Genomic DNA, 115,343 nt, shown 5'->3' on the forward strand with positions numbered 1-115,343 from the left:
CGAGGCGTTTGGTGGTGCGGTCGTGGTCGGGGCGACCGCTGGTGACCTCGGTGACCATGGTGATGCCGGTCGGGTCCATCCAGGGCGGGGCTCCCCGGAAGACCCGCAGCTCACGCGGGGCGAAGGTGATGTCCGGGATGACGCGGTTCGGAGAGGTCGAGCCGAGGACCAGGCCGGTGTTCCCCGACTGCTGCATCGGGGTCGCCGAGCGGGCGTAGACCTGGCTCACCACGAGCTCGATCGCGTCCTGGTGGTCGCCGTCCGGGGGTGGGGTCACGACGATCTGTCCCTCGATGAGCTCGGCCTTGAAGCCCTCGGGCACGGTGAGCGCCAGGAAGCCCTCTTCGAGGACCTCGTCCCGGGTCTGCGCGCGGTGGTCGGCGGCCATGACAGTCATGGTGCCCCCTCTCCGATACGACGACCAGTGTGGCGGCACCGGGGGTGTTGATGGGACGCGAGTGCCGATATCCACCCGAACGAGTGCGCGAGGCGCGGAAGGTTGACCCCGGCACCCCGGCACCCCGGCCGCCGGCACGAAACCCCCCACTCTCCACCCCGAGCCCTCACCCCGGCCCGAGCGGACGGCGCCCGCCCCGGCCGGGCCCCGTCCCACCCACCCCCGGGTGGGTCATCCCAGGTCGGTGGTGTCCAGGTCGAAGCCGAAGGGGGCCGGTAGGGGCAGCGGACGCCCGGTCGGGACGGTGTGCAGCCGGGTATAGGCCCGACCGGGTGCCCCGGGGTCGTCGACGGGCACGGTCGGGTGGCTGAACAACGACACCATGGCCCGCTCGCGCTCGATGAGCAGGTGGAACGGGATACCGGCCTCGGCGTAGGCCCGCCGCCGCAGCGACTGTTCCTCCTCGCCGCCCGGGAGCGCCGCGTCCACCACCATCAGAACCTCGCGACCCTCCAGCCACGGGGGTGCCCCGCGGAACAACCGTGAGTCCCGCACGGCGAAGACGGCGTCCGGCACCGCCCGCACGCAGGGGGCGTCGGGGCCGCGCCGCAACAGCAGTTCCCGGTGGACGGCGACATCGGTGTCCATGCCGCCCAGCCGCATCACCTGGCCGATGACGGTGCTGATCAGGTCGGCGCACTCGGGGTCGTGCCGGGGTGGGCCGGCGGTCGTCATGGCGACCATCGCCTCCTCCCATGCCCGGTCCCGGACCAGGAACCCGTGCCGACGGGCGAGTGCGTGGAGGGCGTTCGTCATCCGGGGGGTGGGGTGCATCGGTGGAACTCGCTTCGCGGGGATCGGGTGTGTGGGGTGTTCCGGGGGTGCGGGAGCCGGGCTCCCGGGGGCCGGCGGGTCGGGCCGCCCGTGCGGGGACATCGTGGGTCCGGTACCGGGTGGGGACGGAAATGGTACGGCGCCCCGGACCGGCCGGCGGACCGGCCGGTTCCCGCTGGGAATTACGGGACCGACGGTGAGGCGTCGTGTCCCGGCTCCTGCGGCCAGTGTGGGGCTCGTGCCCGGGGCGCCTCCCCGAACTCCTCGGTCATCGCCCGAAAGAGTGAAAAGCCGGGGCGAAAAGGGAGTGGAGGGGTGCGAAGGCGTGAAGAGAAGCCAGGAAGGCGCGGGAGGAGGCGCGGGCGACGGGGAGTGCGCGGCCTCGCCGGCCGGGGAAGGGCCGGTGTGGCGGCCCGAACGGCCCTGGTGCCCCGGCGGCACCACCCGCCCGCCCGGCGCGGCCCTGGTGGTGCCACCGGTCCCGGCTCCCCTCCGGAAGGTGTCCGACGGGCCGCGCGGAGGGGCGCCGACAGGGGCGGCCGGGCGCCGGCCGGCACCGCCCCGGGGAGTGACGGGTTCCGACGCGCATGCGGAATCGCGCTTGAGCGTAGTAGACTCAACATTGTGCATGGTCGGGGCATCAGTCGATCGGCCCGTCGGGGGCGCTTCGGAAGCGGGCGTCCCGGAAGCGGGCGGTCCGGTGCGCGGACCGTCCCACGAGCCACCCACCACCCGACCGGACGCCGGAGGAGGAGAGCCCCCAGGTGAACGCCGAGCTGACCAACAGGAGCCGGGAAGCGATCGGCGCGGCCAACAACCGCGCCCTGACCGACGGCCACCCCGACATCACCCCCGCCCACCTCCTGCTCGCTCTCCTGGAGGGGCAGGACAACGAGAACATCCGCGACCTGTTGGCCGCCGTCGAGGCGGACCAGGCGGCGCTGCGTTCCGACGCCGAGCAGTTGCTCGGCGCGCTGCCGAGCGTGCAGGGAGCCTCCGTCGCCAAGCCGCAGCCCAACCGCGAGCTGTTGGCGGTCATCGCCGACGCCTCCAAGCGCGCCGGTGAGCTGGGCGACGACTACGTCTCCACCGAGCACCTGTTGATCGCACTGGCCGCCCGGGGCGGGGACACCGCCGAGCGGATGCGCCGCCAGGGCGCCACGGACGAGGCGCTGGACGAGGCGTTCCGTGCCGCCCGGGGCGGCCGTCGGGTGGACTCCCCGGATCCCGAGGGCAGCTACAAGGCGCTGGAGAAGTTCGGCACCGACCTGACCGCCGCCGCCCGCGAGGGCCGGCTGGACCCGGTGATCGGCCGCGACCACGAGATCCGGCGCGTCGTGCAGGTGCTCTCCCGCCGGACCAAGAACAACCCGGTGCTGATCGGCGAGCCGGGGGTCGGCAAGACCGCCGTGGTGGAGGGGCTGGCCCAGCGCATGGTCAAGGGCGACGTGCCCGAGTCGCTGCGCGACAAGCGCCTGGTCTCCCTCGATCTCGGTGCCATGGTCGCCGGCGCCAAGTACCGGGGCGAGTTCGAGGAGCGGCTGAAGACCGTCCTGGCCGAGATCAAGGCGAGCGAGGGGCGGATCGTCACCTTCATCGACGAGCTGCACACCGTGGTCGGCGCCGGCGCGGGTGGCGACTCCGCGATGGACGCGGGCAACATGCTCAAGCCGATGCTGGCCCGCGGCGAACTGCGGATGGTGGGCGCCACCACCCTGGACGAGTACCGCGAGCGGATCGAGAAGGACCCGGCGCTGGAGCGCCGCTTCCAGCAGGTGCTGGTCGCCGAGCCGACCGTCGAGGACTCCATCGCCATCCTGCGCGGCCTCAAGGGCCGCTACGAGGCCCACCACAAGGTGCAGATCGCGGACAGCGCCCTGGTGGCCGCCGCGACCCTCTCCGACCGGTACATCACCTCCCGTTTCCTCCCCGACAAGGCCATCGACCTGGTGGACGAGGCCGCCTCCCGGCTGCGCATGGAGATCGACTCCTCCCCGGTGGAGATCGACGAGCTGCAGCGCGGCGTGGACCGGCTGCGGATGGAGGAGCTGGCGCTGGCCAACGAGTCCGACGAGGGCTCCCGGCAGCGGCTGGAGCGCATCCGCCGCGAGCTGGCCGACCGCGAGGAGGAGCTGCGCGGCCTGACCGCCCGCTGGGAGAAGGAGAAGAGCGGCCTGAACCGGGTCGGTGAGCTCAAGGGGCGCCTGGACGAGGTGCGGGGTCTGGCCGAGCGCGCCCAACGCGACGGTGACTTCGAGACCGCCTCCAAACTGCTCTACGCCGAGATCCCGGCGTTGGAGCGGGAGCTGGCCGAGGCCTCGGAGGCGGAGGAGGCCGAGCAGTCGGTCGACGGCGCCGGCCCGGACAAGCTGGTGAAGGAGGAGGTCGGCCCGGACGACATCGCGGACGTGGTGGCCTCCTGGACCGGTATCCCCGCCGGCCGGCTGCTGGAGGGCGAGACGGAGAAGCTGCTGCGGATGGAGCAGGAGCTGGGGCGCCGCCTGATCGGGCAGAGCGAGGCGGTGCGGGCGGTCTCCGACGCGGTGCGGCGCAGCCGGGCCGGGGTCTCCGACCCGGATCGGCCCACCGGTTCGTTCCTCTTCCTGGGTCCCACCGGTGTCGGCAAGACCGAGCTGGCGAAGGCGCTGGCCGACTTCCTCTTCGACGACGAGCGGGCGATGGTCCGCATCGACATGAGCGAGTACGGCGAGAAGCACTCGGTGTCCCGACTGGTGGGCGCCCCGCCCGGTTACGTGGGGTACGAGGAGGGCGGCCAGCTCACCGAGGCGGTGCGGCGGCGCCCGTACACGGTGGTGTTGCTGGACGAGGTGGAGAAGGCGCACCCCGAGGTCTTCGACGTGCTGTTGCAGGTGCTCGACGACGGTCGGCTGACCGACGGCCAGGGCCGGACGGTGGACTTCCGCAACACCATCCTCGTGCTCACCTCCAACCTCGGCAGTCAGCATCTGCTGGACCCGACCGAGAGCGCGGAGCAGCAGCACGCGGCGGTGATGGCGGTGGTCCGGGCGACCTTCCGCCCGGAGTTCCTCAACCGGCTGGACGACGTGGTGGTCTTCGAGTCGCTGACCGGCGACGAGCTGGGGCACATCGCCCGGCTCCAGCTGGACGCCCTGCAGCGGCGGCTGGTGGACCGGCGGCTCCTCCTGGAGGTGTCGGACGCCGCGCTGCGCTGGCTGGCCACCGAGGGGAACGACCCGGCCTACGGGGCCCGTCCGCTGCGCCGCCTGGTGCAGACGGCGGTCGGCGACCCCCTGGCGCGGGAGATCCTCGCGGGCGGGGTGCGGGACGGGGACACCGTGACGGTGGACGTCGATCCGGACGGTGCCGGTCTCCGGGTTGCCGGAACCTGAGGGCGATGCGTAAGGATGGAAGTTCACGCCACCGCGTACGAAGGGACCCATCCGTGTCTGTCGATCCGTCCTCCATCCCGAACTTCGGTGGCCGCCCGCCGCAGTCCGGCCAGTCCGGCCAGTCCGGCCAGCAGGGACAGCAGCAGGGCCAGCCGAAAAAGCCGGTGGGGCCGATCCTGCCGGACCAGGAACTGGTCAAGCGCCTGCTGGACCAGATGAAGCTGAAGTACGTGGTGGACAAGGAGGGCGACCTGGTCGCCCCCTGGGAGCAGTTCCGCACGTACTTCATGTTCCGTGGCGAGAAGCAGCAGCGGATCTTCTCGGTGCGCACCTTCTACGACCGGCAGCACACCATCGAGGACAAGGCGCGCCTGCTGGAGACGGTCAACGACTGGAACCGTCGCACGCTGTGGCCGAAGGTGTACACCCACACCCACGACGACGGCAGCGTCCGGCTGATCGGTGAGGCGCAGCTGCTGATCGGCATGGGCGTGGCGCTGGACCAGTTCATCTCCAGCACGGTGAGCTGGGTGCGGGCCTCCATCGAGTTCGACAAGTGGCTCGTGGAGACCCTGGGGCTGGCCAAGGACGCCGACTCGGCGGAGGAGGGCACGGACTCCGGCGAGGCCGGTGCCGAGGCGGCCGACACCGGGGCCGCCGAGGGCACCGCCGGTGACGACGGCTCCTCCCTCGACAAGGGGGACGCCGACGAGACGGGCGACGGCGACAAGGGCCCCCGGGCCGACTGAGACCCCTGTCCGGCCCCGCGCCGGGACCGACCCATCGGGCCCCCGGCCGCGCCCGCGGCCGGGGGCCCGCCGCTGTCGGGGCCACGGCTCGGTGAGGGGTCCCGCCCGGGGTGACGGGAGACCGGCACCGACGGGGTCGGAGGCCCGTCACGAAGGTCCCGGACGTTCCGCCGCCCGGGACGCGCTCCGGGCGCTTGGCGGGCGCCCCGCGGGCCCTCCGCCGCGTCTGGGGACTCCACCGGGACGGGACACCACCACTCGACCCCCGGCCGGCCCGGACACGACGGCGGTGTGACGGCTCACGCGGGAGTGACGGGCTTTCCCGACCCGACCGACCTCTCCCGACCCGGCCGATTCGCCGGGCGCCGCCACCACGGAGCCGCGCCGGAGTGGACACCACCACCCCAACCCGGGCCGTCCGGTCCGGTGGGCGCCCCGCCTCCGCCCCCGGGCCCGGTCGCCCCGGTGCCGGGTCGCCCGGACACGGCCCCGGGGCGGACGGCACGGCCCCGCCCCCGGACACACCGGGAGCCCCGGACCGTGACGGTCCGGGGCCCCGATGCGCTGCCGTCGGAACGCGGGAGACCCGCGAGGGACGGGAGGGTGACGGTGGTGCTCAGATCACCTTCCGGTCCTCCTCCGCGAAGTGGCAGGCGACCGGGTGGCCCGATCCCCGATCCACCAACGCCGGCTCCTCGGTGGCGCAGATCTCCTGCGCCTTCCAGCAGCGGGTCCGGAAGCGGCAACCGCTCGGCGGGTCTATCGGGCTCGGCACGTCGCCGGTGAGCACCGTCCGCCTGCGCTCGCGCTCCTTCCTCGGGTCGGCCAGCGGCGCGGCCGACAACAGGGCTTGGGTGTAGGGGTGGGAGGGACGCTCGTAGACCTCCTCGCGGGGGCCCGTCTCCACCACCTTCCCCAGGTACATCACGGCGACCCGGTCCGAGATGTGTCGCACCACCGACAGGTCGTGGGCGATGAACACGTACGCCAGACCCAACCGGTCCCGCAGGTCCTCCAGCAGGTTGACGACGCCCGCCTGCACGGACACGTCCAGCGCGGAGACCGGCTCGTCGAGCACCAGCAGCTTCGGCTCCAGGGCCAGCGCGCGGGCGATGCCGATGCGCTGGCGCTGTCCGCCGGAGAACTCGTGCGGGTAGCGGTTGCCGTGTTCGGGGCTCAGGCCGACCAGCGTGAGCAGTTCGGCGACCCGGTCCTTGCCGCCCTTGCGCCAGCGGCCGTGTACCTTCAGCGGCTCGGCGATGATGTCGTTCACCGGCAGCTTGGGGTTGAGGGAGGCCATCGGGTCCTGGAAGACCATGCCGGCGTCGCGGCGCGTCCGCTGCATCGCGGAGCGCTTGAGGCCGGTGATCTCCCGCCCCTCGAAGCGCACCGAGCCCGAGGTGGGCTTGATGAGCTGGAGGATGGCGCGGCCGGTGGTGGACTTTCCGCAGCCGGACTCGCCGACCACGCCGAGCGTCTGCCCGGCGCCGACGGACAGGGAGACACCGCTGACGGCCTGCACCTGCCCGACGACGCGACGCAGCACGCCGCCGCCCACGACGGGGAAGTTCACCACCAGGTCGGTGACGGTCAGCAGGTCCTCGGTGGGGGCGTCGACCGTGGCGGTCGCGCCGGACTCGGGGGTGGTGGTCATCGTCCCTCCTCCCTCTCGGCAAGGAGCTCGGCCTCGGTGCGGAAGAACACGGTGGCGTCCTCCTCGGCTCCGAGTCGGTCGCTGTGGTGGCAGGCGGCACGGTGCTCGCCGATGGGGCCGGTACCGGCCGACGCGGGGGCCTCGCCGGCCTCGGTGAGCCCCTCGGCCGTCCCGCCCACCGCCAGCAGCTCCGGCTCGTTCTCCCGGCACTCGTCGGTCACCAGCGGGCACCGGGGGCTGAACGGGCACCCCCGCGGCATGTGGATCAGCGACGGCGGGGTGCCGACGATGGGCCGCAGTCGCTCGGTCCGCTCGCCCTCCATGGAGGGGATCGAGCCGAGCAGGCCGGCGGTGTACGGCATGTGCGGGCGGTAGAAGACCTCGTCGGTGGCGCCGATCTCCACCGGCTTCCCGGCGTACATCACCAGGGTGCGGTGGGCCATGCCGGCGATCACGCCGAGGTCGTGGGTGATCATCACGACCGCCGCGTTGACCGCGTCCTTCACCTCGAGGAGCTTCTCGAGGATCTGGGCCTGCACGGTGACGTCCAGGGCGGTGGTCGGCTCGTCCGCGATGATCACGTCCGGGTCGTTGATGATCGCCATGGCGATGACCACGCGCTGGCGCATGCCGCCGGAGAACTCGTGCGGGTAGGCGCGCAGGCGGCGGTCCGCCTGCGGGATGCCCACCAGCTCCAGCATCTCCTTGGCCCGGGCCATGGCCTTGGCCCGGGGCACCAGCTCGTGGGCGAGCACGGCCTCGGCGAGCTGGTCGCCGACGGTGTGCACGGGGTTGAGCGAGGTCATCGGGTCCTGGAAGACCATGGCGATCTTCCGGCCGCGCAGCGAGCGCTGCTGCTTGGGCCGCATGGTCAGCAGGTCCTGCCCGCGGTACAGCACCCGGCCGTGGACGCGCGCGCTGCGGGGCAGCAGGCCCATCACGGCCATCGAGGAGACCGACTTGCCGGAGCCGGACTCGCCGACGATGCCGAGCACCTCGCGGGCGCGCACGGTGTAGTCGACACCGCGCACCGCCTTCACGGAGCCCTCGTCGGTGGGGAACTCCACCGTGAGGTTCTCCACCCGCAGGACCTCCTCGTCCAGCGGGGGCTTGGAGTCGGCGAGGGTGTAGGCGGTGTGCACCGATTCGGCGGACTCGGCGAGCGCGTCGCCCTCCCCGGCCGCCGCCTTGAGCAGGTCGTCGGAGGGCTGGAGGGGGGTATTCATGCTCATCAGGCACGCACCCTGTTCTGTCGGGGGTCGAAGGCGTCGCGCAGGCCGTCACCGATGAAGTTGATGGACAGCGCGGTCGCGATGATGAACACGCCGGGCCAGTAGAACAGCCAGGGGCGGGTCATCATGGCCGTCCGGTACTCGTTGATGATCTTGCCCAACGAGGTGTCCGGGGCCTGGACGCCCAGGCCGAGGAAGGACAGCGCGGACTCCAGCAGGATCGCCGACGAGATGGCCAGGGTCACCGAGACGACGATGATGCCGACGACGTTCGGCAGCAGGTGCTTGAAGATGATCCGGGCAGAGGAGGTGCCGACCGAGCGGGCGGCCTCCACGAACTCCTTCTCCCGCAGCGCCAGGACCTCGCCGCGCACCAGGCGGGCGGTCTGGGTCCAGGTGACCAGGCCCAGTACCAGGCCGAGGGTGACGATGTTCTGGTTGCCCCACATCACCGCGACCATGGCGGCGAAGAGCAGGGTGGGGATGGTGATCATCAGGTCGGTGACGCGCATCAGGGTGGCCTCGGCCGGGCCGCGGAAGTAGCCGGCGACGGCGCCGATCACGGTGCCGACCGCGGTGGCCACCAGACCGACGATGAGCGCGATCACCAGGGATATCTGGGTACCGCGCATCACCACCGCGAAGTAGTCGCGGCCGATGTTGTCCTGGCCGAAGGGGTGTTCCCCGAGGTGGATGCCGCCACCGCCGAGGAAGCCCGGCCACAGGCCCAGGGTGGGCCGGCCTCCGTTGACCAGGTCGGCGGTGTTGACGGGGTTCTTGTCCCACCAGCCCGGGATGGGGCCGGCGCCGATCGAGGTCACCGCCAGCGCGACGACGAAGGCGAACATCACCATGCCGGCGATGGCGCCGCGGTGCCGCACGAAGCGGCGGATGACGAGTTGGGTCTGGGTACGGGCCTTGATGTCCATACCCTGGGCGGCATCACTCGCGCCGGGGGTCTGTCCCGGGGCCGCCGCCGGGGTGGGCTGCACCATGACGGTCTCCTTTCAGGACAGCCGGATACGGGGGTCGAGGTAGGCGTAGACGATGTCCGCGATCATGTTGAAGATCACGATCGCCGCGCCCGCCACCAGGAAGAACGCCATCACCGGGTTGGGATCGCGTTCGTTGATGCCGGTGATCAGCAGGTCGCCCATCGCCCGCCAGCCGAAGACCGCCTCGGTGACGACGGCGCCGCCCAGGACGGTGCCGATGTCGTAGGCGACCAGGGTGGTGATGGGGATCAGGCCGTTGCGGAAGGCGTGCCGCAGGATGACGGTGCGCTCGGGCAGGCCCTTGGCCCGCGCGGTGCGCACGTAGTCCTGGTTCATGACCTCCAGCATGCTGGCCCGGCTGTACCGGGTGTAGCTGGCCAGTGAGATCAGCAGCAGCGTCATGGTCGGCAGGATCAGGCTGCCGAAGGAGTCCAGGCCGTGCTGCCAGAAGGTGCCGCTGTAGTTCGGGGTGCTGGCGCCGATGGTGGAGATCGGACGCCCGCGCACGGACTCGCTGAAGGCGGCGAAGGACTGCAGCATCCGGTCCACGAAGATCACGCCGGCGGTGAACACGCCGGTGAGGATCGCGACCGGGACGGCCGAGCGCCGGTACAGCTCGCCGCCGACGAAGCGGCCCACCGCCCAGCAGATCACCACGGTCAGCAGCGCCAGCATCCCCATGAACCACCACGTGGGGTCGTCCAGGAAGGGCAGCAGCGCGAAGTGGGAGACCAGGCCGAGGGCGGCACAGATCACCGCCGCCTTCATGGTGGGGTTCCACTCCAGGCCGCTGAAGAGGGTGGCGAAGCCGACGGCCGCGGCGCCGGCGGTCAGGCCGATGACGATCGGGCCCAGGCCCGGGTCGGCGAACCAGCCGGTGGCCGAGAGCACGGCCAGCAGCACGGCGGTGACGCCGGAGGCGACGCCGAAGGCCATCAGACGGGTGCGGCGGTCGGTGACCAGCAGCGAGGAGAAGACCATGCCCATGAACAGGGCGACGAGTCCGATCACCCACCAGGCCAATGATGGATCGGCCAACCAGTCGTTGAACTCGATGGCGCCGTACTGCTTGAGCAGGGTGGCCACCCAGAAGACCGGGAGGGAGAAGCAGACGAAGACGCCGAAGGTGACGCCCAGGTCCAGCGCGCTGTACTGGCGCAGCGCGGAGATGACACCGATGCCGACGCCGATGACGATCGACAGGACGGTGGCGGCGATGACCAGCTGGAGGGTGGCGCCCAGCGCCCGCTCCAGCATGATGTTGACGTCCTGGCCGACCCGGTTGGTGCCCAGGTCGCCGGTGAGGGCGCCGCCGAGCCAGAGGAAGTAGCGGGCCACGACGGGTTTGTCGAGGTTCATCCGCTCGGTCCGGTCGGCGATGGCCGCCGCCCGGTCCTGCGGGGGGAGTTCCCTGAGGTCGGCCAGGGGATCCCCGAGGTTGGCGGCCATGATGTACACCACGAAGGTGGCTGAGAAGAAGATCAGCACCGAGGTGACGAGTCGCCGCGCGATGAAGGCAAGCATGACGCTGACTCCTGGAGTTCAGGAAGGGAAACCGGAGCGGAGCGCGGACCGCTCGAGACGGGTCGGGACGCGGGCCCGACGTGCGGCGAGCGGGGCCGGGAGGCGATGCCCCCCGGCCCCGCTCGTGCTGTGGTGTCGCGGTCGCCGCGTCGTGGATCCGGCTTCGGGGCCGGATCACTCCGCGTGCGGTGGACGGCGTACTCCCGCGGGGCTCACCCCGCCGGGAGTCAGCCGATCCGCCACTCCGGCTGGTTCCAGACGTAGCTGTCCTGAGCCGGGCTCGGCTTCACGTTCTCCAGGTTGTCGGCGTAGGCCAGCAGACCCGGGTGGGCGAACAGCGGGATGGTGACCAGGTCCTCCCACAGGATCCGCTCGACCTCGTAGATCAGCTCGGCCTGCGCGTCCAGGTCGGTGGTCTCCAGGATCTCCGACAGGACCTCGTCCAGCTCCTCGTTGGCGTAGCAACCGTTGTTGTTGCCCTTGCCCTCGGGGGTGCACTCGGCGCTGCGGAAGGTGGAGTTCCAGCCGCTCACCTGGGCGGAACCGACCCAGGCGTACATCGCCACGTCGTAGGTGTTCTGGGACAGACCACCGTCGAGGTCGAAGAAGTTGGCCTCGAAGTACGGCTGGATGTCGAAGCCGGCCTCGTCGCAGCTCTCCTTGATGAGCTGGGCGGTGTTCTCGCGGCGCTGGTTGTCGGCGATGGCGCCGATGCGGACGGTGGTGCCGACGGCGTCGGCCTCCTCCAGCAGGTCACGGGCGGCCTCGATGTCGGCCTGGCCGTACTGGTCGCCGCCGCTGTACTCCACGGCCGCCTCGTAGTTCGGCTCGAACGGCGCGACGTTGCGGACGTCCTGCGGCTCCGCGGTCTCGGCGATCGGGTTGATCAGACGCTGCACGATGACGTCGCGCGGCACACAGAGGGTGAACGCCTCACGCAGCCGGACGTCGTCGGCCAGGCTGCCGCTGTCGAAGTTGAAGTCCAGGTGCTCGTAGACGTACTGGTCGAACTCCTCCAGCACGACGCCCGGCATGGCCTGCAGCTGGTCCTTGATGTCGGCGTCCGGCTGCGGCTGGATGATCTGGACGTCACCGTTCTGCAGCGCCTGCGGCTGCTCGGTGCCCGGCACCAGTCGGTAGACGACCTCGGCCACGCCCGGGGCCTCGCCCCAGTACTCCTCGTTGTAGGAGAGGGTGACGGTCGAGCCGGGCTCGTAGCCGCTCAGCTTGAACGGACCGGAGGACGGCAGGAGGGACTCGTCCGGGAGCGAACCCTGGATGGTCCAGCCCTCGTTGAAGAAGGTCGCGGCCTCCTCCAGTGCGTCGACGTCCTCGTCCAGGATGGCCTGCGTGAAGTCCTCGACGCTGTCGAAGCCGCCCTGCTCGGCGACCACGTGCGCGGGCATCATCGAGGTGTTGCCACCGCTGGGACCGTTGGACTCCCAGTCGGCGTAGGGACGGTCGTAGACCAGGGTGAAGGTCTTCTCGTCGCCCTCGCAGCCGGGGGACTGGACGTCCTCGATGCCGCCGGTGCCGATGACGGAGAAGAGGGGCTGCTCCTGGGTCTCGGTCTCGCCGGTCGGCTCGCCCTCGTCGTCCAGGACGTCGACCTCGCGCTCGGTGGTCAGGTGCGCGCCCTGCTGGGCCCACCACAGCGTGGCGTCGTTGCAGTCGATCGGGACACCGTCCGACCAGACGGCGTCCTCGTGGATCGTGTACTCGACGGTCAGCGGGTCCTCGGAGGTCAGCTCATAGGTGCCGAACTCGGTGTTCCGCTGGACGGAGCCGTCCTCGCCGAAGTGCCAGAAACCGGTGGTCACCCACAGGTTGACCACGCTGTTCTTCAGCGAGTTACCGGTGGCGACGGTGTTGTTGTAGGAGTCGTACTCCTGGTCGTTGGCGACGTAGATCGAGCCGCTGGGACCGTCGCCGGTCCCGCTCGCGGCGTCGGTGTCGCCACCGTTGCCGCTGCTGTCATCGCTGCTGCACGCGGAGAGGACAAGAGCCCCTCCGAGTGCCGCGGCGACCAGTTTCGACGTTCTGCCGAATCGGGTCATCTTTCGGGCCTTCCGCGGTGTGATGACTTCGGGTGTGAAGTTGCCCGGAAGCCTCCTCACAGATCGCGAAGACAACAAGTGCGTACCGGAGACCGTTGTGCAGCCGAGATACGAATCAATCTGAGTTGTGACCCCGGGATCACCCGAAAGAGGGAGCAAGTCGCACAAATCCACGTCCGCGGTTCGCGGTGAGCGTGCATGACCGTTCGTAATCCGGGCGGCCCCGGGTGAACACCTGACCGGAGATGCCCTCCGGGGGGTGGAAAGTGACCCAAGATGGATCAAATCCCCGTCGCTCCTGGACGGTTCGTGGTTCCTTGGTGAGGTGGCGGCGGGTTCGGTCCGTCCCGGGGTGACGGGCCCGCCCATCGCCCCCCGGTCGTCTCCCGTTCGCACCCCTGTACCCGCTCGTCCCCCGCGTCCGTCGGCGTCCCCTTTTCCCGTCCTCCCGTTCCGGTCCCCGCTCCTCCGGTCGCTCCGGGGTGACGGGGGCGGAGGGTGGGAATCCCGCCGGCCGAGAAATTCGTGCTGACTACATCTTTGCATCCGCCCACCGGTGTGTCGCACCCGGTACCACCGCCCCCGGGTCCGACCCCGGTCGCTCCTTTTCTTCCCCGGGGTCGGACCCGTCACTCTTTTTCGGCCGGCCCGGGCACCGCTCCCATCCGATGTCCACCGACCGTCCCCGGGCCGGTCACCGCACTGCCACGGGATGTCCGCCCGGCGCCGCGTTTCACCTTTCCGGCACCCCGGCACCCCCGTCCGCCGGTTCCCTCGAAAACCCCGACCTTCCGTCATCCCGCCGCCGCACCGGGGCGTTCCGCCGCCCCGTGCCCGCTCGTCCCCGCCCGCCTCCGCGCACCGGGAGCCGCTCGTGCTCAGATCGATCAACGCCCCCTACGCCGACACCCGTCCCGCCGACCTCGCCTGGTCCCTCGACCGCCCGCCCCTGCCCGCCCTCGCCTCCCGCTCCCTGCGGTGGGGGGACGACGAGGCCCCGCGACTCGAACTGCGCGTCCTGGGCGCCTCGCACCAGGTCCTGCTGCACCATCCGACGGGCCGGCTGGTCGAGACCGTCGCCTGCGCCCCCGACCGCACCACCCCCCTGCCGGCGGCGGTCGCCCGCCGGGACGGCGCCGTGGACTACGCCTTCTCCTCACGCGTCGAGCACCTCCCGCCGGTCGATCTCGCCGCCCGCGCCGAGGAGGTGACCGAGCTGACCGCCGATCACCCGCACGGGCTGATCGGTGTCTTCCCCGGCCGCCCCCACTCGCTCACCGCCCTGCTCGCCCACCGTCGGCCCGACGGGGTGGACTGGGAGACCTGGCACACCTACCCCGACGCGGGCGCGGTCGTCGTCACCCGGGGCCGGGTGGCCACCGGCCGTCGGGACACCGTCCCGACCGGCCTTCCGATTCCCGCCGCCCGGCGCACCCCGGAGAACCCGCGCGTCGGCACGGGCCGTCCGACGCCGTCCCGGGTCGGTGGATCGCCCCGAAGTGACGGGAGGACCCGCCCGCCGGCCGGCGGGTACGGGGAATGACCCCCTCCCGGTGGGTAGGCTCCGGCCCATGGAGCACGAGGTGTACATCCCGTATTCCGCCGCGGAGGTGCGGACCGCGCTCGGCGACCCGGCCCGCGCCCTGGACCACGTTCCGGGGTTCCATCCCGATCCCGGCTCCGAACCCGACGCCCCCGGCGGGCGCCTGCGGGTCCGCGTCGGGGGCTCCACCATCACCTACCGGGGCACCCTGGCCGTCGTACCGCGCGGCGAGGGCTTCGCCGTCACAGCCGAGGGGGCCGAGACGCGCGGCGACGGTGAGGTCCGGCTGACCCTGGACGTGGTGCCCCGGCCGGTCGCCGACGGCACCGGCACCACCCTCGTCTTCAGTGGCGTCCTCCACGCCGGGGGCCGTCTCGCGGACACCGAGCCCCGGCAGCGGGACGCCGCCGCCCGGCGCCTCCTGGACCGCTTCGCCGGCGCGCTGACCGCCTCCCTCGGCTCCGCCGGGGCGCGAGCCGCGAACCCGGCGGACGGCGCCCCGGGAGGCTCCGGCGGCGGTATCCCGCTGTTGGGTGCACCCGACAGCGGCGCGGACACCTCCGACAGCGGTGGGCCCCCGGCCGACGCCGCGGCCGGGACCCTCCCCGGCGGGACCGGGGACGCGATGGCGCGCGATACGTCCGACACCCCCGGCCGTGACTCCGGTGGAACTCCCGCCGAGGCGGCCCCCGATGGCGACGGACGCCCCTCCGGTGCCACACCGGGGGCCGGGGAGCCGGTGGAGCCCGAGGGTTCCGACGCCTCCGGCGACGCCGACCGGACCCCCGGGGAAAGCGGAACCGAAGGGGTCGGGGACGCCGAGGCGGAGAGGGCCGAGGGGCCCGACGCCGCCGAGGGGCCCGACGCCGATGACACCGCCGGATCCGACATCGAGGCGGAGCCGGCCGACGAGCCGGCCGACGACGGGTCCGGGACCGTCGACGACACCGACATCCTGCCGCCCGGGCCCGTTCCGGTGACCGGCCCCGACCTGGTCGCCGCCGGTCCGCTCGCCCCCGAGGCCGATCTCGCCCGGCGCACCATGATCGGCCGCAGTGCCGAGGAGGTGGACCACGCGCCCCCGCGCGGTCGTTACGCCCCCGAGCCCGGTCCCGGCGTCCTGGTCTCCGGGCGTGGCGTGCTGCGCTGGGCCGGGCCCGCCGCGGCCCTGGCGGCCGCCGCCGGGGCGGTGTTGGTCGGCCGAGCCCTGCGCCGTCGTCGCTGACCCACCGGCCGTTGCCGGTCGATCGAGGCCGGCGGGGCGCGGCAACTTCCCGCGAGGTCACCGGCCTCGCGGAGGGTCGGCGGGGCGCGGCGTTCCGCGCCGGGTCGCCGTTGCCCGCGTGGGGGCGCGGCCCTTTCCGCGGCGCGCCGTGCTCGCGTCGGGGTGAGGTGTCTCTTGCGGGGTTACCGCGCTCGCGGGGGTACCGCGCCGTCACCGGGGCGCGGCGTTCCGCGCCGGGTCGCCGGGTCCGCGCCGAGGTGCGGTGCCCCTGCGGATCGCGCACTCGCGGGGGTACCGCGCCGTCACCGGGGCGCGGCGTTCCGCGCGGGGTCACCGCGCCCGTCACGACGCGGGGTGTCCCGTGCCGGGGTCGGCCACGGGCGCGCGCGGCCGTCGGGGGCGCGCGCGCAACCGTTCGAGACCCTTTCGTTATCCTTGGCGGGTGACGACATCCGACGCGCGTTCAGACCTCGCCGGGGCCCCCGGCACCGACGCACCGACCCCGCCGGACACCGCCGTGCGGCTCACCGCCGGTGACACCGAGGTGACGGTCCTGCCCGACGAGGGCGCCCGCCTGTCCTCGCTGCGCATCAAGGGCACCGAACTGCTCCGCCCCGGCGATCGGTTCGGTTCCTTCGTGATGGTGCCCTGGTGCGGTCGCACCCGGCACGGTGAGATCCGGGACGGCGGCCGGGTCCACCAACTCCCGGTGGACGCCGGTCCGCACGCCATCCACGGCACCGTGCGGCGTCGCCGTTGGCACACCGCGGCCGTCGACGAGCACTCCGCGGCCATGGTCGTGGACCTCTCCGACCCCTGGCCCTGGCCCGGACGGGTGACCCAGACCGTGCGCCTCGCCGAGGACGGCGGCTCCCTGACCCTCGCCCTGGGCGTGGAGACCTCCGGCGACTCCTTCCCGGCCCAGGCCGGATGGCACCCGTGGTTCCTGCGCCGGCCGATCCCGGACGGCCCCGAGGCGCGGATCGACTTCACCCCCGCCTGGCAGGAGGAGCGCGGTTCGGACCACATCCCCACCGGGAAGCGGGTCTCCCCCGTACCCGGCCCCCGGGACGACTGCTTCGCCATGCCCGACGGGGTGGACGTCACCGTGGAGTGGCCCGGCCTGCTGCGGCTGCGGATCACCAGCCGCGCCGAGTGGGTGGTGGTCTACGACGAGCAGGAGGAGGCCGTCTGCGTCGAGCCGCAGACCGGTCCGCCCAACGGCCTGAACACCCACCCCCGCCTGGTGACGCAGTTGGAGCCGCTGGAGGTCACCACCACCTGGAGCTGGGAGACCCTCGGCTGACCCCGATCCCGACCCCAACTCCTCCGTCCCGACCCGGTTCCGCCGCCCCGCCCCCGGGGCGGCGGGACCGGCCCGCGCCCCGTTCCCCCGCGGCAGCCAAGGACCACGCCGCGGCCGTCGCCGAGCCCCCGCACGGCGCGCGGCGCCCCGTCGCATAGCCTGACCCCATGAGCGAGCGCGACCAGTTGCTGCGGCAGATCCGCGAGAAGGCCGTCGTCCACGGCCGGGTGACCCTCTCCTCCGGCTTGGAGGCCGACCACTACGTCGACCTGCGACGGATCACCCTGGACGGCGTCGCCGCCCCCCTGACCGGCCGGGTCATGCTCGACCTCACCGCGCACCTGGAGTACGACGCCGTCGGCGGTCTCACCCTGGGCGCCGACCCCGTCGCCGGCGCGATGCTGCACGCCGCCGCCGCGCGCGGCCGGCACCTGGACGCCTTCGTCGTTCGCAAGGCCGGCAAGGCCCACGGCCTCCAGCGTCGCGTCGAGGGTCCGGACGTCGCCGGCCGGCGGGTGCTGGCCGTGGAGGACACCTCCACCACCGGCGGTTCCGTGCTGACCGCCGTCGAGGCGCTGCGCGAGGCGGGTGCCGAGGTGGTCGCCGTCGCGGTGATCGTCGAGCGCGGCGGCGCCCCCGCCGTTGAGAAGGCCGGGCTGCCCTATCTGGCCGCCTACGATCTCGCGGACCTCGGCCTGGGCTGACCGGCCGGCCGGGGTCTGGGAGGATGAGCCCGACGATGACGTCGCCACTCGCTCACCCCGGCCGCCCGTGCGGCACGGAGCCGACCCGCACACGCAGATTCCAAGGAGCGGACAGATGCCCATCGCAACCCCCGAGATCTACAACGAGATGCTCGACCGGGCGAAGGCCGGCAGGTTCGCCTACCCCGCCATCAACGTGACCTCGACGCAGACCCTGCACGCGGCACTGCGGGGCTTCGCCGAGGCCGAGAGCGACGGCATCGTCCAGATCTCCACCGGTGGCGCCGAGTTCCTGGGTGGTCAGTACAACAAGGACATGGTCTCCGGCGCGGTGGCGCTCGCCGAGTTCGCGCACATCGTCGCCGAGAAGTACCCGATCAACATCGCCCTGCACACCGACCACTGCCCCAAGGACAAGCTGGACGGGTACGTCCGTCCGCTGCTGGCCATCTCCGAGCAGCGCGTCGCCGAGGGCGGGCTGCCGCTGTTCCAGTCCCACATGTGGGACGGCTCCGCCGAGACCCTCGCCGACAACCTGGAGATCGGCCGCGAGCTGCTGGCCCGCGCCGCCGCCGCCCGGATCGTGCTCGAGGTCGAGATCACCCCCACCGGCGGTGAGGAGGACGGGGTCACGCACGAGATCAACGACGAGCTGTACACCACCGTCGACGACGCGCTGCGCACCGCGGAGGCGCTGGGCCTGGGCGAGAACGGCCGCTACCTGCTGGCCGCCTCCTTCGGCAACGTCCACGGCGTGTACAAGCCGGGCAACGTCGTGCTCCGCCCCGAGCTGCTCAAGGACCTCCAGGAGGGCGTCGCCGCCCGGCACGGCAAGCAGGAGCCGTTCGACTTCGTCTTCCACGGCGGCTCCGGCTCCACCGCCGAGGAGATCGCCACCGCGCTGGAGAACGGCGTGGTGAAGATGAACCTGGACACCGACACCCAGTACGCCTTCACCCGGCCGATCGCCGACCACATGTTCCGCAACTACGGCGGCGTGCTGAAGGTCGACGGCGAGGTCGGCGACAAGAAGACCTACGACCCGCGCAGCTGGGGCAAGCTGGCCGAGGCCGGCATGGCCGAGCGGATCACCCGCGCCTGCGCGGACCTGCGCTCCACCGGCACCAAGCTGAAGTGATCGCCGGCGCGGCCGACCCCACTCCCCGGAGCCCGGGGTCGCCGCGCCGACATCGCCGCCCACGGCCCGGACACCTGTCCGGGCCGTGGGCGTTCACGCTCCGGGGCGCGCGAGGAGGCGTGTGAGCGGGCGCGGGGGCGGGCGGGTTCGACCCCGGGCCGGAGGTCCCGGCACACTGGGGACCATGGTCACGCACGAGAACCTCCTCGGGGGTCCGCCCCCGACCCACCTGCCCGACGACCCCGGTCCCCGCGAGGCCCTGGCCTCCGGCGCCGACCCGGCCGAGGTGGCCGCCGCGCACCCGTCCTCCTCGCTGGCCTGGGCCCAGCTCGCCGACGACGCCTTCGAGGCCGGTCGGCCCGTGGAGTCCTACGCCTACGCCCGCACCGGCTACCACCGGGGCCTGGACGCCCTGCGCCGCAGCGGCTGGAAGGGCCACGGCCCGGTGCCGTGGGAGCACGAGCCCAACCGCGGCTTCCTGCGCGCGCTGCACGCCCTCGCCCGGGCCGCCGGCGCCATCGGGGAGAGCGAGGAGCACGAGCGTTGCTCGACCTTCCTCAAGGACAGCTCCCCCACCGCCGCCGACACCCTCTCCTGAGCCCCTCCCGGGCCGCCACCCGGCCGCCGCCCCGCCCCACCCCGGGGTGGGGCGGGGCGGCCGGAGGAGGCCGTGAAAGGCACGGCGGGGAGGCGGTCGAGTGCGAAGTGACATGGGGGAGTACATCGAGTACTTGACGTACTTACCCTCGAGGTACACCCTGAAAGGGACTATCGAGGAGGTCACCATGTCGGCGGTGCACTACGAGAGCTATACCCGGGCGCGTGCGCACTTGAAGGATCTCCTCGATGCGGCCGACGAGGGTCGGGTTGCCACCATCCGTCGGGATTCGGGACACGCGGCGGTGGTGGACGCGGAGCGGTTGCGCCATTACCTGATGACTGTCTGCCCTTCAAGGGCGGAAGTGGTCGCCGAAGCGGGAGGCTGGTCGGTGTTTCTTCCGGGTCTCCCCCTGGCCGCCGATGGGGCAACCTTCGACGGCGCCATAGAGGAGATGGTCGAGGTGTTGCGTGAGTACGCCGAGGACTGGCAGGAGCGCCTGCGCACCGCCCCCAACCACGAGGGCAACTGGGGTCTCGTACAACTGATCGGCCTGAGTGACGACGACTCGCTGCGTGCCTGGCTGGTGGGAACCGAGCGGTGACTTGGCCCCAGCCCGACCGGGAAAACCACGATCGTTTCTGCCGCGCCGAGCAATGGAAACGTGTCCGGGACGCGCGTGGACGTACCGATACGCGTCACATCATCTACGAGTTGGTTCTGCACGACGGCCGGACCCTGCGAACACGGATCTCCCACCCCGTGGACCGCACGGTCCATGGCGCCGCGATGTGGCGCCACATCCTGCGGGACCAACTGGAGGTGTCGGAGGAGAGGTTCTGGGCGTGTGTCCGAGAGGGGGTGCTGCCGGATCGAGGAACTCCCGAACCTCCGAGTGCTTCGCTTCCCGCCGACGTGGCCTACCTCCTCATTCACCGTGTGGGGCTGGAGGAGGCGGACGTCGCGGGTATGAACAGGGACGAGGCGCTGGCCAGGCTTCAGCGCTACTGGACGGAGGAGGGGTGAGCCGCTCCTTCCACATCCATGGAACCGACGGGAGTGTGTGCGCACCGGGCCCGAGGCCCCAACGGGCTTCTCCCGACCCGGTCACTCTGTCGGTCTCCGCGTTTCGCGTATCCCGGCTTCGCCGGGCGTGCCGGGGTCGTGAAGCCTTCCGGACGGCTCCACGGGGCCCGGCTTCCCCGTGGTCCCCGGGGCGGACGCTTCCATCGGGGCTTTCCGGGACATAGCCTGTCGCCGTCGCACCCGGCGCCGTGCCGTTCCGTCCCCGGTCGGGGGCGGTCGCGCGGCGCCGTGTCCGTATCCGCACGTCCCGGCGCCGCCCGTCGACGGGCGGCGCCCGTTCCCGGTCCGGAGCCCCGGTGACCCCGGGACCCCGGGACCCCGGCCCCGTCCCGCCCATCCGGTCGTTCCCGGAAACCCCAGGAGCCCGCCATGTGTCCCGCACCTCCCGAGTCCCACGAGCCCCCGCGGCCCGCCGAGCGGCCCGCGCCCACGAGTGCCCCCGACGCCTCCGACGGCGCGCCCGCCGATCCGCACCTGGACTTCGCCGGCACCACGCCGTACGAGGACTACGTCCACGCCGACGTGCTCACCCACCTCCAGCGCCCGCTCTCCGACGACCCCGGTGAGATGGTCTTCCTGGTCACCACCCAGGTCATGGAGCTGTGGTTCACGGTGATCGTCCACGAGTGGACCACCGCCGCCACCGCCCTGCGCCGGGACGACCTGCCCACCGCGCTCGCCGCGCTGGAGCGCTCCCGCCGCGAACTGGCCGCGCTCAACGCCTCCTGGGAGCCGCTGGCCCACCTCACCCCCGCGCGGTTCAACGCCTACCGCAGCGCGCTCGGCGAGGGATCCGGTTTCCAGTCCGCGATGTACCGGCGGATGGAGTTCCTGCTGGGCGACAAGTCCGCCTCGATGCTCGTGCCGCACCGGGGCACCCCGCGCGTGCACGCCGAGTTGGAGAAGGCGCTGCACGAGCCGAGCCTGTGGGACGAGGCGCTGGCCTTCCTCTCCCGCGAGCGGGTGCGGGCCGGCCGGGAGCCGCTGCCGACGGAGGCGCTCGAGCGGGACCGGACCCGGCCGTACGAGGCGCACCCGGCGGTGGAGGCCGCCTGGACCGAGGTGTACACCGCCGAGGCCGACGAGCGGGCGACCGGCCCCGGCCCGCTGCTGCGGCTCGGCGAGGAGCTGACCGAGGTCGCCGAGATGGTGTGGCGCTGGCGCAACGACCACCTGTCCGCCACCCGGCGGGCGATGGGCGCCAAGCAGGGCACGGGCGGGTCGGCCGGTGTCGCCTGGCTGGAGAAGCGCGCCCGCCGGACCGTCTTCCCCGAGCTGTGGACGGCGCGCAGCCATGTCTGAGACACAGGTGAACCCCGTGAACCCCGTACCCTCCGCGACTTCGGCGACCCCGGCCGCGTCGAAGGCCACCCCCATCCCGGACGCCGCCGCCCTGGACGCCGCCGACCCGCTGGCCGGGCTGCGCGATCGCTTCGTCCTCGGCGACGGCGTCTACCTCGACGGCAACTCCCTCGGCGCGCTGCCCGCCGGCGTCCCGGCCCGCCTCGCGGACGTGGTCGCCCGCGAGTGGGGCGAGCTGCGCATCCGGTCCTGGACCGAGTCCGGTTGGTGGATCGCCCCCGAGCGGGTCGGCGACCGGATCGCCCCGCTGGTGGGCGCCGCGCCGGGGCAGGTGGTGGTCGGCGACTCCACCGGCGTCAACATCTTCAAGGCGCTGGTCGCGGCCGTGCGGATGGCGGGGGAGGGGCGTGACGAGATCCTGGTGGACGGCGACACCTTCCCCACCGACGGCTACCTCGCCGCCTCCGTCGCACGGATGACCGGCCGGGAGTTGCGCCGGGTCCCGGCCGCCGGGATCGCCGGGGCCGCCGGCCCGCGCACCGCCGTGGCGCTGGTCAACCACGTGGACTACCGCACCGGCGAGCTGTACGACGCGGCGGCGATCACCGCCCGCCTGCACGAGGCGGGCGCGCTGGTCGTCCTCGACCTGTGCCACAGCGCCGGCGCGCTCCCCGTGCGGCTGGACGCCGACGGCGTGGACCTGGCCGTGGGCTGCGGTTACAAGTACCTCAACGGCGGGCCCGGTGCCCCGGCCTTCCTCTACATCCGCGCCGAGCACCAGCCGCGCTTCGACTCCCCCCTGCCGGGCTGGAACTCCCACGCCGACCCCTTCGCGATGACCGACGACCACGTGCCCGCACCCGGTGTGGCGCGCGGCCGGGTCGGCACGCCGGACATCCTCTCCATGCTCGCCCTGGAGGCGGCGCTGGAGGTCTGGGAGGGCGTGGACATCGAGGCGGTGCGGGCCAAGAGCCTGGCGCTCACCGACTTCTTCCTCGCCCGGGTGGAGGAGGCGCTGCCCGCCGGGACGGTGACCTCCGTGACACCCCGGGAGCACGACCGGCGCGGCAGCCAGGTATCGCTGCGGCACCCGGCGGCCCGGGAGGTGATGGCGGAGCTGATCCGGCGCGGAGTGGTCGGCGACTTCCGCGCCCCGGACCTGCTGCGCTTCGGCTTCACCCCGCTGTACACCTCCTTCACGGACGCGGACCGCGCGGTGCGGGTCCTCGCGGAGGTCCTCGCCGACCTCCCGGCGGGGACGCCGGGAGGGGCCGGGGCGTGAGCCCCGCCGACGGGCCCCCGCCCGCCGTTGCGGGCGAGGTCGCGGACACCGTGCCGGGCGGTGGGTCGTCCACCGTGCCCGGTGCCGTGCCGGGCGGTGGGCCCGACGCCGACGCCGGCCCCCACACCGACGGACCGGCGGGCGGGGGCACGGCCGAGACCGGTCGTGACGCCGCCGAGATCGCCGCCCTGCTCGCGTTCGACCCCGTCCCGCCGGACGCGACCCTGCGCTACGAAGTCCCGGTCGTCGACCGGGGTGCGGGCCGACCGGGGGACTCCATCGGCCCCGGGGCCGAGCCCTGTCCGGATCACGTCGTCGACCTGTACGGCACCCGTCCGGGGGACGGTCCGCCGGTCCGGGTGGTCGCCCTGCACGGTGGGTTCTGGCGGGCCGCGTACGACCGTGCCCACCTGTCCCCGGCCGCCGCCGCCCTGGCGGCGGCCGGACTGCCGGTGGCGCTGGTGGAGTACCGGCGGGTGGGAGCCGGCGGCGGCTGGCCCGCCACCGGCGAGGACGTGCGCGCGGCCCTCGACGCACTGGCCGCCGTCGGCCTCGTCGGCCCCGGCGGACCGGACGACCAGGGCTTCATGCTGCTCGGGCACTCGGCGGGCGGACACCTGGCGCTGTGGGCGGCGTGCCGCGCGATCGGTCCCGAACGGGGACGGAGCGGCCCGGCCGCCGGGCCGCGCGGCGTGGTGGCCGTGGCGCCGGTCGCGGACCTGGCGGACGCCGTGCGGACCGGTCTCGGCGACGGCGCCGCGAGCGCGCTGCTGGGCGCCGGCCCGGGCGGGACGCCGGATCCGGCGCTGCTCGCGGACGCCGACCCGGCGGCCCACCCGCCGCCCGCCGTGCCGGTGACGTTGGTGCACGGCACGGAGGACGGTCAGGTGCCGTTCGACCGCTCCGAGCGGTGGTGCGCGCGGCGCCCCGCCGACCGGCTCGTCCCCCTGCCGGACACCGGCCACTACGCCCCCATCACCCCCGGCACCCCGGCCTTCGCCCGGCTGCTCGACACCGTCCGCGACCTGTTGGGCGCCGGGCCGGGGGAGTGAACCCGGGACGCCCCCGACCGGCGGGCCCGTCGGAAGTGGTCGTCGGCGGATCCGTCAGAAGGGCCGGTCGCCGGGGTCGACGGGGTGCCCGTCGGCGTCGCCGGAGCCGAGGTCGAGCACCCGGACCGGGCGCCCCCGCCAGCCCTCCGGCCGGACGGTGACGACCACCGCCCCGTCGGGACGTTCCGGCACCGGGAGGGCGGCCCACTCGGTGTGGGCGTCCGCCCAGTCCCGGCCCCGGGCCACGGCCAGGGCGGCGGCCGGGTCCAGGGGGAGCACGACCAGGCCGGGCAGAGCGGTGATCCGGTCGGCGGTCCCCGGCCGGGTGCGGTCGGCCTCCACGAGGGCGCAGGTCGCCACCCCGAGGAACCAATCGGATTCGGCGTGCGCGCGGTGGATCAGCCGGGAGATCAGGACGTTGCCCCGACCCGCGGCGACCATCGCCGTGTGGTCGAGGACGACGTGCGGCGGGTCGGGCTGCGCCCGCTTTCCCGTCGGGTGACCGGGCGAGGGCCGGGGGATCCCCGGGCAGGCCGTACCGGTCGACGTACCGGTCGACGAGCCGTGCCGCCCACCGACCACCGGGGCGCCGTCCTGCCCGCGGCGGGGCGGGTACGGCCCCCTCACACCAGGTCCACGCGGTGCAGGCGGCGGTCGATCTCCCGGTCCAGGTCGGCGCGTTCGCCGGCGTCGGGGCCGTAGCCGTTCCAGCGGCGCAGCAGGGCCTCGGCGCGTTCGGCGCGCGCGACCCGCTCGGCGGGGGTCAGAGCGGTTTCGGCGAGGCGGGCCAGCCAGCCGCGCAGCGACAGGCCCTCGGCGGCGGCGATCTCGGCGAGGCGGTCACGGGCCTCGACGGGGATGCGGATGTTGGCGTCGGACACCGGGCGTTCCTTCCGCGTGGCGGTGGCGGTGGCGGTGGCGGTGTCCCGGCGCGGGACGCGGGGGATCCCGCACCCCGGGCCGGGTACGTCGGACGGCGTGACACGTGGGCGACAAGCGCCATTGCGTCACTATTTGTCCGTTGTGCCGGGATGTTACGGGTACGCATCCGTACCCGATGGCACGCCGCGCGGGGTGTTCGAACCACCCGCGCCCCCACCGCCCCGCACCCCCGCCGCCCCACGGCCTTCGGCCTCAGAGCCGGCGGTACATCACGTGCAGACCCACCGGCCCGAGGTCGACGTGGTCGAACGCCTCCGGCACCGTGCCGATCACCTCGAAGCCGAGCGACTTCCACAGCCGCACCGCCGCCTCGTTGGCCTCCACCACGGCGTTGAACCGGATGCCCCGGAAACCGGCCTCCCGGCACCACTCGATGACGTGTTCCCCCAGGGCCCGCCCCACCCCCGAGCCCCGGTGCGTCGGATCGACCATGAAGGAGGCCCCGGCGATGCCCGCGCCCCGCCCGGGCAGGCTCGGACCCATCTTCGCCGTCCCCACGACCCGGTCCCCGTCCACGGCCACCACCGTCCGCCACGGCGGGCCCTCCATCCACAGCGGACGGGCCTCCTCCATCCCCAGCCCCTCGGGCAGGGTGTAGGTCCGGCCCTCGTCCACGGTCCTCGCGTAAAAGGGATAAATCTGCGACCAGTCCTCGTCGCGGGCGGTGCGAATCTCCATCCGCCCACCGTACGACCGCCCCCACCGGAGCCCGGACCCGGTGCCGGTTCCCTCGTTCGGGTGGTGGGATCGCGCGCGGCACCCCTCGATCGGCCCCGGAGGACGGCCGAGGGGGACGAGGTGTCCCCGGCATGGCGGAGGGTGGGGGTGGAGCCCGGTGCGGCCCGGCCGGTTCGTCGTTACATGGAGGACTCGAACCCATGGATGTTGATCCCGCACCCTCCCATGTACATCATCAACATTTTCTCGGAGGTGGCCATGTCCCTGACGCGGATCGACATCGACGATGAGGTATTGGCGCGTGTCATGGCGTTCCTCAAGGTGAGGACCAAGAAGGAGGCGGTCAACCTCGCCTTGCGCTTCTACTCCGAGCAACAGGAGCGTGCGGCCCGTATCAGTCGTCATTTCGAGCGAGCGGAGCACTGGGGGGCCGTTGAGGACGCCGAGCGTCTGCACCGGGCGGAGAAGCACGCCCGGTGATCCACCTATTCGACACCTCCGGCCTGGTACGTCCGCTCGGCGACCCCACGCTTCAAAAGGTCTGGTACGACATGATCGACGCCGGAGCGATCGCGTCGTGTTACCCACAGCGGGTCGAGTTTCCCCACAGTGCTCGAAGCGGTCGTGAGTACGACGAGATCACCGAAATGTTCGACGACCTCTATCCGGAGATCGCGGTGCCCAAGAACGCCGGACGGTGGATCGGTGCGGTGCGGCATCGTATGGCCGGAGCCGGGGAGTACCGCAGTGCCTCGGCGGTCGATCCCATGATCGCCGCCACTGCCGCCCATCACGGCCTGACAGTGCCTCACGACGACACCGATTACCGTACCGTGGCCCGCCACGCACCCGATCTGACCGAGCACGGCATCCACGACATCGTGTGAACCCACCCCGCCGTGGGCTGGGTCGAGGCCCCGGGTCCCGACCGGCGACGGGGACGGGGCGGGGCACGTCGGCCCGGAACCGGTGGAGGGGGGATCCGTGACCGCCCCGAGCGGTGCGGACGTCTCCGGGCCCGGCCCGCGCGCCGGCGGGTCGGGCCCGGAACCGGACGGGGCCGGATCCGTCGCGGATCAGTCGGTGTGCCGGACGGTTTCGGTGAGTGTCGCGTACGCCACGATGTTCGCGTCGTAGCCGCCCTCCGGCGTCCACCGGCCGCCGCAGGTGATCAGCCGCAACTGCGGCGTCCCCACCGCGCCGTACACCCGCTCGTCGGGGAACTCCGCTTTCGGGTACTGCTCGACGGCCTCCACGGTGAAGACCGCCGTGGTGTCGTCGGCCCGGTCCACCTCGATGACCTCGCCGGGCTCCAGCATCCCCAGGCCCGCGAACGCCGCCGGGCCCTCCCGGGTGTCCAGGTGGCCGACGAGCAGAGCGGCGCCGCGCTCGCCCGGCGAGACCCCGCCGGCGTACCAGGCGGCGCGCATGGCGTCCTCCTCGGCCGGGGACGGCGGACCGCCGTCCGGGTCCAGGTCCGCGCCGAAGACCTCCACGTCGGCCCGCAGCCACGGGATCCGCACCCGGGTCGGCTCGGCCCGTTCCATCCCGGGGTCGGCCCCGGGCACGACCTCGGCGCCGTCGCCGGCGGCCGGGTCCCGATCCGTGCCGCTCACCGGCGCGGCGGCGGCCCGGGAGGGGGTCTCCGCCCCCGGTGTCGGCGCGGCGGCGGCCAGCGTCACGCACAGCACCACGGAGGCCGTCGCCATCACCATCTCCAGGCCGCGACGGCGCGGGGCCAGTCGTTGCGGACGGGTCAGGCCGGTGGCGGCGAACCGCCGGGCCCGGGAGCGGGAGGCCAGCCGGCGCCAGGGAACCAGGGGCAGGTGCCAGGGCACCCGACCCAGCAGGCGGGCCCCGGCGTGGTAGCGGCGCTCCAGCCACAGGTCCACCTGGTCCAACATCCGGCGCACCCTCTCCCGAAAGGCCCGCACGCGGTCCCGCAGCACGCGGATCGGCCCCCGCCGGCGGTGTCGGGGGCGCCGGGGTTCGGGCCCGTCGGGGCCGGCGGAGCCGGGGGGCGTGGCCTCGGGGCCGGGCGGGGGCTCCGTGCCCCGGGCGGATTCCCCCGCGAACCCCGGCCCCTTCACGGGTCTCCCGATGCCCCACCGGGCGAACACGCCGCCGGCGTCGCACGTCTCGTCCGTTTCGCCGGTTCCCATCGGGTCCCACGGGCCGTCGGGGGCGGTCGCGCCGGCGGGCGTGGTGACGGCGGTCGTTCCGGGAGGTCGTCCCGTCCCGCCGGCCCCGGTCGGGCCGGTCGGCCCGGAGGACTCCGGTTCCCGGCCGGTACCGGGGGCTCCCGCCGGGGAGGTCGGTCGAACGCGCCCACGCCGGACGGCCGCTCCCGTCGGGGCGGTGGAACCGCTCGGCACGGGTGCCGACCCCGTGGCCCACTCGGTGCGGGACGGTGACACCGGCCCACCGATCGGGTCCGGTCCGGACATCCGGGCCGGGACGTCCGATCCGGGCTCCGGGGCCGCCCCTTCCGGTCCGCCCGGGCTTCCCGGTCCGCCCGGTCCTCCCGGTCCGGACGGGCTTCCCGATCCGGACGGTCCGAGGGGCCCCGCCGAGCCGGTGACGCCGAGGCCGGCCGTGCCCGACGCGGGGGCCCGCGATGCCGTGCCGGTGGGCCGGAGGGGGTCGGTTGTCCCGCCCGAAGGGGCCGACCCGGCGCGTTCGCGGGGCACGGGCGCTTCCGAGGGGGTGGGCGAGTCGCCCGACGCGTCGGCCGTCTTCGCCCGGGACGGGTCGGCCGATCCGGCGGGCCCACCCGAGCGGCCGGGATCGTTGCGCGGGCTCATCCCGTCCGTGTCGGTCCCGGTGTCGGTGACGGCCCCGACGAGGGTCGGGGTTCGGAGGGGTGGGATTCGGAGGGGTGGGGTCGGTCCGTCCGGCGTGGCCGGGGCGGTGGATGGCGCGGGATCGGCCGCCCCGACCCGCTCGTTCGTCTTCTCCACCGGCGCGATTCCACCCGTTTCGGTCGGGACGCCGGGCCTCTCGGGGGGCACGGCTCGATGTGGGGTGGTCGGCCCGTCCGGCGTGGCGGCCGACGTCTTCGCCGGCGGCGGCCCGGTCGTCTCGCGCAGCCCGTTCGGACCGTCCTGCGGGGGATCGCCACCCCTTTCGGACACGGCGGTGGCCCTCCCGGTGCCCGCCGGCCGGCCCGGTGGGGTCGGTCCACTCCACCCGGCCGAGGGGTCCCCTCCGCCCGACCGGGGCGGTTCCGCGGCGGCGGCACGGCGGAATCCGCGCCGGCCGGGGGTCCCCGGCTCCCGTAGTTCACGGAGTCGGTCCAGGCCGCCCATTCCCTCGATCCGGTCGTCGCGGTGGCGCCGCGTCAACCACGACAGGCCCCACACACCGTGCGGGACCCCGGCCATCCTCGTCATGCCGGTCATCACCCTGCTCACCCGGGCTCACCCGCGGGTTCGCCCTGTGTCGTTCTCCTCGGCGTCGTCCCGGAGGGGGACGGTCGCCCGGTTCCGCGCCGGTCCGTCGGGGTCCGGTCGGGCCGGGAGGCGGCGCGGTGCGGTCGCTGCGGTCGGGCCGGCGTCCCTGTCGCGCCGGCGGTGGTGTTCGGTCGTTCGCCCCGGCCGGTCCGTGACCGGGACGGTGCGCGAACGGTGCGGCCCGTCCGGCGTCACCCACCGCCGATCGAGCCCCGGCGACGGTCCCCGCCCGTGCCTGTCCACGGGCGGGGACCGGTCGCGCACCCACCGGTGCTCGGGGACACCGGCGGGCGATCATGGGGACGGCCGGGACGGTGTGACGTCACCGACGGCCCGCCGCCGGCTCCGGCTCCGACTCAGAAGCCGTGGCGCCCCAGCGCACGGCGGCGCGAGGTGAAGACGTACCCCAGCGCGCCCGCCGCGGCGATGCCACCGCCGATCGCCAGCGGGGTGGTGAAGTCGCCGCCCGCCGAGCCGCCGAAGCCGGCGGCGGCACCGCCGCTGGGGGTGGCGGTGTAGGTGAAGGTGCCGGTCTGCACCTGGCCGTCGGCGCAGTTGACGTTGATCTGGTAGACGCGGCCGGGCTGCAGGCCGGTGCTCCGGATCTGCCCGCGCCCCACCCACTGGCCGCTGTCGGCGCGCTGGAGGGTGATCGGTTCCCGGAGGGCGACGGAGGTGGCGCCACCGCTCGGGCGGCAGGTCGCCTTCACCGTCACCTGCGTGCCCGCGCCGCCGGAAGCCGGTGAGACGAGCAGCTTGCCGTGGGTCTCACCGCCGGCCCGCTTGCCGTCGTCGAGCACCTCATCGGCCACGGCGGTGCCGGCGGGGCCGAGGGCCATCAGGAGGGCGGCGGCGCCGGCCGCGATCCGCCCTGTGCGGGTGCGTTGTGCGGGAGTGGTTGCCCGGGTGGGGCACGTGCGGTGCATGGGACGTATGACCTCCGGGTCGATGGTCGTCACGCCGGGGGCATGACGGGCTTTCAGTGCCATGCGACCAGCGCCCTTCCCGACCCGCACCCGGAACGCGTCCCGGCGGGTGGTGCCGCTGCGCCGTACGGGTTGTCCGGGGCGTCGGCGTCACCCGTCCGCCGCGACGTCCGACGCCGTGTCCGGGGTCGACGGGAGGGGCCGGGATCGGGCCCTCGACACCGGAAGGCCCGGTCAACGGGATCCCACGCGAAGGGATTTCGGGAGCGGGTCCCGTCCGGCGACCGACGGACACGCGGGATATCCGGGGGACGGAACGGTCGACCGGAGGGGTGAACTCTCCCTCCGCGCCCCGTCGCGCGTCCCTCCGGGGCACCGGAACGCCACGGATGGGGCAAAGGGGCCGGCGACGGGTGTCCGGGACCGGCGTTCGGCGCGAAGCCGGTCGGCCGCTGCGGCGGTGTGAGGCCCCGGGCGTCACGGGCGGTGGTCACGGGGAGAGGTCCACGCCCGGGGTGTGACGTGCGGTGGTGTGGGAGGAGCGCGGGCCGGGGCGGGGGCGTGTCGGAGTGCGCGACCCGGCGGCGCGCCACGGGCCCCGGCGCCGGGACGGGGAGCGGCTCGTCCCCCCGCCCCGGAGCGCCACCGCCCGTGGCGCGCGGCCGGGGTGGTGACGCGTCATCGGCGACCACGCGGTTCCGGGGCCGGCGACGTGCCGGACCCCGACCGGTCCCCGCGTACACCGGTCCCCGGGTACACCGGTGCCCCGGGTACACCGGTGCCCCGGAACCCGGGCGGGTTCCGGGGCACCGACGGCCCGTTCGGTTCCCCGGTTCAACCGGTCACTTCAACTCCAGGTCCCGGCGCCGGAGTCCGGCCAGGCCGAGCCACAGCAGCCCGGCCGCCAGGGCGGTGAGGATCACCAGCGGCGTCCACTCCATCTCCTGCGCGGGCAGGCGCGGCACATGGGTGAACGGGCTGAGGTTGACGAGCCACTGCGGGAAGTCCAACAGCCCGCCGAGATATCCCAGTACGAACGCGCCGATCGGCAGCACCCAGGCGAGGGTGACGGCCCTCGGCGCCCAGCCGATCAGGGCGGCGGTCGCCCCGACCGTCAGCCACAGCGCCGGCCCGTACGCCAGCGAGGCGCCGAGCACGGAGCCCACCAGGTCGCCCTGGCCGAGGGTGGCGGCGCCGGTGACGCCCAGCACCAGACCACCGGCGACCAGCGCCGCCGTGCCGCCCAGCAGCGCGACCGCCAGGTGTCCGCCGGCCCAGCGGGACCGGGAGAGGCCGGTGGCCAGCAGGGACTCGGCCCGGCCGCCGGTCTCCTCGGCCCGCACCCGCAGCGAGGCGAGCACCGCGTACACGGCCGCCACGGTGGAGAGCGGGATCAGCACCATGGACACGAAGCTCTCGGTCAGCGTCGCCCCGCCGAGCTGCGCCAGGGACTCCTGGATCACGTCGACGTCGCCGAGCATCCCCTCCACCTCGCCGATCACCGACCCGTACATCGCGCCGAGCAGGGCGAGGCCGACCGCGAAGCCGACCAACAGGCCACGCTGTAGGCGCAGCGCCATCCCGAAGGGGTGGGCGAGGGCATCGGACGCCCGGGGCCGGCCGCCCCGGGCGGCCCACAGGCCGGCGCCGACGTCGCGGCGGGTGCCGAGCACGTAGCCGAGGGCGGCGAGGCCGACGGCCAGGGCGAGGCACGGCAGCAGCGGCCACCACCGGTCGTCCACGAAGGCGAAGGTGCGCTGCGCCCAGCCGATGGGGGAGAGCCAGGACAGCCACACGCCGCCGCCCGCACCGCCCTCGGCGAGGTCGCCGGTGGCGTCACCGGCGGCCCGCAGGGCGTAGGCGGCGCCCACGGCGGCGAGTGCCATCCCGGAGGCGGCCCGGGTGTGCGCGGTCAGTTGGACGGTGACGGCCGCCGCGCCCGCGAAGACCAGGGCGACGGCGGTGTGCGCCAGCCCGTAGAGCAGGGCGCCGGACGCGGTGGTGCCCTCCGTGTCGAGACCGATGAGGGAGACGGCCATCAGCAGGCCGATGAGGAGGGAGGCGATGGCGGCGGCGGCGAGCGCGGCGGTCAGCTGGGCGTGCCGGCCCAGCACGCCGGCGCGCAGCAGTTCGGAACGGCCGGTCTCCTCCTCGTTGCGCGAGTGCCGGGTGACCGTCAGGACGGCCATCAGCGCGATGAGTACGCCGGTGAAGCCGATCATCTGATGGGCGAGCATGGAGGCGTAGGTGTAGTCGGTGAGGTACTCGGCGGGGCCGGTCATGGCCAGCCCGGCGGGCCCGCTCATCGACTCGATCAGGCCCTGCCGGGCCGCCTCGTCGGCGTAGGCGCCCTCGAAGGAACCGGCGCTCGCCACCGTGCCGAGCACCAGACCGACCGCCCACGCCGCCATGCGGACGCGGTCGCGGCGCAGGGCGAAACGCAGCAGGACGCCGGTGCCGACGAGGGTCGAGCCCCGGGAGTCGTCGCGCGGGGGCGCGGGCTTCTCCAACGGCACGGGACGGGTGGCGGTCATCGCCCGGCCCCGTTCCCGCCGGTGGTGTCGGTGGCGTCGGCCCCGACGGGGGTGGCGGGGGCGGTTCCCGGCTCGTCCGGCGGGTGGGTGCCGTAGTGCCGGAGCATCAGCTCCTCCAGCGTCGGCGGGTGGCTGACCAGCGACCGCACACCGAGCCCGGCGAGTTCGCGCACGGTCTCCCCCAGGTGCTCACCGTCCACGGCGAAGCGCACCCTGCCGTCCTCGAAGCGCAGGTCGTGCACTCCGGGCAGCCGGCCGAGCCCCTCGACGGAGTCGGCGGGGGCGGCGGTCTCGGCCTCGATGGTGGTGCGGGTGAGGTGGCGCAACTCCCCGAGGGTGCCGGACTGCACGACCTTCCCCAGCCGGATGATGCTCACCCGGTCGCAGAGCTTCTCCACCTGGGCGAGGATGTGGCTGGAGAGCAGCACGGTGGCGCCGTCGGCGCGGGCCCGGGCGATCTCCTCCTGGAAGACGACCTCCATCAGCGGGTCGAGGCCGGCGGTCGGTTCGTCCAGCAGGAGCAGGTCCACCCTGGACGCCAGGGCGGCGATCAGGGCGACCTTCTGACGGTTGCCCTTGGAGTAGGAGCGCCCCTTCTTGGTGGGGTCGAGGTCGAAGCGTTCGGTGAGGTCGGCCCGTCGCTTCTCGTCGATGCCGCCGCGCAGTCGGGCGAGGAGGTCGATGGCCTCGCCGCCGGTCAGGTTGGGCCACAACTCGACGTCGCCGGGCACGTAGGCCAGGCGACGGTGGAGGGCGACGGCGTCCCGCCAGGGGTCCCCGTCCAGGACCCGCGCGCTGCCGGAGTCGGCGCGCAGCAGGCCGAGCAGGACCCGGATGGCGGTGGACTTCCCGGCGCCGTTGGGCCCGAGGAAGCCGTGCACCTCCCCGGTGCGGACGGTCAGGTCGAGTCCGTCCAGGGCGCGGGTCTGGCCGAAGGTCTTGACCAGACCCGAGATGCTGATGGCATCGGTTGCCTCTGTCATGATTTTGAGCCTACGCTTATTTCACAAATCTGTGAATACTCCGAAAGTGGAGGGCTGTCGAGGGTGTGGTGGGGCCGTCCCGACGCGCGGGAACGCCCTCCGACGCGGCGTCGGGGGCGTTCCGGTGGGGCGGGGGCGGGGGCGGGGTCAGCGGCGGGTGAGGTGGGTGAAGGCTCGCCAGGCGTCGTGGTGGATGGTGAGGGTGGGGCCGTCGGGGCGCTTGCTGTCGCGGACCGGCACCACTCCGGGGACCCCGTCGGCGACTTCGAGGCACTGCCCGTTATCCACGCCGCTGTAGGTGGATTTCCGCCATGTGTGTGACTCAATCTGCATCTTCACACTCCTTCAAATATCGCTGGATCAGTTCCAGCGATTCGGTTGGTGTCAGAGCGTTCACTTTCGCGGTGTCCATCATTTCCAGCAGTTGGCTCACCCGGGTGGGGGAATCCGTGGGTTCTCCGCTCGCGAATGACTCGACCGTTGCCACCGTGGGCCCGTCTCGCAGTGATAGCACGGTGAGGCTACCCCCGTGCATGGCGTGGATGCCGCGTGCCACGGGGTGGATCTGGATCGTCACGTGAGGGCGGTCGGCGATATCCAGTAGGAAGCGGAATTGCTCATACATCGCATCTTTCGTGGAGATTGCTCGCATCAGCGCGCATTCGTCCACCACCACCCAGTACAGGGGCGGGTCCTCCCGGTCGAAAATCCGCTTCCGGGCCATGCGCGCGTCCACGCGTGCCGCGATGCTCTCCGCCGACTCCCGGGGGAGGCCCTTCGACAGCAGTTCCCGCGCGTATTCCTCGGTCTGGAGCAGTCCCGGGATGACGCTGCTGGTGAATGCCTGGACGCGGACCGCCTCGCTCTCGCGCCGCACGATCATTCGCCCGTAGTCGGCGACCAACTCGGTCTGCGCGGTGGCCAGTAGGGACGTGAAGGGCAGGGGAGGGGTGAAGAGTTCGTCGAGTGCCCGGGCCATTTCCTCGGAGGGTAGGCGCCGTCCCCGTTCCACATCCGCGATATGGGACGGCGCGTATCGGATTCGCGCGGACAGGGCTCGCTGCGAGAGTTCGTGAACCTGTCTCAGGTTTCTCAGCTGCTGGGGAATGAGGCCGGCCGTGGTGGGCGGGGAATCGTCATGACGTGCGTCCATCGAATACCCGTTCCCTTCGGTGCTCGCGGCTCCTTTTGCGAGCACCGTAGGGCACACACACCGGGTGTTTCTCACGCATTGTTGATGTGTGACTACCGAGCGAATGAATGATTCGGATCGTCCGCCTCCATCCCTGCCCCGGCGTCGGCGGCTCACGGATGCCGAGGTGAGGGCCATGTTGGAACGCGCGCGGCTGCCCCGACCGGAGATCGACGACGCGATCGTGGCGGCCTCACTCGAACGCCTGCGCCGGGAGTGTGCCGCGCGGTGGGCGGAGGTTGACACCGGACCGCCCGTGTCGGAGGTGGCCGTGTCGGCGTTGTTCCGGGGTGGAGGGACGGTGCGCGCGGTGGATGGGTCGGGCGGGTTGGTCGAGAGCGGTGAGGACCGGTGACGTACCCGTCCGGGAATCCCCGAAAGAGGGGAAATTCGAACTCCTGGCGCATTTTCCGGAGGGGTAACGAGAAAGCGCCCGGGCGACTGTCGCCACAGTCCCCGGGCATGGCCGATCCGCATTTCAGGAATGGACTCGACATGCACCACCGTAACCGGTCCCACCGTCGGGAACGACCTGCCATTCGCCGATGGTGGGATCGCCTCGTCGGGGCGGGCACCGGCGGGCACCGCGCGGGCGGGACGGGCGCTCCCGCGCCGGCCGCCCCGGAGGCCAATCGGACACGGAGGAAACCCGGCCCGTCGTACCGTTCCCGTCCGGCGCGCCCCACCGCGCGGCCGGTTCCCCCCGACCCGGCGCCTCCCGGGCACCCCGCGCGGGTGTTCGTTCCGGCCCCCCGCCGTTCCCCGGAGAACACCGCCCGGGGCGTCGATCCCGGCATCGCCCCGGTCGGTGGGCGCCGGGTGCCCCCGGTGCGACGTCCCGCCGCCGGCCCCGTCACCCGCCTCGGTGTCCGGGCGGCGCAGTGGAAGCGGCGTGCCGTGCTGCGTCTGGCCGTGCGGGGTATCGACTGGCCCCCGCCGTCGATTCACGGCGTCCGGCAGTCCCGCCGCGTCCGGGTGGGGGTGATCGCGTGACCGCGCGATTCCCGTGCCTGCGTCGGTGTGCGCCCGAGCCGCTTCCGGGCAGTGACCGGCACGTCTGCCACCCCTGCCGCATCGGCCTGCACCACTCCTGCACCGGGCGGGAGACCCGGCGCGATCCCGAGGTGCCCGGCGTGGTCTACCTCGGGTGCTCGTGCCCGGGGTGCGACCCGGGCCCGAGCGACCCCGCGGCGGCCGGTGGGGCGTCGTGATCACGACCGGGGTGGGGCGGCGCGTCCGCGGTGCCCGCCGTCCGGGGCGGGAGGAAGAGGCGTCGTCGCCGGCCTCGTCCGATGTCCCACGCCGACCGGCCGGCGTGGTCGGGGTTCACGTCGTCGGTGGGGTGGCCGTTGGGCTCGTCGCCGGGGGCGGGCTACGGTGACCACGATGATTCCCGCCCAGCGGATGAGCCCGGCGACCCATGCCCTGCTCGGGGTCATCCGGGATTTGGACGTCCGGCTCGTCAGGGCCCGGCTCGCCGCCCGGACGACCCCGGTCGACGGCGCGCCCGTGACCGATGGGCCCGCTTCCGACGGGTCCGTGACCGGCGCGCCCGGGTTCGGGGGGTCGGCCGCCGGCGACGGCCCGGTGACGGGCGGTTCGGCGGCCGATGACGTGCGCGTGCTGGAGGACCGGCGGCGGGGCGCGGTCCGGGCCCTGCGGGCGGTGGTGGCCGGCCGGCACCCCGGGGACGCGCCGGAGGCGGTGGACGCCCGTCTCCTCGCCTGGGGCGTCGTCCCCTGAGGGACACCCCGTCCGCCGGGGCGGGGTGGACATGTCCCGGCCTTCCCCGGAGCGCGGGCCCCGGTGGGGAAGGCACTTCGCCCCGGAGCCACGGGCGCGGCCGGGGACATGCGTCTCCGCCGGTCGGGAGGGCGACGGCATCGGTTGCCTCCGGGCGGACGTCGCGCCTACGGTTGTTTCACAAATCCGTGAATACCCCGAAACCGGCGATCGGGCCGGCAGGATGCCAGCAGGGCCGCGTCCCGCCCCGCCGTCGGCGAACGGCGCGCGGTACGGACGCGATCACGGAGAGGACGGCACGTGCAGGAGGAGCGAATGGCGCCCCGGACCGAACCGGGGACCGACGCCGAGGCGGCACCGGGGGAACCCGGCGGTTCCTGGACGCCGGAGGTCGCCGCCTTCGTCGAGCGCTTCGCCGGGGACCTCACCGACGCCGGGATGCAGCGGATGGCGGCCCGGGTCCTCGCCGCCCTCCTCGCCGAGAACAGCGGTGCCCTCACCTCGGCCGAGATCGCCGACCGCCTGCGGGTCTCGCCCGGCGCGATTTCCGGAGCCGTCTCCTACCTCTCCCAGATGCACCTGCTCTCCCGCGAGCGGCAGCCCGGCACCCGGCGCGAGCGATACCGGGTCCACCAGGACGTCTGGCACGACGCGATGACCAATCGCGATCCCCTGCTCAACCGGTGGATCGGCAGCCTTCGGCAGGGCATCGAAGCCGTGGGGCCGGACTCCCCGGCCGGCCGTCGACTCACCGAGACCACGGAGTTCATGGAATTCATGCGGGTGGGGCTCAGGGATCTCATGCGGCGCTGGCAGGAACACCGGGCCGCCGCGACGACCGGCGAGTCCCCCTGATCGGGGCGGCGCCGGCCCGGGCCGGCCGGACCCCCGGGACCCCGGCGTCGGACCCACCCGGCGCCGCTCCGGTCAGACCCGTTCGGCCCGGACCGCCGGCAGCGAAAGCCGCATCGCGCCCGGCCGGGCCCGCCAGGTGCGGAGGCGCTCCGGGCCCCGGTCACCGGCGTCCGCCCGGTAGCTGAACCCCGGCCCGGAGACCGTCACCCGCTTCGCCCGCGCCACCACCGCCGGGGCCCCGCTGCCCGGCCGCACCACGACCGCCGCCAGCCCGTCCTCCGCCGACAGCGACACCTGCCGCACCGGCCGGTCCAGGTCCGCCAGCACCTTCCCGTCCGCCTCCACCCGCAGCCGCTGCGTCGGCGGCGGGGGCAGCTCGGGCCGCCGGGCCGGCCGCCACCAGGAACGCGGCGGTGGCACCGTGCTCGGTGTCGGGGCCGGGATGCCCAGCACCCCCAGCACCAGTTCGCCCGCGTCGTCCTCCAACGCGTCCACCGGCCGCGCCGGGCCGTGCAGCACCGCACGGGAGGCACGCACCGGGTCCGGCGGCACCCCCAGCGACCGCGCCACCGCCACCGTCGGCGCCGGGCCCACCGGCACCACCCCCAGCGGGTGGCCGTCCAGCTCACCGCGGCCGTGCAGCAGCCGCACCGCCCACAGCAACGCCCGGTCGTCACCCACGACCACCACCCGACGCCCGCCCCGGCGGGCCAGGGCCCTCGCCATCGAGCCCGGACGGTCCGGCTCCAGCAGGCACACCCGGGCGTCGTCCACGCCGGCGCAGAGCACGTCACGCGCGATGCGCACCGACTCCCCGTCCACACGTCTGGCGACCGGGTCGATGACGATGAGCACCTCTCCGCCTCCCGGCAGCTGTTCACCCCCGGGGCACCGGTCCCGTAAACTCTCGGTGCAAGAGCCCCTGTCGCGATTGCGTCAGGGGTTTCGTCGATCCGGGGCAGTCTGCTTGTGAGATGCCCCGCCCGGAAGGGGTGTACGCCTGTGCCCGCACTTGTGCTGCTCGGCGCTCAGTGGGGTGACGAGGGCAAGGGCAAGGCCACCGACCTGCTCGGTGGTTCCGTCGACTACGTGGTCCGTTACCAGGGCGGCAACAACGCCGGTCACACGGTGGTCGTCGGCGACGAGAAATACGCCCTCCACCTGCTTCCGTCCGGGATCCTCTCCCCGAACTGCACCCCCGTCATCGGCGGCGGCGTGGTCGTGGACCCCGAGGTGCTGCTCACCGAGCTGGCCGGTCTGGAACGGCGCGGCATCGACACCGGCAAGCTGCTGATCAGCGGCAACGCCCACCTGATCACCCCGTACCACACCACCGTGGACAAGATCAGCGAGCGCTTCCTGGGCAAGCGGAAGATCGGCACCACCGGGCGCGGCATCGGCCCCGCCTACGCCGACAAGATCAACCGGGTCGGCATCCGGGTCCAGGACCTCTTCGACGAGTCGATCCTGCGGCAGAAGGTCGAGGCGGCCCTCGACTTCAAGAACCAGGTCCTCGCCAAGCTCTACAACCGGCGGGCCATCTCGGTGGACTCCGTGATGGAGGAGCTGCTGCGGCATGCCGAGCGGCTGGAGCCGTACGTCGCCGACACCACCCTGATCCTCAACCGCGCCATCGACGAGGGCCGCGTCGTCCTCTTCGAGGGCGGCCAGGGCACCCTCCTGGACGTGGACCACGGCACCTATCCGTTCGTGACCTCCTCCAACCCGACCGCCGGCGGCGCCTGCACCGGCGCCGGTGTCGGGCCCACCCGCATCGACCGGGTGATCGGCATCCTCAAGGCGTACACCACGCGCGTGGGCGCCGGTCCGTTCCCGACCGAGCTGCTCGACGAGGACGGCGAGGCGCTGCGCCGGATCGGCGGCGAGTTCGGCGTCACCACCGGCCGCGACCGGCGCTGCGGTTGGTTCGACGCGGTCATCGCCCGCTACGCCACCCGCGTCAACGGCCTGACCGACTTCTTCCTCACCAAGCTGGACGTGCTCACCGGCTGGGAGCGCATCCCGGTGTGCGTGGCGTACGAGATCGACGGCCGTCGGGTCGACGAGATGCCGTACAGCCAGACCGACTTCCACCACGCCAAGCCGATCTACGAGTACCTGCCGGGGTGGAGCGAGCCGCTGACCGGGGCGAAGACCCTGGAGGACCTGCCGGCCAACGCCCGCGCCTACGTCAAGGCGTTGGAGGAGATGTCGGGGGCGCCGATCTCCGCCATCGGTGTGGGTCCGGGACGCGACGAGACCATCCAGCTGCGCTCCTTCCTGTGAGCGGCTGAGTCGGCCGGGGGATCGCCCGCAACCGGGGGGGGGCGGTCCCGTGGGGTCCCCGCCCCGCCGCGTTTCCGGCGGCTCCGGTGTCGGCAGGTCGGTAGCCGGAGCGGGGGAGGGGGCCACGGCCATCGGCCGATACCCGGGTGGGTTCGCCGGTACCGGGCGGAGACGTCCCCGGCGCGGCGAGCCCCGGGCACCCCCGACGCCTCCGGGGCGCCCGTCCCGGAGCCCGGGGGATCAGTCGCCGGCGCGGGTGAACTCCCACTCCTCGCCCGGGCCCTGGTGCACGGTCAGGGTGAGCCGGTCACCGTCCGGCTCACCGACCACGAAGGAGGGGAACTGCCCGTCGGGACAGTAGCCGGCCGGCTCGGCGTGGACGTTCAGGCTCGGGCCGAACATCAGCTCGTTCTTCTCCGGGTCGAGGGAGAACAGGGCGTGCTCCCAGGTGCACTCGACGGCGGTGTCCCCGTCCACCCAGTAGTCCCAGGTGGCCGACATGTCACCGGGCAGACCTTCCTCGAAGGTCAGGAGGTAGGAGCGGTTCCACTCCTCGTCCTCATACCCCCACATGCCGAGCAGCGATTCGGGCACCGCGCTGTCGGGGTTCTCCGCGCTCCCGGCGGCGACCGGCCTCAACTGCGCGGACATGTCCCGGTGGGTGTCCTCCCACAGGAGGATGTCCGTCCCGGCCTCCATGAGCAGGTGCTCCTGGTTGGAGGGGCAGGACTCGGGATCGGGGACCTCCCGCTCGCCGTCGTTGTCCACCGTCAGGGTCGTGCCCTCGGACTCCACCAGCCAGGCGGTGCCCTGGCAGTACACGGTGGGGGAGACCACCATCGAGTACACCGCCGGTTCGTCGATCGCGGAGGGGACGATGTCCAGGCGGAGGCGACGGTTGGTGGTCTCACCGTCGGCGTCCACGATCCGTCCCTCCCAGGAGCCGATGAACAGCTCGTCGACGACGTTCTCGTGCTCCTCGTCGTCGTACTCCGGGTCGTCATCCCCGGTGTCCCCGGCGTCGTCCGGGTTGTCGGCGTCCGTGCCGTCGGTGGTGTCACCGCCGTCCGCGTCGCCGGGGGCCCCGCTCCCGCCGGCGCCCTGGTCGGCGCCGGCGGAGTTCGAGCCCAGGAGGCGTGCGGTCAACGCGCCGCCGCCGACCACCAGGACGACGGCGAGCGCGACGGAGAGCATCCGGCGGTGACGGGCCGGCTTGTCCGGACCGGGAGCCCCGGCGGGTGCGGTGGGGCGCTGGGGCGGCGCGCCGAAGCCACCCGGCCCGACCGTCGGGACGCCGTATCCGCCCGGAGGCGTGCCGTACCCGCCCGGCGGAGTACCGGGTCCGGACGGGGTTCCGGCCGGGGGGCCGAAGAACCCGGCGGGGGAGTAGGGCCCGGCCGGCGGCGTTCCGCCCGGTGGGGTGCCGCCGTTCCCGGCGGCGTACGCCCCGGGCGCGTCCGGCTCGTCGGGGTCCTCGCTGTCCAGCAGGCGCACCGCCCGCTGCCCGAGCGAGGCCACCAGCGCGCCCGGCAGCCACGGCTCGCCGCCGCGCACCGGCGCCGCGCCGGTCGTGGTGCCTTCCGCCTGGTCGTCCGGCGGGGCGATGCCGGCCGCCGCCGTCCGCTCCAACAACCGTTCGACGTCCGGACGGTCGGCGGGGTCGGGGGCCAGGCAGGTCTCCACCAGCTCCCGGACGCCCTCCGGCACGCCGTCCAGGTCCTTCTCGTCCTGCACGATGCGCAGCATCAACGCGTGCACGGCGCTGCTCCCCGAGCCGAACGGACCGCGCCCGGTGGCGGCGAAGGTGAGCACCGAGCCCAGACAGAAGATGTCCGAGGCGGCCGTCAGCGGCTCGTCCCGGCACTGCTCGGGGGACATGAAACCGGGCGAGCCGATCACCGCCCCGGTCGCGGTCAACCCGGTGGTGGCGCCCTCCAACGCGCGGGCGATGCCGAAGTCGATGACCCGGGGGCCGTCCAGGGTGAGCAGGACGTTGGAGGGCTTGAGGTCGCGGTGGACCAGCCCGGCGGCGTGGATGTCGCGCAACGCCCGGGCCAGACCGTCGGCCAGAGCCAGGACCGTGCGCTCCGGCAGCGGCCCGTACTCGGCGGCCACCACCTCCTGCAGGGAGGGGCCCACCAGGTAACCGGTGGCGACCCAGGGCACCTCGGCCTCGGTGTCGGCGTCCAGCACGGGCGCGGTCCAGCGCCCGCCGACCCGGCGGGCCGCCGCCACCTCCTGCCGGAACCGGACGCGGAAGTCCGACTGCCGGGCCAGTTCGGCGTGCACCAGCTTGACGGCGACCGTGCGCCCCCGGTCGGAACGCGCCAGGTAGACGCTGCCCATGCCGCCGGCCCCCAGGCGGCCGAGGAGCCGGTACGGCCCCACCCGCCGGGGGTCCCCCTCGCCCAGCGGTTTCATCGCGGTCTCATTTCCGGGTCCCCCTCGTTGTCGCGTCGGTCCAGAGCATAAGCCGGGGTTTCGGGGCGCCGATATCCGCGATCGCACCCGGGTACCCCGGCGCGGCGCGGCGCCCTCCGCAGGTGCGGGGATCGGCGCCGGAACCGGTACGGGACCGGCGTCGGATCGCCGTCACTGCCGCCGTCACTGTCGGAGCGGTCAGGGCATCAGCAGGAAGGGCCACGGCTCGCCGCCGTCGGCCCGGTACAGGGTCATCAACTCCCCGTCGGCGGTGAGCCGGACGGAGGGCAGGTGGGCGTCCGAACAGGCCGTCTTGGGATCGGCCTCCCGCACCGCGCTCGGACCGAACACCGCCTCCCCGCCATCGGCGGAGACCGCGATCAGCGTCAGCTCCGAGGCGCACCGGTAATCGGGACCGCCCTCCCCCCAGGTCAACAACGGCTCGCCGACCGGCCCCTGTTCGACGGTGAGGCGGTGTTCGGCGTCCGGCTCGTCGTGGCCCCAGGTGCCCAACAGCGCGGCGGGCACCGCCTCCTCGGACCCGGCGTCCGGGGCGGGGGACAGGACGACGCCCGGACCGTCGTCGGGGCCCCTCCACGTGAGCGTTCCGTTCCCTCCGGCGGTGACGGTGTACGGCCCGTCGGGCGGGCAACCGGTCTCCGGGAGGCGTTCGGTGAAGGTGGTCTCCACCTCCAGGGTCGCGTCCCCGTCGGTGACGCCGGTCGGCCGGAGGTCCCCGACGCACAGGGTCCGGGCGCCGGCGATCCACACCGTGCCGACGGAACGGCGGGTGCCGTCGGGCGCCAGCTCCAGGCGGACGGTCCCGTCTCCCTCGGCGTCGTCGGCGGTCGTGCCCTGCCGGGCGCCGAGCATGCCGGCGGGGAGGGTCACCATGTGCCCCGCCTCCTCGCCGTCGTCGCCCTCACCGGGATCGTCGTCGCCGCCGTCGGGTACGGGTTCGGTCGTGGCGCCGGCGTCGGGCCCGTCCACGTGGTCGGAGGGAACGCCTCCCGAGCCGGCCGGTGTTCCGGACGAGCCGGATTCCCAGAGCAGTCCGGGCAGCAGCGCCGCGCCGACCACCAGCAGCGTCACGGCCGCCACCGCGCCGAGCAGCACCGGCCACGGCCGGCGCGCACCGCCGCTCCCGCCCGGCACGGGGGCCGATGCGGGGGCCGGGGCACCGGCGGAACCGGGCGCCGGGGTCCACGGCGCGTACGCCGGGTGCGGGGCGGCCCCGAACGCGCCCGGGGCGTGCGGCGGCATCGGCGGGACGGGCACGGGTGCCGGGACGGCCGGTTTCCCGGCCGGTTCGCCCGCCGGTTCGTCGGCCGCCCGTCGGACCTCCGAGAGGAAGGGCTCCGGCAGCCACGGCCCGCCGCCCGGCTCCCACAGCCCGCCCCGGTCGGTGAGCGCCGTGATCTCCTCCGGTGTCGGGCGGTCGGCGGGGTCCGGGGCCAGGCAGCTCTCCACCGGTTCCCGCACGCCCTCCGGTACCCCGGCCAGGTCCTTCTCGTCGCGCAGGACGCGCAGCATCAGCAGAGGGGTCGAGGCGCTCGCCGGCCCGAAGGGGCCCTGTCCCGTGGCGGCGAAGGCGAGCACCGAACCGAGGCAGAAGACGTCCGAGGCGGGGCCCGGGCGTTCGCCCCGGCACTGCTCGGGGGACATGAAGCCCGGCGAGCCGATCACCGCACCGGTGTCGGTCAACACCTCACCCGTCGCCTCCCCCGCCGGCGTCCCCACCGCGCGGGCGATGCCGAAGTCGATGACCCGGGGGCCCTCGGCGGTCAGCAGGACGTTGGAGGGCTTGAGGTCGCGGTGGACCAGTCCGGCGGCGTGGATGTCGCGCAGCGCCCGGGCCAGGCCGTCCGCCAGGGTGAGGACCGCTCCGGCGGGCAGCGGCCCGTGCGGCCCGGCGACCACCTCCCGCAGGGTCGGCCCGGGCACGTACTCCGACGCCACCCAGGGCACCTCGGCCTCGGTGTCGGCGTCCAGCACGGGCGCGATCCAGCGCCCGCCCACCCGGCGGGCCGCCGCCACCTCCCGGCGGAACCGCTCGCGGAACTCCGGCCGGTCGGCGAACCGTCGGTGGATCAGCTTGACGGCGACCGCGCGCCCGTCCCGCGACCGGGCCAGGTACACGCCGCCCATGCCGCCGGAACCCAACCGGCGCAGCAGGAGGTGGGGGCCCGCCCGTCGCGGTTCGTCCCCCGTGTCGGGCTCCATGGCGTCGCTCCCCTCCGTCCCCGTCTCTTCCGTCCCCGGTGCCGATCGCGCGTGCCGGGCGGGGTCAGTCCACCCGCGCCATCGTGTAGGACTCGTCGGGCGCGTTCGACCAGACGATCTCGATGTCGTCCGGGGTGTCGGCGTCCAACAGGAGTTCGTAGGAGGGGAAGCCGGGGCAGTCCTCCTCCTCGCCCTCCAGGACCTCGTCCGGGCCCAGCACCAGCCGGGTGCGGGTGTCGTCGGTCGTGGCGTACACCAGATGGTTGGTGTAGCGGCAGACCTCACCGTCCTCCTCGGTGCGCCAGTCGGTGACCCGCTCGCCCGGCGCGCCCCGGGAGATGACCAGGTTCTCCGTGAAGCCCTCGTCGTCGGTTCGCCACTCGCCCAGCAGTTCGCTCGGCACGGCCTCGGCCCCGGCGTCGCCGGTGCGGGTCATCCGGTACTCGACATCGTCCGCCACCCACACCAGGGTGCCGTCGGCGTCGCGCCGCAACCTCTCCCGCCCGCCGTCGTTTCGCAGGCAACTGTCGTCGGGGACACTCCAGCCGGCCCGCTGCTCGATGACCAGACCGTCCCCGTCCGCCTCGCGCAGCACCACCTCCCGGGCGCACAGCACGTCGGGGGAGAGCAGCAGCGAGGTACCGATGGCCTCGCCCGCCTCGCCCTGTTCCAGCGTGAACTGGACCGCGCCGACGAAACCGCCCGGCTCGGGGTCGGCGCCACGATCGGTGTACTCCTCCAGGGCGCGGTCGTCGCCCTCGCGCACCTCGACCTGCCAGGCGCCGAGGTAGGAGCCGGGCACCGCGCCGGAGTCGCGGTTGACGAACCAGTTGCCGAGGGCGACACCGGCGCCGGCGAGCACGACACCGATGACCACCACCGCGGCGACGATCGCGCCGCGCCGTCTCCCACCGGCGCCGGGCGTCCCGGCGAACGTGCCGCCGGTGCCATGGGTCGGGCCACCGGACGGCAGCGGCGGGCCGAACCCGCCCCCGGCGTGCGGGTAGCCGTACCCGCCGGGCGGCTGTCCGTGGCCGCCGGCGGGGCCGGGATAGCCGTAGCCGGCGGCCAGGCGCGGGTCGTGCGGGCGGGTGGCGCCGGGCGGCGGGGTACCGGGCGCGGGGAACGGGTCGCCCGAGGCGGGATGGCCCGAGGCGGGGGTGCCGCCGGGTGCGGGCGCGGCCGGCAGGGCACCGGGTGGGGTCGTGCCGGGCACAGGCGGTGCGAACGGGGCACCGGGCGGCGGTGTCACCGATCCGGAGGGGGTTGCCGGGCCGGCCGGGGGCGACGGCGGGGCGGGCGTCGGGCCCGCGACCGGTGCGGCCCCCGTCATCGGATCCTCGGAGTTGAGCAACTCCACCGCGTGACGACCGAGTTGGGCGATCAGCGCACCGGGGAGCCACGGCTCCCGGGATGCCTCGGCGACCGGGGCGGTGCGCGCGGCCAGCGCCTCGGCGCCCGGCCGCGCGGCCGGATCCTTGGCGAGGCAGTCCGCGACCAGCCCCCGCAGTTCCCCGGGGAGGTCGTCGAGGTCCGGCTCCTCCTCCGCCACCCGGAAGAGCAGTACGTGCAGCCCGCTGTCGGTCCGCCCGAAGGGGGTACGGCCGGTGGCGGCGTAGGCGAGCACCGAGCCGAGACAGAAGATGTCGGAGGCCGGGGCGAGGGTCCGGCCGCGCACCTGCTCGGGGGACATGAAGCCCGGCGAACCGACGGTGGAACCGGTGCGGGTCACCCCCGGCGCGGTGCTCTCCAGCACCCGGGCGATGCCGAAGTCGATGACCCGCGGGCCGTCGATGGTCAGCAGGATGTTCGACGGCTTGAGGTCACGGTGGATCAGGCCGGCGCCGTGGATGGCGCCCAGCGCCCGGGTCAGACCGTGCGCGAGGATCAGCACGGACCGCTCGGGCAGCGGGCCGTGACCCCCCGTCACCACGTCGTGCAGGGAGGGCCCGGCGATGTAGCCGGTGGCCACCCAGGGCACCTCCGCGTCCGGGTCGGCGTCCAGCACCGGCGCGGTCCAGGCGTCGCCGACCCGGCGCGCGGCGGTGATCTCCTGCGCGAACCGGTGTCGGAAGTCGGGCTCCCCGGCGAGGACCGAACGGATCGTCTTGACGGCCACGGTCCGACCGCGCGGCGAACGCGCCAGGTAGACGTTGCCCATCCCGCCCTCGCCGAGACGGGCGATCAGGCGGTAGTCACCGATGGCGCGGGGATCGTCGGGCGTCAGTGGCTCCATGCGCGGCGATCTCCCCCGGGCGGTGCGGTGCCGGGCGTCCCCGGCGGATTCGGTCGTGGTCCGGTATCCGGTGAGTGGGACGATTCGGCCGGCCGCGCGGTTGCGGTCGGCCGGACTCTCCCCGGGCACGCCGGGCCGTCTCCCGGCGCACACAGGAGAATAGGCCCCCGGGTCCGACGCCGATACGCCCGCCCGGATCCCGGTTTCCGGGCGATCTGTTCCCGGCGGTGCGGTCCGGGCCGACGGCGGAAACCGGCCGGCCCGCCGGTGTCGGTCCCCGCTCCCGGCGAGGTGTGTCGGTCGAGGCCCCCGCCCCCGCCGGTCGTGGGCCTCGCCGGGGCGTGCCGGGCATGTTCCTCCCGGTACCGGGAGGCGCCGGTACGTGCCGCCCCCGCCGGTACGTGCCGGAGTGGGGCCCACCGGCCGCACGTCTTCCCGGTCCTCGCCGGTCGTGGGCCCGAGGGCTCGGCCGGCTCCCACCCGGGTTCGGTGGTCGCCGGGGCACGCCGGTCGTGTTCCTTCCGATGCCGGGAGTCGCCGGTCTTCGCCGGTCCTCGCCGGTCGTGGGCCCGGGCCTCGTCGGCGCCGGCTCCCGGCGGGGTGTCAGGAGGCTTCGGGCGTCGTGGTGGTCGCGGTGGTCACGGAGGTTCCGACGCGGTCCCCGCCCGGGCGGCGCTTCCGCCGGTACCGGCGGTCGGGCGGGTTTCGGCGGCGGTCTCCAGGGCCCGGCCGAGACGGTCCAGGGCCCCGACCACCTCGGCGAAGCGCTCGGGGCCACCCAGCGCGGCGCACAGGCGTTCCGCCAGTCCCGCGTGGTCGGGGTCGATGTGTCGCACCGCCTCCAGACCCGCCGGTGTGGCGGTCAGCAGTTTGGCCCGCCGGTGGGCGGGGTTCGGCTCCCAGCCGGCCAGGCCGTCGGTGACCAGGGCGTCGGCCAACCGCTGCACGCCCTGCCGGCTGACGCCCATCTCCCGGGCGATCCCGGCGACCGACAGCGGCTCGTGGAGCACGGCGCCGAGCACCTGCCAACGGGCGGCGGTCAGGCCGACCGGACGGGCCAGTTCCTCCGACACGGCGAGGAACCGGCCGTTGAGCCGGAAGACGCCGAGAGCGCAGGCACTGAGCAGGTCGGGGGCGGGCGGGAGGTTCGTCCCGGTCGCCCCGCCGGCGCGGGGCGCGCCCGGGGCGGGTCGGTCGGCGGATCGTTCCCCGGGCCGGTCGGCGGGGTCGGTCGTGGCCGTCAACGGACGTTCCCGTCCGCCGCCCCACCGGCTTCCGCCCGGCGGGCCACGGCGGCGGCCAGGACCGGGTACGCGGTGGGGTCGGAGTGGGCGTACAGCCGGAACCAGGCGTCCAGTTCCTCGCCCTCCGCCGCCCCGAGTCGGGCGAGGGTCTCGCGCGCGAACGCCTCGGGGTCGGTGGGGCCGGCGGTGACCAGGTCTCCGTCGGTGACGGCGTCGGCGTCGCGGTAGCGGTCCCCGCCGGCGTAACCGACGGCGGCGAGGACCTCGGCGGCGGCGCCGGTGTGGGCGCGTCCGTCGAGCAGTCCCTCGCGGGCCAGGCCGGCCACGGCGCCGCAGATGGCCGCCACCGGGACGCCGGCGTCGAGGAAGCGCCGGGCGGCTCGGGCGAAACCCGCCAGCGCCTCGGGGTCATCCCACGCGTCCGCGCCGGATAGCAGTAGCAGGGCGCTGTCCTCCGGCCGCAGGTCGGCCAGGGGGAGGTCGGGCAGCAGGCGGACGCCGCCGAGGGTGGTGACGGGGGCGGTGTCCGGGCCGACGGCGCGCACCCGGTACCCCCGGCGGGCGAGCTCGGCGATGGCGTGGCCGTACTCCCAGTCGGCGAGTCCGGGGTACACGGCGAGGTGGACGACGCGGGGGCGCCCGCCGCTCGCCGGGTCGGCGGGGGACGGGGGTGTGGGCGGGGTGGTCACGACAAGCTCCCGGAGTCGAGGAAAGCGCGGGATTCATATAATGACAACAGATTGCCATTTTGGTAGTGTGTTGTCAATGGAGGAGTGGGGGGTAGGGTTGGGCCGCGTGATTCGACGGAGCACCCTGCGGGAACAGCTCGCCGAGGCCCTGCGCGACGAAATCCTCGCCGGGCGGCTCGCTCCCGGCAGGGAGTTCACCGTGCGGGAGATCGCCGAGCAGTACGGCGTCTCGGCCACCCCGGTGCGTGAGGCGCTGGTGGACCTCACCGCCCAGGGGCTGTTGGAGACCCGACAGCACCGTGGTTTCCGGGTGCACGCCTACTCCTTCGACGACTTCGCGCGGATGCTCGAGGCCCGGGCCCTGGTCGGCGAGGGCGTGGTGCGGGCGACCCGCTCGCCGATCGTCCGCCCCCCCTCCGAACCCGACCCGGCGGTGCGCTCGCCCGAGGCGATGACCTCCGTGCGACGGCGCGCGGTCGCGGCCCGGGACGCCGCGCTCGCCGGCGACCTGGACATCCTCGTCGCCTACGACCTGCGCTTCTGGCGCGAACTGACCGCCCTGCTCGGCAACCCCTACCTGGCCGAGTTCCTGGACCGGCTGCGGGTGCGGTGCTGGGCCTTCGTGGTGCCCCGACTGCGCGGAACCACCGGCCCGCGCGGCCGGCTGTGGTCCGGCCACCCCGAGCTGACCGAGGCCGTCGAGCGCCGCGACACCGCCGCGATCGAGGAACAGCTGGGGGTCCTCCACCACAGCTTCCTCGCCCTCGCCCGGCTCGGCGGGGACCCCGGGGTGGAATCCGGCGCACCGGATTCGTCCCCGAAGGGCTGAGCGGGCCGGCCCGCGGGAAGAAGGGTCGGGAAACGGCCCGGGAAGCGAAGCCGGGGACTCCGGCGACGAGCCGGCCGGTCCGGCGCGCGCCGGAGGGGGCACGGGGCCTACGCTGGCTCCGCCCCGGTGCGCGGCGTCCGACCCCGGTCCGCCCGTCCCGCCCGTCCGTTCCGAGGATTCCCGCGAGAGAGAGCCTTTTACGTGGCCTGTGACCTGTGGCTGGTCCCCCTCGTCGATGTGCTGTGCCACAGCCCCGACAACCCCTTCGCCGACGAACTCGCCGACTTCGACCGCGCCCTGACCGAAGCGGGCCTGCCCACCGTGCCGATCTACGCCTACATGCCGGGCATGACCGGCGACGTGGCGCCGGTGGCGGGCTTCGACTACGCCGCCCTGCACCTGCTGCGCCGCGCCTACCTGCTGGTGATCAGCGGACTGCCGGTGGAGCCGGCGGAACGGATGGACGGCGACTACCAGCAGTTGCTCGAGATGTTCGAGGAGGCGGCGCAGCGGTCGCACCTGGTCTGGCACTTCGATCACGCGGGGGCGTACGTCCCGGTCGACTTCCCGCAACCGCTGGTCACCGACGCGCTGCTGGCCGGCGGGGGGCCGCTGGGCTCCTCGCACGGGCTGCTGCGGGAGTTGGAGACGGTCGCCCCCGCCATCGGGATCGACCCGACCAACCCGCCGCCGACCCCGCCCGCGCCGGTCCGGCCGACCTCGCTGGACGAGCCGGCGGCGGCGCCGACCCACGAGTCGGGGCCCTTCGCGGGGGAGCGGCACGTGTGGCTGGGCCTGCACGCCGCCGCCACCCGCAGTCTCGCCCAGGGGTCGATGATCGTCTTCGGCTAGCGGCCGGGGGTGTCCCGGTGACCTCGGCGTCCCCGGGACTCCGGCGGCCCGACAGCCCGACGGTGCGATCGCGGGCGGCGGTGCGAGTCGGATTCCGGGAACCCGCCGGGGGCGGGGTGGCACCCCGCCGCGTTCCCCGCCCGGGCGCGTGGCGGGCCGGTCCGTGGCCCGGTGGCCCCGGCGGTCCCTCCCGACCTCCGCCCTCCCGTGCGGCGGATGGTCGGGGCACGGTGGGTCGGGAGTGCGCCGGGGGTTCGGTGGTATCCGGCGACCTTTCCCGACCTCCGTTCTCCCGCGCGGCGGATGGTTCGGCGCACGTCGGTGGTCCGGTGGGTGCGCCCGATGTCGGGAACCCGCCGGGAGCGGGGTGGCACCCCGCCGCGTTCCCGGCGCCTCCGACCGGACGTTCGAGGTGTGATCGCGCGTGCGATCGGGGGCGCGATGGCGGATCGAGGCATTGTCGGATCGACGGACACGCGCCCCGGGGCGCGTGTCGTTCCGCGCGCGCCCGGCGCGGGCAGCCCCGCCGTTCCCGGCCCGATCCGGGGGCCGGGCGCCGGGCATCGTCGTGGCCCGGTCGCGGCCGGGCCCGCCGGCCCTCCCGAACCGGCGGAGCGCCCGCGAGTTCCCCACCCGCCCTACAGGCGGGGTCCCTCCGGGGGCCGCTGGCGCGGCATGGTCGGCCGCGCCCCCGGCGGCTGCGACGGGAAGCGGCCCACCGCCACCCGGCCACCGGGCGGCCCCTCCTCCCGGCCGCCGCCCCCGCCACCGGCCGCCGCGGCGGTGGTGGTCTGCGTGAGCAGCGCCGTCCCCCCGCCCCGGAACTCCAGCATCCAGTCGGCGGTCTCGGCACGCACCAGTTCCGTGACGTCCTCGGAGAAGCGCCGCAGCACGCCGAGGCAGCGTTCGGCCGCCTCCCCCGCCGTGCCCTCCGTCGGGCCCAACGCCTCGCGCACGCTCTCCGTCGCCCACTCGTACCGCAGCGCCTCCAGCCGTCGCTGCACCGCCTGCGCGGTGGCGACGTCCCGCATCCACCCCGAGGTCAGGCCGAACCAGCGGTCGCAGGCCAGGCAGGCGACCGCGCCGAGCAGCAGCGGGTACCCCCAGGGGCCCACCCCGGCGACGCCGACGGCCTCCAGCAGCGGCAGCGCGAGCCCCGCCGCGGCACCCAGCACCGAGCCCAGCCGCAGGGCCCGCGCCGCGCCCCGTTTCCCGCGGCGGTCGGTCAGGTACCACTCCACGGTCCGCAGCGCCTCACCCTCCACGCGGCGGTACAGCTCGTCGAGGCGCGCCGCGGGCTCGCCCCAGTCGCCGTGCGGAAAGGGGCCGCTCGTCAGGTCCCCCCGCCGCCGGCCCTCCCGGGCACCCGCGAGGCCCCCGGCCCGGCCCTCCGGACCGCCCTCGGGTCCCTTCTCCGGCTGACTCACCCGTGTCACTCCCTACAACGTGGAGACCCTTTCTTACCGCCGATCGGGGGTCCGCGATGTGGTTTTCGGGGGGAAACCTTCCGGAATCCCCGTCACATCGGGTATAGGTGTCTTCGCCCCTCACCCAAAAGAGTGGCAGCCGGGTGGTCGTCGGGGCGGCGATAGGCTGTCTCCCCGTGAGGATCCTTGTCATCGGCGGCGGTGCCCGCGAACACGCCCTGTGCCACGCGCTTTCCCGTGAACTGCCCGCCCCCGGCGGCCGGCCCGGGTCCACGGCGGTGGACGAACTGCACTGCGCGCCCGGCAACGCCGGCATCGCCGAGGTGGCCCGGGTCCACGCGGTGGACGCGGTGGACGGCGCGGCCGTCACCGACCTGGCCCGGCGCGTCGGCGCCGACCTCGTGGTGATCGGTCCGGAGGCCCCGCTGGTGGCCGGGGTGGCCGACGCCCTGCGGGAGGCCGGCTTCGCCGTCTTCGGGCCGTCGGCCGACGCCGCCCGTCTGGAGGGCAGCAAGGCGTTCGCCAAGGAGATCATGGCCGCCGCCGGGGTGCCCACCGCGCAGGCCCGGCTGTGCACGGCCGCCGCGGAGGTGGACGCGGCGCTGGACGCCTTCGGCCCCCCCTACGTGGTCAAGGACGACGGTCTGGCCGCCGGGAAGGGCGTCGTGGTCACCGGGGACCGGGAGGCGGCCCGCGAGCACGCCCTGGCCTGCGGCCGGGTGGTGATCGAGGAGTACCTGGACGGTCCCGAGGTCTCGCTGTTCGCGGTGGCCGACGGGGAGACCGTGGTGCCGCTGCGCCCGGCGCAGGACTTCAAGCGCGCGCTGGACGGCGACGAGGGCCCGAACACCGGTGGGATGGGCGCCTACTCCCCCCTGCCGTGGGCCGACGACGATCTGGTCGACCGGGTGCTGGAGACCGTGCTGCGGCCCACCGTGGACGAGATGCGGCGTCGGGGCACCCCCTTCTCCGGGCTGCTCTACGCGGGCCTGGCGATCACCTCGCGCGGGGTGCGGGTGATCGAGTTCAACGCCCGCTTCGGCGACCCCGAGACGCAGGTGGTGCTGGCCCGACTGCTCTCCCCGCTCTCCGGGCTGCTGCACGCCGCCGCCGTGGGGCGGTTGGCGGACCTGCCGCCGCTGCGGTGGAGCGACGACGCGGCCGTGACGGTCGTGGTGGCGGCCGAGGACTACCCCGCCGCCCCGCGCACCGGTGACCCGATCGAGGGCCTGGCGGAAGTCGCGGAACAGGACGCCCCGCACGCCCGGGTGCTGCACGCCGGCACCCGGCGGGAGGACGACGGCCGGGTGGTCTCGGCGGGCGGCCGGGTACTGTCCGTCACCGCCACCGGTGGCGACCTCGCCGAGGCCCGGGAGCGGGCCTACCGGGCGGTGGGCCGGATCGGACTGAAGGGCTCCCATTACCGCACCGACATTGCGGCGAAGGCTGCCGAATCGGACTGAACCGCCGCGAAACCATGCCCAAAGCCCCACCATTGAGTGACCATCCACCCGTACCGCTGACGGGCGGTCCCGCCGCCACTATGGTGCGGCGCGATCGGACCATCGCACATTGCGTCGTCGGTGTGCGGTGCCACAGTGGGGGCACGAGCCGCCCCCGGGGGTGATGTCGTCCGGCGCCGCGCGCCGGACGACCCCGTTCCCGCCCGGGCGGCCCGGTCGGCGGCGACCCGTCCGCCGGCACCGCACACCGGATCCCGGAAGCGGAGGGCAGCAGATGGTGCAGCAGCGAACCGCGCGCGGTGCGCGGGAACACGCCCTGGCCGTACTGCGGGTGCGCAACGGCGCCCTCGCGGTGGCCATGGCCCCGGCGGCCGGCGGCGCGGTCCTGCTCTCCGCCGTCGCCACCGACTGGCTCCCGCCGGTCCTGGCGGTCCTCGGATGGGTCCTGCTGGGGGTGGGCGCGCTCGCGCTCGTCCTGGCGGCGGCGCTGGCCGCGGTCATCGCCCGGGCCAGACCCCCGGTGACCCCGACCGTGCCGCTGCCCGAGCACGCGGCACCCGACCTGTACCGGCTGATACGCGACCTGGCGGCCCGCCTGGAGGTCCCGGCGCCCGCCGCCGTGGCCCTCACCCCCGACTGCGACAGCTGGCTCGAGGAGCCCCCGCGGCGCGGTCCGGACGCGGCCCCCGGGCCGATCCTGGTCATCGGCTCGCCCTTCCTGTGGTGGATGCGGGTGGACGAGCTGCGGGCGCTGCTGGCACCCGTGGTCGCCGGCACCGGCCCCGCCGCGCACCCGGACATCGCCGCCGCCCGCCGCTGCCTGCGCGGCTGGGACGCGGCCTCGGTGCCCCGGTCCGACCGCACCGGCCCGGGCTGCCCCCTCGACGGGCCGGCCGCCCGCCTCTCCCGGATCCTGCTGCGATCCGCCGCCCCGCACGCGGCGGAGATGGAACGCGGGGTGGCCGCCGCCGCCTCCGAACGGGCCCGCTCCGTCGACCACCACCTGCGGTTGGTCGCCCGCGAGCAGGTCGGGCTCGCCTACGCCGGCTGGGACCGGCTGCTGACCCGGGTGATCCTTCCCGCCTGGCGGGCCGGGCGCCGTCCGACCGCGCTCAACGCCGGGGTGGTGGCCGCCCTCACCGAACTCTCCCGCCGTGACCGACTCACCGGCGGGCCCGGCGCCCGCCTCGGCGAGCGCCCCGCCTGCGACCTGCTCGATGAGCCGGGCGCGGTGGACGCCGAGATCTCCCTGCTGGCCGCCCGGATCTTCCACGGCACACCCGCGCCCGGCGGCGGCTGGGCCCCGGTCAGCTGGGAGACGTACCCGCGCGAGGTCACCCACCGGCTGTGGCGGGACCGTGCGGAACGGCTCTTCGGCGCGCTGGAGGGGGAGGGCGTTCCCACCCTGGCCGGGGTGCTGCGCCGGCTGTCGGCGGGCGGGCCGGAGGCGGCCGAGGTGCTGGCCGCCCGGGTCGGCGCCGCCCTCGCCCGCGAGGAGGCCGCCCGGCCGCCGGTCGAGCCGCCGGTGCAGCCGTTGGACCTGCCGAGCACCGGCCGGGACCTGCTGGTGGAGCACATCACGGCGGCGGTCTGCTGCGCGGCCGTGGACACCACCGACGCGGCGCCCGGCCTGGACTGGTTGGACGGACCGGTACTGACCCGGTCGACCGGGGGGCCCGACGGGCCCACCGGACCGGCCGGGGGCCGGGGTGTCGGGGGGACGGGTGCCTCCCACGGGCGGGATCTCACGGGCTCGGTGCAGCGACTGGTGGACGAGGGCGACCCGGGGCCGCTGCGCACCTGGCTGGGCGCGGCGGGCGTGCGCGCCGACCGGCGGCTCCGCCTGGTCTGAGGCCCGGGTCGCCGGGGCGGGCCGGTCTCCGGGCGCGGGGGTCGACACGGGGGCCGGTGCCGGAGGGTGACCGTGCCGGGTTGCGGGGGTGCGGGGGTGCGGGGTTGCGGGGGTGCGGGCGCCGGGGCGGGTCGGTGTCCGGGGGCGGGAGTGGGCACGGGGGTCGGCGCCGGGTGGAAGGGGGGGCGACGGGCGGGCAGGCCGTGGGGCCGGACACGGGACGTGGCGCCCGGGCGGGACGGAGAACCGCGTCGGTACCCGACCGAGGGATCGGGATTGCGGGATGCGGTGCGGGACCCCGGTGCCCGGTGCCCGGAGGCCGCGGCTCTCGGCGCGACGCCCGCGCCCGGGGCGCGCACACCCCGGGGCCGACGCACGGGGGCGGCGCACGGGGCCGTTCGACGGCGCGGGCGGCCCAGCGCGCTCCGGCGCGCACTCCGTTCATATTCGCTCTTTCGTTCCACGGGCGACGTGGGAGGGAGTGCCCGGCGGGCGGGGCGGGCCGCCCGCCGAACCCCGGCGGGGTGGGTCACGGCGATCGCTCGGTGTGGTGGCGCTCCGGGGAGGCGTCGCCCATCGCCCGCCGCGTCCGCCTGTGGATACCGGTTGAAAACCGGACGAAAACTGGGCGTGGCAACCCTCCGGGAGTCGCGATCCCCCTCCGTCCGCCCGTGGGTACGCCCCCTCCCGGCCTTTCCCGGACCTCCCCTCCGACTCCCCTTCGCCGGTGCCGCGAGGGCAGGGCACACCCCTCGGGGGTTCCGGGTGCGCCGTGAGATTTCGTATGAAAGCGATCGCTTGGCGATCACCTCCAGCCAATTCACGACGAGCGGTGATGGGATGCTTGCATTGTGTGATGTGCTGGGAGGGGTGCCGGCAAGCGATGCGGCGGCGCCCCGGGGCGCCGGAGGAACCGGCCGACCCCGCCCGGGGGCCACCCCCGCACCACACCGGTGGCGGGGAACCCCACCGGTCGCCCTCTCCGTACGAGCCGGATCGGCCGAACGGGACGGACGGCCGACCGCAGGTGACAGAAGGAGAACAGGCACGTGGGCACGCGGAACGGTGGACGTTGGGAGTCCGGGGCTCTGGCACACGCGGTGACCGACCCGTTCGGCCAGGGCCCGCTGCCCTGGCTCCGCGGCAGTGAGACGTACCTCGACGACACCGGTCGCGTCGTCCCCTGGTACGTCGACACCCCGGACTCCCCCGACGATCCGAATTCCCCGGACGACGCCGACGGATCCGGCGCCGCGGGCCTCCCGACCGGTTCCCGCGTCCCCACCCGCGCCCTCGGACTCCCCGCCCCCCGCCGGGGTGGCGACCGCGGCGGTCCCCACACCTCCGACGACGTGGACCTGCGGATCAAGGGCTACTCCTCCGTCGGAGCGGTCGCCCCCGGCGAGTCCATCGACTTCCGCGTCACCGTCAACCCGCCCCGCAAATTCACCATCGACATCTACCGCATCGGCCACTACGACGGCGTCGGGGCCCGGCAGGTCTCCAGCAGCCCCACCCTCATGGGAACCAGCCAGAGCGCGCCCCTGATCGCCGACCGCACCGTGTGCTGCCATCACTGGTGGCTCTCCTGGCGGCTGCCCGTACCCGCCGACTGGCGCCCCGGCGCCTACGTCGCGGTACTCACCACCGTCGACGGCGGACACCGCTCCCACATCCCCTTCACCGTCCGCGACGAGCGCCCCTCCGACCTGCTGCTCCTGCTCCCCGACATCACCTGGCAGGCCTACAACCTCTTCCCGGAGAACGGCCGCACCGGCGCCAGCCTCTACCACGCCTGGGACGCCGACGGCCGGCTCCTGGGGGAGGGGGACGCCGCCACCACCGTCTGCTTCGACCGCCCCTTCGCCGGGGCCGGCCTCCCCCTGCACGTCGGCCACGCCTACGACGTCATCCGCTGGGCCGAGGGGCACGGCTACGACCTGTCCTACGCCACCGCCCGCGACCTGCACGCCGGCCGGGTCCGTCCGGAGAACCACCGCGGCCTGATCTTCCCCGGCCACGACGAGTACTGGTCGATCCCGATGCGCCGCGCCGTCGAGCGCGCCCGCGACATCGGCACCTCCCTGGTCTTCCTCTCCGCCAACACCATGTACTGGCAGGTGGAACTGGGCGCGCTGCCCAACGGCGACCCCGACCGTCTCCTGACCTGTGCCAAGCGCCGGGGTCCCGGCCGGTCCGCGCGCTGGCGCGACCGGGGCGAGCCCGAGCAGGGCGTGCTCGGCCTCCAGTACCTCGGACGGGTGCCGCGTCCCCACCCGCTGGTGGTCCGCAACGCCCACCACTGGCTGTGGGAGGGCACCGGTGTCACCGAGGGCGAGGAACTGCCCGGCCTCGTCGCCGGGGAGGCCGACGGCTACGCCCCCCGCGTGCCGCTGTCCCCCTACGAGAGCCGGATCCTGCTCGCCCACTCCCCGTACCGCGACGACGCCGGCGCGACCCGCCACCAGGAGACCTCCCTGTACCGGGCGCCGAGCGGGGCGTGGGTCTTCGCCTCCGGCACCTTCGCCTGGTCACCCGCCCTGGACCGCCCCGACCACACCGACGAACGGATCCGGCGCGCCACCGCCAACCTGCTCGACCGCATCCGCAAGCACGACTGATCCGGCCTGGTTCCGGAACGTTCCGGCCCGGACCCCGGGTGTTCCGGCCCCGACCGTCGGATCCGGACCCGGGCCACGCCCGCGGCCCGGCCCCGGAGCGGCGGGGGAAGCGCCGTCGGGTGACAATGGCGTTTCCGAAACCTCCCGACGCGCGCCGTTCGTGGGCCGCGTCGGCCGCCTCATCGCCTCTCCCCAGGAGAACGTCGTGCCCGGATTCGTGGAAACGCCCCAGCCCGCCCGGGTCCCCGGGCTGGAACACCTGCACACCGGCAAGGTGCGCGATCTCTACCGCAACGAGGCGGGGGAGCTGGTCATGGTCGCCGGCGACCGCGTCTCGGCCTACGACTGGGTTCTGCCCACCGAGATCCCGGACAAGGGCCGGATCCTCACCCGATTGACGCAGTGGTGGTTCGACCAGCTCGCCGACCTGGTCCCCCACCACCTGATCTCCACCGAGGTCCCCCCCGGCGCGCCCGCCGACTGGGAGGGCCGGGTCATGGTGTGCCGGCCGCTGGAGATGCTGCCGATCGAGTGCGTGGCGCGCGGCTACCTCACCGGCTCCGGTCTGGTGGAGTACCGCCGCGACCGCACCGTCTGCGGCCTCGCCCTGCCGCCCGGCCTGGAGGACGGCTCCGAGCTGCCGGCGCCCATCTTCACCCCCGCCACCAAGGCGGAGGTCGGCGACCACGACGAGAACGTCACCCACGAGGAGGTGGCCCGCCGGGTCGGCGTGGAGACCGCCGCCGAACTGCGCCAGCTCACCCTCGCGGTCTACGGGCGCGGCCGGGACGTCGCCCGCGACCGGGGCATCATCCTCGCCGACACCAAGTTCGAGTTCGGCCGCGAGACGCCGGACGGTCCGCTGGTCCTTGCCGACGAGGTACTGACCCCCGACTCCTCCCGCTTCTGGCTGAAGTCGGAGTGGGCGCCGGGCCGCCCCCAACAGCCCTTCGACAAGCAGTACCTCCGCGACTGGCTGGCCTCGCCCGCCTCCGGCTGGGACCGCGACGGCGACGCCCCGCCCCCGGAGCTGCCCGAGGAGGTCATCGCCGGCACCCGCGAGCGGTACACCGAGGCGTACCGGCTGCTCACCGGTCTCGCCTGGGACTGACCCGGCCGGCACCGACGCGCCCGGGCACCGACCCGTCCGTGCCCGGCCGGTTCACTCCCCGGCCGGGCGCCGTTCGGGAGGGGTGAGGAACGAGCGGATCAGCATCAGCAGCGGGAGGGACAGCAGCGCGATCCCGGCGACCTGGTTGCCGAGGAGGAAGAACCCGCTCGCCCCGGCCATGGCGATCAACGTCAGCGCCGCGGCCAGGAGTTGTCCCCGCAGCGCGGTCCGTATCTCCGTCTCCGCCTGCCGTTCGGAGACCCGGATGTTGCCGGTGGCCACCGTCTCGGCCATCCGCAGGATGCGCTCGGCGGCACCCGGCAGGATCCGCTCGTACTGGTCCAGCACCGCCGGGGCGGGCAGCGGTCCCGCCCACGTCTGCTCGATGGTCAGCCGGGCGGTCTCGGGGCCGCCCCCGCCGTTCAGCCCCGCACCGACCGCCCCACGCTGTTCACGCCCTCGCGGATCGCCCGGCCGACCGTGCGCCAGGCCGTCCGAACCGGTCGTTGGGCCTCCGTCCGCTTGCGAGACCTCCGCAGAGCCGGTGACGGATCGAGGTTCAGGGAGGCGAAACCCCTGGTCAGATCGGTCGTCAGGTTGGACACCCGACTCGACACGGTCCGTGACGCCATCCCGGCTTCCCCCTTCATTCCCCCGGCCCTCCTGCTCGTGCTCCTGCGGCAAAGCTACCCCTTACACGCGGTGGGTAGCCGGGAAGCTACCGAAGGTTATCCCGGGAGGGGGTGGAACCGGTCGTTTTCACGATGGGGGGCGCGTCAACCCGAGTGACGGCACCGCAGGTGGGGGTGTCACCCGAAGGAGTGGCGGTCCCGGTGGGCCCGGAACGCCACGCGAGAGATCGCCGCGATCCGACCGAAACGATCTGGCCGAAAACGGGAGTTGGTCCCGCGCCCGACGCTCCGGGGCGCGCGATCCCCCGGGCGCGACACCGACCCCCGCCCGCGAGACGCCGAAAAGGCGAACGGCGACGCGCGGTTCGGAGAAGGTCCGGAAAGGGGGAGGGGCGGGGACGCGGATGAACACCCCGGCGGAGCCCGGAAACGACCGTCGCCCCACCGGGGAACGGTGGGGCGACGGGGTGACTCCGGTGGAGTCGAACGGAGCGGACGACCGGGCTCGAACCGGCGACCTCAACCTTGGCAAGGTTGCGCTCTACCAACTGAGCTACGTCCGCCTGCGCCACCGAATCGTACCCCGGGCGGTTTCCACCGGGGCTCCTCGGTGCCGTGCGCGGTCCATCATAGCCATCCCCGCTCGCGTGCGAGGCGCACCGCCGCGTGCCGGTTCTCGGCGTGCAGTTTGGCCGTCGCCGAGGAGAGGTAGTTGCGCACCGTCCCCGGCGCCAGCGAGGCCCGCTCGGCGATCTCCGCGACGGGGGCGCCGTCCGCCGCCAGCTCCAGCAGCTCGGACTCCCGCGCGGTCAGCGGCGAGTCCCCCGAGCTGATCGCGTCGGCCGCCAACTCCGGGTCCACGTAACGCTGCCCCGCCCGGACGGTGCGGATGATCTCCGCGAGGCGTTGCGCCGAGACGGTCTTGGGCACGAACCCGCGCACCCCCGCCGCCAGGGCCCGCTTCAGGTGCCCGGGCCGTCCGTGGCCGGTCACGATCATCGTGCGGCACCCCGGCAGTTCCTCCCGCAGGCGTGTGGCCACTCTCACGCCGTCGGCGCCCGGCATCTGGAGGTCCAGCACCGCCACGTCCGGCCGGTGCGCCATCGCCATGGCCAGCGCCTCGGGTCCGCTCGCGGCCTCGGCGACCACCGTCAGGTCGTCCTCCAGCGCGAGGAGGGCGGCCAACGCGCCCCGGATCAGGTGTTCGTCGTCGGCGAGCAGCACCCGGATGGGGGCGGGACCGTTCGATGTCATGCCTCACTCCTCTTCTCCGGCTCCCCCGGCTCCCCGCGGGTGCCCCGCTCGCCGTTCTTCCCGCCTCTTCCGCTCCACCGCCCGCCGGCCCCGGGGGCTCCGCCCTCCCCACCGGCGCCCTCCCCACCGCCGGTGGCGTCCCCGTCCCGGTCGTCCCCGTCCCCGCGCGGGTCCTCGTCGGACACGGCCGCCGCCGGGACCCGGGCCGCCAGCCGCCATCCGCCGTCCGTGCCGTCGGGGCCGGCCTCCAGGGTGCCGCCCAGGGGCGTCAGCCGTTCGCGCAGTCCGCGCAGGCCCGAGCCGCGCCCGTCACCCGTCCCCGGTCGGTCGGCCACCCCGTCGTTGCGCATCTCCACCTCGACGGTGCCGTCCCGCCCGCCCCGCACCGCGATCGCGCAGTGGGCCGCGTCGGCGTGCCGCAGCACGTTGGTGGCGCCCTCCCGCACCACCCACCCCAGCGCGGCCCCCACGGCCTCGGAGAGCTCCGGCAGCCGGCGCGGGTCGGCCGGCTCGACCCGGCACTCCGTCCCCGCCGCCTCCAACACCCCCCGTGCCCCGGCCAGTTCGGCGAACAGGTCGGTGTCGCGGTAGCCGCGCAGCACGGCCCGCATCTCCCGCTGCGACTCCCGGGCGATCCGTTCGACCTCGATCATCTGGTCCACGGCGGCGTCGGCGCCGCGCCGGGCGAGCTGGGCGGCCAACTCGCTCTTGAGGGCGATCACCGACAGGTTGCGGCCCAGCACGTCGTGCATGTCGCGGCCGAAACGCAGGCGTTCCTCGGCGACCGCCAGCCGGGCCCGGGTCTCCCGGGACGCCTCCAGTTCGTCGACCACCCGCAGCGACCACGCCGAGGTCCGGTAGGTGAAGCCGAAGAACGAGGTGCAGAACACCGCGGTGAACAGCAGCGGGACCACCATCTCCGGGGACACCCCGCCCGCCAGCGCGCCGAGGATCGCCGCGGCCACCGCCACCGCGCTCCAGGTGGAGCCGACGGAGACCGAACGGACCAGCAGGGCGGGGCCGGTGAAGAACATCGGGAACCACACCATCGCCACCGCCGCGTCCTCCGGCAGCGCCCCGGTCCGCAACAGGAGGACCCCGACCAGCAGACCCAGCAGGGTGAGGACGGCGAAGAGCGCGAACAGGCGATCCGGGCGCGGCTCCCGGCCCAGGTAGTGGTTCAGCCCGTCGCGGCTCAGCATCAGGTTCACCGCCGCGTGCGCGCCGCCGGTCCCCAGCAGCAGTACCGCCGGGAGGGGGCCGACGCCGGGCCCCATGCCCACCAGCCACAGGAGGATCAGCCCGACCTCCGCGAAGGCGAAGAAGTAGATCGCCCAGCGGGTGTACTGGTGGAAGCGGACACCGCCGCTGGAGCGGCGGAACCGGCGGACCGGGGCCAGCGGCTCCAGCGTCGGCCATCTGCGCGTCACGGGTGCGGCTCTCCTCGCGGGCCCCGGCCGGGCCGGGGGTGTCGGGGCGTGTCGGGCGGTCGGGGCCGGTGGCCGGCCCCGACGGGTCAGGCGCGGGGGTCCCAGCGGAACCACCGGCGTACAGCAAACACCGACGCACCGGTCCACACCAGCGCGACCGCCAGGGCGCGCAGCACGTCGGTCCCCTCGATGGAGCCCAGCCAGCCGCCGCGCACCATCTCGATGACGGGCGTCATCGGCAGGAACCGGAAGACATCGGCCATCGTGGCGGGCAGCGTCTCCAGCGGCACGATCAGTCCCGAGGCGAAGGCGGAGATCATGAACAGCGGCAGCGCGGTGATCTGCGCGCTCTCCACGGTGCGGGTGAAGGCGGCCGTGACGGCGGCCATCAGCACCATCAGCGCCAGGCCGATCAGCAGACCGAGGAGCAGCGTCACGGGCTGCTCCGGGAAGCCGAGGTCCAGGACGGCCGTGCCGATGACCACCAACAGCAGGCACTGTGCCAGTGCCAGGGCGACCGACGGGAGAGCGGACCCCGCCAGGACCTCCCCGTCGGACAGCTCACCGGTGCGCAGTCGCTTGAGCACCCGCTCCTCGCGCCGGGCGACGTAGACGGAGATGACGTTGGAGTAGACGACGAACAGCAGGATCATGCCGATGCCGCCGGTGATCACGAGCGCCCCGACGCTCAGGCCGACCTCCTCCAGGTTCATCTCCCGGCTGACCGAGAAGGTCGCGGCGGACATGAAGAACGGCATGATCAGCGCCATCATCAGGGCCGTGCGGTTGCGCAGCAGCAGGGTCAGCTCGGCGCGACCGATGGAGGTCATGCGGCGCAGCGCGGCCGGCTCCGGGAGACCGAGCAGCCGGAGGGCGGTGCGGCCGCCCGTGCCCGACGGGGCGGGCGGTGGCGCGGGGGTGGTGTCGTGGTCGCCGGGAGCGACGGGCCTCCCGGGGGCGTGGCCGGTGGCGGGCGCGGTCGGGTGGTCGGCGGTGGTCCGGGACGGGATGGTCATGGTGGTCGCCCCCTTCGTGGTGCGGGTGGGTGCCGGAGCCGTCCGCGCGGTGCGCGGGGCGGGGGTCCGGCTGCGGTTCGGGTCGCGGTGCGGGCGGTCGCCCGGGTGGTGCGGGGCGCGTCGCGGTCGGGACGCGGCACGCCGGTGGATGTGCGGTTCGTCACCCGGCTCGGGTCACACCGGCACCCCGGCCGGCTCGGTGTCGGAGTCGGCGCCCGCCGTGCCGTCCTCCGCGATCCGCAGGAAGGCCTCCTCCAGTGAGGCGGAGCGGGCGTCCAGTCCGGTCAGTTCCACGTCCCGCTCGCGGGCCCACAGCAGCAGGTCGGTCAGGTCGCGCTGGAGGCGGCGGCTGCGCACCTCCACGGCGCGGGGGTCGATCGGGTCGGACACGACCTCGCCGATGCCCGCCGGCAACTCCCCGGCACCGATCCCGTCCGGCAGGGTGAAGCGGATCCGGGAGGGCTGGGCGGCGCGGACCTCGTCCGGGGTGCCGGCCAGCACGATCCGTCCGGCCCGCATGATGGCCAGCCGGTCGGCGAGGGTCTCGGCCTCCTCCAGGTAGTGCGTGGTGAGCACCACGGTGGTGCCACCGGCGCGCAGCGCGCGGATCAGCTCCCGGGTGCGCTGCCGTGCCTCGGGGTCCAGGCCGGTGGTCGGCTCGTCGAGGAAGAGGATCTCCGGGCGACCGATCAGGGCCATGGCGAGGTCCAGGCGGCGGCGCTCGCCACCGGAGAGCTGCTTGACGCGGACCCTGGCCCGCCCCTCCAGACCGACCATCTCCAGCGCCTCGGCGACCGGCCGGGCGCCGGTGGTGCAGCCGGCCCACATGCGGGCGGTCTCGGTCACGGTGAGGTCGGCGGGGAAGCCGCCCTCCTGGAGCATGATGCCGATCCGCGGGCGGACCAGCCGCCGCTCGCGGTACGGGTCGTGTCCGAGGACCCGGATCCGTCCCTCGGTGGGGGCGGCCAGGCCCTCCAGCAGTTCGACCGTGGAGGTCTTGCCGGCGCCGTTGGTGCCCAGCAGGGCGAACACCTCCCCTCCGCGCACGGTGAAGTCCATGCCCCGGACGGCCTCGAAGCCGTCCGGGCCCGCCGGTCCGTAGCGCCGGCGCAGTCCGGTCACCTCGATCACGTTCTCCCGCTCGTTCATGTCTCCAGCCTCTCCCCGGGCGGAGGCCCGCGGCAGTGCCCGCTGTCATCGACCCGTATGACAAATGTCAGTGGGGTGATGGGGTGGCGTGGCGGCGGGATCGAGGGGCGCGACGCGGGGGAGGGGAGAGGGGGAGGGGCGCCGGAATCATCCGGTCGCCCCGATCGACCGGGGGATCGCGTCCCCCGGGACTTCGCCTTCACCGGGAAGAGGGCGTCGAAAGAACCGGGAACCGGGAAGGCGGACGAAACGCGACGGGCCCGATTTCCCCGGAGGGAAATCGGGCCCGTTCATCGGAGCGGACGACCGGGCTCGAACCGGCGACCTCAACCTTGGCAAGGTTGCGCTCTACCAACTGAGCTACGTCCGCGCGAAGTGTCGAAGAAGTCGAGCCGACATCAGCCCGATCCCGATGTTCGGTGGGAAAGAGGGTTCGACCGATTTCTCCGACGTTTCAACCGATCCGCCCGGCCCCTCGGTGAGGAGGGGGACACGGCCGGTATCGATGGAGCGGGTGACAGGAATCGCACACTGCGCCTCCCCTTTGGAAAAGGGGCGCTCTACTACTGAGCTACACCCGCGCGAACCGGTGGGGTTCCGCCGTTTCCGGCTTCGCCCCTCGGCGTGCTCCAGACTCTAGCCGATCACCCGGGGTGCCTGGCAAGTCGGCTCCCCCGGGTGGTCAACCGGCTTCTCAGTGGGCCGTGTTGAAGGCGTCGTAGATCTTCTTGGGGATCCGGCCGCGGGCGGGGACCTCCATGCCGTTGGACTCGGCCCAGGCGCGCACCGTCTTGGGGTCGGGGGCGACCGGCAGGTGACGGTAGGACTTCCCGGACTTGGTCTGCTTGCGACCGGAGTCCATGTACGGGGTGAGGGCGTCGCGCAGCTTGCGCGCGTTCTCGGTGCTCAGGTCGATCTCGTAGGACTTGCCGTCGAGTCCGAAGGTGACCGTTTCCGCGGCCTCCCCGCCGTCGAGATCGTCGGAGAGCGTGACCACTACCTGCTGAGCCACGATTTATCGGTCCTTTCGGAATGATCGTCCCCCGGTTCGCCGGAAGGGTCTCCGGGGTTCCCGATCAGATGGGTGGATAGGCTGCCGACCGGGATGAACACGTCGTGCTCACGTCGTGTTCGCGACTCCCGGGGGACCACTCCGCAATCGCGGCGCGGGCCCGGTGTTTTCGGTCCCGACACGCACCCGGAGCGGTGCCATACCTTCCTTTTATCATTATCCGGCGCTTTTTTCTTCCCCGATACCCCACCGTGACCCGGGCCGCCCGGAGGTGGTTACCGGAAGTGCGTCCGGAACCACCTCCGGAAGTCGGGGACGGTGTCGGGGGTACCCGATATCTACCCGTGTAGATTTCGATGCCCGGTACGCTGAGGCGTGCAGCGTCAAGCACTTACCTCACCGGGAGTACCAGTGGCTCGCGTCGTCATCGACGTCATGCTCAAGCCGGAGATCCTCGACCCCCAGGGCCAGGCGGTGCAGCGCGCGCTGCCCCGTCTCGGCTTCGACGGCGTCGCCGATGTCCGACAGGGCAAGCGCTTCGAACTCGAACTCGAAGGTCCCGCCGACGAGGCGGCCCTCGCCCGCGCACGCGAGATGGCCGAGACCTTCCTCGCCAACACCGTCATCGAGGACTTCACCGTCCGTGTCGAGGACGCCGGGAACAACGGCGACACCGGGGGCGCCCGATGACCGCCCGGGTCGGCGTCGTCACCTTCCCCGGCTCCCTCGACGACCGGGACGCCCAACGGGCCGTCCGCCTCGCCGGTGCCGAACCCGTCGCCCTGTGGCACCGCGACACCGACCTGCGGGACGTGGACGCGGTCATCCTCCCCGGTGGCTTCTCCTACGGCGACTACCTGCGCTGCGGCGCCATCGCCCGTTTCTCCCCGGTGATGGGCACCGTCATCGAGCGGGCCCGCGCCGGCCTGCCCGTGCTCGGCATCTGCAACGGCTTCCAGGTGCTCTGCGAGGCGCACCTGCTGCCCGGTGCCCTCACCCGCAACGACCACCTGCACTTCATCTGCCGCGACCAGCGCCTGCGGGTGGAGAACGCCGACACCGCCTGGACCCGTGACTACACCGCCGGCCAGGAGATCACCATCCCGCTGAAGAACGGCGAGGGCGGTTACGTCGCCGACGAACGCACCCTCGACGAGCTCGAGGGCGAGGGCCGGGTCGTCTTCCGCTACCTGGACCTCAACCCCAACGGCTCCCGCCGCGACATCGCCGGGATCACCAACGCGGCCGGCAACGTCGTCGGCCTCATGCCCCACCCCGAGCACGCCGTCGAGGACCTGACCGGCTCCGGTACCGACGGACTCGGCTTCTTCACCTCGGCCGTCAAGAATCTGGTTGGCATCGCATGAGCCCCCTCACCCCCCTGGACACCGTCGACCACGCGACCGGGACCCCGGACTCCTCCCAGCCCTGGGCCGAACTCGGCCTCAAGGAGGACGAGTACGCGCGCATCCGGGAAATCCTGGGCCGCCGGCCCACCGGCGCCGAGCTGGCCATGTACTCGGTGATGTGGTCCGAGCACTGCTCCTACAAGTCCAGCAAGGTCCACCTGCGGCAGTTCGGCGAGAAGGCCCCGGAGAGCGACGCCCTGCTCGTCGGCATCGGTGAGAACGCCGGCGTGGTGGACATCGGCCAGGGCTACGCCGTCACCTTCAAGGTGGAGTCCCACAACCACCCCTCGTACATCGAGCCCCACCAGGGCGCGGCCACCGGCATCGGCGGCATCGTCCGCGACATCCTCGCCATGGGCGCCCGCCCGGTCGCCGTGATGGACCCGCTGCGCTTCGGCGCCGCCGACCACCCCGACACCCGTCGGGTGCTGCCCGGCGTCGTCGCCGGCATCGGTGGCTACGGCAACTGCCTGGGCCTGCCCAACATCGGCGGCGAGGTCGTCTTCGACGACTGCTACCAGGGCAACCCGCTGGTCAACGCCCTGTGCGTGGGCGTGATGAAACACGAGGACATCCACCTCGCCAAGGCGTCCGGCACCGGCAACAAGGTCATCCTCTACGGCGCCCGCACCGGCGGCGACGGCATCGGGGGCGTCTCCGTGCTCGCCTCCGAGACCTTCGACGCCGAGGGTCCCGCCAAGCGGCCCGCCGTCCAGGTCGGTGACCCCTTCCAGGAGAAGCTCCTCATCGAGTGCACCCTGGAGATCTTCGCCGAGGACCTCGTCGACGGCATCCAGGACCTCGGCGGCGCCGGCCTGTCCTGCGCCACCTCCGAGCTGGCCTCCGCCGGTTCCGGCGGCATGCGTGTGGAACTGGACACCGTTCCGCTGCGCGACTCCTCGCTCTCCCCCGAGGAGATCCTGATGAGCGAGTCGCAGGAGCGCATGTGCGCGATCGTGGAGCCGGGGAAGGTCGAGCGGTTCCTGGAGATCTGCGAGAAGTGGGACGTGATCGCCACCGTCATCGGTGAGGTCACCGACGGCGACCGACTGGAGATCTTCTGGCACGGTGAGCGGATCGTGGACGTGCCCCCGCGCACCGTGGCCCACGAGGGCCCGGTCTACCGCCGGCCGATCGCCCGCCCCGGGTGGCAGGACGCCCTGACCGCCGACGACGCCGGCGCCCTGGCCCGCCCGGCCGACGGCGAGGAACTGCGCGAGCAGGTCCTGAGGCTCGTCTCCTCGCCGAACCAGGCGTCCAAGGCGTGGATCACCGACCAGTACGACCGGTACGTGCTCGGCAACACGGTGCTCGCCCAGCCCGAGGACTCCGGCATGATCCGCGTCGACGAGGAGACCAACCTCGGCGTCGCGATCGCCACCGACGGCAACGGCCGGTACGCCAAGCTCGACCCGTACACCGGCGCCCAGCTGGCCCTGGCCGAGTCCTACCGCAACGTCGCCGCCACCGGCGCCCGCCCGCTGGCCGTCACCGACTGCCTCAACTTCGGCTCGCCCGAGGACCCCGGTGTCATGTGGCAGTTCGCCGAGGCCTGTCGCGGCCTGGCCGACGCCTGCCAACAGCTGGGCGTCCCGGTGACCGGCGGCAACGTCTCGCTGTACAACCAGACCGGCGAGACCGCCGTCCACCCCACCCCGGTGGTGGGCGTCCTCGGCGTGATCGACGACGTCACCCGCCGCACCCCGATGGCCTTCCGCGAGGAGGGGCAGTTGCTCTACCTGCTCGGCGACACCGCCGAGGAGTTCGGCGGATCGGCCTGGTCCCAGGTGATCCACGACCACCTCGGCGGCGTGCCGCCCAAGGTGGACCTGGAGCGGGAACGTCTGCTCGCCGACATCCTGATCAACGCCTCCCGGGACGGCATGATCGACGCCGCGCACGACCTCTCCGACGGCGGGCTGATCCAGGCCGTCGCCGAGTCCTGCCTGCGCGGCGGGCGGGGCGCCCGCCTGGTGGTACCCGAGGGCCTGGACGCCTTCACCCTCCTGTTCTCCGAGTCGGCGGGCCGGGCCGTGGTGGCCGTGCCGCGATCGGAGGAGGTCCGCTTCAACGACATGTGCGGTGCCCGGGGCCTGCCCGTCACCCGCGTCGGTGTCGTGGACGGCGACGCCATCGAGGTGCAGGGGGCCTTCACGCTCCCGCTGGCCGAGGTGCGCGCCGCGCACGAGCGCACCCTGCCGGAGCTGTTCGGCTGACCCGCCGACCCCGACCGGACCCCGGGGGGACGCGGCCCGCACCGGGCCGCGTCCCCCCGCTGTGTTGTCGTGGCACGGCCGGGGTGCGGCGCGGTGGCCGTCGCACGGCCCCGGACGCGCTTCGGCGGTCCCCCCCCGACCGGGGGGTGGACCGCCGAAGCGCGCGGACCGTGGGGGCGACCGTCCGGGTCAGACCCGGCTGCCGCCGGAGTCGCCGGAGGAGAGCCGGTCGAGCTGCTGATAGATCCTGCTCTTGAACAGCTCCGGGTCGGGGACGTGCCGCATCACCATCTTCCCCTGCTCGGAGGCGGACTGGACGTTGAGCGTCCCGTACCGCATGATCCGCTCCCACAGATTGACGCTGTAGGAGACGTCGTTGACCCGGGAGAGCGGGACGCTGCGACCGGCCTTGGTGATGAACCCCATGCGCTTGTGCAGCCGCTTGGTGGTCAGCACGTAGACGGTGGAACGCCACTGCAGCATGGGGATCAACCAGACCCAGCAGGCGGCGACCACGCCGGCACCGATCACCACCCACATGGCGGTGTCGTACCACTGTTCGTCGGAGGGCAGGAACCACAGCACGGCGCCGGTGACGGCGGCGACCAGGCACAGCATCAGGAATTCGCTGACCAGCGTCGTCCAGTGCTGGCGGGTGTAGTAGAGCAGCTCCTCGTCCTCGCCGAGGTAGCGGTCCGCGATAGGCATGGGCGCATCCTGGCACACCGGCGCCGGTCCGGGGAGTGCGGCCGGCCCTCCGTCGCCGTACCGTTCCCGCGCCGTCGCACACCGGGGACCCCGGCGTGCCGCACCCGCCCCGACGCGCGCCGGGCTTCCCGGTCACGGGTGTGCCGGGCGGGGCTCCGGGGGTGCCGATCCGGGGGCCCCGGGGGACGTGGTGCCGGTGTGGAGGAGGCGATAACCACCCCGTCAGGCCGTAAGCTCCAGACATGTCCACAGTCCGTCGTACGCCTCGTACCCACCGGCCCGACCGGGTCCGGGACGCCCTGCTGGCCCAGGTGGAATTCCTGCGGGTGGCGGCACACGGACTCACCCCGGAGCGACTCGACCGGGAGACCGGACTTCCCGGCTGGGAGGTTCGCCAACTCCTCGCCCATCTCGTCCGTCAGATCGACTCCCTGCCCCGGCTGTTGGCCGAGCCCGCGCCGCCCGGCAACCGCCCGGCCTGCGACGTCTCCGGATGGGTGCTCTCCACCGGCTCCCGGGCGAAGCGACTGGACGAGGAGGCCCGCCGGGACGCCGCCACCATCGCCGACTTGGCGGTCGCCCTGGACGGAGCGGCGGAGGAGTTGGAGTCGGTGATCGAGACCGGCATCCGCGAGGACGTGCTGCTGCCGGTGCCGTTCGGCGCGATGCGGGCCCTGGACTTCACCGTCACCCGGCTGGTGGAGACGGTGGTGCACGCCGACGACCTCACCCGGGCGCTGGGCTCGCCCGTGCGCCTGGACCGGACGGCGCTGGCGGTGACGGCGCGGGTGTTGGCCGACGCGGTGGCCGAGAAGGCCCCCGGCGCCTCCACCGAGGTGCGGATCCCGCCGTTCGCCGTCGTGCAGTGCCTCCCCGGACCCCGACACACCCGGGGGACCCCGCCGAACGTGGTGGAGACCGACCCGATCACCTGGATGCGGCTGGCGGCCGGCCGGGTGAGCTGGCGACTGGCGGTGGCCACCGGGCGACTGAAGGCGAGCGGGGAGCGGGCCGGGGCACTCGCCGACCACCTCCCCGTGCTGGGCTGACCCGCCCGCCGGTACCGGCGGGCGGCGGTACCCCGGCTGTCCGTGCCGACGGCCGGCAGGCCGGGAGCAGGGACCCGCCCCGGTCGCGCGCCCGGGGACGAGGACCCGGGGGCCCCGCCCGGAGGCGGAGCCCCGCGCCCGATCGTGCCGACCGGCCGTATCGGCCGCCGACCCGCTCGGCCGGCGCCGCCGGCCTCCATCGGTTTCGCCCGCCCGCCCGGGGCTCCGGCGGTCCGCCCGCCCGGGGTCGGGGTGCCCGACGGCTCCCCCTCACCCCGACCGGCCGTACGGCCGTACCGGGCGGCGACCCGGCCGGCCGGTGACCTCGTTTTCCATCGGCTCCGTTCGCACGCCGGTCCCGGGGCGGGGTTCCGGCGGCGCCGGCTCCCCGAACCCCGGACCCCGGCCGCGCCCGGGCGCCCCTCGGCGAAGGCTCGGACCACGCGGTCGAAGACGACCCCGGCCGACCCCGGGCGGGCGTCCCCGCGCGGCGGGAGTGACCGACCCGGTCCCGGCTGGTGGACGCGGCCGGGGCTCGGTGCCTCCGTCGGGACGTACGGCCCCACCGGCGGTGGGAGCGACCGGCTCGGCCCCCGGGAGCGGGAATGTTCAACGGACGCCGGACGCCGGACGCCGGACGCCGGACGCCGGACGCCGGACGGCCGTGCGGGCCGCTGCCGACGGGGCCGGCGCCATACCGTCCCCGCCCGGTGCGCCGGGCGGCCGACGGCGGGCCGGACACCCCACCGCTCCGGGCCCCGCCGCGGGTGCCCGGCGCACGGCGCACGGGCGCGGACGCCCGCCTCCCGGCGCGCGAAGGGGGCGCGAACGGCCCGGTAGACGGTGATTCCGGTCTCATTCCCCGAGCTGCGCCGCAGGTGGGGGAGGGGACCGGCGGGTCGGGACGGTCCCCGGGGATTCGGCACGGTCGCCCGGCCGGCCTAGACTCGAAGACGTGCCAGGTGATGGACGACTCAGTCACGACCTCAACCCCGGCGAGAAGGGCCCGAGAGACGCCTGCGGCGTCTTCGGCGTCTGGGCCCCGGGCGAGGAGGTCGCCAAGCTCAGCTATTTCGGGTTGTACGCGCTGCAGCACCGCGGGCAGGAATCCGCGGGAATCGCCGTGAGCGACGGCTCCAAGATCCTCGTCTTCAAGGACATGGGCCTGGTTTCCCAGGTCTTCGACGAAACCTCCCTCGGCTCCCTGCGGGGCCACATCGCGGTCGGGCACACCCGGTACTCCACCACCGGCTCCCCGACCTGGGAGAACGCCCAGCCCACCTTCCGCGCGACCGGCCACGGTTCGATCGCCCTGGGTCACAACGGCAATCTGGTCAACACCGCCGACCTCGCCGCCATGGTCGAGGAACTCCCCGGCGCCGGCCGGGGCTCCCGCAACCGGGTCACCGTCACCAACGACACCGACCTGGTGACCACCCTGCTGGCCGGGCAGAGCGCCCCCGACGGCACCCCGCTGACCGTCGAACAGGCCGCCCCCGATGTCCTGGGGAAGGTGCGCGGCGCGTTCAGCTTCGTCTTCATGGACGAGACCACCCTGTACGCCGCCCGCGACCCACAGGGGTTCCGCCCGCTGGTCCTCGGCCGGTTGGAGCGCGGTTGGGTGGTCGCCTCCGAGACCGCGGCCCTCGACATCGTCGGCGCGTCCCGGGTCCGCGAGGTCGAGCCCGGCGAGCTGATCGCCATCGACGAGAACGGTCTGCGCAGCTCCCGATTCGCGGAAGCGAAGCCCAGCGGCTGTGTCTTCGAGTACGTCTACCTGGCCCGCCCGGACACCGACATCGCCGGCCGCAACGTCCACCTCTCCCGGGTGGAGATGGGCCGCCGGCTCGCCGCCGAGGCACCCGCCGACGCCGACCTGGTGATCGCCACCCCGGAGTCCGGGACCCCCGCCGCCATCGGATACGCCGAGGCCAGCGGTATCCCCTACGGCTCCGGCCTGGTGAAGAACTCCTACGTCGGGCGCACCTTCATCCAGCCCAGCCAGACCATCCGTCAGTTGGGCATCCGCCTCAAGCTCAATCCGCTGCGCGAGGTCATCCGGGGCAAGCGTCTGGTCGTCGTCGACGACTCGATCGTGCGCGGCAACACCCAGCGCGCCCTGGTGCGGATGCTCCGCGAGGCCGGGGCCGCCGAGGTGCACGTGCGGATCAGCTCCCCGCCGATCAAGTGGCCGTGCTTCTTCGGCATCGACTTCGCCACCCGGGCCGAACTGATCGCCAACGGCCTGGGCGTGGAGGAGATCGGGGCCTCGCTGGGCGCCGACTCCCTGGCCTACATCTCGATCGACGGCATGATCGAGTCCACCACCATCGCCAAGCCGAACCTCTGCCGGGCCTGCTTCGACGGGGAGTACCCCGTCGCGCTGCCCGACCCCGAGCGGCTGGGCAAGAACCTGCTGGAGACGGCCTCGCCGAACGCCGGCGGGAGCCCCGGTCCCGGTACGGACCCGATCGCGGACGGACCGATGACCGACCCCGACGGGGTGCGCTCGGCGACCGCCGGGGTGGGTGCGGGGGACGCGCTGCGTCGCCCGTGACGCCCCTCCACCCGCGCGGAGTCCGGGATCCGGACCCCGCGCGGCGACCGCGTCGGTCCCCCGTCCCGGCCCGCCGGACGGGGGCGGCGGGCGAACCGTCGGGCGGGTTCCCCGGGGAACAGCCGGGCCGATCATCCAACCGACCACCGAGCCGACCGACCGGCGAACCAGCCGGTGAACCATCCAGCGAAGAGGCCGAAGAGACATCGTGAAGGACAGCCAGCCCGTTCCCGAGGCCGCCTCCTACGCCGCCGCCGGCGTCGACATCGAGGCCGGCGACACCGCCGTCGAGCTGATGAAGAAGTGGGTGGCCCGCGCCCAACGACCGGAGAGTGTCGGCGATCTCGGCGGTTTCGCCGGTCTCTTCGACGCCTCCGCGCTGCGCGACTACCGTCGCCCGCTGCTCGCCTCGGCCACCGACGGCGTCGGGACCAAGCTGGCGATCGCCCAGCGGATGGACGTGCACGACACCATCGGCCGGGACCTGGTCGCCATGGTCGTCGACGACCTCGTGGTCTGCGGGGCCGAGCCGCTGTTCATGACCGACTACATCTGCGTCGGCAAGGTCGTCCCCGAGCGGGTCGCCGCCATCGTCAAGGGCATCGCCGAGGGCTGCGCGCTGGCCGGCTGCGCCCTGGTCGGCGGTGAGACCGCCGAGCACCCCGGGCTGCTGGGCCCGGACGAGTACGACGTGGCGGGCGCCGGCACCGGTGTGGTCGAGGCCGACGAGCTGCTGGGCGCGGCCCGGGTGCGGGCAGGTGACGTGCTGATCGCCATGGCCTCCTCCGGTCTGCACTCCAACGGTTACTCGCTGGTGCGGCACGTGCTGCTGGAGCGCGCCGGATGGGAGCTGGACCGGGACGTGCCCGAGCTGGGCCGCACCCTCGGCGAGGAGCTGCTCGAGCCCACCCGGATCCACACCCCGGACTGCCTGGAGCTCATCCGTACCCCCGGCACCGGCGTGCGGGCGTTCTCCCACGTCACCGGCGGGGGACTGGCGGCCAACCTGGCCCGGGTCATCCCGGACGGCCTGCGGGCCGAGCCGGACCGCGCCACCTGGACGCCCGCCCCGATCTTCTCCCTGGTCGGCGAGCAGGGGCGGATGGAGCGTTCGGAGCTGGAACGGACCCTGAACATGGGGGTCGGCATGGTCGCCGTGGTGGCGCCGGAGTCGGTGGACACCGCGCTGGCGACGTTGGCCGCGCGCGGCCTGGGGGCCTGGACCCTGGGCCGCGTCGTGGAGGCCGGCGACGACGGGTCCGGTGCCCGGTTGATCGGCGACCACCCGGCGTGACCGTGACTCCCATGCGTCGGGGGCCCCGCTTTCGGTGAGGGCCCCCGGACAGCACGATGACCGGTCCGGCGGGGCCGGACCGGCGGTCGTGCCGGACGGGGAACTCGGGGCGGTGTCGGTGCACGGCGGTCGCCGTGTCCGGTGGTCCGCCCGCCCGCCCGCCGGACGGTCCCGGTGCCGGGGCACCGGGCGCGTCGGGTCAACCGCGACGGCTTCCCGACTGCTGGTCGTCCTCGTCCGCCTCGTCGTCGGTGTCGTTGTACAGCTGCGCGTAGTGCGCGTACGGGTCGTTCTCCAACTCGTCGTCCTCGAAGGAGTCACCGTTCGGCAACCCGCTCGGAGTGGAAGCACCCAGCTCTTCGGCAAGTCGTGAAAGATCGGTCCCACCGCTGTTGTACTTCAGCTGGCGGGCGACCTTTGTCTGCTTGGCCTTGGCCCGGCCGCGCCCCATTGGCTCGACCCCCTCAACGTAGGGGCTCGCCGGCCCCGGAGTTGTCGACATGCGTTCATGACACGGAGTGGGCCCGGCAGAGCCCGACCCACCGGACTTCAACGGTACCCGCTTCCCGGAGCCTACGGTACGCCGTCCATGGGACACGCGACGCCGACATCCGCCCCCGACGGGGATTCCCCGCTGGTCAGGCATGATTTTACCGTCTTTCCGGTTGGAATCGGGACGGCCGACGTGACATGTCTTACCCGAGCGGCGTCGCGGCGTCCCCGCCGATGGCCGCGAGGGCGGGCGTGTCGGCGACCGGGCGGTCGACCGGTCGCGGTGCGCGGGTCCGATCGACCGCCCCGTGGCGGGTCAGCGCCCCGCGGCCATCCGCTGCTCGGCGATCCGGTCCGCGGCGGTCACCGGCGGCACGTCCTCGCGCTCGGCCAACCGGAATATCTCCAGCGTCGTGTCGTGGATCCGGGCCGCTTGCTTCTTCGCACGTGCGAAGTCGAAACCGCGCAGTTCGTCGGCGACCTGGATCACCCCGCCGGAGTTCACCACGTAGTCCGGCGCGTACAGCACACCGCGCGCGGCGAGGTCCTTGCCGATCCCCGGGTGGGTCAGCTGGTTGTTGGCCGCGCCGCAGACCACCGAGGCGGTCAGCGCCGGCACCGTCTCGTCGCTCAGGGCCCCGCCCAGCGCACACGGCGCGTAGACGTCCAGCTGCGGAACGCGGATCAGCTCGTCGGCGTCGGCCACCGCCACCACCTCCGGGTGCGCGGTGCGGACCCGCTCCACGGTCTCCGGCCGCACGTCGGTGACGAACACCTCCGCCCCCGCCTCCACCAGGTGGTCCACCAACAGGTGCCCGACCTTGCCGACACCCGCGATCGCCACCCGGCGACCGGCCAGCTCCGCCGTGCCCCAGCGGTACTCGGAGGCGGCCCGCATGCCCTGGAACACACCGAAGGCGGTGAGCACCGAGGAGTCGCCGGCGCCGCCGTTGTCCGGGGAACGTCCGGTGGCCCAACGGGTCGCCCGGGCCACCACGTCCATGTCCGCGACGTAGGTGCCCACGTCGCAGGCGGTCACGTACCGGCCGCCCAGGGAGTCCACGAACCGGCCGTAGGCCAGCAGCAGTTCCTCGCTCTTGTCCTGCGCCGGGTCACCGATGATCACGGCCTTGCCGCCGCCGTGGGTCAGACCGGCCAGGGCGTTCTTGTAGCTCATCCCGCGGGCCAGGTTCAGGGCGTCGCGCAGCGCGGCGGCCTCCGGGCGGATCTCGCCGGGGTAGGCGTGGAAACGGGTGCCGCCCAGAGCCGGGCCCAGGGCGGTGGAGTGGATCGCGATGACGGCCCGCAGGCCGCTGTCCCGGTCCTGGCAGAGCACGACCTGCTCGTGCCCGCCCTCGGTCTGGGAGCGGAAGAGGACGTCGAGCACGTCGACGTCCGGGGTGGTGGGGAGGCCGCCCGTGCCGGGGGTGTCCGGGATCTCGGGGGTGCCGGGGGTCTGCGCGCCGACGACACTGTCGGCGGGACGTACATCAGCCACGGTGGTGACTCCTGTAGGTCGGGAGGAGATGCCCTCCTGCGGGTGGGGAGGGCCGGTTGTCACGACTGTACGGCGCGTCCTCCCGCCGGGAGGCCACAACTTTGTCACACCGCCGCGAGCCCCGACCCGCCGCCCGACCGCCGGGAAGGGGTTCCGGACCCCGACCCGGCCGATTCGCGCACTGGCCGGGAGGGGCGGGAGCGGCGATCATGGGGACACCCGGGCCGGTCGGCGGGCGCGGGGCGCCACGGGCCCCGTCACCGGATCGGCGCGTCGCCGGAGCGGTGAGGAGGGTTCGGGTGTCGAAGGTGCCGTACGCGGCCTACCTGAGGGTGTACGAGCCCCTGACGGCCTTCCCCGAGCCCGAGCGGGCGCACTGGACGGCCTACGCCAAGCGGGACCGCCTTCCCGACGAGCAGGACGAGATCCGGCTGGCCCTGGCCGCGACGGTGGCGGTGCCCCCGCGCGCGGCACCGGAGCGGGAGAGCGCCGACGCCTTCGTGACCACCCTCAACGGCGTGCTGTGCGTGTGTCCGTGGCGCACCCGACTGCGCTCCTGGCTGGCGCTGTCCGAGGTGGACGACTGGATGATGCCGCCCTCGGTGCTGGACGCCGCCCTGCCCCCGGCCGCCCGCCGACGGGCCGCCGACGCCCGGGACCGCTGGCGGGAGCGGCACCCCGACGCCCGTCCCTGGATCCGCTCGGCGCTGTGGCACGTGCCGGTGCGGTGGTTCGTCCTCTTCTCCGACGAGGAGCGGTGGTTGACGCCCGCCGCTCCGGGTGGGGCGCCCCGGCTGCGGTACCGCACGCCGATGGCGCAGGCGCGGCGCCGGGTGGCGCGGGCGTTGCGCACGGTGCGCCGCACGCTGCCGGAGGGACTGTTGGAGGAGGTCCTGGTGGATGTGGGTCGTTGGTTGGAGGAGTTCCATCCGCGTTCGTTGGTCGAACTGGACTACGGCGGATTGGTGCATACGATGTCCGCACGGCGGTTGGCCGAGGATCACTCGGCGGCCGACGTGGCCTCGGCGTTGGACGCGCTGGCGGCCGGGGAGACCGAGCGCGCGGACGCCCTCTACGAGAAGTTGACCGGTCGCTGGTTGGAGATCCGCGAGCGCCAGTTCGCCAACTGACCGTCGACCGGCGGCCGGTCGGCGGTCGACGGTCGACGGTCCACCCGGGTTCTCCGTTGTGGGTCCCTCCCGGGACGTGTCCGGAGGGATCGGCGGGTCGGACGGCGGGTCGGACGGCGAGGAGGTCGAACGACCCGGGTCAGGGGTCCCGAATCCCTGGCGGCGCCGTGAAACGTCGTTTTCCGGACATCCTTCACGAGGATGTCCGGGAGTCCGGTGGGGTCGGCGTTCGGGGGGACCTCGGGAGGACCTCGGTCCCGGGGGCGAGGTGCGGAGGGCCTGACGGGCGCGGACCTTCGGGAGTCATCTTCGGGACGAAAGCCCCAAGTTGACCTTAAGGGTGATGGATGGCACGGAAGGTGCCGAGGGGGTGTCTTGCCTTCAAGTACCTTCCTCGTGTCAAAATAGGACAAGGAGCCCCCTGGGGGCTCCTTCTGTCCGCCCATGGGTGGATGGATGGGTATTGCACTCCTTGGCGGGATTCGTGGGACCTTGGTGTCGCATGACGGATGGTCACCCGTGGGTAACTGTCCGCTATGGGATGGTCCATCCGGCATCCGCCGAGGTTGGACCCCTCGGAGCGCAATTCCATCGGTTTGGTCGAGCAGGCTGGACGGATGGTGTAGTTGTAGTGCCGAGGACAAGCCGTTCGTCCTATAACCGACTCGACTCGCCTCACCCGATTTCGGGCAACGCGGGTCAAGGTGCAGAATTCAAGAGGAAAGAACCGTATTGGTTCGGTTCTCTCAAGGAGGCCGCTCATGACCGCTCGCACCCCTGATGCCGAGCCGCTGTTGACCCCGGCGGAGGTTGCCACCATGTTCCGCGTGGACCCCAAAACGGTCACACGCTGGGCGAAGGCGGGCAAGCTGACGTCGATCCGCACGCTCGGTGGGCACCGCCGCTATCGCGAGACGGAGGTGCGCGCGCTCCTCGCGGGCATTCCGCAGCAGCGCGGCGAGGCCTGAGCATCCCGCGCCACGCCCCGGCATCGACCGGGCGGCGGGGCCCCCACCCCGCACCAGCGCGACCCCATCGCGCCGGACTCCGCCGAGTCCGGCGCGATTTTCATGTGCCCGCACGTCCCGGGAGCGGGTCGATGGCGGCCCGATAGGGGCGCGACCCCGGACGTCACCGCCGGGGCCGGGCGGGTCGTCCCCATCCGAACGCCCGTCGAAAACCGTGTCGAATTCCTTTTCCGTGGAGGTGTGGAGGGCGCGGGAACGGGCAGGCGCACTCCCCGCGCGGGAGGAGTCCCGGGCGGCTTCGAGGGCGCGCGACCGGCGCGGTACCGCCCCTGGCGGGTCGCTCCCGGGGCCGGTGCAATGGCACATATGAAATGTGAGCCCGTGTGAAGCCGGGGATACGGCCCCATCCGTCCGGGAAGTTCCGTGACTCCCGTCACATCGGGAGTCCCTTGCGGCCCGTGATGATCTTGAGGTAGTGAATGGCGCCCACGGCGTTCCCCGTTGTCCCGTCCGGCGCCGCCTCCTCGCCCCGGCGGGGAAGGCGCTCGTGCCGTCGGGCGGTCGCCGGTCGGCCGGCACGGTCCGAATCCGGCCGTCCTCGGATCGGGGGGACCCGCCCTTTCGAGGTCGATCGGGGGTCGATTCGATGCCCCGTCACCGGACCGCATACCCGGCAGGGTACTCCTCATGCCCGCGAATGGAACCCGATCCTCCGGATCCGCGATCCCCCCGCCGGGCGGGTACGACGACGGCCGGAGTGACGCCCGGCCGGTGTTCGGGTGCCGTTCGGGACGGCGACGGCGTCAGGTCGGGCCGAACAGCCGATCCGAGGCGGTGGGACAGCCGTTTCCGCCCATCGGGACGGGCGGACCACGGGTGGGCGCGGACGTGGGCGACCGCCTGTGCCGGGCACTGCCGTGGACGAGGACCGGATGTGAGGTCGCGGCCCGGGGGTCCCGGCGCCCCTCGCACAGGTACCCCGGGACACCGCACGGGACAACGACGACGTGGCCGTGATCGGCCCGCATCGCCGGCAACCCGGACGACCTGGAGACCCTGGACGCCTACTGCGCCACCGGCTCCCTGCGCCGGGTCGCCGACCTTCTCCGCCTCCACCACAGCAGCGTCGCCCGCCGACTCGAACGGATCGCGAGGACCCCGGGCATCGAACCCACCGAATCCACCGGATCGGTGCGGGCCACCCTCGTCCTCACCACATGGCGGCTGCTCGACGACCGGGGAAGTCCTGTCCCGCCACCGGGACGAGGACTCGACAGGACGGGGCGGAGCCCCTCGGTGGCCGGCATCCGCCGGGCCTTCGCCGAGCACGAGAGGACCCGGGCGTATCGAATGACGCGGGCCGCGCGGTCCCTTCGGACCCACGGGCGCCGGGACACACGAGCGCCGGGACACACGAGCGCCGGGACACACGAAAGCGGCGGACCATCTGGGGATGATCCGCCGCTCACCGCGGTCCTGACGGGATTTGAACCCGCGGCCTCCACCTTGACAGGGTGGCGAGCACTCCAAACTGCTCCACAGGACCTCGCTTGCGAGACGTGACTCTACCCCGGGCGGGACCCCGGGAGCCAACTCACCGAAGGTGACCGGGCGGGGACGCACACCGTCCCTCCGTCGGCCGATCGGCGCCGGTCACCGGCCCCCTCCGGCGCGCGCCGCCGACCCGGGGTCGTGAGCCCGCGCCGGGCCCCGGCTCACGGCGTCGCCGCCTCCACCGCTCTGAGGATCCGCTTGTCCGACACCGGCCGTGCGGTCCCCAGCGCGTGCGCGAAGTAGCTCACCCGCAGCTCCTCGATCATCCAGCGGATCTCCCGCACCTCCTCCGGCACCGGCCGGCCCTCCGGGAACCGTGCCCGCAACCGCGCGTGCTCCGCCAGCATCTCCCGCACCTTCGCCATCCGGGCGCGGTCCCGTTCCGCCTGGTGCGGCATCTGCTGCAACCGCCGGTCCACCGCCATCAGGTACCGCATCAGGTCCGGCAGCCGCCGCACACCGTGCCGGGTGACGAACCCCGGCGGCGTCAACCACGCCAACTGCTCGCGGACATCGGCCACCGCCGGCGCCAGCACCGGGCTGCGCACCCCCGACAGCCGCCGCTCGCACGCCTGCAGCGCGGTCAGTACCTCGCGCACCCGCCCGACCACCCGCAGGGTCAGGTCCGTGATCTCCGCCCGCACCGCGTCGAACAGCTTGGTGAACCCCGCCTCGTCCCTGGCCGGGCCGCCGTGTGCCGCGATCAGCCGATCCGCCGCCGCCGAGACGCAGTCCGCGAGCAGTGCCTGGACGTCCCCGTGCGGGGAGGAGGCCAGCGCCAGCTTCGCCGTGTTGTCCAGCTTCCGGGTCACGAACCGCGCCGGGTCCGAGGGCAGCCGCAGCAGCAGCAGTCGTCGCGTCCCGGCCCACATCGCCTCGGCGGCCTCCGCCTCCGTGTCGTACAGCCGCACACCGACCGAGGCGCCCTCGTCGGCCAGCGCGGGATACGCCCGCACCGGCTGCCCGCCGCGCCGCGTCTCCACGACCCTCGGCAACTCCCCGACGCTCCACGAGGTCAGCCCGGTGCGCCGTTCGATCGTCGGGCCGGCGGCGTCCACCGCACCGCCCGCCCCGCCCCCGCCGGCCGTGGCCCCGCCGGCCCCATCGGCGCGCCCCTTCCGGGCCGGGCCGGTGACCGGGGTGCCCTCGAAAGCCCGGTCCACCGCCTCCCGGGCCCGGGAGCGCAGACGGTCGCGCAACGACTCCAGATCCTTGTCCTCCGCGATACCCCGGCCGGCGTCCCGACCGGCCGGACCCGACCGGTTCCGGCCGCGCCCCCGGCCCCCGCCGGAACCGCCGGCCGGCTCGTCCACCACCCGGAAGGTGATCCGCAGGTGGTCCGGGACGTTCCCCGGGGTGAAGTCCGACGGTTCGATCTCCGCGCCGGTGAGCCGGCGCAACCCCCGCGCCAGCGCCTCCACCAGCGGCACCGATCCCGGTTCCGGGCACTCCTGTGCCAGGAACCGCCGCGCCACGTCCGGCGCCGGCACGCAGCGCCGCCGCAGTGGCTTGGGCAGGGTGCGGATCAGCTCCGTCACCACCTGCTCCCGCAGCCCCGGGATCTGCCAGTCGAAGCCCTCCGCCGTCACCTGGTTGAGCACCGCGAGCGGCACGTGCACGGTCACGCCGTCGGCGTCCGCGCCCGGCTCGAACTGGTAGGTCACCCGCAGCCGCAACCGGTCCTGCCGCCAGACGTCCGGGTAGTCCTCACGGGTGATGTCCGCGGCCCGCTCGTTGACCAGCATCGACTTCTCGAAGCCCAGCAGGTCCGGCGCCTCGACGCGTTCGCGTTTCCACCACGAGTCGAAGTGCGCCCCCGACACCACGTGTTCGGGCACCCGCTGGTCGTAGAAGTCGAAGAGTGTCTCGTCGTCCACCAGGATGTCGCGGCGCCGCGCCCGGTGCTCCAGCTCCTCCACCTCGTCCAGCAGCTTCCGGTTCTCCCGGAAGAACTCGTGGTGGGTGCGCCAGTCGCCCTCCACCAGGGCGTGCCGGATGAACAGCTCCCGACAGGTCTCCGGGTCGATCCGCCCGTAGTTGACCTTGCGATTCGCCACCAGCGGCACCCCGTACAGGGTGACCCGCTCGTACGCCATCACCGCCGCCTGCTTCTGCTCCCAGTGCGGCTCGCTGTACGTCCGCTTCACCAGGTGTTCGGCCAGCGGCTCCACCCACTCCGGCTCGATCCGCGCGTTCACCCGCGCCCACAACCGGGAGGTCTCCACCAGCTCGGCCGACATCACCCACCGCGGCGGCTTGCGGAACAGCGCCGACCCCGGGAACACCGCGAACCGCGCCCCCCGCGCGCCCAGGTACTCCTGCTTCTCGGTGTCCTTCAGACCGATGTGCGACAGCAACCCGGCCAGCAGCGACTGATGGATCCGATCCGGGTCCGCCGTCGGGTTCCCGTTCTCCCCGGCCCCGATCCCCATCTGCTTGATCACCGAGCGCAACTGGCCCACGATGTCCTGCCACTCGCGTATCCGCAGCCAGTTCAGGAACTCGTCGCGGCACATCCGGCGGAACGCCGAGGAGGACAGCTCCCGCTGTTGCTCGCGCACGTACTCCCACAGGTTCCACAGCGCCAGGAAGTCCGAGTGCTCCGCCGGCCCCTCCCGGAACCGCCGGTGCTTCGCGTCCGACTGCTGCTGGAACTCCGCCGGCCGCTCGCGCGGATCCTGGATCGACAGCGCCGCCACGATCACCAGCACCTCGCGCACGCAACCGTTGCGCTCGGCCTCCAACACCATCCGCGCCAGCCGCGGGTCCACCGGCAGCTGCGCCAGCCGGCGCCCGGTCTCCGTCAGCCGCTTGCGCGGGTCCTTGTGCGAGGTGTCCAGCGCGTGCAGCTCCTCCAGCAGCTGCACACCCGCCCGCACACTGCGGTGGTCCGGCGGATCGATGAACGGGAACCGCTCGATCTCGCCCAGCCCCGCCGCGTTCATCTGCAGGATCACCGACGCCAGGTTGGTGCGCAGGATCTCCGGGTCGGTGAACTCCGGTCGGGACGCGAAGTCCTCCTCCGAGTACAGCCGGATACAGACGCCGTCGCTGGTGCGCCCGCACCGCCCCTTGCGCTGGTTGGCACTCGCCTGCGAGACCGGCTCGATCGGCAGCCGCTGCACCTTGGTGCGGTGGCTGTAGCGGGAGATCCGCGCGAAGCCGGGATCGATGACGTACTTGATGCCCGGCACGGTCAGCGAGGTCTCCGCCACGTTCGTGGCCAGCACCACCCGGCGGCCCGAGTGGCGCTGGAAGACCCGCTGCTGCTCGGCGTGGCTCAGCCTCGCGTACAGCGGCAGCACCTCCACCGCCCCGGCACCCGCCGGTCGGCCGCCCCCGCCGCCGGGGGTCAGGTGCTTGGTCAGCGCGTCGGCGGTGTCCCGGATCTCCCGCTCACCGGAGAGGAAGACCAGGATGTCGCCCGGACCCTCCGCGCACAGCTCGTCCACCGCGTCCCGGATCGCGGTGACCTGGTCCCGCTCCTCGGCCCGGCCGGCCGGGCCGTCGTCGTCCTCCCCGTCGTCGGTCCGGCTGCCGCCGGGGCGCTCCTCCAGCAGCGGCCGGTACCGCACCTCCACCGGATACGTGCGTCCCGACACCTCCACGATCGGCGCCTCCCCGCCCTCCGGGGAACGGAAGTGCCGGGCGAAGCGCTCCGGGTCGATCGTCGCCGAGGTGATGATCACCTTCAGGTCCGGGCGACGCGGCAGGAGCTGCGCGAGGTAGCCGAGCAGGAAGTCGATGTTCAGGGACCGCTCGTGCGCCTCGTCGATGATGATCGTGTCGTACTGCCGCAGCTCCCGGTCGTGCTGGACCTCGGCCAGCAGGATGCCGTCCGTCATCAGCTTGACCATGGTGTTCGGGCCGACCTGGTCGGTGAAGCGGACCTTCCAGCCGACCGTCTCGCCCAGCGGGGTGTTCAACTCGTCCGCGACCCGCTGCGCCACCGTGCGGGCCGCGATCCGACGCGGCTGGGTGTGACCGATCAGACCCCGCAGGCCCCGGCCCAGCTCCATGCAGATCTTCGGCAGCTGGGTCGTCTTGCCCGACCCCGTCTCACCGGCGACGATCACCACCTGGTGATCCCGGATCGCCTCCCGGATCACCTCGCGGCGGCGACTGACCGGTAGCTCCTCCGGATAGCGGATCTCCGGCACGGAGGCGCGCCGCAGCTCCAGGCGCAGCTCCGCCTCCTCCGCGGCGGCGGCGATCTCCGCCAGCACGGCCGCCCGGGCGGCGGGCTTGCGCACCCGGCGCGCGCCCTCCAGACGACGCCCCAGCCGCTGCTGGTCCCGGGGCATCAGGGCGCGCAGCCGCTCCGCCAGCTCGGCGAAGCCGGGGGCGGAGGGGGCGCCGGGGTCCGTGGGAGACGTGTCGGCGGGGGAACCACCGGTGGATGCCTTGTCGGCGGCACCGGTTCCGATGGTGTCGGAACCGGCGGGGGAGGCGGGGGCCTCGGCGGGGGTGCCGTCGCCGGGCGCACCGGTGGTGCCGGGGGCGGGGGACGGCGCGGGGGAGGAAGCGTGAGTGGACATACCGCCCCCCAGCGTCTCACCCCCCACCCGCCCCCGGCCAACCCATATCGGCGGGTCCTCCCGGGTTTCCCACCGGTTCACGGCCGGATGTGCGCCGGGGCACGAGCCCCGGCTCGATCCCGGTGACCGCGCGCGAGTGGACTCCGCGACCGCTCCGCCCCGCGTGACGCCGCCCTGCTCCGCCGGCAAAGGGATTGAGTGTGCGTTCGATCGGGGCGCGGGGAGCGTGGCCGGATCCACGGAACTCCGTCACGGCTCCGGGAACGGCGCGAGGCTCTGGGCGTGGCAGTGGACTCACCGGTCCGCGTCGAGGATTCTTCGCACGTGGTCGGCCTCTCGCGGGAGGCTGTGTGTCAGGGCGTTCCACAGGATGCCGTGGTCGACGGCGCCGTAGTCGTGGGCGACGAGATCGCGCATGCCCTTCATCGCGCGCCACCGTACATCGGGGTGTGCCGCGGTGAAGTCGTCGTCCAGCCGGGCGACGGCTTCACCGATGCGGTGCAGGATCGCCTCGCCGGAGAGCCGGAGCATCTCGTCGCCGTCGTAGGCTTCGCGGCCTCGTGTGACGAGCCGGGCAGCGGTGGCAGCGAAGTCCAGGAAGTCGTGAAGAGTCTGCCGGGTGCGTGCGTCGAGGGACCCGTGACCGGGTGATCCGGGTTGTGCCGCGGTCACAAGGGCTTAGCCTCCGCCGCGATGGTCGTGTGGCTCTCGCGCAGTCCACCCGCGCTGACGACATCGACCTTCACCCCGAGGATGTCTTCGAGGTCTTGGGCCAGTTCGATCTGGTCGAACAGGGAAGCGTCAGGGGCGAAGGACACCAGCAGGTCGAGATCACTGCCGGGACGATCCTCGCCGCGGGCGACGGATCCGAAGACCTTCACGTCGTGTGCCCCGTGGCGTGCGGCGAGTGCTTTCACCTCAGCCTCGTGTCGGGCGAGCGCGACGGATGGACGTGGCCTTGCGGCGGCGGCCAAGCGTGCCAACATCTTCGGGGAGGGGCGACGGGTGCCGTTCTCGTATGCCGCGATGTTGGGCTGGGCCACGCCCGACAGCTCGGCGAACTCCCGCTGGGTCAGTCCGGCGGCCCGGCGGATGTCGGCGACCTGTGATGCGGAGCTCCGTGGTGTCATGGCAGCCCCCTCTCATCCTTATATCAAGGATATCGCAGCAGGCGCGGATGGTGGGCTGCGATGCCGGAGTCGCAGCGAGATGGACAGCGACGGTCCACCGGCCCGGCCGTCCGGGGCTCGCGGGATCCATCGCGGGAGACGGAGCCATCCCGATTCCGGGAAACACGGCGACACTGTCCACGGCACGGGCTCAGCGCGGGAGACGGAGGGGCTCTGCGGTCGGGAATCACGGTGGTGCGGTGCTGACAGGTCAGCACCGTGTCAGCACGTGAAACCCCTGGGGGAGGGTTGCTGTCAGGGGTGCGCCTTTGCCGGGGGAACGCAACGAGAACGTCCCGGACGGCATGCCGTCCGGGACGTTCTCACTCTGGTGGCTGGGGCCGGGATCGAACCGGCGACCTATCGCTTTTCAGGCGATCGCTCGTACCAACTGAGCTACCCAGCCACGCAGTTCACCGGGGTGATCTGCAAGCGGTCCTGACGGGATTTGAACCCGCGGCCTCCACCTTGACAGGGTGGCGAGCACTCCAAACTGCTCCACAGGACCTTGCAATGTGCGAAACAAGTCTCGCACACGGTGAAACGTGCCCCCAACGGGATTCGAACCCGTGCTACCGCCTTGAAAGGGCGGCGTCCTAGGCCACTAGACGATGAGGGCCGGCGGCCCGCCTGACCGGCTCGTGGCCGTCGGGGACGTGAGAAGCATATGGGATAGCCGGCGGTATCGCCAAAACCTTCCCGCGGCCGGGCCCGGCGACCGGTCGAATGGGCGGGAACAGCCGGCCCACCCGTCCCGGGCACAGGGGGTTCGTGGTGGGGTCCCGACCCCCGTCCCGTTCCCGGGCCCGTGGTTGCCGGAGTGTGTGGGGCCGTGGGTCCGCGTCGCGCGCCGATCCTCTCCACCCCGCGTCCCGGTCCGGCCGGGCCGGGGTGCCGCACAATGGCGGTGTGCTGGAGATGAGCCGCGAGGAGTTCGAGGATCTCGTCAGTCAGGCGCTCGACCGCGTCCCGCCGGAGTTGACCCGGCTGATGGACAACGTCGCCGTCTTCGTCGAGGACGAGCCACCGCCCGAGGAACCCGAGTTGCTCGGGCTCTACGAGGGCACACCCCTGACCGAGCGCGGTGAGTGGTACGCCGGGGTCCTCCCGGACCGCATCTCCGTCTACATGGGTCCCACGCTGCGGATGTGCGCGCGCGAGGGCGGCGACCGCGAAGCGGTGGTCGAGGAGGTGGAGATCACCGTCGTGCACGAGATCGCCCATCACTTCGGCATCGACGACGAGAGGTTGCACGCCCTCGGCTACGCCTGACGAGGGGGCCGGCCCGGGCTGTCGGCCACGACCCGGCCAGGGTCCGACCACGCCCCGGGTCGGGTCGTGGGTGACGCCCGGGCCGGCCCCGGACCGTGCCTCCGGGCTCGGTGCGGCCACGGGCCCGGAGTCCCGGACCGAGGCGGCCTCCGGGCCGGCCCGGAGCCGGCCCGGAGGCCCCCCATACCCGGGACCGGGTATGGGTCGTGGGCCGGGTCTCCGCTTCGGCCCGTGGCCGGACCATGGGCCGAAGCCGAAGCCGAAGCCGAAGCCGAAGCCGAAGCCGAAGCCGGACCGGGGTCGGGGTCGGCTTCGGGGTCGGGGTCGAGCACGTCCCGAATCCGGGGCACGGGCCGGGCCCCGCCGCCGGGGACCGGGGCGAGTTCCCGGCGTGGCGGGACGCCGACCGGCGCGTGGTGAACCCACCCGCCCCCGGGCCGTGTCCCGGGGGCGGGTCCGGCCGTTGAGCAGGGCAACTCCCAGCCATTTCCCCCGGAGGTGCCCGACCCGTGCGCCCCGTCCCGCCCGCCGGGCCCGCCGCCCGGCACGCTGCCCCGTGTGACGTCGGTCCGCCGAGGCCCGGTGCGAGCCGCTCCGCCCGCACCGCCCTGGCCGCCCTGGGCCTGTGCGCCCTCGGCGTCGCGCTCGCCGGTTGCGTCACCGTGGACCCCGAGTCACCTGCCGCGCCGGTGGGTGCCGAGCGCGTCCCCGACGAGCTCGACCCGCCCGTTCCGGGCGCGCCGGCGGCCCCCGGCACGGCAGGTGACCGGGCGTCCCCGGAGCCCTCGCCGGGCGCCTCGCCTCCCTCGGAGGACGAGGCCACCTCGCGGCGGCGTCCCGCCGATGAGGACGGGCGTCCGGGCGCCGACCCGCCGGGCCGTTCGGACGAGGCCCCCGGGCCGTCCCGTCCCGCCGGAAGCGGCGGGGTGTCCCCTGGGGCGCCGCAGCCCTCCCCGTCGGGGCGACCGGCCGATCCACCACCACCCGCACCGGGCTCCGGCGGCGGGGAGGGGGGCGACCGGACGGCCCCGCAGCCGGATCCGATTCCCGATCCACCACCGCCCCCACCGCCGCCACCCCCGCCGGAGGACCCGACCGGTTCCGGTGGTGGCTCCGGTGGGAGCGGTGGGAGCGGTGGGAGCGGCGGGAGCGGCGGCTCCGGTGGCAACGGCGGTCCGGACGGCGGGGGCGAGGACGACGAGTGACGGTCGTCCCCGGGCATCTCCGTGCCGCCCGGCGGAGAATCGTCGGCCTCGTCCGCACCGGTCCGTCGCCGTGATCGTCCGGGGTTCCGTCCCCTGTCCGGGGCGTCCGCGCCCCGGACCTCCGTGGTCCGACCCGACCCGCTCGTCCCGAGCGGCGGGCCCCGGGCAGGAGCGGTCGGTTCCGGCCGGTTCGGAGGGCTCCGCGGGGCCCGTCGGCAGGCCCGTGACGCGGCTCACCCCCGGCCTCCGGGGCTCCGGTTTCCGCAGGTGGGAGCGGTCGTCAGGGGGTGTCGGAGGGCCTTTCGGGAGAACCCGGACGGGAGTCGGTTCCCGGCCGGGCGGTATCGGTTTGCGTCCTCGGTGACACGGTGCGTATGCTTGTAGATCGTTTGATCCCACTTGCCCGGCGCCCGATTGCAGTGCGCCGTGTGGCGCGTTGCTCGTACAGCCGTGGCCGACCGCAGTAGGCGGTTTATTTCGTGACCTACGGAGCCAAGGCGCGTGCCCCTTACTCCGGAGGTTTGTTTCCGCATGTCCACTGCTGCCCACGTTCCCGCGACCGAGGATCTTCTCCCGCCGGACGAGCCCACCACCACCTTCGCCGACCTCGGCCTGCCGGACGAGGTCGTGCGCCGCCTGGCCCACAACGGCGTCACCGTGCCGTTCCCGATCCAGGTCGCCACCATCCCGGACGCCCTCGCCGGCCGCGACATCCTCGGCCGCGGGCGCACCGGTTCCGGCAAGACCCTGAGCTTCGGTCTGCCGCTGCTCACCCGTCTCAGCGGCCGGCGCACCCAGCCCAAGCGCCCGCGGGGCCTGATCCTCACCCCGACCCGCGAGCTGGCCATGCAGGTCTCCGACGCGCTCCAGCCCTATGGCGACGTGCTCAACCTGCGTCTGAAGGTCGTCTGCGGCGGCACCTCCATGGGCAACCAGATCTACGCCCTGGAGCGGGGCGTGGACATCCTGGTGGCCACCCCCGGCCGACTGCGGGACATCATCAACCGCGGTGCCTGCTCGCTGGAGGACACCGAGGTCGCGGTCCTCGACGAGGCCGACCAGATGGCCGACCTCGGCTTCCTGCCCGAGGTCACCGAGCTGCTGGACCTGATCCCCTCCGGCGGCCAGCGGATGCTGTTCTCCGCGACCCTCGAGAACGAGATCGACAGCCTCGTCAAGCGCTACCTGGTCGACCCCGTCAGCCACGAGGTGGACGCCGCCCAGGGTGCCGTGACGACCATGAGCCACCACGTGCTCGTGGTGAAGCCGCGCGACAAGGCCCCGATCACCTCCGCGATCGCCGCCCGCAAGGGCCGCACCATCGTCTTCGTCCGCACCCAGCTGGGCGCGGACCGGGTGGCGGAGCAGCTGCGCGAGGTCGGGGTGAAGTCCGACGCCCTGCACGGCGGCATGACCCAGGGCGCCCGCACCCGGACGCTGGCCGACTTCAAGGACGGCCGGATCAACGTGCTGGTCGCCACCGATGTCGCCGCGCGCGGCATCCACGTCGACGGCATCGACCTGGTCCTCAACGTGGACCCGGCCGGTGACCACAAGGACTACCTGCACCGTTCCGGGCGCACCGCCCGAGCGGGCCGTTCCGGCATCGTCGTCTCGCTCGCCCTGCCGCACCAGCGGCGGACCGTCTTCCGGCTGATGGAGGACGCGGGTGTGGACGCGGCCCGACACATGATCGGTCGCGACGGTCTCTTCAACGAGGAGCTGGCCGCCATCACCGGCGCCCGGTCGCTGACCGAGCTGCAGGCCGAGGCCGCCACCGGTGCCGCCCGGCACGCCGAGCGGGAGGCCACCCGGATGGCCCGCGAGCTGGAGCGGGCGCAGGCCCACGCCGCCGAGCTGCGCTCGGAGGCGGAGAGCCTGATCGGGCGCGCCGCCAAGGAGCGGGGCGAGGACCCGACCGAGGCCATCGCCCTGGCCGCCGCCGAGGAGGTCGCGGAGGAGGCACGTCGTCACGAGGAGCGGGAGGCCCGTCGCGAGGCGCGACGCGTCGAGCGCGAGGCCCGGGGGCCCGAGGAGGGCGCCCGGGGTCGTGACGACCGCCGTGAGGGTCGGGGCGGGTTCCGCCGTGACGACCGTGGTGGTCGTTCCTTCGACCGTGACGACCGCCGTCCGGCCGACCGCGACAACCGTTCGTCCTCCTACCAGGGTCGCCGTGACGACCGCCGTGACGACCGTGGCGGGCGCGGGCCGCGCGAGGGCTTCCGTCGGGACGGGGAGCGTGGCGGGTTCCGTCGCGACGACCGTGGTGGTCGTTCTTTCGACCGTGACGACCGCCGTCCGGCCGACCGCGACAACCGTTCGTCCTCCTACCAGGGACGCCGTGACGACCGTGGTGGTCGTTCCTTCGACCGTGACGACCGCCGTCCGGCCGACCGCGACAACCGTTCGTCCTCCTACCAGGGACGCCGTGACGACCGTGGTGGTCGTTCCTTCGACCGCGACAACCGTTCGTCCTCCTACCAGGGACGGCGCGACGACCGTGGCGGGCGTTCCTTCGACCGTACCGGCGACCGGCGCGACGAGGCCCCGCGCCGCTCGCGCGAGGACTGAGCCGGCCGGGGCGGCCCCGCCGCCCCACCATCCGTGTGCCGAACGGCCCACCCCGGACCCGGGGGTGGGCCGTTCGGCCGTTTCAGGGGTGCTCATCGGGCCTCCCGACCTCCCGAACCGGCCTGCCCGGACCATCGGGGTGGATCGGTGATACCGCTCCGACCAGGGGGTTTCCGGGAGGAAGTGAAGTCGCTCCACAAAGTTGAGTCAGTACTTGGCAGCTTTCCTCGCCGTGGGTTATAAAAGAAGGGACACGGCACCTGGAACGCCGTTCCGAGAGGAGTTGACCCGCCATGCTGATGCGCACCGACCCCCTGCGCGAGTTCGACAAGCTGGCCCAGCAGTTGCTGGGGACCGCCGCGCGGCCGACCGTCATGCCGCTGGACGCGTACCGCACCGGCGACACCTTCACCGTCGAGTTCGATCTGCCGGGCGTCGCCCCCGAGTCCATCGACATCGAGCGCAACGTGCTCACCGTCACGGCCGAACGGTCGCAGTCCCTGCCCGAGGGGGCCGAGCCGGTGCTCGCCGAGCGGTCCCGCGGCACCTTCAGCCGTCAACTGTTCCTCGGCGACTCGCTCGACACCGACCGCATCGAGGCCCGGTACGACTCCGGCGTGCTGACCCTGCGCATCCCGGTCGCCGAGCGGGCCAAGCCGCGCAGGGTCGTGGTCTCCGGCGGATCCGAGCAGCCCCGCGAGATCAAGGGCTGAGCGGCGGGCCGCCCCGGCCGACCCGGAGCGCCCCGCCGACGGCGCCCACCCCGCCCGGGGTGGGCGCCGTTCGCGTGCCGGTGGGTGGGAGGGGCGCGGGTGGGCAGGGGAAAGGCGGAGGACGGGGCGGGCGTTGCCCCCGGGCCCGACCGGCGCCCGAACGGCCGGCCGTGGACAGGGCGTTCCCCGGCTCCCGCCGCTCCCGGCCGGAAATCACCTTCCGAGTCGCTTTTCCCATCAGCCGCGCTGTTGTTCCGCTTCTCAACCGTTTCGCCCCATCGACCCCGGGTACCCGCCCCTCCGGGCCCGAGGGGGCCGGAGGCACCGGATCCCCGCCGGGATCCACCGCGTCCGTCGACGGTGAGAGGAGCGTGCCGCCATGCCCGCCGGATCCAACTCCAAGCGCGAACGACAGTACGAGAAGATCAAGCGGAGCCAACTGGATCAGGGCCGTGGCGAGAAGCGCGCCGAGGAGATCGCCGCCCGCACCGTCAACAAGGAGCGCGCCCGCGCCGGCGAGGCCCGCGAGTCGAGCCGGGAATCCCGTGAGGACATCTCCTCCGGGCGGCGCGGCGGACTGCGCTCCGGACACGGACCCGGCGGACCCACCCGGGACCAGCTCTACGCCGAGGCCAAGCGGCGCAACATCGATGGCCGCTCGCAGATGAACAAGGACGATTTGTCCCGCGCGCTGGGTCGCGACGACTGACCGAATCGACGGGGGCCGGCCGATCGGTGGGGCATCGCCACCTCGACGCGGCGGACGTCGCCGGCACCGCCCGGTTCGGTACCGAACGTTCCCCGCGCGGGATGACGGCCCCGCCCGTCCCGTCCCGGTCGTGTGCGGCCCCGCACACAACCGTGGTCCCGCCCACCGCGCCGGCGCCCCTCGTGATGTCGCTCCGGCCCGCCGGGTCATCCGCCCACAGCCCACCGCCGGGTCCCGTCCACGGCACCCCACGCACCCCGGGAGCACACCCCCATGACCACCGAATCCGGTTCCGCGTCCCCCGATCGCCCCTCCCGCGTCCGTTACGGTTACTTCCTCGCGACCGAGGACCACGGCCCCCGTGAACTCGTCGAGCAGGCCCGGATGGCCGAGGACGCCGGCTTCGAGGCGCTGTGGATCTCCGACCACTACCACCCGTGGGTGGACGCCCAGGGACACAGCCCGTTCGTCTGGTCGGTGATCGGTGCCCTCTCGGAGGCCACCCGCCTGCCGGTGCAGACGGCCGTCACCTGTCCGACCGTCCGCACCCACCCCGCCGTGATCGCCCAGGCCGTCGCCACCGCCGCCGTCCAGCTCGAGGGACGTTTCCGGTTCGGCGTCGGCAGCGGTGAGGCCCTCAACGAACACATCCTCGGCACCCACTGGCCCACCACGCCCGTGCGGTTGGAGATGCTGGAGGAGGCCGTCGGCATCATCCGGGAGCTGCTCACCGGCGAGCAGCTCAGCCACCGGGGCACCCACTACACCGTGCAGAACGCGCGCCTGTACACCGTCCCCGAGGACACCGTGCCGATCGACGTCTCGGGCTTCGGCCCGATCGCCACCGACCTGGCCGCCCGCATCGGCGACGGCTACATCTCCATGGGGCCGGAGGGCGACCTGCTGAACCGCTACCGCGAGCGCGGCGGCACCGGGCCCGCCTCCTCCGGTGTCAAGGCGTGCTGGGACCCCGACCGGGACAACGCCGTGCGGACGGTGTTGCGGTGCTGGCCCAACCTCTTCCTCCCCGGCGAGATGGCCTCCCTGCTGCCCGACCCGCGCCACTTCGAGCAGGCCACACAGCTGATCACCGAACGGCACGTCGAGGACGGACCGGTGCCCTGCGGTCCCGACGCCGAGGCGCACATCAAGGCGCTCACCGCCTCGGTCGACGCCGGTTTCGACCACGTCTACGTCAGCCAGATCGGCCCCGACATGCGCGGCTTCTTCGACTTCTACCGCGACGAGGTGCTGCCGCACCTGCCGCGCTGAGCGGTCCCCGGCCAGGAGACGTCACCCCGGTCCCGCCCCCCGGGACCCCCGGAACCCCCCGAACGACCGTCGACCCGATCCACCATGAAGGAGAGCTTCCCGTGTCCGATGAGCCCCGCCGCGTGGACCCCACCACCCGCCACCCCCGTCCCGAATTCCCCGAGCAGGAGCAGGAAACGCCGGGCCACACCGAGGAGATGAGCCCGCGCCCCGACCACGGCGAGGAGTCCTACCGGGGCTCGGACCGTTTGCGCGACCTGCGGACCGTCATCACCGGCGGTGACTCCGGCATCGGCCGGGCCGTGGCGCTCGCCTTCGCCCGTGAGGGCGCCGACGTGCTGTTCACGTACCTGCCCGAGGAGAAGACCGAGGCCGACGAGACCGTCCGGCTGGTCACCGACGCCGGCCGTCGAGCGGTCGCCGTCGCCTGCGACCTCCGCGAGGAGCGGGAGTGCCGCGAGCTGGCCGACCGCGCCGTCGAGGAGTTCGGCCGGGTGGACGTCCTGGTCAACAACGCGGCGTATCAGATGGCCCAGCCCGACGGCATCGAGGCCATCACCACCGAGCAGTTCGACCGCGTGATGAAGACCAACCTGTACGGGATGTTCTGGCTGACGAAGTTCCTGGTGCCGCACATCCCCGAGGGCGGCAGCATCATCAACACCACCTCGGTGCAGGGGTACAAGCCGTCCCCGCCGCTGATGGACTACGCCATGACCAAGGCGGCGATCAAGAACTTCACCCAGTCGCTCTCCACGCAGCTCATCGAGCGCGGCATCCGGGTGAACGGCGTGGCACCGGGGCCGGTGTGGACGCCACTGATCCCCTCCACCCTGCCGGAGGTCTCCGAGTTCGGCGCGCAGGCCCCCATCGGGCGGGTGGCCCAACCGGCCGAGATGGCACCGGCGTACGTGTTCCTCGCCTCGGCGGAGGCGAGCTACATCACCGCCGAGATCGTCAACGCCACGGGTGGCACCCCGCTGCCCTGACCCCGCGGGCCGGCCCGTCCCGCGACGGGCGTGCCGGCCGGTGCCCATGAACCGGCCCCGGGACGCCTCCCGGGGTCGCCCCGGCGGTCCGCGCCGCCGGGAACGGCCGGGACCCCTCGGCCGCCTCTCGCCCCGGCCCGCGCCGGCCCCCTTCCCCGGGCCGCGCGCGGGCCGGGAGCGTGATGGGAGTGAGGGCGGGGGCGGCGTGTGGTGGCCCGTGGTGGGAGGGCCGCACGGGGATGCCGCCCGAGACGCCCGGGGCCGCCTCGAACCCTTCGCGGGCGCGGGTGGCCCTCGACGAGGGCCGGGTTCGGCCGGAGACGCGGGCACGGCCCGTCCGCCACAGCCCGGGGGCCGTACCGTCCCGCCACACGCCGAGGGGAATCGCCCGCGACCGGCCGCCGGCGGACGGCTATGCTGCTCCCTGCGGGCCGTTAGCTCAATTGGCAGAGCAGTGGACTTTTAATCCATTGGTTGTGGGTTCGAGTCCCACACGGCCTACCGCTGGACCCCGGGTCGGACACCATCTGCCCCGGGGTCGCTGCCGTTTCGGGGCCCGTGATGGCTCCCTGCTCGGCCATCGCCCGGCCGAACGGGCAGAACCGCCGGCCGGGCCGGTGGCTCGTCGGTGTCCCCCACCAACCGGGTGAGGCGCCCGGGTCAGGACGTCAGTGACCGCTCGGCGACGTGGTCCAGTCGTTCGGCGAACACCTTCTCGGCGTCCGGGGTGATGGTGCGCAGGGCGACCATGCCGGCGAGGATGACATCGCAGAGCTCTTTCTCCACGTCCCCCCATGTGTGACCGGTGCCCTTGCTGGGGTTGGAGCGGCTCACTCCGTGGATCGCCTCGGCGACTTCACCGGCCTCTTCGCTGATCTTGAGCACGCGCAGCAGTCGGGCGACCTCGGGTGTGGTCTCGGTCTCGGTGTCGAGCCACCGCACGAGGCGGTCGATGGTGGGCCAGAGGTGCTCCATGTGGTGGGCTCCGTGGTCGTGGCCGGTGGAGTTCACCGGCGAGATGCGCCGGAGGATAGCAGCGGCCCGGGCGTGGAGGTGGCTCGCCCGGAGGTGAACCCCACCGTCCGGGATGACGGGAGGGGCGGATCCGCCCCTCGATCCGCTCCGGCTCGCCCGTCACGTGGGGGTCGCAGCGACCGAACGCGTGAGCGGGTGCGTGAGTGGACGTACCGGCACCACCACCAGCGCGACCGGGACCGGGTTTCCTCGACGAGCCGACCAACCACCTCTCGGCCGCCCCGGTCGACGAGTTGACCGCGGCGATCCGGACCACGAGCGTCGCCGCCGTGGTGGCGGCGACGCACGACCGACAACTGTTGCGGGACCTCGCGGACCGGCCGCGCCCGGAATTGGGCACGAAGTCGAACCCGACCGGTTGAGAACGACGGAGCGGGGCGGTTCCGGGGCCGCCCCCGCCATTCCCGTCGCCGGCCGGGAACCGGATCCGACGGGTAGGACGTGGAAGAGAGCCCGGTACCGGTGGTGCCGGGGCTCCGGAGGAGGCGCCTCCGGGTGTCGGAGCCCGTGCCGAGAGGAAGGACTCCGGGATGGAGGCATCGGAGCTGTCGGACACGGCGGTGAGAGGGTTACGGGCGTTCCGGGGCGGGTGCCCCGGTCCGGTACCGGGGGCGCGGCGATGACGGCCGTCCGGGCCGGGGCGCGGGGCGTGCTCGCGGTGGGACTGCTCGCCGGCTTCTACGTATTGGCGTTCGTCCTGGTCGCCGTCACCGCCGTCCTCGTCGTGGCGTCCCTGTGGATGGTGGTGACGACCCCGTACCGGGCCGGCCCCTGGGCACTGGCCCTCGGAGCCGGCATCCCGGCGGTGTTCGCCCTGGTCCACGGCATCACCACCGTCAGCCGGGCCGAGGAGGACCCGCCGGGCAGCGTTCCGCTGCTCCGCGCCGACGCCCCCGGGCTGTGGCGGTTGATCGAGGAACTGGCCGAGCGGATGGGCACGCCACCGCCCACCCGGATCCGCCTCACGGCGGAGGCCAACGCGGCGGTGTCCGAACAGCCGCTGTTCCTCGGTTTCCTGGTCGGCGAGCGGACCATGTATCTCGGCGTGCCACTCCTCACGAACCTGCGGGAGCCGGAACTCCGCGCCGTGCTCTGCCACGAGTTGGGGCACTACGCGAAGGGCCACACCCGCTTCGGTGCCGTCACCCACCGGGGGGCGGCGTCGCTGCGTTCCACCCTCTTCCGGCTCCGGATGACCGCCCGCTCGGAAACCGGCCTGCCGGGGTACGCCTGGCTGTTCCAGGCTCTCATCGGCCTCTACGCGTGGCTCTACCTCCGGCTGTCCCTGTCGGTGCGCCGTCGCCAGGAGGAGGAGGCGGACGCGGGGGCCGTCGCCGAGGTGGGGGCGGAGACGACCGCCGAGGCGTTGCGCGAGGTCCACGCGCTCGGCTTCGCCTGGGCCGGGTTCCGGGACCGGTACCTGTTGCCGATCCGGGAGCTGGGGTTCGTCCCGGACGACGTCTTCGGGGCGTTCACGGCCATGGTGGAGGACCCCGCCGTCCGCGAGCGGATGGCCGAACTGCGGGCCCGTCCGGTCGAGGCGGGCCGGTCCCCGCTGGACTCCCACCCGCCGCTGTCCCGGCGGTTGGAGTCGATCGGGGCACCGGCACCGGTCGGGGGGCGGCGCGCGACCGGCGGGGGAGCCCCGCCACCGATCGCCCGGAAGTCGCTGTCGCGGGTGCAGCGGTGGATGTTCGAGGAGAACCGCGCCCCGGCGACCGCGCTGCCCCGGGAGCAGTGGGCGAACCTGGCGGCGGAGGCGTTCGCGATCGAACTCGCCGCACTGCTGTCGGACGCGGCACACGCTCTCGCCCCGGACGGGCGCCCGGGCCTCGATGCCGTGCTCGACCTGCTGGAACGCGGGGAGGGGGAGCGGCTGGCGCGCCGGCTCACGGCCGCGCCCGGGCCCCGCGACCAACTCGCCGAGGCCCTGTACGCGCTGGTCGGTCAGGCGCTGGTCGGTCACGGCCTGGCCCGTTGGGCGCCGAGTTGGACGGAGGGCTACCGCCTGGAGTGGCTGCCGGGTACCGACCGGACCCCGGTGGACCCCGGCAACGCGGTCGCCGCCGCGGTCCGGGCTCCGGAGGGAGTGGAGGAGTTGCGTCGGGAACTGGTCCGGCTCGGCGTGGACACCGGGAAGCCGATCCCACTGGCCCTGCGCACCGTGACGGCCCCTGCGGGCCGGACCCGGGGGCGGACCGGCGGACGGATGCCGGAGTCCGTCGCGGGAGAACTCCGGCGGCAGAAAACCGTCCGAAGGTTCACCATCGGCGCCCTGGCGGTCGTGGGGGTGATCTGGATGGTGTCCCTGGCGGGGAGTGATCCCTCCCGGCCGTATACGCCGCCGCCGGTCATGAATTCGCCCACCATCCGGACGTGGCCACCGGCACCGCCGCCCGCGATCCCGACCGTTCCCGGGCTCCCCGACGCTCCGGGATCTCCGGGAACGGACTTCCCACCGGCGCCCATCGACCGTCCGCCGCTGCTGTCGCTCACCCCGCACCCCGTCGAGACAGGCCACGTCGTCGCGCCGGGGGACACCCTCGGCGGTCTCGCCTGCCGGTTCGACACCACAGTCGAACACCTCCAGGAGTTGAACGACATGGGTACCGGGACCGACATCGTCGCCGGCGAGACCGTGGTGGTGCCGAGGAGGATACTGATCCGGACGGACTGCGACTGACCGGCCCGGACGGCCGTCACCCCTCCCTGTCATGATCCCGGTCGCGGGCGGCCCCCCGCCATCGGCGACGCCGCCGAGGGTGGGGTCGGTCCTCCGTCCCCCACCAGGCGAACCGGTCCGCGCGCCGCCATGAGCGTTCGGCGTCGGACGCCGGGGAGGGGGCGTCGTGCACGCGGAATCCCGCCCGGCCGGTGCTCTCCCCGCGCCCGTCGGAGTCCTTCCTCGCGCCCGGGGACCAGTCGAACGGGTCGGTGGTCCCCTGCTGTGGCGCGGAGGCCCGTGCCCGTGAGGGGCCGGCCCCGGAGGACCACGCGAACGGCTCGGCCGCTTCCGGCCTCGGAGCGGACCCCCGCCCCCGCGTCGGGTCGGAGCCGGACGGTTCGGGGTCGGTCGTCGCCGCGCGGCGACGGTCGTACGCGGCCCGCCGAACCGGGTCCAGCAGGGTTTCCCGGGCGCGTTGGAGGTCACGGAAGACGGCCGGGTCACCACCACGGTCGGGATGCCCGGTGAGCGCCCCGCGACGGAACGCCCGGGCGATCTCGTCCGCGTCGGCCCCCGTCGACACACCGAGCACCGCGTAGAGGTCCGGTTCGTCGGCCTCCCCCGACGGTGGCCTCATCGACGGGCCACCTCCGCCCGCCGGCAGATCAGCTGCCAGGACCTCCGGTGCGCGGGCCCGGTCAGCCCCGATCCGTGCCCGGACACGAACGTCACCCACCGGCGGCCGGCCAGGTAACACCACACGTCCAGCGCGTCCTCGGTGCCGGTGTAGTGGTAGTCGCTCCGATCGAGCACGTCGCCGTTGACGAACGGCCACTGCAGCCGGGCCTGCGCCTCCGTCGGCAGGTTGCCGAGGAATCCGCGCAGGCGTTCCGGCAACGGCAGGTCGGCGGAAACCCCCGCCGGGATCTCGCCACCCGGCAGCGGCGGCTGTCCGGTGAACCGCCGACGGGGCCTCTCGACCACGACCGCGTGCCGCAGCGACGAGGGCACGAACGGCAGCACGGTGAGCGACTGCGCGGGGCCGCCCCGGTCGTTGACGGTCGGGGTGGACAGGGCCAGACCGCGTTCGCCGAGCACCACCGCCCGGGGGCGTCGCAGGTGGGTGTGGTGGCAGTCCGCCCACCACTCCACGGTCGGCCCGACCCGGGCGGCGATGCGCTCGCGGACCTTCGGGCCGAGTTGTCGCCACCAGTAATCGCGTCCCGGTCGGGCGACGAGGCCGAGTTCCCCCGCGTCGTGCACGGGGGCGTCGACCGCCGCGCCTCCGTGCGGAACGGGGGACGGGCCGGCGCGGTGTGCCGGTGTTCCGGCACCCCGGGTTCGGTGTGCCGGCGCGCCGTTCCCCTCGGGCTTCGGGCGGGATAAGAACTTCGGTGTCATACGCGACCTCCCCGGGCGGTTCACCCCATTGTCGTGACGCGCACCCGGGAGGAGAAGGGCGCCAGGTCTCCCACCCGGCCGGTCCGTTCCGCGAGGACGGCGCGGGGCACGGGGGACCGGGACCGGCCGGGTCGAGGGTGTTCCGCTTCCGCGAGTACACCATCGGACCCGACCGGGAACCGGACGCCGAGACGATCGGCTTCACCGGACAGTGCGCGGTGTGCGGATGCCTCGGGCCCACCGGCGAGGGCGGCGCCCACCTCACCGTCTTCCGCGAAACCGACCCCGACTGAGCACCCACGGGGCCACGCGGTGTGCCGACCCCATCATCGGGTGTGATGACTCGCTGTTCGAGGTGGGACGGGAGTGCCCGGTACCAATGGAATCGGGGACGGGCGCCCCCGGCGCGATCCCGGGGCGACCTCCGGACACGGTCCTGCCGATACCGGGACACCGGCGTTCTCCGTCGGCACCCGGCCGGGCGTCGCCCCTGTCCCGTTCGCCCGGAGCGCTGTCCGCCTCTCTCTTCCCTCTCCCTTCTCCCTCATCTCCCGTCGGGGGAGTCGAGCAGGGCCTCGGCGCGGGCGATGGCGTCGGGGTGGCCGAAGAGGCCGGGCAGCCCGCCGGTGTGCACCAGGACGGTTGTTTCGCCGGGGCGGATCTCCCCGTCGCGGACGGCGGCGATCAGCCCGGCCATCGCCCGGCCGGTGTAGATCGGATCGAGGATCAGCCCCTCCGCGCGGGCCGCCAGGACGAGGGCTGCGGCCGCCTCGTCGGTGTACGCGGCGTAGCCGGCGCCGATCTGATCCGCGCGAATCCGCAGGTCGGAGAGGTCATCGGACCGTTCGACCAGGGGCGCGGCGAACCCGCGCACGGCGTCCGCGACATCGGGACGGGCCCCCACGTCGACACCGAGGACGGTGGGGGCACCGAGGACGGCGACGAGCCCGGCCATCGTGCCGCCGGAGCCCAACGCCACGACGACGTGGCGGGGGTCGGGGAGTTGTCCGAGGAGTTCCCGTGCGCAGTCGGCGTAGCCCCGGGCGCCGAGGACGCTCGACCCGCCGAAGGGGATGAGGGCCGGTCGGGCGCCCTCGGCCCGCAGTTCGTCGGTGACGGCTCGGGCCCGCTCGGCCAGAGCATCGGCGCCGACCTCTCCCGCCCGGACGACGCGGGCGCCCAGCAGCCCGTCGAGGGCGAGGTTGCCGGAGGAGGAGACCCCGGGCGCTCCCCTCAGCACGAGGACGGCCCGCAGGCCCAGGCGGGCCGCGACGGCGGCGGTCAGCCGGGCGTGGTTGCTCTGCGGGGCGCCGGTGGTGACCAGGGTGTCGACACCGCCGGCCAGGGCCGCGCCCACGGTGTACTCCAGCTTGCGGAGCTTGTTGCCACCGGCGCCGACGCCGGTGAGGTCGTCCCGCTTGATCCACAGGTCATCGGGGCGCAGACCGATGGCGGTGGCCAGGCGCGGTGCGGGTTCCAGCGGAGTGGGATACGTGCCGGGGCTCAATCGGATGGGTGAGGGGGCGGGGTTCACGCTCGGAGTCCTCCGGGGTGGTGGGGATGGGCGGTCGGCGTCGGCCGTCGCCCATCCTGCCGCGCGGCGGCCGACGGGAGGGCGACGGCGGCCACCCGGGGCAGGGGATGTGTATCGCCCTCCACCGGTCGTGTCCGGCGCGGCGGATCGAAGTCGCCCGAATGGGCGGGGTGTTGATGTACTGCGGGTTCGCGCCGGAACCCGGCGCCGGACCCGGGCGGGGCACCGGGCGAACCCGGGGATCCCCGAGGCAAAGGGAGCACGTCGTTGGAGAGCGTCACCTCGTTGATAACCGCGTTCTCACCCCTGTTGGTCGTGGGGGTTTTCCTGCTGAGCGTCTGGAAGACGGGGCGAGGTCTGTTCACCCGGGGTTGGGAACGCCCCGGGTGGTGGATCTTCCCCGTCGTCGTGCTGGTCGGAGTCGGCTTCGTCACGTGGATCATCGGGGTCTTCTCCGGCGGGTTCGATGTCCGGGAGGCCTGCGGGGAGCGCGGGTTCACCTACGACAGCCGGTACCGGGGCGAACACCGGCAGGAGGCGGCCCGGTGGTTCCCCCTGCGCAACAAGTGCAACGCCAATGACGACCTGGTCCCCGTCTTCGTCAACCCCACTCTTGTCGCCGTCGCCGTTCTCCTCCCCGGTTGCGCGGTGGGAGCCGGCAGGGCGGCGCTGATCACTTGGAGAAGGCGCCGGAGGCGGGGGTGTCCGCCTCGTTCCCCCGCCGGCGTGCCCTCGGATGGGGGAGTCGGGGCGAGGCTCGGCCCTGTGGATGCCGGTGCCGTCGGTCCCGCCGGTTCGGGGCCCGCGGGGCGCCGGTTCGCGCCTCCGGGAGGGTGACACGTCCACCGGGGATTCGCGAGAGATTTTCCGCTTCATCGTTTTTATGCCGGTCCCCGGGTGGCTTTCACCGGGGGACGGGAGGAGATTGGTGGGGTGCGCCAAGCTCGTCGCCTGCAGCTCTTCCCGGAGGAGCGGAGGGCTCCGGCCCCCCGTTACCTTCGACTGCTGCCCGTGGGGCTGGTGGCGCTGGGGACGGTGCTCAACCTGATCACGCCCCCCGAGGCGACCTTCACGCCCCTGTTCGCCGCCGCGCCGCTGGTGGCGGCGGCCCTGCTCTCCTTCCGGGAGACCGTGATCGCGGCCCTGGTCTCCACCGTCAGCGTGGTCCTGTTGACGATCTACGTGGCGCACGCGCCCGTCTTCTCCGACGAGATGATCCGGGGCCTGACGGTCGTCACCGTCTCGGCGTTCTCCCTGCTCGTGAGTCGGTTGAACAGGCAGCTCGCGTCCGCGCGCGGGGTGGCGGCGGCCGTGCAGCGCGCCGTGTTGCCCGCCCCGCCGGGCCGGGTGGGCACGTTGGAGGTGGCCGCGCGTTATCAGGCGGCCCGGGAGGACACCCTGGTCGGTGGTGACCTGTACGCGGCGGTGGAGACCCCGTACGGGGCGCGGCTGCTGGTGGGGGACGTGCGGGGCAAGGGGATCGGGGCCACGGAGGCGGTGACGGTGATCCTGGGGGCCTTCCGGGAGATCGCGGACACCGAGCCGGACCTGGTGCGGGTGGGGAACCGACTGGAGAGCGCCTGGCGGCGCGAGGGCGGGCGCCGGGTCGGGTTGGACGGTGTGGAGGGGTTCACCACCGCCATCGTGGTGGAGGCCCCGGCGGACGACCCCGGGGTCCTGCGGATCCTGGACTTCGGTCATCCGCCGCCGGTGTTGCTGACGCCGGACGGGAGGGCGCGGTACGTGGAAGTGCGCGACCCGGGTCTGCCCCTGGGGTTGGCGGGGCTGGTCGGCTCGGCGGGCGGTGGACGGGTGGAGGAGCACGGGTTCCCCGCCGGGTCGAGCCTGGTCCTGTACACCGATGGGGTGAGCGAGGCGCGGGATCGGGGAGGCGGCTTCTACGACCCGGTGCGGGCGCTGGACGGGCGGCGGTTCAGCCGCCCCCGGCGGGTGTTGGACGTGCTCTTCTCGGACATCGCCGCGCACACCGACGGGGTGGTGCAGGACGACATCGCGGTGCTGGCGGTGCGCCGTCCGGTGCCCGGCGAGGACCGGGGGGACGGGCGGAGCGGCCGGCAGGGCCGCCGGGGTGGTGTGTCCGAGAAGGGACCCGAACGGAGTGCGCCGTGGGTGGGGGTGACCGAAGGTGAACGTCCTGCTGCGGGCGATAACAATTGACGAACAGTCAGATTTTTGCCCCCCGCAACCCGTGACGATTTTTTGCCCCCTTTGGTTGCGCGGGGGCGAAACGTCCACCTGAAGGGAGCCTTAAATCACCTGCGGTGACTTGGAATTCGGCGCGGGCCTCTATTAACGTTCGATAACGCAGCGCGGTCCGGTACCGCCGTCGCAAGGGACGGCGCCGTGCTCTGCGTCGAATCCATGGGGGCGGGTCACCGCTCCCGGGGAACCGGGGAACCACTTCGTGGGGTGAATCGGGCGGCCGACTTCCGGTCGGCGGCCCGTAGGAGACCTTCCCGCTCCGAACCCGTCAGCTAACCCGGTAGACGGAAAGAGGGAGAGGAGCGCCTTCGTGGCGTCGCAGCGGCCCGTCCCGTCGGGGGGCGTGTACGACCGGTCGACCGGTTCGTACCCCACCGTCGACACCGCCCACCACTCCGGTGGGAACCACTCCGAGCCGGTTGACCCGTTCGGTCACACCGACTGGTTCGGCCAATCGACACCCCTCGGAGCCGGTACCTCCTCCTTCGGACACCGGGACTCCTACGACTCCCACTTCGCGGGGGACGGCGCGACCGCCGACCACGCGACGGCGGGTTTCGCACCCGCTTTCGACTACTACCCCGCATCCGCGGGGGACGAAACACCCGACAACGGCGCGACCGGTGGGGCGACCGACCACGGCGCGACCGACGGCGGCACGGCCGGTGACACCGCGACCCACGGGGGCGCGGACGCTTCCGGCCCCCTGTGGTACGGACCCGACACCCCCGGCGGGGCCCCCGCCGGCGAGTGGAACCCCGGAGCCGAACCCCTGGTCCCCGTGCGCGGACGCCACCGTGTCTCCCGCCGCCGCGGCGGCACCGTGGCCCGCAGCCGGGCCGTCCTCGGCGTCGGCGTCATCGCCGCCGTGGGCGCCGGCGGCATGGCCTCCGCGCAGGAGGGCGGCGACGCCTCCGGCACCGACCGGGTCAAGTCCATCCCGGACCGGATCCCCGGCCTGAGCGCCTTCCTCTCCGACACCGACGAGAACGCCGCGCCGACGACGACGCGGGCCACGATGATCACCGCCGCCCCGCTGACCTCCGCGGGCGTCGCGGTCGCCTCCGCCGACCCCGGGGCGGACCGGCCGGCCGACCCGGGGGAGACCCTGCGCTCCCGCATCCTCCAGCAGGCGGACGCCCAGGACGCGATCATCGAGGCCGAGCGCCGCGCGGAACTCGAGGCCACCGCCGTCGCCGCGGCGGCCGAGGAGGCCGCCGAACTCGCCGAGCGCGAGCGGCTCGAGGCCGCGGAGCGCGAGCGCGCCGAGAAGGAGCGCAAGCAGCGGGAGGAAGAGGAGCGCAAGCGCGCCGAGGAGGAAGAGCGTCTCCGACAGCTGCGCGAGAGCTACGTCGCCCCCCTCTCCTCGTACTCCCTCTCCTCCGGTTACGGCGCCGCGGGCGCCATGTGGTCCAGCGGCTACCACACCGGCGCCGACCTGGTCGCCCCCGCCGGCACCCCGATCAAGAACATCCACACCGGTGTGGTCAAGGAAGCCGCCTGGGCGGGCTCCTACGGCTACCGGGTGGTGGTCGGGCTGGCCGACGGCACCGAGGTCTCCTACAGCCACATGTCCTCCATGGCCGTGGTCGCGGGCCAGTCGGTCACCACCGGCGAGGTCATCGGCAACGTCGGTTCCACGGGTAACTCCACCGGCCCGCACCTGCACCTGGAGGTGCAGCCGACGGGCAGCGGCACCGTGGACCCGCTGGCCTGGATGCGCGGCAAGGGCGTCTCCATCTGACGGTCGGACGCACCCGCGCACCGACCGCCCCGCGGCACCGACCGCGACCGCCCCGCGCACCCGCGTACCGACATCTCCGGGGACCCCACCCCCGGAGCCCCACCCCGAGCCCGTCCCCCCACGGATCGGGTGGACCCGGCGCACCACCCCCCGACGCCGGGCCCGCCGCCCCCGTCCGGCCGATCGGACCCACCCGATCGGCCGGACGGGGCCTCCGACGGCCGGGTGGGAACGCCGCACCGTCGGTCACTCGTTGCGTGGACATGACCCCACGCACCATCGGTTCCCTCTCCGTGCCGCCCCTGTGCCTGGGCGGCAACGTCTTCGGCTGGACCGCCGACGAGGACGCGTCCTTCGCCGTGCTCGACGCCTTCGTCGAGGGCGGCGGCACCTTCATCGACACCGCCGACTCCTATACGGCATGGGTGGACGGCAATTCCGGCGGCGAGTCCGAGACGATCATCGGCCGCTGGCTCGCCCGTCACGCCGTCGGACGACGCGACGACGTGGTCGTCGCCACCAAGGTCGGTGCCCACCCCGACCGGCGCGGCCTGACCCCGAAGAACATCCGGGCCGCCGCCGAGGACTCCCTGCGCCGGTTGAACACCGACCGCATCGACCTGTACTACACCCACTTCGACGACGAGGGCGTCCCGGTCGGCGAGATCATCACCGCCCTCGATGACCTGGTCCGGGAGGGCAAGGTCCGCGAGATCGGCGCCTCCAACATCTCCCCCGAACGGCTCGCCGAGTCCCTGGAGTTCTCCGAGGCCGAGGGGAAGGCCCGCTACACCGCCCTCCAGCCGCACTACAACCTGGTCAGTCGGGAGACCTACGAGGGACCGCTGAGCGGGGTCGCCGAGCGGTACGGCCTGGCCTGCGTGCCCTACTTCGCGCTGGCCAGGGGGTTTCTCACCGGCAAGTACCGACCCGGCACCGACGCCGTGGACAGCCCGCGCGCCGGCAAGGCCGCCGAGTACCTGGAGACCGCGCGCGGCCCGCGGGTGCTGGCCGCCCTGGACCGGGTGGCGACGGCGCACGGCGTGGAGCCGGCGACGATCGCCCTGGCCTGGCTCGCCGACCGTCCCGGCGTCGCCGCGCCGATCGCCAGCGCCCGCGACATCGGGCAGCTGCCGCCACTACTGGCCTCGCTGGACCTGCGGCTCACCGACGTGGAACGGGAGGAGCTGACCGCCGCCTCGGAGCCGGGGGGAGCCCTCGGAGCGGGAGGAGGCGTGACACCCCGTCGGAACGGATGACGCGCCGACCGGGCCCTCGCGCGCCCCGGGGTCCGTGCCCGGGGGTGCGCGATCCGGGCGTTCGTCGCCCCCTGTTCACCTGCCGGGCCCCTTGGCGTTACGGACGGTCGGCCCGGCGGCGGGAGGCTGGAACCATGACAAAGCGCTGGGCAGGGCTGATGGGGCTGCGGGCCGGAAGCGTGGCCCGGGCCGAGGATCTGCTGACCGCGTGCGTGCGCGAGTGCGCCCGCCACGTCGCGACGAGCGAGGACCGACCGGGGCCGGAGCAGCGCCGACTGGTCGCGGCCGTCGGCGAACTCGTCGTGCGCCACACCGACCTGCGCCCCTCGGAGGACGACTGCTTCGAGGCCCTCCTGGAAGTGGGCCGACGCGCGATGGAGGCCGGCGAGGTGCGGCTGGCCCGCCGGCTGGCCGACTCCGCCGTCGCGCTGCGCAGCGGCAGCGCGGAGGCGTGGCACCTGCGCGGGCGGGCCCTGGAGCGGATGGGACGCGTTTGGGAGGCCGAGCAGGCCTTCACCCGCAGTCGCGGGATCGGGAGCCGGGTGGTCCGCCCGGCCGGTGTCTGACCCTCCCGGCGAGCGGCTCACCGCCTCCCCGGGCGGGGCCCGACACGTTCGTGGGCCGGGTGCCGGGTGCCGGGGCCGGGCGGCCCGAACCGGGCTCGTCCTTCGCTCCCCGGGCCTTCCGAGGTCGTGAGCCGGAACCGGGGTCGACCGGGAGGATTCGGCGCACGGGCGCACGGGCGCACGACGGGAGTGCCCGCCGGCACGTCTCCCGGGTGTCCCGCCCTTCCCGGCCGGGCCCCGGTCGGCCCGGCGGGGGCGGTGCGGTCGGGGCGTTCACACCTCTCGACCGCCGCGTGCCGCGTGCCGACCTGCCCTCCCGCCGGCCGCGGTCCCTATCGGGCGGCGGACGGTCGGCCGGCGCGAGGGGGGAGGCACCGCGCCCGCGCCCCGGCCGTCTCGGGCCGGTGGGGGCGTCGGCCGGACCTCCACCAGCGCCGCCCCGCGCAATGACCGGGTGGCCCCCGGCCCCCGGTCCCGGGCCAGCCGCCACAACAGTTCCGCCTCCCGGCGTGCGAAGTCGCCCGCCGCGCCCTGCGAACCCGTGCCGCCGTGTCGCTCGGCGCGGTCGCGCAGCAGGGCCAGCTCGGTGGCCGTGTCCTGGTAGCGGATCACGGCCCGCGCGGTGGCCGGCCCCCAATCACGGCGGGCCAGCCGCCGGGTGAGGGAACGTCCCCGGGAGGTGCCCAAGGCGGTGTACTCGCCCATCCCCGGCCGTCCGGTGCCGGCGTAGTGCGGCAACATCTCCCGCACGGCGCGCAGTTGTCGGCGCCGGGCGTGCGCGCAGACGCCGATCACCAGGGCGAGCGCGGGGAACATCACCAGGCCGTAGACCATCAGGAAACCGCCGGTACCCAGGCCGGTGGCGCCGTTCCACGCCGAGTGCAGACCGATGGCACAGAGCAGTCCGAGCCAGGGCAGCACCACTCGGGCCACCCGCCGTCGGCGCGGAAGCACCACGGCGAGGCCGAGGCCGATGCCGGTGAGCGCGGTGAACAGCGGGTGGGCGAAGGGGGCGAGGACCACTCGGACCAGGAACGTCGCCGCCGCCGTCGAGTCCACCAGGGGGGTGCCGAGCAGTCGGTCCTCGGCGGCGGCCCGGCCCAGGTAGAGAACGTTCTCGGTGAAGGCGAAGCCGACCGCGGCCATCGCCGCCGCGCACACCCCCGCCAGCACCCCGTGCACGGCGCGTGGGCGGTGCAGCCACAGCAGCAGCACGGCGGCGCCCTTGGCGCACTCCTCGACCACCGGTGCCACCAGCGTCAACTCCAGGGCGTCGGCCCGGGGGCGCGGCAGCCCGGCCGGGTCGGCGAGCAGCCACTGGACGAGCACCCCGTTGGCGACCAGCGCGACCAGGGTCGCGGCACACGCCCCCCAACCGAGGGCGAAGACCAGGCCGGTGCGCGAGGCGGCGTCCACCGACGCGGTCCGGTGCAACAGGGCCACCATCAGGGGGACGGGCAGGGCGGCGAGGGCCAGGCCGGTGACCATGCCGAAGGCGCCGGTCTCCTGGCCGATCAGGGCCAGCACCACGCCACCGCACACGGTCAGGACGATCGGGACCGCCACGGGCCCCGACATCCGGAGGGAAGACCGAGAGCACGGACGACGCCGGCGACCGGGTCGGCGGCGTCGTCCGCGGCGACCGGATCGCCGGGAATCGAACCGCCCGGGGTATGGATTCGAGCCGGCCCGGGCGCGGGGCGCGTGTTTCATCGTGCGCGCCGGACGATTTTCCGCCGGCTCGACGGGTCCGCGCCGGCTCCTCGTCCGGCGGGCCGGGGACGGCGCCGGGGCATCGTCGGCAGGCGGGGCCTCCGGGAAGCCGGGGGAGTCCCGTGGATCGGTGGGGTCACACCACCGGGAGCCGTTTCCGGGACCGGGTTCCGGTCCGGGCGGTGCGGCGGTGGTCGGGGTCGGGCCCGACGGCGCGGTGCCGGGCGGGGCGTCGGGGGGCGGAAGGACGGACCGGGGCACGGTCCGACCATACGGGGGGCGGGGCCCGGCCCCCAAGGAGGTGCGACGGGTCCCGGCCCCGCCGGCCGGGAGGGCACGGGTCGGCCGCCCGGGCCGCCGCCGAGGCCCCGCCGCCGAGGCCCCGGCCGGTGCGGAGGCGGTGCGGCGAGCGGGGTCCACCCGGTACGGGGTGGCGACCCGGGTCGCCACGTCCCCGGCCGGGCGTCACGGCTGGGTGCCACGGGCGGGGTTTCCCGTGGGAGAGACACCTCGCGGTACGGGGGCGCGTACCGCCCCGGCGGATCGGCGGGGGCACGGACCTGCCGCGCGCCCGCCCTCCGGCCGTCCACCAACCGAGGGGGCGTGATCGGGCCGCCCCTCACCCTCCGGCCCCTCACCCTCCGGCCCGTCACCCGACCGGGGCCCTCCGGCCCGTCACCCGACCGGGGCCCTCCGGCCCCTCACCGGCCGTCCCGTCACCCGGCGGCCCGACCGGCCGGCGGACCCACGGCCCGCCACCCACCGGGGGCGTGGCCGGGCCGGTCGGTCGCTCAGTCGGCCGGGCGCCGGAAGAGCAGGTCGTTCACCCGGTGGCCCTTGTCCAGGCCCTGCCGCTCGAAGCGGGTCTCCGGCCGGAACCCCGGCCGGGGCGCGAAACCGCCGCCCGGCACGGTGTTCACCAGATCCGGCGACGCCTCCAGCACCTCCAGCATGTGCTCGGCGTACGGCTCCCAGTCGGTGGCGCAGTGCAGCAGACCACCGGGTGCCAGGCGGGAGGCGCACAGCGCGACGAACCCCGGCTGCACGATGCGCCGCTTGTGGTGCCGCTTCTTGGGCCACGGGTCGGGGAAGAAGACCCGGATGCCGGCCAGCGAGGCCGGGGGCAGCATGTGCTCCAGGAGCAGCAGGGCGTCGCCGTTGGCCACCCGCACGTTCTCCAGCCCCCGCTCGGCGGCGAGCTTGAGCAGGTGCCCCTGCCCGGGAGTGTGCACGTCGGCGGCGAGAACACCGGTGGCCGGGTCGGCGGCGGCCATCAGCGCCGTCGCCTCACCCATCCCGAAACCGATCTCCAGCACGATCGGGGAGCCGGGCGGCAGGGTGTCGAAGAGCTGGTCGAGGTCGACGGGGGCGCGGCCGTCGATCTCCAGCCCTCGGCTCGACCAGTGGCGTTCGAGCGCTTCGCGCTGGGCGGTGGTCACCCGGCTGCGGCGGGGCACGAAGCTGCGCACGCCCCGGTGCCGGTCGCCGGCCCCGGCCACCGGGTTCGCGGCGGGGCCGGTGCCGGGGACGAACATCGCGCCGTTCGCCGGTCCGGCGGGGGCGGGCACGCCGGTGGGGGCGGTCGGCGCGGTCGGGGCCGGGGCCCCGTCGGCGATCCGCTCGACGGTGCGGGACTGCTCGGAGGTCATGGCTCCGATGGTAGGGCGCCGGCCGGCACCGGACGGGCGCCCGACGGGCGGGCCCGGACGTGACCCCCGTCGCACGGGGCGTACTCCCGGTGGACCCGCGCCGACCGCCGGCCCGACCCGGCGGGATTCCGCGCCGGGACACGGACGGGGTCCGGACCCGTCGGGAGGCCGGCGGGTCGGGACCCGTGTCGGGCGCCGGGGTGGTGCCCCGGGGATGGCGGGGGTGATCCACCGGCGGCACCCCGGGGATGGGGGCCGGCGGGTCGGCACGGGGCCGGAGGGGTGCCGGCTCCGCCGCCGGTGACAGGGGGCACGGGACGGCCGGTCGGCGTCCCCCGGGATCCGGCGCGGGCGCGAGCCGCCGTCAGGCGTGCGGTACGTTCCCCGGAGGGCCGCCGCGGTGCCCCGTCGGGTACCCCGCCACCCCACCGGGATCGGGAACCGGGACGGCACCGCCGCGCGTCGGTCCTGCGGCGCGCCGATCCCATCGGGTCGGCCGGCGCGTTCCGTGCACGGTTGCCGCTGTCATGTGCGAGGTCATGCCGAAGCCGCCAGGAGCGGTTCGGCGGCCTCCCGGAGTTCCTTGACGGAGGGGTCGTCCCGGTAGGGCTCGAGCCGGTCGAGCAGGGCGCGGACGTAGTCGGTGGTGCGGGCGGAGGAGATGCGGCCCGCCACCCGCAGCGCGCGGTTGCCCGCGTCGCAGGCGGCGTCCAGGTTCCCGGCCTCCAGTTCGGCGAACGCCTTGACCACCAGTCGCAGCCCGTGCGAGCGGGCGAAGTCCTCGGTGGGCTCGGAGAGCGCCTCCTCGTTGAACCGGCGGGCCTGCTGCGGGATGCGCAGGTCGGTGTAGCACTCGGCGGCGTCGGCGGCGAGCCGGTCGTAGGCGTAGAAGTCCAACCAGCCCGGGTCGGGGTCGGTGTCCCGGGAGCGCTGCAGGCCGCTCTCGGCGGCGGCGATGGAGGCGCCGCAGGCGGCGGCCTCACCGGACTTGGCCAGCGCCCGGGCCTCCACGAGGTGGAAGAAGCTCATCGTCTTCGGGGTGGCCAGCGACCGGTTGCGTTCCAGCGCGGCCTGCGCCAGGTCCACGCCCTCGTCGGCGAAGCCCCGGTAGGTGGCCTGGAGGGACATCGAGGCCAGCACGTACCCGCCCAGCGGGACGTCGGCCGCCGCCCGGGCCAGGCGCAGCGCCTGGATGTAGTAGCGCTGGGCGGCCTCCTGCTGGCCGGTGTCGAAGGCCATCCACCCGGCCAGCCGGGTGAGTTCGGCGGTGGCGCGGAACAGCGAGCGGCCCACCTCGTCACTGTAGGTACCCAGCAGCAGGGGTGCGGCGTCGGAGCGCAGGCACTCCGCGACCATGGCCGAACGCCAGTCCCCGCCGCCGTACTTGGAGTCCCAGCGGCGTGCCTCCTCGGCGGCCTCGCGGAGCTTGGAGACGTCGCTGTGGCCGACCCGGCCGACCGTCCCGGGACCGCCGGGACCGCGTGCCGGCGGTATCGGGCCGCGGGTGGCCCCGGCCCGGGGGCCGGTGGGCGCGGGGCTCGTCCCGGCACCGCCGCCGGCCGGGGCGCGGCCCGTCCCGCCGCCGCCCGCACCGCCGTTCACCCCGGCCCCGCCGGCCCGTTCGGTGTCGTTCCCCACCGGGGGCACCGGATCGCCACCGCCGGCGCGCCGGGACCGTCCGCCCTCCCCGGTGGGTTCGCGTCCCACGGCCGGGTCGGCCGGGGATATCAGCCAGCGGGCGGTGGGCGTGGCGTACGCGCTCACCGCGAAGGACCCCGCCAGGGACTGCCATATGCCGCGCCCGGACCCGCTGTCCAGCCGGTACAGCTCGGTGGCCCCGCGGACCGCCGAGTCCACGTCGCGGGGGAAGGAAAGCCCCACCTCGGGCGCGGGGTCGGTGTCGGCCAGACCGATCTCGTGGAGGTGCACCGGACGCCCCAGCTTGCTGCTGATGGCGGCGGCGATCAGATGCGGCGCCGCGCCCTGGGGGACCATGCCCTTGGTGACCCAGCGGGCCACCGACGTCTTGTCGTAGCGCAGCGTCAGGCCGCGTTGCGCGCCGAGGTCGTTGACCCGGCGGGCCAGCCCGGCGTTGCTCATGCCGGCGAGAGCGAGGACGGCTCCCAGCTTCTCGTTCGGTCCGCGTGACTCCCTGGACATGCGCGCACCCCTGACACATCCATCGGTGACCCCGCGGCGGGCACGGGGCGCTCCCAAATATTCCGCCAACCCAGCGTAGTTCGGTGCCTTCTGACCGTTAAGGGGCTTGTACGGGGATGGCCGGTCCTCGTCCCCGGGCCCGGGCCTCCCCGGGGCGTGGGGAGCGCCGGTTCGAGAGCCGGGCGCGTCCGGTTTCGCTCGAACGCCCCGGCGCGATCCGAGTGTTCGTCCGAGCGCCGGATGTCGGTGAGGACGTGCTCCCGCCGTGTGGCCGTGCGCCCGCCCGTGCGCTCTTAGCAGGAGTGACCCGTCGGGTTTGGATGATTCCGCGTGGGTCGGTCCGCCGCGCTTCGGGCATCCGGTGGGCCGGGGAGCCGTCGTCCCCATCCCCGTGGGCGGCGGTTCGGGCCCGGGAGGCGTGGGACGTCTCCCGGGCCACGACACCCCGGGCGCCCCTCCCGCCCCGGGCACCGACGGCCGACTCCCGGCGGAGTTTGGCCGAAAACAGTCGGTTTTTCGCGACTCGGCCGCGGACCGGCCGCCTCGCCGTGCCCTCCTGCGGTTTCCCCTCCGATGCACCGCTGCCGGGTTTCCCGTGGCAGCATGGTCACACCACACCCTTCGAGCGCCCGTGACCTGCGGGCTCGACGACTCAAGCGGGGGGAGGCGGCCATGCGGTGGTTGGTGGGGTGGTGCGGTGCCTCGGCGAGCGCGCTCGGCGAGGTGAGGCCCCTCGGCGCCCAACTCATCTGGGACGGCCCCGACCCCCTGTGGGCGGTGGGGGATTGGCGACTGGACGAGATCCGCCTCGTCCACGCCGACGGCGACACCCACCTGGCCGTCTTCGGGTACTGCGGCGCCACCGACGCCCAACTGCGCACCGCCCTGATCTCCGCCCGGGCCGGCGCACTGCGCCAACTCACCACCTGGCCCGGCGGGTACACCGCCGTCGCCCGCTTCGGCCGACGCACCGCGATCCCCTCCGACCTCGCCGGCGCTCGCCCCGTCTTCCACACCCGCTGGGCCGGCGGCACCGCCTACGCCACCGCCGCCCTCCCGCTCGCCGACCTCACCGAGGCCCAGCTCGATGTCAACCAACTCGGCGCCCAACTGGCCTGCCCCGAGACCCCGGAGGCGCTGGGCACCGGCACCCCCTATGTCGGCGTGCACCGCGTACAGCCCGGCCACGCCCTGGTGCTGCGCGAGGGCGGCAGCCGCGACACCGTCGACTACGAACCCTCCCTGCCCACGGTCGTCGCCGCGCCGCCGGTCGAACGGGAGGCCGCCGTCGCCGGCATCCGCGACGCCCTGGTGGAGGCCGTCCGTACCCGACTGGCCGCCCCCCGGCACTCCGGTGTCCCCGACCCGGTCCCCGGCATGGACTCCGCCGACCGCGGGGACGCCGACCCGGCCCCCGGCGTCGGCGCCGACCTCTCCGGCGGCTCCGCCTCCGCTACCCTCGCCCTGCTCGCCGCCGGCCTCCCCGGCCGTCCGGGCACCGTGCACGGCACCGGCGTCACCCTCGCGGGTGAACGCCTGCTCGCCGTCACCTTCAACGACCTGGCCACCGACAGCGAGCACGCCCGGGTGACCCGGGTCGCCGAACTCGAACGCGCCCGCGCGATCGCGGAGAACCCCCGCCTGCACCACGTGGTGGTCACCGGGGGGGTGGAGACCCTGCCGTTCGTCGGGCTCGACCCCGAGACCATGCGCCTGACCGACGAACCGGCTCCCACACTGGTGACCGCCGCCCGGCACCGCGCACGCCTGGCCGCCGGCAGCGCCGACCACCTCGTCGGCCACGGTGCCCGCGAGGTCCTGGACGCCCACCCCGCCCGCCTCGCCGACCTGGTGATCGGACGACAACGCCGGCACCTCGTGCGCACCCTCATGGCCCTTCGTCACGGTGACGGGGGGCGCTCCGTCGCGGCGCCCCTGGCCCTGTACCGGGCGGCCCGCCGGCTGGCTCGCACCTCTTACCGGGACGGCGTCTCCGGCGCCGCCGCCCGCCTGCGGCTCGCCGCGCCGGACGTCGGCGACGCCGTCGATCCGTTCGTCGACCCCTTCGGGGTCGCCCCGACCGGGCGTCGCGCGCCCGGCGCCGGCCCCATCGGCGCCTCCCTCAGCTGGGCCCTTCCCGGCCCTGCGGCCCGCTGGTTGACCGGCGAGACCCTCGCGGAGGTCTCCCTGCGGCTGGAGGCCGCCGCCACCCGCTCCCGGCCCGCCGGCCGCGACAGCCACCCCGGCGCCCAGCGCGCCCGCGCCGCGCTCCTGCGCAGCGCCGCCGACCACCGGGTGCTGGAACAGGCGGTGGAGATGCACCACCAGCGCCTGCACGCCCCCTTCTACGACAACGCCGTCGTCCGCGCCTGCCGCGTGCTGCCGGAGACCTCACGGATACAGCCCGGAGCCCGGCCGGAGATCCTGCGCGAGGTGCTCGCCGGCGCGGGCGTTCGCCAACTGCCGCCCGGCTGGGGAGCCCCGGCCCGCGCGCTCCAGGTCGAGGCGACCCGCCTCGGGCTGCGCACCGCGATGGGCGACCTCATCGACCTCTTCGAGGCGCCGCTGCTCGCCGAGGCCGGCCTGGTGGAGGCCCGGGTGGTGCGCCGGGCGCTGCGCGCCGCCGCCGAGGGGGAGCCGGTTCCGCTGGAGGGCGTCGCCGAACTCGTCTCCACGGAGCTGTGGTTGCGACGGTTGATGACGCGTCGTGGATCCTGCTGGACCACCGAGGGCAATCGCGAGCCGCGCGCCGTGGCGGGCGGCGTCACCCGCTGAACCCGGCGGGAAGCGCCGGGAGTCACGGGCGCGACGGCCGGTGGGCACCCGTCCCCGGTCCCCGGGACGGCATGGCCCGGGGACCGGGAACGGCGCGATGCCCGCGGGCGTCGGTCGGGCGGCGTGTGCCGACGGGATGAACGGAACCGAACCGCCCGTTCGCCGCCCCACCCGAACGGCGCGAACCGCCGGGCCCGTTCAGCCG

At 74.0% G+C, this 115,343-nt stretch carries 93 protein-coding genes, 8 tRNA genes, 1 pseudogene and 1 riboswitch (1 of these 103 running past the window's edge); of the genes and pseudogenes, 51 read left to right on the forward strand and 51 right to left on the reverse strand.

All coding sequences use genetic code 11. The annotated features are described in order from the left end of the window. Positions 1–397 (reverse strand): Uma2 family endonuclease (locus LZF96_RS11870; protein WP_233870023.1); only part of this gene is annotated, 397 nt, incomplete at its 3' end. A 231-nt stretch (positions 398–628) separates the two neighbouring features. Beyond that, complete coding sequence (locus tag LZF96_RS11875; RefSeq protein WP_267940782.1) at positions 629–1,231, reverse strand: Uma2 family endonuclease; 603 nt, start codon at positions 1,229–1,231, stop codon at positions 629–631. A gap of 764 nt (positions 1,232–1,995) precedes the next feature. On the opposite strand from LZF96_RS11875, the gene clpB reads away from it, so the two are divergent. Both clpB and LZF96_RS11890 read left to right on the forward strand, forming a co-directional pair. Further along, a complete protein-coding gene (clpB, locus tag LZF96_RS11885) occupies positions 1,996–4,602 on the forward strand; it encodes an ATP-dependent chaperone ClpB (RefSeq protein ID WP_233870026.1) in 2,607 nt (868 codons plus the stop codon). A gap of 53 nt (positions 4,603–4,655) precedes the next feature. Continuing rightward, positions 4,656–5,351 carry a YbjN domain-containing protein gene (locus LZF96_RS11890; protein ID WP_233870029.1) on the forward strand — a complete coding sequence of 232 codons (696 nt, stop codon included), beginning with the start codon at positions 4,656–4,658 and terminating at the stop codon, positions 5,349–5,351. A gap of 616 nt (positions 5,352–5,967) precedes the next feature. Here LZF96_RS11890 and LZF96_RS11895 read toward each other — a convergent pair. The 5 genes from LZF96_RS11895 to LZF96_RS11915 all read right to left on the reverse strand — a co-directional run bounded on the left by LZF96_RS11895 (position 5,968) and on the right by LZF96_RS11915 (position 12,813). Next, positions 5,968–7,005 (reverse strand): ABC transporter ATP-binding protein, encoded by a 1,038-nt coding sequence (locus tag LZF96_RS11895; protein WP_233870032.1) that lies wholly within the window; start codon positions 7,003–7,005, stop codon positions 5,968–5,970. Further along, positions 7,002–8,237: an ABC transporter ATP-binding protein gene (locus tag LZF96_RS11900; RefSeq protein WP_233870035.1), complete on the reverse strand. Its 1,236-nt coding sequence runs from the start codon at positions 8,235–8,237 to the stop codon at positions 7,002–7,004. The genes LZF96_RS11895 and LZF96_RS11900 overlap by 4 nt, the downstream gene beginning before the upstream one ends. Then, positions 8,237–9,232, reverse strand: coding sequence for an ABC transporter permease (locus tag LZF96_RS11905; RefSeq protein ID WP_233870038.1), 996 nt, complete (start codon positions 9,230–9,232; stop codon positions 8,237–8,239). The genes LZF96_RS11900 and LZF96_RS11905 overlap by 1 nt, the downstream gene beginning before the upstream one ends. Positions 9,233–9,244: 12 nt before the next feature. Next, on the reverse strand, positions 9,245–10,756 hold the full coding sequence (locus LZF96_RS11910) for an ABC transporter permease (protein ID WP_233870041.1): 1,512 nt from the start codon (positions 10,754–10,756) through the stop codon (positions 9,245–9,247). 227 nt (positions 10,757–10,983) lie between these two features. Then, a complete protein-coding gene (locus tag LZF96_RS11915; protein WP_233870044.1) occupies positions 10,984–12,813 on the reverse strand; it encodes an ABC transporter family substrate-binding protein in 1,830 nt (609 codons plus the stop codon). A gap of 874 nt (positions 12,814–13,687) precedes the next feature. Here LZF96_RS11915 and LZF96_RS11920 point away from each other — a divergent pair. From LZF96_RS11920 to LZF96_RS11970, 11 genes are all read left to right on the forward strand, one after another. After that, on the forward strand, positions 13,688–14,356 hold the full coding sequence (locus tag LZF96_RS11920) for a DUF2617 family protein (protein WP_308294188.1): 669 nt from the start codon (positions 13,688–13,690) through the stop codon (positions 14,354–14,356). Positions 14,357–14,384: 28 nt separating this feature from the next. Continuing rightward, positions 14,385–15,581 (forward strand): hypothetical protein, encoded by a 1,197-nt coding sequence (locus tag LZF96_RS11925; protein ID WP_233870047.1) that lies wholly within the window; start codon positions 14,385–14,387, stop codon positions 15,579–15,581. Positions 15,582–16,098: 517 nt separating this feature from the next. Continuing rightward, a complete protein-coding gene (locus LZF96_RS11930; protein ID WP_233870279.1) occupies positions 16,099–16,887 on the forward strand; it encodes an aldose 1-epimerase in 789 nt (262 codons plus the stop codon). Positions 16,888–17,054: 167 nt separating this feature from the next. Then, positions 17,055–17,591 carry a phosphoribosyltransferase family protein gene (locus tag LZF96_RS11935; RefSeq protein WP_233870050.1) on the forward strand — a complete coding sequence of 179 codons (537 nt, stop codon included), beginning with the start codon at positions 17,055–17,057 and terminating at the stop codon, positions 17,589–17,591. Between the two features lie 115 nt (positions 17,592–17,706). Then, complete coding sequence (fbaA, locus tag LZF96_RS11940) at positions 17,707–18,729, forward strand: class II fructose-bisphosphate aldolase (protein WP_233870053.1); 1,023 nt, start codon at positions 17,707–17,709, stop codon at positions 18,727–18,729. Between the two features lie 184 nt (positions 18,730–18,913). Beyond that, positions 18,914–19,327, forward strand: a complete 414-nt coding sequence (locus LZF96_RS11945) for a DUF3151 domain-containing protein (protein ID WP_233870056.1) — start codon at positions 18,914–18,916, stop codon at positions 19,325–19,327. Positions 19,328–19,460: 133 nt separating this feature from the next. Then, positions 19,461–19,931: a prevent-host-death protein gene (locus LZF96_RS11950; RefSeq protein WP_233870059.1), complete on the forward strand. Its 471-nt coding sequence runs from the start codon at positions 19,461–19,463 to the stop codon at positions 19,929–19,931. Beyond that, positions 19,928–20,353, forward strand: a complete 426-nt coding sequence (locus LZF96_RS11955) for a cytotoxic translational repressor of toxin-antitoxin stability system (RefSeq protein ID WP_233870062.1) — start codon at positions 19,928–19,930, stop codon at positions 20,351–20,353. The genes LZF96_RS11950 and LZF96_RS11955 overlap by 4 nt, the downstream gene beginning before the upstream one ends. A 429-nt stretch (positions 20,354–20,782) precedes the next feature. Beyond that, a complete protein-coding gene (locus LZF96_RS11960; protein ID WP_233870065.1) occupies positions 20,783–21,715 on the forward strand; it encodes a tryptophan 2,3-dioxygenase family protein in 933 nt (310 codons plus the stop codon). Then, on the forward strand, positions 21,708–22,997 hold the full coding sequence (kynU, locus tag LZF96_RS11965; RefSeq protein ID WP_233870068.1) for a kynureninase: 1,290 nt from the start codon (positions 21,708–21,710) through the stop codon (positions 22,995–22,997). Before LZF96_RS11960 ends, kynU begins: the two co-directional genes overlap by 8 nt. 179 nt (positions 22,998–23,176) lie before the next feature. Further along, positions 23,177–24,049 (forward strand): alpha/beta hydrolase, encoded by an 873-nt coding sequence (locus LZF96_RS11970; protein WP_374203207.1) that lies wholly within the window; start codon positions 23,177–23,179, stop codon positions 24,047–24,049. Positions 24,050–24,103: 54 nt separating this feature from the next. Here LZF96_RS11970 and LZF96_RS11975 read toward each other — a convergent pair whose 3' ends face one another. The 3 genes from LZF96_RS11975 to LZF96_RS11985 form a co-directional block, all read right to left on the reverse strand. Continuing rightward, positions 24,104–24,490 carry a hypothetical protein gene (locus tag LZF96_RS11975; protein WP_233870074.1) on the reverse strand — a complete coding sequence of 129 codons (387 nt, stop codon included), beginning with the start codon at positions 24,488–24,490 and terminating at the stop codon, positions 24,104–24,106. Between the two features lie 182 nt (positions 24,491–24,672). Then, the gene (locus LZF96_RS11980) at positions 24,673–24,930 is read right to left on the reverse strand and encodes a hypothetical protein (protein ID WP_233870077.1); all 258 of its coding nucleotides are present in this window, start codon (positions 24,928–24,930) and stop codon (positions 24,673–24,675) included. A gap of 253 nt (positions 24,931–25,183) precedes the next feature. Beyond that, a complete protein-coding gene (locus tag LZF96_RS11985) occupies positions 25,184–25,669 on the reverse strand; it encodes a GNAT family N-acetyltransferase (protein WP_233870080.1) in 486 nt (161 codons plus the stop codon). A gap of 120 nt (positions 25,670–25,789) precedes the next feature. Between LZF96_RS11985 and LZF96_RS27350 the strand changes: the two genes are divergently transcribed. Beyond that, positions 25,790–26,149: a type II toxin-antitoxin system VapB family antitoxin gene (locus tag LZF96_RS27350; protein ID WP_233870083.1), complete on the forward strand. Its 360-nt coding sequence runs from the start codon at positions 25,790–25,792 to the stop codon at positions 26,147–26,149. After that, the gene (locus LZF96_RS11995; RefSeq protein WP_233870086.1) at positions 26,146–26,556 is read left to right on the forward strand and encodes a VapC toxin family PIN domain ribonuclease; all 411 of its coding nucleotides are present in this window, start codon (positions 26,146–26,148) and stop codon (positions 26,554–26,556) included. Before LZF96_RS27350 ends, LZF96_RS11995 begins: the two co-directional genes overlap by 4 nt. Before the next feature lie 189 nt (positions 26,557–26,745). Here LZF96_RS11995 and LZF96_RS12000 read toward each other — a convergent pair whose 3' ends face one another. From LZF96_RS12000 to LZF96_RS12025, 6 genes are all read right to left on the reverse strand, one after another. Then, entirely contained in the window at positions 26,746–27,573 is an 828-nt protein-coding gene (locus tag LZF96_RS12000; protein WP_233870089.1) for a class F sortase, read from the reverse strand. 1,904 nt (positions 27,574–29,477) lie between these two features. Continuing rightward, complete coding sequence (locus LZF96_RS12005) at positions 29,478–30,110, reverse strand: hypothetical protein (protein WP_233870091.1); 633 nt, start codon at positions 30,108–30,110, stop codon at positions 29,478–29,480. A 779-nt stretch (positions 30,111–30,889) separates the two neighbouring features. Further along, a complete protein-coding gene (locus tag LZF96_RS12010; RefSeq protein WP_233870093.1) occupies positions 30,890–32,581 on the reverse strand; it encodes an ABC transporter permease in 1,692 nt (563 codons plus the stop codon). Then, entirely contained in the window at positions 32,578–33,564 is a 987-nt protein-coding gene (locus tag LZF96_RS12015; protein WP_233870095.1) for an ABC transporter ATP-binding protein, read from the reverse strand. The genes LZF96_RS12010 and LZF96_RS12015 overlap by 4 nt, the downstream gene beginning before the upstream one ends. A 147-nt stretch (positions 33,565–33,711) precedes the next feature. Beyond that, the gene (locus tag LZF96_RS12020; protein ID WP_233870097.1) at positions 33,712–33,897 is read right to left on the reverse strand and encodes a DUF397 domain-containing protein; all 186 of its coding nucleotides are present in this window, start codon (positions 33,895–33,897) and stop codon (positions 33,712–33,714) included. Further along, the gene (locus tag LZF96_RS12025; RefSeq protein WP_308294189.1) at positions 33,887–34,894 is read right to left on the reverse strand and encodes a helix-turn-helix transcriptional regulator; all 1,008 of its coding nucleotides are present in this window, start codon (positions 34,892–34,894) and stop codon (positions 33,887–33,889) included. Before LZF96_RS12025 ends, LZF96_RS12020 begins: the two co-directional genes overlap by 11 nt. On the opposite strand from LZF96_RS12025, the gene LZF96_RS12030 reads away from it, so the two are divergent. From LZF96_RS12030 to LZF96_RS12045, 4 genes are all read left to right on the forward strand, one after another. Beyond that, a complete protein-coding gene (locus tag LZF96_RS12030) occupies positions 34,893–35,111 on the forward strand; it encodes a hypothetical protein (protein ID WP_233870101.1) in 219 nt (72 codons plus the stop codon). The two genes, LZF96_RS12025 and LZF96_RS12030, sit on opposite strands and share 2 nt — an antisense overlap. A 380-nt stretch (positions 35,112–35,491) precedes the next feature. Beyond that, positions 35,492–35,749: a hypothetical protein gene (locus LZF96_RS12035; protein ID WP_233870103.1), complete on the forward strand. Its 258-nt coding sequence runs from the start codon at positions 35,492–35,494 to the stop codon at positions 35,747–35,749. Positions 35,750–36,142: 393 nt separating this feature from the next. Further along, a complete protein-coding gene (locus LZF96_RS12040; protein ID WP_233870105.1) occupies positions 36,143–36,499 on the forward strand; it encodes a hypothetical protein in 357 nt (118 codons plus the stop codon). Positions 36,500–36,799: 300 nt separating this feature from the next. Then, the gene (locus LZF96_RS12045; protein WP_233870108.1) at positions 36,800–37,354 is read left to right on the forward strand and encodes a GbsR/MarR family transcriptional regulator; all 555 of its coding nucleotides are present in this window, start codon (positions 36,800–36,802) and stop codon (positions 37,352–37,354) included. A gap of 72 nt (positions 37,355–37,426) precedes the next feature. Here the strand turns inward: LZF96_RS12045 and LZF96_RS12050 are convergent, their stop codons facing one another. Next, positions 37,427–38,209, reverse strand: a complete 783-nt coding sequence (locus tag LZF96_RS12050; RefSeq protein ID WP_233870111.1) for a diacylglycerol kinase family protein — start codon at positions 38,207–38,209, stop codon at positions 37,427–37,429. Positions 38,210–38,356: 147 nt separating this feature from the next. Here LZF96_RS12050 and LZF96_RS12055 point away from each other — a divergent pair, with 147 nt between their 5' ends. After that, complete coding sequence (locus LZF96_RS12055) at positions 38,357–39,640, forward strand: adenylosuccinate synthase (protein WP_233870114.1); 1,284 nt, start codon at positions 38,357–38,359, stop codon at positions 39,638–39,640. A gap of 240 nt (positions 39,641–39,880) precedes the next feature. Here the strand turns inward: LZF96_RS12055 and LZF96_RS27015 are convergent, their stop codons facing one another. The 5 genes from LZF96_RS27015 to LZF96_RS12080 form a co-directional block, all read right to left on the reverse strand. Continuing rightward, positions 39,881–42,061 (reverse strand): serine/threonine-protein kinase, encoded by a 2,181-nt coding sequence (locus tag LZF96_RS27015; RefSeq protein WP_308294190.1) that lies wholly within the window; start codon positions 42,059–42,061, stop codon positions 39,881–39,883. Positions 42,062–42,259: 198 nt separating this feature from the next. Next, positions 42,260–44,284 (reverse strand): serine/threonine-protein kinase, encoded by a 2,025-nt coding sequence (locus LZF96_RS12065; RefSeq protein WP_233870117.1) that lies wholly within the window; start codon positions 44,282–44,284, stop codon positions 42,260–42,262. A gap of 64 nt (positions 44,285–44,348) precedes the next feature. Further along, entirely contained in the window at positions 44,349–46,520 is a 2,172-nt protein-coding gene (locus LZF96_RS27020; RefSeq protein ID WP_308294191.1) for a serine/threonine-protein kinase, read from the reverse strand. A 638-nt stretch (positions 46,521–47,158) separates the two neighbouring features. Beyond that, positions 47,159–47,647, reverse strand: coding sequence for a MarR family winged helix-turn-helix transcriptional regulator (locus LZF96_RS12075; RefSeq protein ID WP_233870283.1), 489 nt, complete (start codon positions 47,645–47,647; stop codon positions 47,159–47,161). 113 nt (positions 47,648–47,760) lie between these two features. Further along, complete coding sequence (locus LZF96_RS12080) at positions 47,761–48,453, reverse strand: DJ-1/PfpI family protein (protein WP_233870120.1); 693 nt, start codon at positions 48,451–48,453, stop codon at positions 47,761–47,763. Positions 48,454–48,529: 76 nt separating this feature from the next. Between LZF96_RS12080 and LZF96_RS12085 the strand changes: the two genes are divergently transcribed. Then, entirely contained in the window at positions 48,530–49,282 is a 753-nt protein-coding gene (locus LZF96_RS12085; RefSeq protein ID WP_233870123.1) for a GntR family transcriptional regulator, read from the forward strand. A 201-nt stretch (positions 49,283–49,483) separates the two neighbouring features. Beyond that, the gene (locus LZF96_RS12090; protein WP_233870126.1) at positions 49,484–50,134 is read left to right on the forward strand and encodes a hypothetical protein; all 651 of its coding nucleotides are present in this window, start codon (positions 49,484–49,486) and stop codon (positions 50,132–50,134) included. Positions 50,135–50,772: 638 nt separating this feature from the next. Here LZF96_RS12090 and LZF96_RS12095 read toward each other — a convergent pair. Then, entirely contained in the window at positions 50,773–51,561 is a 789-nt protein-coding gene (locus LZF96_RS12095) for an SLATT domain-containing protein (protein WP_233870128.1), read from the reverse strand. 176 nt (positions 51,562–51,737) lie between these two features. Here LZF96_RS12095 and purD point away from each other — a divergent pair, with 176 nt between their 5' ends. The 4 genes from purD (at position 51,738) to LZF96_RS12115 (ending at position 58,608) form a co-directional block, all read left to right on the forward strand. Continuing rightward, complete coding sequence (gene purD / locus LZF96_RS12100) at positions 51,738–53,024, forward strand: phosphoribosylamine--glycine ligase (RefSeq protein WP_233870132.1); 1,287 nt, start codon at positions 51,738–51,740, stop codon at positions 53,022–53,024. Between the two features lie 274 nt (positions 53,025–53,298). Continuing rightward, positions 53,299–54,876 carry a hypothetical protein gene (locus LZF96_RS12105; RefSeq protein WP_233870135.1) on the forward strand — a complete coding sequence of 526 codons (1,578 nt, stop codon included), beginning with the start codon at positions 53,299–53,301 and terminating at the stop codon, positions 54,874–54,876. A 1,049-nt stretch (positions 54,877–55,925) separates the two neighbouring features. Next, on the forward strand, positions 55,926–57,497 hold the full coding sequence (locus tag LZF96_RS12110) for a N,N-dimethylformamidase beta subunit family domain-containing protein (protein ID WP_233870138.1): 1,572 nt from the start codon (positions 55,926–55,928) through the stop codon (positions 57,495–57,497). A gap of 205 nt (positions 57,498–57,702) precedes the next feature. Further along, positions 57,703–58,608 (forward strand): phosphoribosylaminoimidazolesuccinocarboxamide synthase, encoded by a 906-nt coding sequence (locus LZF96_RS12115; RefSeq protein ID WP_233870141.1) that lies wholly within the window; start codon positions 57,703–57,705, stop codon positions 58,606–58,608. A gap of 51 nt (positions 58,609–58,659) precedes the next feature. On the opposite strand, the gene LZF96_RS12120 is transcribed toward LZF96_RS12115, so the two are convergent. The 10 genes from LZF96_RS12120 to LZF96_RS12165 all read right to left on the reverse strand — a co-directional run bounded on the left by LZF96_RS12120 (position 58,660) and on the right by LZF96_RS12165 (position 65,101). Continuing rightward, the gene (locus LZF96_RS12120; protein ID WP_233870144.1) at positions 58,660–58,956 is read right to left on the reverse strand and encodes a DUF2335 domain-containing protein; all 297 of its coding nucleotides are present in this window, start codon (positions 58,954–58,956) and stop codon (positions 58,660–58,662) included. Positions 58,957–59,030: 74 nt separating this feature from the next. Continuing rightward, a complete protein-coding gene (locus LZF96_RS12125; RefSeq protein ID WP_233870147.1) occupies positions 59,031–59,213 on the reverse strand; it encodes a hypothetical protein in 183 nt (60 codons plus the stop codon). A 517-nt stretch (positions 59,214–59,730) separates the two neighbouring features. Further along, positions 59,731–59,803, reverse strand: a tRNA-Gly gene (locus LZF96_RS12130). Positions 59,804–59,867: 64 nt separating this feature from the next. Beyond that, the gene (locus LZF96_RS12135) at positions 59,868–60,494 is read right to left on the reverse strand and encodes a DNA-binding response regulator (RefSeq protein WP_233870150.1); all 627 of its coding nucleotides are present in this window, start codon (positions 60,492–60,494) and stop codon (positions 59,868–59,870) included. After that, positions 60,491–61,924 (reverse strand): histidine kinase, encoded by a 1,434-nt coding sequence (locus LZF96_RS12140; RefSeq protein WP_233870153.1) that lies wholly within the window; start codon positions 61,922–61,924, stop codon positions 60,491–60,493. Before LZF96_RS12140 ends, LZF96_RS12135 begins: the two co-directional genes overlap by 4 nt. A gap of 86 nt (positions 61,925–62,010) precedes the next feature. Continuing rightward, on the reverse strand, positions 62,011–62,940 hold the full coding sequence (locus tag LZF96_RS12145) for an ABC transporter permease (protein ID WP_233870156.1): 930 nt from the start codon (positions 62,938–62,940) through the stop codon (positions 62,011–62,013). Positions 62,941–63,114: 174 nt separating this feature from the next. Beyond that, entirely contained in the window at positions 63,115–64,089 is a 975-nt protein-coding gene (locus tag LZF96_RS12150; protein ID WP_233870159.1) for an ABC transporter ATP-binding protein, read from the reverse strand. A gap of 297 nt (positions 64,090–64,386) precedes the next feature. Beyond that, positions 64,387–64,459 (reverse strand) — tRNA-Gly (locus tag LZF96_RS12155). Positions 64,460–64,595: 136 nt separating this feature from the next. Continuing rightward, positions 64,596–64,670 (reverse strand) — tRNA-Gly (locus LZF96_RS12160). A 113-nt stretch (positions 64,671–64,783) separates the two neighbouring features. Then, positions 64,784–65,101, reverse strand: coding sequence for an Lsr2 family protein (locus tag LZF96_RS12165; protein WP_233870162.1), 318 nt, complete (start codon positions 65,099–65,101; stop codon positions 64,784–64,786). Between the two features lie 411 nt (positions 65,102–65,512). Between LZF96_RS12165 and purS the strand changes: the two genes are divergently transcribed. Genes purS through purL form a run of 3 tightly spaced genes read left to right on the forward strand, consistent with a single transcriptional unit; the run spans position 65,513 to position 68,726 of the window. Beyond that, on the forward strand, positions 65,513–65,791 hold the full coding sequence (gene purS / locus LZF96_RS12170; protein WP_233870165.1) for a phosphoribosylformylglycinamidine synthase subunit PurS: 279 nt from the start codon (positions 65,513–65,515) through the stop codon (positions 65,789–65,791). Continuing rightward, complete coding sequence (gene purQ / locus LZF96_RS12175; RefSeq protein ID WP_233870168.1) at positions 65,788–66,468, forward strand: phosphoribosylformylglycinamidine synthase subunit PurQ; 681 nt, start codon at positions 65,788–65,790, stop codon at positions 66,466–66,468. Before purS ends, purQ begins: the two co-directional genes overlap by 4 nt. Then, on the forward strand, positions 66,465–68,726 hold the full coding sequence (gene purL / locus LZF96_RS12180) for a phosphoribosylformylglycinamidine synthase subunit PurL (protein ID WP_233870171.1): 2,262 nt from the start codon (positions 66,465–66,467) through the stop codon (positions 68,724–68,726). Before purQ ends, purL begins: the two co-directional genes overlap by 4 nt. A 189-nt stretch (positions 68,727–68,915) precedes the next feature. On the opposite strand, the gene LZF96_RS12185 is transcribed toward purL, so the two are convergent. Continuing rightward, positions 68,916–69,434 (reverse strand): PH domain-containing protein, encoded by a 519-nt coding sequence (locus LZF96_RS12185; RefSeq protein ID WP_233870174.1) that lies wholly within the window; start codon positions 69,432–69,434, stop codon positions 68,916–68,918. Between the two features lie 242 nt (positions 69,435–69,676). Between LZF96_RS12185 and LZF96_RS12190 the strand changes: the two genes are divergently transcribed. The 3 genes from LZF96_RS12190 to purM all read left to right on the forward strand — a co-directional run bounded on the left by LZF96_RS12190 (position 69,677) and on the right by purM (position 74,334). After that, entirely contained in the window at positions 69,677–70,483 is an 807-nt protein-coding gene (locus tag LZF96_RS12190) for a maleylpyruvate isomerase family mycothiol-dependent enzyme (RefSeq protein WP_233870177.1), read from the forward strand. Positions 70,484–71,438: 955 nt separating this feature from the next. Further along, the gene (purF, locus tag LZF96_RS12195) at positions 71,439–73,040 is read left to right on the forward strand and encodes an amidophosphoribosyltransferase (RefSeq protein WP_233870180.1); all 1,602 of its coding nucleotides are present in this window, start codon (positions 71,439–71,441) and stop codon (positions 73,038–73,040) included. Between the two features lie 208 nt (positions 73,041–73,248). After that, positions 73,249–74,334 carry a phosphoribosylformylglycinamidine cyclo-ligase gene (gene purM, locus LZF96_RS12200; protein ID WP_233870182.1) on the forward strand — a complete coding sequence of 362 codons (1,086 nt, stop codon included), beginning with the start codon at positions 73,249–73,251 and terminating at the stop codon, positions 74,332–74,334. Between the two features lie 199 nt (positions 74,335–74,533). On the opposite strand, the gene LZF96_RS12205 is transcribed toward purM, so the two are convergent. Together LZF96_RS12205 and LZF96_RS12210 are read right to left on the reverse strand one after the other, a co-directional pair. After that, entirely contained in the window at positions 74,534–74,785 is a 252-nt protein-coding gene (locus LZF96_RS12205) for a DUF3073 domain-containing protein (protein ID WP_233870185.1), read from the reverse strand. A gap of 357 nt (positions 74,786–75,142) precedes the next feature. Continuing rightward, positions 75,143–76,264 carry a Leu/Phe/Val dehydrogenase gene (locus tag LZF96_RS12210; RefSeq protein WP_374203208.1) on the reverse strand — a complete coding sequence of 374 codons (1,122 nt, stop codon included), beginning with the start codon at positions 76,262–76,264 and terminating at the stop codon, positions 75,143–75,145. 359 nt (positions 76,265–76,623) lie between these two features. Here LZF96_RS12210 and LZF96_RS12215 point away from each other — a divergent pair, with 359 nt between their 5' ends. From LZF96_RS12215 to LZF96_RS12225, 3 genes and pseudogenes are all read left to right on the forward strand, one after another. Further along, entirely contained in the window at positions 76,624–77,454 is an 831-nt protein-coding gene (locus LZF96_RS12215; RefSeq protein ID WP_233870188.1) for a hypothetical protein, read from the forward strand. 761 nt (positions 77,455–78,215) lie between these two features. After that, complete coding sequence (gene bldC / locus LZF96_RS12220) at positions 78,216–78,422, forward strand: developmental transcriptional regulator BldC (protein WP_143618509.1); 207 nt, start codon at positions 78,216–78,218, stop codon at positions 78,420–78,422. Between the two features lie 1,083 nt (positions 78,423–79,505). Next, positions 79,506–79,568 (forward strand): annotated as a pseudogene (locus LZF96_RS12225) (hypothetical protein); the annotation flags it as partial. Positions 79,569–79,893: 325 nt separating this feature from the next. Here LZF96_RS12225 and LZF96_RS12230 read toward each other — a convergent pair. The 7 genes from LZF96_RS12230 to LZF96_RS12260 all read right to left on the reverse strand — a co-directional run bounded on the left by LZF96_RS12230 (position 79,894) and on the right by LZF96_RS12260 (position 86,302). After that, positions 79,894–79,968 (reverse strand) — tRNA-Asp (locus LZF96_RS12230). A 169-nt stretch (positions 79,969–80,137) separates the two neighbouring features. Then, a complete protein-coding gene (gene hrpA, locus LZF96_RS12235; protein WP_267940785.1) occupies positions 80,138–84,514 on the reverse strand; it encodes an ATP-dependent RNA helicase HrpA in 4,377 nt (1,458 codons plus the stop codon). A gap of 294 nt (positions 84,515–84,808) precedes the next feature. Then, positions 84,809–85,186 carry a HepT-like ribonuclease domain-containing protein gene (locus tag LZF96_RS12240; RefSeq protein WP_233870191.1) on the reverse strand — a complete coding sequence of 126 codons (378 nt, stop codon included), beginning with the start codon at positions 85,184–85,186 and terminating at the stop codon, positions 84,809–84,811. Beyond that, complete coding sequence (locus LZF96_RS12245; protein WP_233870194.1) at positions 85,183–85,644, reverse strand: helix-turn-helix domain-containing protein; 462 nt, start codon at positions 85,642–85,644, stop codon at positions 85,183–85,185. The genes LZF96_RS12240 and LZF96_RS12245 overlap by 4 nt, the downstream gene beginning before the upstream one ends. Before the next feature lie 368 nt (positions 85,645–86,012). Further along, positions 86,013–86,089, reverse strand: a tRNA-Phe gene (locus LZF96_RS12250). A 27-nt stretch (positions 86,090–86,116) separates the two neighbouring features. Next, positions 86,117–86,191, reverse strand: a tRNA-Asp gene (locus LZF96_RS12255). A 38-nt stretch (positions 86,192–86,229) separates the two neighbouring features. After that, a tRNA-Glu gene (locus tag LZF96_RS12260) sits at positions 86,230–86,302 on the reverse strand. Between the two features lie 290 nt (positions 86,303–86,592). Between LZF96_RS12260 and LZF96_RS12265 the strand changes: the two genes are divergently transcribed. The 7 genes from LZF96_RS12265 (at position 86,593) to LZF96_RS12295 (ending at position 94,915) form a co-directional block, all read left to right on the forward strand. After that, positions 86,593–86,955, forward strand: a complete 363-nt coding sequence (locus LZF96_RS12265) for a metallopeptidase family protein (protein WP_233870197.1) — start codon at positions 86,593–86,595, stop codon at positions 86,953–86,955. A gap of 1,736 nt (positions 86,956–88,691) precedes the next feature. Continuing rightward, on the forward strand, positions 88,692–90,731 hold the full coding sequence (locus tag LZF96_RS12270) for a DEAD/DEAH box helicase (RefSeq protein WP_233870200.1): 2,040 nt from the start codon (positions 88,692–88,694) through the stop codon (positions 90,729–90,731). A 293-nt stretch (positions 90,732–91,024) separates the two neighbouring features. Further along, on the forward strand, positions 91,025–91,444 hold the full coding sequence (locus tag LZF96_RS12275; RefSeq protein WP_233870203.1) for an Hsp20/alpha crystallin family protein: 420 nt from the start codon (positions 91,025–91,027) through the stop codon (positions 91,442–91,444). 379 nt (positions 91,445–91,823) lie between these two features. Beyond that, entirely contained in the window at positions 91,824–92,153 is a 330-nt protein-coding gene (locus LZF96_RS12280) for a plasmid stabilization protein (RefSeq protein ID WP_233870206.1), read from the forward strand. A gap of 273 nt (positions 92,154–92,426) precedes the next feature. Continuing rightward, positions 92,427–93,425 carry a TIGR03557 family F420-dependent LLM class oxidoreductase gene (locus LZF96_RS12285; RefSeq protein ID WP_233870209.1) on the forward strand — a complete coding sequence of 333 codons (999 nt, stop codon included), beginning with the start codon at positions 92,427–92,429 and terminating at the stop codon, positions 93,423–93,425. A gap of 101 nt (positions 93,426–93,526) precedes the next feature. Continuing rightward, positions 93,527–94,414 carry an SDR family oxidoreductase gene (locus tag LZF96_RS12290; protein WP_233870212.1) on the forward strand — a complete coding sequence of 296 codons (888 nt, stop codon included), beginning with the start codon at positions 93,527–93,529 and terminating at the stop codon, positions 94,412–94,414. Between the two features lie 428 nt (positions 94,415–94,842). Further along, positions 94,843–94,915 (forward strand) — tRNA-Lys (locus tag LZF96_RS12295). Positions 94,916–95,074: 159 nt separating this feature from the next. On the opposite strand, the gene LZF96_RS12300 is transcribed toward LZF96_RS12295, so the two are convergent. After that, complete coding sequence (locus tag LZF96_RS12300; RefSeq protein ID WP_233870291.1) at positions 95,075–95,389, reverse strand: MazG-like family protein; 315 nt, start codon at positions 95,387–95,389, stop codon at positions 95,075–95,077. Positions 95,390–95,592: 203 nt separating this feature from the next. Between LZF96_RS12300 and LZF96_RS12305 the strand changes: the two genes are divergently transcribed. Together LZF96_RS12305 and LZF96_RS12310 are read left to right on the forward strand one after the other, a co-directional pair. Next, positions 95,593–95,811 carry a hypothetical protein gene (locus tag LZF96_RS12305; RefSeq protein WP_233870304.1) on the forward strand — a complete coding sequence of 73 codons (219 nt, stop codon included), beginning with the start codon at positions 95,593–95,595 and terminating at the stop codon, positions 95,809–95,811. Between the two features lie 257 nt (positions 95,812–96,068). Then, positions 96,069–98,132 (forward strand): M48 family metalloprotease, encoded by a 2,064-nt coding sequence (locus LZF96_RS12310; RefSeq protein ID WP_233870215.1) that lies wholly within the window; start codon positions 96,069–96,071, stop codon positions 98,130–98,132. Positions 98,133–98,148: 16 nt separating this feature from the next. On the opposite strand, the gene LZF96_RS12315 is transcribed toward LZF96_RS12310, so the two are convergent. Together LZF96_RS12315 and LZF96_RS12320 are read right to left on the reverse strand one after the other, a co-directional pair. Continuing rightward, positions 98,149–98,751, reverse strand: a complete 603-nt coding sequence (locus LZF96_RS12315; RefSeq protein ID WP_233870218.1) for a J domain-containing protein — start codon at positions 98,749–98,751, stop codon at positions 98,149–98,151. Beyond that, entirely contained in the window at positions 98,748–99,377 is a 630-nt protein-coding gene (locus tag LZF96_RS12320) for a hypothetical protein (protein WP_233870221.1), read from the reverse strand. The genes LZF96_RS12315 and LZF96_RS12320 overlap by 4 nt, the downstream gene beginning before the upstream one ends. Before the next feature lie 275 nt (positions 99,378–99,652). On the opposite strand from LZF96_RS12320, the gene LZF96_RS12325 reads away from it, so the two are divergent. Further along, entirely contained in the window at positions 99,653–99,808 is a 156-nt protein-coding gene (locus tag LZF96_RS12325) for a hypothetical protein (protein ID WP_233870224.1), read from the forward strand. A gap of 251 nt (positions 99,809–100,059) precedes the next feature. On the opposite strand, the gene LZF96_RS12330 is transcribed toward LZF96_RS12325, so the two are convergent. Next, positions 100,060–101,049 (reverse strand): D-cysteine desulfhydrase family protein, encoded by a 990-nt coding sequence (locus LZF96_RS12330; RefSeq protein WP_233870226.1) that lies wholly within the window; start codon positions 101,047–101,049, stop codon positions 100,060–100,062. Positions 101,050–101,316: 267 nt separating this feature from the next. On the opposite strand from LZF96_RS12330, the gene LZF96_RS12335 reads away from it, so the two are divergent. From LZF96_RS12335 to LZF96_RS12355, 5 genes are all read left to right on the forward strand, one after another. Then, positions 101,317–101,886: a hypothetical protein gene (locus LZF96_RS12335; protein WP_233870229.1), complete on the forward strand. Its 570-nt coding sequence runs from the start codon at positions 101,317–101,319 to the stop codon at positions 101,884–101,886. Between the two features lie 96 nt (positions 101,887–101,982). After that, positions 101,983–103,227 carry a PP2C family protein-serine/threonine phosphatase gene (locus LZF96_RS12340; protein WP_233870232.1) on the forward strand — a complete coding sequence of 415 codons (1,245 nt, stop codon included), beginning with the start codon at positions 101,983–101,985 and terminating at the stop codon, positions 103,225–103,227. 184 nt (positions 103,228–103,411) lie between these two features. Then, positions 103,412–103,575, forward strand: a riboswitch (cyclic di-AMP (ydaO/yuaA leader). 40 nt (positions 103,576–103,615) lie between these two features. Continuing rightward, positions 103,616–105,016 carry a M23 family metallopeptidase gene (locus tag LZF96_RS27025; protein ID WP_233870235.1) on the forward strand — a complete coding sequence of 467 codons (1,401 nt, stop codon included), beginning with the start codon at positions 103,616–103,618 and terminating at the stop codon, positions 105,014–105,016. 263 nt (positions 105,017–105,279) lie between these two features. After that, positions 105,280–106,275 (forward strand): aldo/keto reductase, encoded by a 996-nt coding sequence (locus LZF96_RS12350; RefSeq protein WP_233870293.1) that lies wholly within the window; start codon positions 105,280–105,282, stop codon positions 106,273–106,275. Positions 106,276–106,409: 134 nt separating this feature from the next. Next, a complete protein-coding gene (locus tag LZF96_RS12355; RefSeq protein ID WP_233870238.1) occupies positions 106,410–106,841 on the forward strand; it encodes a hypothetical protein in 432 nt (143 codons plus the stop codon). 273 nt (positions 106,842–107,114) lie between these two features. Here the strand turns inward: LZF96_RS12355 and LZF96_RS12360 are convergent, their stop codons facing one another. From LZF96_RS12360 to LZF96_RS12370, 3 genes are all read right to left on the reverse strand, one after another. Next, a complete protein-coding gene (locus LZF96_RS12360) occupies positions 107,115–108,407 on the reverse strand; it encodes a PrsW family intramembrane metalloprotease (protein WP_233870242.1) in 1,293 nt (430 codons plus the stop codon). Between the two features lie 938 nt (positions 108,408–109,345). Further along, positions 109,346–110,203 carry a tRNA (guanosine(46)-N7)-methyltransferase TrmB gene (gene trmB / locus LZF96_RS12365; protein WP_374203205.1) on the reverse strand — a complete coding sequence of 286 codons (858 nt, stop codon included), beginning with the start codon at positions 110,201–110,203 and terminating at the stop codon, positions 109,346–109,348. 537 nt (positions 110,204–110,740) lie between these two features. Beyond that, positions 110,741–112,363: a sporulation protein gene (locus LZF96_RS12370; protein WP_233870249.1), complete on the reverse strand. Its 1,623-nt coding sequence runs from the start codon at positions 112,361–112,363 to the stop codon at positions 110,741–110,743. 672 nt (positions 112,364–113,035) lie between these two features. On the opposite strand from LZF96_RS12370, the gene LZF96_RS12375 reads away from it, so the two are divergent. Next, complete coding sequence (locus tag LZF96_RS12375; RefSeq protein WP_233870298.1) at positions 113,036–115,138, forward strand: asparagine synthase-related protein; 2,103 nt, start codon at positions 113,036–113,038, stop codon at positions 115,136–115,138. 198 nt (positions 115,139–115,336) lie between these two features. Here the strand turns inward: LZF96_RS12375 and LZF96_RS12380 are convergent, their stop codons facing one another. Further along, positions 115,337–115,343 carry the final stretch of a hypothetical protein gene (locus LZF96_RS12380; RefSeq protein ID WP_374203206.1) on the reverse strand. It continues 461 nt past the right edge of the window, so 7 of the gene's 468 nt are visible here — the last part of the coding sequence; the start codon falls outside the window, past its right edge; it ends in the stop codon at positions 115,337–115,339.

It is taken from the genome of Streptomyces sp. ST2-7A (assembly GCF_021390475.1).
Taxonomy (GTDB): Bacteria; Actinomycetota; Actinomycetes; order Streptomycetales; family Streptomycetaceae; genus Streptomyces.

Bases quoted from the DNA above. Each gene is read 5' to 3' on its own strand.
- LZF96_RS12065 (WP_233870117.1), bottom strand. From the start codon at position 44,284: ATGGAGCCCGACACGGGGGACGAACCGCGACGGGCGGGCCCCCACCTC.
- LZF96_RS11905 (WP_233870038.1), bottom strand. From the start codon at position 9,232: ATGGTGCAGCCCACCCCGGCGGCGGCCCCGGGACAGACCCCCGGCGCG.
- LZF96_RS12145 (WP_233870156.1), bottom strand. From the start codon at position 62,940: ATGACCATCCCGTCCCGGACCACCGCCGACCACCCGACCGCGCCCGCC.
- LZF96_RS11945 (WP_233870056.1), top strand. From the start codon at position 18,914: ATGGTCACGCACGAGAACCTCCTCGGGGGTCCGCCCCCGACCCACCTG.
- LZF96_RS12315 (WP_233870218.1), bottom strand. From the start codon at position 98,751: ATGAGGCCACCGTCGGGGGAGGCCGACGAACCGGACCTCTACGCGGTG.
- purL (WP_233870171.1), top strand. From the start codon at position 66,465: ATGAGCCCCCTCACCCCCCTGGACACCGTCGACCACGCGACCGGGACC.
- LZF96_RS12350 (WP_233870293.1), top strand. From the start codon at position 105,280: ATGACCCCACGCACCATCGGTTCCCTCTCCGTGCCGCCCCTGTGCCTG.
- LZF96_RS11875 (WP_267940782.1), bottom strand. From the start codon at position 1,231: ATGCACCCCACCCCCCGGATGACGAACGCCCTCCACGCACTCGCCCGT.
- LZF96_RS12040 (WP_233870105.1), top strand. From the start codon at position 36,143: ATGATTCCCGCCCAGCGGATGAGCCCGGCGACCCATGCCCTGCTCGGG.
- LZF96_RS12270 (WP_233870200.1), top strand. From the start codon at position 88,692: ATGTCCACTGCTGCCCACGTTCCCGCGACCGAGGATCTTCTCCCGCCG.
- LZF96_RS12105 (WP_233870135.1), top strand. From the start codon at position 53,299: ATGGTGCAGCAGCGAACCGCGCGCGGTGCGCGGGAACACGCCCTGGCC.
- LZF96_RS11915 (WP_233870044.1), bottom strand. From the start codon at position 12,813: ATGACCCGATTCGGCAGAACGTCGAAACTGGTCGCCGCGGCACTCGGA.
- hrpA (WP_267940785.1), bottom strand. From the start codon at position 84,514: ATGTCCACTCACGCTTCCTCCCCCGCGCCGTCCCCCGCCCCCGGCACC.
- LZF96_RS11925 (WP_233870047.1), top strand. From the start codon at position 14,385: ATGGAGCACGAGGTGTACATCCCGTATTCCGCCGCGGAGGTGCGGACC.
- LZF96_RS12185 (WP_233870174.1), bottom strand. From the start codon at position 69,434: ATGCCTATCGCGGACCGCTACCTCGGCGAGGACGAGGAGCTGCTCTAC.
- purQ (WP_233870168.1), top strand. From the start codon at position 65,788: ATGACCGCCCGGGTCGGCGTCGTCACCTTCCCCGGCTCCCTCGACGAC.
- LZF96_RS27020 (WP_308294191.1), bottom strand. From the start codon at position 46,520: ATGGAGCCACTGACGCCCGACGATCCCCGCGCCATCGGTGACTACCGC.
- LZF96_RS11975 (WP_233870074.1), bottom strand. From the start codon at position 24,490: ATGGTCGCCGCGGGTCGGGGCAACGTCCTGATCTCCCGGCTGATCCAC.
- LZF96_RS12025 (WP_308294189.1), bottom strand. From the start codon at position 34,894: ATGGCCCTCACCTCGGCATCCGTGAGCCGCCGACGCCGGGGCAGGGAT.
- trmB (WP_374203205.1), bottom strand. From the start codon at position 110,203: ATGACCTCCGAGCAGTCCCGCACCGTCGAGCGGATCGCCGACGGGGCC.
- bldC (WP_143618509.1), top strand. From the start codon at position 78,216: ATGACCGCTCGCACCCCTGATGCCGAGCCGCTGTTGACCCCGGCGGAG.
- LZF96_RS12010 (WP_233870093.1), bottom strand. From the start codon at position 32,581: ATGACCGCCACCCGTCCCGTGCCGTTGGAGAAGCCCGCGCCCCCGCGC.
- LZF96_RS12190 (WP_233870177.1), top strand. From the start codon at position 69,677: ATGTCCACAGTCCGTCGTACGCCTCGTACCCACCGGCCCGACCGGGTC.
- LZF96_RS11985 (WP_233870080.1), bottom strand. From the start codon at position 25,669: ATGGAGATTCGCACCGCCCGCGACGAGGACTGGTCGCAGATTTATCCC.
- LZF96_RS12085 (WP_233870123.1), top strand. From the start codon at position 48,530: ATGGAGGAGTGGGGGGTAGGGTTGGGCCGCGTGATTCGACGGAGCACC.
- LZF96_RS12005 (WP_233870091.1), bottom strand. From the start codon at position 30,110: ATGGCACTGAAAGCCCGTCATGCCCCCGGCGTGACGACCATCGACCCG.
- kynU (WP_233870068.1), top strand. From the start codon at position 21,708: ATGTCTGAGACACAGGTGAACCCCGTGAACCCCGTACCCTCCGCGACT.
- LZF96_RS11935 (WP_233870050.1), top strand. From the start codon at position 17,055: ATGAGCGAGCGCGACCAGTTGCTGCGGCAGATCCGCGAGAAGGCCGTC.
- LZF96_RS12285 (WP_233870209.1), top strand. From the start codon at position 92,427: ATGACCACCGAATCCGGTTCCGCGTCCCCCGATCGCCCCTCCCGCGTC.
- fbaA (WP_233870053.1), top strand. From the start codon at position 17,707: ATGCCCATCGCAACCCCCGAGATCTACAACGAGATGCTCGACCGGGCG.
- LZF96_RS12355 (WP_233870238.1), top strand. From the start codon at position 106,410: ATGACAAAGCGCTGGGCAGGGCTGATGGGGCTGCGGGCCGGAAGCGTG.
- LZF96_RS12245 (WP_233870194.1), bottom strand. From the start codon at position 85,644: ATGACACCACGGAGCTCCGCATCACAGGTCGCCGACATCCGCCGGGCC.
- LZF96_RS11900 (WP_233870035.1), bottom strand. From the start codon at position 8,237: ATGAGCATGAATACCCCCCTCCAGCCCTCCGACGACCTGCTCAAGGCG.
- LZF96_RS12205 (WP_233870185.1), bottom strand. From the start codon at position 74,785: ATGGGGCGCGGCCGGGCCAAGGCCAAGCAGACAAAGGTCGCCCGCCAG.
- LZF96_RS11910 (WP_233870041.1), bottom strand. From the start codon at position 10,756: ATGCTTGCCTTCATCGCGCGGCGACTCGTCACCTCGGTGCTGATCTTC.
- LZF96_RS12135 (WP_233870150.1), bottom strand. From the start codon at position 60,494: ATGACATCGAACGGTCCCGCCCCCATCCGGGTGCTGCTCGCCGACGAC.
- LZF96_RS12310 (WP_233870215.1), top strand. From the start codon at position 96,069: ATGACGGCCGTCCGGGCCGGGGCGCGGGGCGTGCTCGCGGTGGGACTG.
- LZF96_RS12015 (WP_233870095.1), bottom strand. From the start codon at position 33,564: ATGACAGAGGCAACCGATGCCATCAGCATCTCGGGTCTGGTCAAGACC.
- LZF96_RS12280 (WP_233870206.1), top strand. From the start codon at position 91,824: ATGCCCGCCGGATCCAACTCCAAGCGCGAACGACAGTACGAGAAGATC.
- LZF96_RS12300 (WP_233870291.1), bottom strand. From the start codon at position 95,389: ATGGAGCACCTCTGGCCCACCATCGACCGCCTCGTGCGGTGGCTCGAC.
- LZF96_RS11895 (WP_233870032.1), bottom strand. From the start codon at position 7,005: ATGACCACCACCCCCGAGTCCGGCGCGACCGCCACGGTCGACGCCCCC.
- LZF96_RS12375 (WP_233870298.1), top strand. From the start codon at position 113,036: ATGCGGTGGTTGGTGGGGTGGTGCGGTGCCTCGGCGAGCGCGCTCGGC.
- LZF96_RS12370 (WP_233870249.1), bottom strand. From the start codon at position 112,363: ATGTCCAGGGAGTCACGCGGACCGAACGAGAAGCTGGGAGCCGTCCTC.
- LZF96_RS11960 (WP_233870065.1), top strand. From the start codon at position 20,783: ATGTGTCCCGCACCTCCCGAGTCCCACGAGCCCCCGCGGCCCGCCGAG.
- LZF96_RS12150 (WP_233870159.1), bottom strand. From the start codon at position 64,089: ATGAACGAGCGGGAGAACGTGATCGAGGTGACCGGACTGCGCCGGCGC.
- LZF96_RS12020 (WP_233870097.1), bottom strand. From the start codon at position 33,897: ATGCAGATTGAGTCACACACATGGCGGAAATCCACCTACAGCGGCGTG.
- LZF96_RS12030 (WP_233870101.1), top strand. From the start codon at position 34,893: ATGTTGGAACGCGCGCGGCTGCCCCGACCGGAGATCGACGACGCGATC.
- LZF96_RS12275 (WP_233870203.1), top strand. From the start codon at position 91,025: ATGCTGATGCGCACCGACCCCCTGCGCGAGTTCGACAAGCTGGCCCAG.
- LZF96_RS27015 (WP_308294190.1), bottom strand. From the start codon at position 42,061: ATGAAACCGCTGGGCGAGGGGGACCCCCGGCGGGTGGGGCCGTACCGG.
- LZF96_RS12000 (WP_233870089.1), bottom strand. From the start codon at position 27,573: ATGTTGGACCAGGTGGACCTGTGGCTGGAGCGCCGCTACCACGCCGGG.